The organism is Streptomyces sp. NPDC093111 (assembly GCF_040683955.1).
GTDB lineage: Bacteria > Actinomycetota > Actinomycetes > Streptomycetales > Streptomycetaceae > Streptomyces.
Genome location: NZ_JBFBNW010000019.1, coordinates 57,672 through 153,675, shown reverse-complemented (window position 1 = coordinate 153,675; position 96,004 = coordinate 57,672). Strand labels below are relative to the sequence as shown.

The 96,004-nt window shown below is 71.3% G+C and carries 99 protein-coding genes, 1 tRNA gene and 1 pseudogene (1 of these 101 running past the window's edge); 31 read left to right on the top strand and 70 right to left on the bottom strand.

The features are described 5' to 3' along the window. Positions 1-95 precede the first annotated feature (95 nt). From AB0Q96_RS30210 to AB0Q96_RS30195, 4 genes are all read right to left on the bottom strand, one after another. Positions 96-1,313 (bottom strand): hypothetical protein, encoded by a 1,218-nt coding sequence (locus AB0Q96_RS30210; protein ID WP_365330920.1) that lies wholly within the window; start codon positions 1,311-1,313, stop codon positions 96-98. Between the two features lie 79 nt (positions 1,314-1,392). Next, complete coding sequence (locus tag AB0Q96_RS30205) at positions 1,393-1,965, bottom strand: DUF6114 domain-containing protein (protein ID WP_365330919.1); 573 nt, start codon at positions 1,963-1,965, stop codon at positions 1,393-1,395. A 123-nt stretch (positions 1,966-2,088) separates the two neighbouring features. Continuing rightward, on the bottom strand, positions 2,089-2,742 hold the full coding sequence (locus AB0Q96_RS30200; RefSeq protein WP_365330917.1) for a DUF6230 family protein: 654 nt from the start codon (positions 2,740-2,742) through the stop codon (positions 2,089-2,091). A 568-nt stretch (positions 2,743-3,310) separates the two neighbouring features. Continuing rightward, positions 3,311-4,282 (bottom strand): tetratricopeptide repeat protein, encoded by a 972-nt coding sequence (locus tag AB0Q96_RS30195; protein ID WP_365330915.1) that lies wholly within the window; start codon positions 4,280-4,282, stop codon positions 3,311-3,313. Positions 4,283-4,546: 264 nt separating this feature from the next. Here AB0Q96_RS30195 and AB0Q96_RS30190 point away from each other — a divergent pair, with 264 nt between their 5' ends. Then, entirely contained in the window at positions 4,547-5,173 is a 627-nt protein-coding gene (locus AB0Q96_RS30190) for a TetR/AcrR family transcriptional regulator (RefSeq protein WP_365330913.1), read from the top strand. Between the two features lie 128 nt (positions 5,174-5,301). On the opposite strand, the gene AB0Q96_RS30185 is transcribed toward AB0Q96_RS30190, so the two are convergent. The 4 genes from AB0Q96_RS30185 to AB0Q96_RS30170 form a co-directional block, all read right to left on the bottom strand. Beyond that, entirely contained in the window at positions 5,302-7,002 is a 1,701-nt protein-coding gene (locus tag AB0Q96_RS30185; protein ID WP_365330911.1) for a methylmalonyl-CoA mutase family protein, read from the bottom strand. A 71-nt stretch (positions 7,003-7,073) separates the two neighbouring features. After that, positions 7,074-7,406, bottom strand: a complete 333-nt coding sequence (locus AB0Q96_RS30180; RefSeq protein WP_365330909.1) for a DUF3817 domain-containing protein — start codon at positions 7,404-7,406, stop codon at positions 7,074-7,076. Positions 7,407-7,455: 49 nt separating this feature from the next. Continuing rightward, positions 7,456-7,965: a MarR family transcriptional regulator gene (locus AB0Q96_RS30175; RefSeq protein WP_365330907.1), complete on the bottom strand. Its 510-nt coding sequence runs from the start codon at positions 7,963-7,965 to the stop codon at positions 7,456-7,458. A 9-nt stretch (positions 7,966-7,974) separates the two neighbouring features. Beyond that, complete coding sequence (locus AB0Q96_RS30170; RefSeq protein WP_365330905.1) at positions 7,975-9,270, bottom strand: MFS transporter; 1,296 nt, start codon at positions 9,268-9,270, stop codon at positions 7,975-7,977. An 81-nt stretch (positions 9,271-9,351) separates the two neighbouring features. On the opposite strand from AB0Q96_RS30170, the gene AB0Q96_RS30165 reads away from it, so the two are divergent. Next, positions 9,352-10,350 carry a DUF5937 family protein gene (locus tag AB0Q96_RS30165; protein WP_365330903.1) on the top strand — a complete coding sequence of 333 codons (999 nt, stop codon included), beginning with the start codon at positions 9,352-9,354 and terminating at the stop codon, positions 10,348-10,350. 299 nt (positions 10,351-10,649) lie between these two features. Here AB0Q96_RS30165 and AB0Q96_RS30160 read toward each other — a convergent pair whose 3' ends face one another. The 5 genes from AB0Q96_RS30160 to AB0Q96_RS30140 all read right to left on the bottom strand — a co-directional run bounded on the left by AB0Q96_RS30160 (position 10,650) and on the right by AB0Q96_RS30140 (position 13,491). Continuing rightward, positions 10,650-11,288 (bottom strand): TetR/AcrR family transcriptional regulator, encoded by a 639-nt coding sequence (locus AB0Q96_RS30160; RefSeq protein WP_365330901.1) that lies wholly within the window; start codon positions 11,286-11,288, stop codon positions 10,650-10,652. Continuing rightward, entirely contained in the window at positions 11,285-11,980 is a 696-nt protein-coding gene (locus AB0Q96_RS30155; protein WP_365330900.1) for a DUF4166 domain-containing protein, read from the bottom strand. Before AB0Q96_RS30155 ends, AB0Q96_RS30160 begins: the two co-directional genes overlap by 4 nt. Beyond that, on the bottom strand, positions 11,977-12,699 hold the full coding sequence (locus AB0Q96_RS30150) for a hypothetical protein (RefSeq protein ID WP_365330898.1): 723 nt from the start codon (positions 12,697-12,699) through the stop codon (positions 11,977-11,979). The genes AB0Q96_RS30155 and AB0Q96_RS30150 overlap by 4 nt, the downstream gene beginning before the upstream one ends. 157 nt (positions 12,700-12,856) lie before the next feature. Continuing rightward, positions 12,857-13,150 (bottom strand): MTH1187 family thiamine-binding protein, encoded by a 294-nt coding sequence (locus tag AB0Q96_RS30145; protein WP_365330896.1) that lies wholly within the window; start codon positions 13,148-13,150, stop codon positions 12,857-12,859. After that, positions 13,147-13,491, bottom strand: coding sequence for a DUF3817 domain-containing protein (locus tag AB0Q96_RS30140; protein ID WP_365330894.1), 345 nt, complete (start codon positions 13,489-13,491; stop codon positions 13,147-13,149). Before AB0Q96_RS30140 ends, AB0Q96_RS30145 begins: the two co-directional genes overlap by 4 nt. A 108-nt stretch (positions 13,492-13,599) precedes the next feature. Here AB0Q96_RS30140 and AB0Q96_RS30135 point away from each other — a divergent pair, with 108 nt between their 5' ends. The 4 genes from AB0Q96_RS30135 to AB0Q96_RS30120 all read left to right on the top strand — a co-directional run bounded on the left by AB0Q96_RS30135 (position 13,600) and on the right by AB0Q96_RS30120 (position 16,294). Then, positions 13,600-14,238 carry an AIM24 family protein gene (locus AB0Q96_RS30135; RefSeq protein ID WP_365330893.1) on the top strand — a complete coding sequence of 213 codons (639 nt, stop codon included), beginning with the start codon at positions 13,600-13,602 and terminating at the stop codon, positions 14,236-14,238. Further along, positions 14,238-14,888: an AIM24 family protein gene (locus tag AB0Q96_RS30130; protein ID WP_365330891.1), complete on the top strand. Its 651-nt coding sequence runs from the start codon at positions 14,238-14,240 to the stop codon at positions 14,886-14,888. The genes AB0Q96_RS30135 and AB0Q96_RS30130 overlap by 1 nt, the downstream gene beginning before the upstream one ends. Next, positions 14,885-15,685 (top strand): AIM24 family protein, encoded by an 801-nt coding sequence (locus tag AB0Q96_RS30125; RefSeq protein ID WP_365330889.1) that lies wholly within the window; start codon positions 14,885-14,887, stop codon positions 15,683-15,685. The genes AB0Q96_RS30130 and AB0Q96_RS30125 overlap by 4 nt, the downstream gene beginning before the upstream one ends. Before the next feature lie 132 nt (positions 15,686-15,817). Beyond that, complete coding sequence (locus AB0Q96_RS30120) at positions 15,818-16,294, top strand: MarR family transcriptional regulator (protein WP_365330887.1); 477 nt, start codon at positions 15,818-15,820, stop codon at positions 16,292-16,294. A gap of 76 nt (positions 16,295-16,370) precedes the next feature. Here the strand turns inward: AB0Q96_RS30120 and meaB are convergent, their stop codons facing one another. Together meaB and AB0Q96_RS30110 are read right to left on the bottom strand one after the other, a co-directional pair. After that, complete coding sequence (gene meaB / locus AB0Q96_RS30115; RefSeq protein ID WP_365330885.1) at positions 16,371-17,327, bottom strand: methylmalonyl Co-A mutase-associated GTPase MeaB; 957 nt, start codon at positions 17,325-17,327, stop codon at positions 16,371-16,373. 25 nt (positions 17,328-17,352) lie between these two features. Continuing rightward, positions 17,353-18,564 carry an acetyl-CoA C-acetyltransferase gene (locus AB0Q96_RS30110; protein ID WP_329424275.1) on the bottom strand — a complete coding sequence of 404 codons (1,212 nt, stop codon included), beginning with the start codon at positions 18,562-18,564 and terminating at the stop codon, positions 17,353-17,355. Between the two features lie 137 nt (positions 18,565-18,701). Between AB0Q96_RS30110 and mce the strand changes: the two genes are divergently transcribed. The 7 genes from mce (at position 18,702) to AB0Q96_RS30075 (ending at position 28,844) form a co-directional block, all read left to right on the top strand. Beyond that, complete coding sequence (gene mce / locus AB0Q96_RS30105) at positions 18,702-19,154, top strand: methylmalonyl-CoA epimerase (RefSeq protein ID WP_365330884.1); 453 nt, start codon at positions 18,702-18,704, stop codon at positions 19,152-19,154. Between the two features lie 213 nt (positions 19,155-19,367). Continuing rightward, positions 19,368-23,879: a polarized growth protein Scy gene (gene scy / locus AB0Q96_RS30100; protein WP_365330934.1), complete on the top strand. Its 4,512-nt coding sequence runs from the start codon at positions 19,368-19,370 to the stop codon at positions 23,877-23,879. 114 nt (positions 23,880-23,993) lie between these two features. Continuing rightward, positions 23,994-24,929, top strand: coding sequence for a cellulose-binding protein (locus AB0Q96_RS30095; RefSeq protein WP_365330882.1), 936 nt, complete (start codon positions 23,994-23,996; stop codon positions 24,927-24,929). Between the two features lie 94 nt (positions 24,930-25,023). Then, positions 25,024-26,007, top strand: coding sequence for an ATP-binding cassette domain-containing protein (locus AB0Q96_RS30090; RefSeq protein WP_365330880.1), 984 nt, complete (start codon positions 25,024-25,026; stop codon positions 26,005-26,007). 3 nt (positions 26,008-26,010) lie between these two features. After that, complete coding sequence (locus tag AB0Q96_RS30085; protein WP_365330878.1) at positions 26,011-26,790, top strand: ABC transporter permease; 780 nt, start codon at positions 26,011-26,013, stop codon at positions 26,788-26,790. Between the two features lie 141 nt (positions 26,791-26,931). After that, positions 26,932-28,035, top strand: coding sequence for an ATP-binding cassette domain-containing protein (locus AB0Q96_RS30080; protein WP_365330876.1), 1,104 nt, complete (start codon positions 26,932-26,934; stop codon positions 28,033-28,035). Beyond that, positions 28,032-28,844 (top strand): ABC transporter permease, encoded by an 813-nt coding sequence (locus AB0Q96_RS30075; RefSeq protein ID WP_365330875.1) that lies wholly within the window; start codon positions 28,032-28,034, stop codon positions 28,842-28,844. The genes AB0Q96_RS30080 and AB0Q96_RS30075 overlap by 4 nt, the downstream gene beginning before the upstream one ends. Before the next feature lie 42 nt (positions 28,845-28,886). Here the strand turns inward: AB0Q96_RS30075 and AB0Q96_RS30070 are convergent, their stop codons facing one another. Beyond that, positions 28,887-29,213, bottom strand: a complete 327-nt coding sequence (locus AB0Q96_RS30070) for an ATP/GTP-binding protein (RefSeq protein ID WP_365330873.1) — start codon at positions 29,211-29,213, stop codon at positions 28,887-28,889. Positions 29,214-29,428: 215 nt separating this feature from the next. Between AB0Q96_RS30070 and AB0Q96_RS30065 the strand changes: the two genes are divergently transcribed. Then, a complete protein-coding gene (locus AB0Q96_RS30065) occupies positions 29,429-30,463 on the top strand; it encodes an LLM class flavin-dependent oxidoreductase (protein ID WP_365330871.1) in 1,035 nt (344 codons plus the stop codon). Between the two features lie 85 nt (positions 30,464-30,548). On the opposite strand, the gene AB0Q96_RS30060 is transcribed toward AB0Q96_RS30065, so the two are convergent. Continuing rightward, positions 30,549-30,941 carry an SCO5389 family protein gene (locus AB0Q96_RS30060; protein ID WP_351666312.1) on the bottom strand — a complete coding sequence of 131 codons (393 nt, stop codon included), beginning with the start codon at positions 30,939-30,941 and terminating at the stop codon, positions 30,549-30,551. Positions 30,942-31,180: 239 nt separating this feature from the next. Here AB0Q96_RS30060 and nucS point away from each other — a divergent pair, with 239 nt between their 5' ends. Beyond that, positions 31,181-31,861 (top strand): endonuclease NucS, encoded by a 681-nt coding sequence (gene nucS / locus AB0Q96_RS30055; RefSeq protein ID WP_365330869.1) that lies wholly within the window; start codon positions 31,181-31,183, stop codon positions 31,859-31,861. Positions 31,862-31,937: 76 nt separating this feature from the next. Here nucS and AB0Q96_RS30050 read toward each other — a convergent pair whose 3' ends face one another. The 3 genes from AB0Q96_RS30050 to AB0Q96_RS30040 all read right to left on the bottom strand — a co-directional run bounded on the left by AB0Q96_RS30050 (position 31,938) and on the right by AB0Q96_RS30040 (position 36,095). Then, positions 31,938-34,553: an ATP-binding protein gene (locus AB0Q96_RS30050; protein ID WP_365330867.1), complete on the bottom strand. Its 2,616-nt coding sequence runs from the start codon at positions 34,551-34,553 to the stop codon at positions 31,938-31,940. 196 nt (positions 34,554-34,749) lie between these two features. After that, positions 34,750-35,073 carry an STAS domain-containing protein gene (locus AB0Q96_RS30045; protein ID WP_024761898.1) on the bottom strand — a complete coding sequence of 108 codons (324 nt, stop codon included), beginning with the start codon at positions 35,071-35,073 and terminating at the stop codon, positions 34,750-34,752. Positions 35,074-35,246: 173 nt separating this feature from the next. Continuing rightward, entirely contained in the window at positions 35,247-36,095 is an 849-nt protein-coding gene (locus tag AB0Q96_RS30040) for a 3-hydroxyacyl-CoA dehydrogenase family protein (RefSeq protein WP_365330865.1), read from the bottom strand. Between the two features lie 193 nt (positions 36,096-36,288). On the opposite strand from AB0Q96_RS30040, the gene AB0Q96_RS30035 reads away from it, so the two are divergent. Genes AB0Q96_RS30035 through AB0Q96_RS30025 form a run of 3 tightly spaced genes read left to right on the top strand, consistent with a single transcriptional unit; the run spans position 36,289 to position 39,215 of the window. Continuing rightward, positions 36,289-37,281, top strand: coding sequence for an EamA family transporter (locus AB0Q96_RS30035; RefSeq protein WP_365330864.1), 993 nt, complete (start codon positions 36,289-36,291; stop codon positions 37,279-37,281). Then, a complete protein-coding gene (locus tag AB0Q96_RS30030) occupies positions 37,278-38,042 on the top strand; it encodes a hypothetical protein (protein ID WP_365330862.1) in 765 nt (254 codons plus the stop codon). The genes AB0Q96_RS30035 and AB0Q96_RS30030 overlap by 4 nt, the downstream gene beginning before the upstream one ends. Positions 38,043-38,054: 12 nt before the next feature. Beyond that, a complete protein-coding gene (locus AB0Q96_RS30025) occupies positions 38,055-39,215 on the top strand; it encodes a cysteine desulfurase family protein (protein ID WP_365330860.1) in 1,161 nt (386 codons plus the stop codon). Here the strand turns inward: AB0Q96_RS30025 and AB0Q96_RS30020 are convergent. Further along, positions 39,194-39,832 carry a TetR/AcrR family transcriptional regulator gene (locus AB0Q96_RS30020; protein ID WP_365330858.1) on the bottom strand — a complete coding sequence of 213 codons (639 nt, stop codon included), beginning with the start codon at positions 39,830-39,832 and terminating at the stop codon, positions 39,194-39,196. The genes AB0Q96_RS30025 and AB0Q96_RS30020 overlap by 22 nt on opposite strands. A gap of 71 nt (positions 39,833-39,903) precedes the next feature. Between AB0Q96_RS30020 and AB0Q96_RS30015 the strand changes: the two genes are divergently transcribed. The 3 genes from AB0Q96_RS30015 to AB0Q96_RS30005 are packed head-to-tail and all read left to right on the top strand — an operon-like array spanning position 39,904 to position 42,045. Next, on the top strand, positions 39,904-40,677 hold the full coding sequence (locus AB0Q96_RS30015) for an ATP-binding cassette domain-containing protein (protein ID WP_365330856.1): 774 nt from the start codon (positions 39,904-39,906) through the stop codon (positions 40,675-40,677). Between the two features lie 32 nt (positions 40,678-40,709). Next, the gene (locus AB0Q96_RS30010) at positions 40,710-41,459 is read left to right on the top strand and encodes an ABC transporter permease (RefSeq protein WP_365330855.1); all 750 of its coding nucleotides are present in this window, start codon (positions 40,710-40,712) and stop codon (positions 41,457-41,459) included. Positions 41,460-41,472: 13 nt separating this feature from the next. Then, entirely contained in the window at positions 41,473-42,045 is a 573-nt protein-coding gene (locus AB0Q96_RS30005; RefSeq protein ID WP_365330853.1) for a cob(I)yrinic acid a,c-diamide adenosyltransferase, read from the top strand. Here the strand turns inward: AB0Q96_RS30005 and AB0Q96_RS30000 are convergent. Further along, the gene (locus AB0Q96_RS30000) at positions 41,962-42,588 is read right to left on the bottom strand and encodes a hypothetical protein (RefSeq protein ID WP_365330851.1); all 627 of its coding nucleotides are present in this window, start codon (positions 42,586-42,588) and stop codon (positions 41,962-41,964) included. The genes AB0Q96_RS30005 and AB0Q96_RS30000 overlap by 84 nt on opposite strands. Positions 42,589-42,739: 151 nt before the next feature. On the opposite strand from AB0Q96_RS30000, the gene AB0Q96_RS29995 reads away from it, so the two are divergent. The 3 genes from AB0Q96_RS29995 to AB0Q96_RS29985 all read left to right on the top strand — a co-directional run bounded on the left by AB0Q96_RS29995 (position 42,740) and on the right by AB0Q96_RS29985 (position 46,626). Beyond that, entirely contained in the window at positions 42,740-43,936 is a 1,197-nt protein-coding gene (locus tag AB0Q96_RS29995; protein WP_365330932.1) for a histidine kinase, read from the top strand. Continuing rightward, positions 43,933-44,580 carry a response regulator transcription factor gene (locus tag AB0Q96_RS29990; RefSeq protein ID WP_365330850.1) on the top strand — a complete coding sequence of 216 codons (648 nt, stop codon included), beginning with the start codon at positions 43,933-43,935 and terminating at the stop codon, positions 44,578-44,580. The genes AB0Q96_RS29995 and AB0Q96_RS29990 overlap by 4 nt, the downstream gene beginning before the upstream one ends. Before the next feature lie 285 nt (positions 44,581-44,865). Continuing rightward, positions 44,866-46,626 (top strand): glycoside hydrolase family 18 chitinase, encoded by a 1,761-nt coding sequence (locus tag AB0Q96_RS29985; RefSeq protein WP_365330930.1) that lies wholly within the window; start codon positions 44,866-44,868, stop codon positions 46,624-46,626. On the opposite strand, the gene AB0Q96_RS29980 is transcribed toward AB0Q96_RS29985, so the two are convergent. From AB0Q96_RS29980 to AB0Q96_RS29855, 26 genes are all read right to left on the bottom strand, one after another. Next, the gene (locus tag AB0Q96_RS29980; RefSeq protein WP_365330848.1) at positions 46,623-47,288 is read right to left on the bottom strand and encodes a 4'-phosphopantetheinyl transferase superfamily protein; all 666 of its coding nucleotides are present in this window, start codon (positions 47,286-47,288) and stop codon (positions 46,623-46,625) included. The two genes, AB0Q96_RS29985 and AB0Q96_RS29980, sit on opposite strands and share 4 nt — an antisense overlap. 58 nt (positions 47,289-47,346) lie before the next feature. Continuing rightward, the gene (locus AB0Q96_RS29975; RefSeq protein ID WP_351666343.1) at positions 47,347-47,793 is read right to left on the bottom strand and encodes a DUF2550 domain-containing protein; all 447 of its coding nucleotides are present in this window, start codon (positions 47,791-47,793) and stop codon (positions 47,347-47,349) included. A gap of 145 nt (positions 47,794-47,938) precedes the next feature. Then, on the bottom strand, positions 47,939-48,313 hold the full coding sequence (locus AB0Q96_RS29970) for a F0F1 ATP synthase subunit epsilon (RefSeq protein ID WP_365330846.1): 375 nt from the start codon (positions 48,311-48,313) through the stop codon (positions 47,939-47,941). 113 nt (positions 48,314-48,426) lie between these two features. Further along, positions 48,427-49,869, bottom strand: a complete 1,443-nt coding sequence (gene atpD, locus AB0Q96_RS29965) for a F0F1 ATP synthase subunit beta (protein WP_365330844.1) — start codon at positions 49,867-49,869, stop codon at positions 48,427-48,429. Next, positions 49,869-50,786 carry a F0F1 ATP synthase subunit gamma gene (locus tag AB0Q96_RS29960; RefSeq protein WP_365330842.1) on the bottom strand — a complete coding sequence of 306 codons (918 nt, stop codon included), beginning with the start codon at positions 50,784-50,786 and terminating at the stop codon, positions 49,869-49,871. The genes atpD and AB0Q96_RS29960 overlap by 1 nt, the downstream gene beginning before the upstream one ends. Before the next feature lie 20 nt (positions 50,787-50,806). Next, complete coding sequence (atpA, locus tag AB0Q96_RS29955) at positions 50,807-52,402, bottom strand: F0F1 ATP synthase subunit alpha (protein WP_365330841.1); 1,596 nt, start codon at positions 52,400-52,402, stop codon at positions 50,807-50,809. Between the two features lie 135 nt (positions 52,403-52,537). Then, positions 52,538-53,353 carry a F0F1 ATP synthase subunit delta gene (locus AB0Q96_RS29950; RefSeq protein WP_365330839.1) on the bottom strand — a complete coding sequence of 272 codons (816 nt, stop codon included), beginning with the start codon at positions 53,351-53,353 and terminating at the stop codon, positions 52,538-52,540. Next, a complete protein-coding gene (locus tag AB0Q96_RS29945; protein WP_365330837.1) occupies positions 53,350-53,895 on the bottom strand; it encodes a F0F1 ATP synthase subunit B in 546 nt (181 codons plus the stop codon). Before AB0Q96_RS29945 ends, AB0Q96_RS29950 begins: the two co-directional genes overlap by 4 nt. 41 nt (positions 53,896-53,936) lie before the next feature. After that, positions 53,937-54,170 (bottom strand): ATP synthase F0 subunit C, encoded by a 234-nt coding sequence (gene atpE, locus AB0Q96_RS29940; protein WP_010474382.1) that lies wholly within the window; start codon positions 54,168-54,170, stop codon positions 53,937-53,939. A 91-nt stretch (positions 54,171-54,261) separates the two neighbouring features. After that, positions 54,262-55,071: a F0F1 ATP synthase subunit A gene (atpB, locus tag AB0Q96_RS29935; protein ID WP_329424215.1), complete on the bottom strand. Its 810-nt coding sequence runs from the start codon at positions 55,069-55,071 to the stop codon at positions 54,262-54,264. A 225-nt stretch (positions 55,072-55,296) separates the two neighbouring features. Further along, positions 55,297-55,710 carry a hypothetical protein gene (locus tag AB0Q96_RS29930; protein ID WP_365330835.1) on the bottom strand — a complete coding sequence of 138 codons (414 nt, stop codon included), beginning with the start codon at positions 55,708-55,710 and terminating at the stop codon, positions 55,297-55,299. A 274-nt stretch (positions 55,711-55,984) separates the two neighbouring features. Next, complete coding sequence (locus AB0Q96_RS29925; RefSeq protein WP_365330833.1) at positions 55,985-57,295, bottom strand: MraY family glycosyltransferase; 1,311 nt, start codon at positions 57,293-57,295, stop codon at positions 55,985-55,987. Between the two features lie 107 nt (positions 57,296-57,402). Next, the gene (gene glyA, locus AB0Q96_RS29920) at positions 57,403-58,662 is read right to left on the bottom strand and encodes a serine hydroxymethyltransferase (protein ID WP_365330831.1); all 1,260 of its coding nucleotides are present in this window, start codon (positions 58,660-58,662) and stop codon (positions 57,403-57,405) included. Positions 58,663-58,860: 198 nt separating this feature from the next. Then, positions 58,861-59,514, bottom strand: coding sequence for a protein-tyrosine-phosphatase (locus AB0Q96_RS29915; RefSeq protein ID WP_365330829.1), 654 nt, complete (start codon positions 59,512-59,514; stop codon positions 58,861-58,863). Beyond that, on the bottom strand, positions 59,511-60,158 hold the full coding sequence (locus tag AB0Q96_RS29910; RefSeq protein ID WP_329424206.1) for an L-threonylcarbamoyladenylate synthase: 648 nt from the start codon (positions 60,156-60,158) through the stop codon (positions 59,511-59,513). Before AB0Q96_RS29910 ends, AB0Q96_RS29915 begins: the two co-directional genes overlap by 4 nt. Positions 60,159-60,201: 43 nt before the next feature. Beyond that, positions 60,202-61,047, bottom strand: coding sequence for a peptide chain release factor N(5)-glutamine methyltransferase (prmC, locus tag AB0Q96_RS29905; protein ID WP_361175588.1), 846 nt, complete (start codon positions 61,045-61,047; stop codon positions 60,202-60,204). A 47-nt stretch (positions 61,048-61,094) separates the two neighbouring features. Beyond that, positions 61,095-62,171 carry a peptide chain release factor 1 gene (gene prfA / locus AB0Q96_RS29900; RefSeq protein ID WP_365330827.1) on the bottom strand — a complete coding sequence of 359 codons (1,077 nt, stop codon included), beginning with the start codon at positions 62,169-62,171 and terminating at the stop codon, positions 61,095-61,097. 116 nt (positions 62,172-62,287) lie between these two features. Continuing rightward, positions 62,288-62,506 (bottom strand): 50S ribosomal protein L31, encoded by a 219-nt coding sequence (gene rpmE / locus AB0Q96_RS29895; RefSeq protein WP_158990484.1) that lies wholly within the window; start codon positions 62,504-62,506, stop codon positions 62,288-62,290. A 166-nt stretch (positions 62,507-62,672) separates the two neighbouring features. Next, entirely contained in the window at positions 62,673-63,767 is a 1,095-nt protein-coding gene (locus AB0Q96_RS29890; protein ID WP_365330825.1) for an LCP family protein, read from the bottom strand. A gap of 205 nt (positions 63,768-63,972) precedes the next feature. Further along, entirely contained in the window at positions 63,973-66,021 is a 2,049-nt protein-coding gene (gene rho / locus AB0Q96_RS29885) for a transcription termination factor Rho (RefSeq protein WP_365330823.1), read from the bottom strand. Between the two features lie 407 nt (positions 66,022-66,428). Further along, a complete protein-coding gene (gene thrB, locus AB0Q96_RS29880) occupies positions 66,429-67,346 on the bottom strand; it encodes a homoserine kinase (protein WP_365330821.1) in 918 nt (305 codons plus the stop codon). A 349-nt stretch (positions 67,347-67,695) separates the two neighbouring features. Next, positions 67,696-68,766 carry a threonine synthase gene (gene thrC / locus AB0Q96_RS29875; protein WP_365330819.1) on the bottom strand — a complete coding sequence of 357 codons (1,071 nt, stop codon included), beginning with the start codon at positions 68,764-68,766 and terminating at the stop codon, positions 67,696-67,698. Between the two features lie 6 nt (positions 68,767-68,772). Then, entirely contained in the window at positions 68,773-70,065 is a 1,293-nt protein-coding gene (locus tag AB0Q96_RS29870; protein WP_365330818.1) for a homoserine dehydrogenase, read from the bottom strand. Positions 70,066-70,202: 137 nt separating this feature from the next. Next, positions 70,203-71,594 carry a diaminopimelate decarboxylase gene (gene lysA, locus AB0Q96_RS29865; RefSeq protein ID WP_365330817.1) on the bottom strand — a complete coding sequence of 464 codons (1,392 nt, stop codon included), beginning with the start codon at positions 71,592-71,594 and terminating at the stop codon, positions 70,203-70,205. Between the two features lie 14 nt (positions 71,595-71,608). Continuing rightward, positions 71,609-72,742 carry an ArgS-related anticodon-binding protein NrtL gene (gene nrtL, locus AB0Q96_RS29860; RefSeq protein WP_365330815.1) on the bottom strand — a complete coding sequence of 378 codons (1,134 nt, stop codon included), beginning with the start codon at positions 72,740-72,742 and terminating at the stop codon, positions 71,609-71,611. 169 nt (positions 72,743-72,911) lie between these two features. Then, positions 72,912-73,376, bottom strand: coding sequence for a response regulator (locus AB0Q96_RS29855; RefSeq protein WP_365330813.1), 465 nt, complete (start codon positions 73,374-73,376; stop codon positions 72,912-72,914). A 158-nt stretch (positions 73,377-73,534) separates the two neighbouring features. Between AB0Q96_RS29855 and AB0Q96_RS29850 the strand changes: the two genes are divergently transcribed. After that, positions 73,535-73,606: transfer RNA gene (locus AB0Q96_RS29850), tRNA-Arg, on the top strand. A gap of 623 nt (positions 73,607-74,229) precedes the next feature. Here the strand turns inward: AB0Q96_RS29850 and AB0Q96_RS29845 are convergent. The 15 genes and pseudogenes from AB0Q96_RS29845 to AB0Q96_RS29775 all read right to left on the bottom strand — a co-directional run bounded on the left by AB0Q96_RS29845 (position 74,230) and on the right by AB0Q96_RS29775 (position 82,554). Further along, positions 74,230-75,603: pseudogene (locus AB0Q96_RS29845) on the bottom strand (site-specific integrase). Beyond that, positions 75,600-75,770 carry a helix-turn-helix domain-containing protein gene (locus AB0Q96_RS29840; protein ID WP_046909197.1) on the bottom strand — a complete coding sequence of 57 codons (171 nt, stop codon included), beginning with the start codon at positions 75,768-75,770 and terminating at the stop codon, positions 75,600-75,602. The pseudogene AB0Q96_RS29845 and the gene AB0Q96_RS29840 overlap by 4 nt, the downstream one beginning before the upstream one ends. Positions 75,771-75,781: 11 nt before the next feature. After that, positions 75,782-77,185: a replication initiator protein RepSA gene (gene repSA / locus AB0Q96_RS29835; protein ID WP_365330811.1), complete on the bottom strand. Its 1,404-nt coding sequence runs from the start codon at positions 77,183-77,185 to the stop codon at positions 75,782-75,784. Continuing rightward, positions 77,182-77,883 carry a DNA methylase gene (locus tag AB0Q96_RS29830; RefSeq protein ID WP_365330809.1) on the bottom strand — a complete coding sequence of 234 codons (702 nt, stop codon included), beginning with the start codon at positions 77,881-77,883 and terminating at the stop codon, positions 77,182-77,184. The genes repSA and AB0Q96_RS29830 overlap by 4 nt, the downstream gene beginning before the upstream one ends. Further along, positions 77,880-78,050 carry a hypothetical protein gene (locus AB0Q96_RS29825; RefSeq protein ID WP_365330807.1) on the bottom strand — a complete coding sequence of 57 codons (171 nt, stop codon included), beginning with the start codon at positions 78,048-78,050 and terminating at the stop codon, positions 77,880-77,882. The genes AB0Q96_RS29830 and AB0Q96_RS29825 overlap by 4 nt, the downstream gene beginning before the upstream one ends. Positions 78,051-78,054: 4 nt before the next feature. After that, the gene (locus AB0Q96_RS29820; RefSeq protein WP_365330805.1) at positions 78,055-78,234 is read right to left on the bottom strand and encodes a hypothetical protein; all 180 of its coding nucleotides are present in this window, start codon (positions 78,232-78,234) and stop codon (positions 78,055-78,057) included. A gap of 95 nt (positions 78,235-78,329) precedes the next feature. Further along, entirely contained in the window at positions 78,330-78,878 is a 549-nt protein-coding gene (locus AB0Q96_RS29815; protein ID WP_365330928.1) for a GGDEF domain-containing protein, read from the bottom strand. 5 nt (positions 78,879-78,883) lie between these two features. Beyond that, a complete protein-coding gene (locus tag AB0Q96_RS29810) occupies positions 78,884-79,123 on the bottom strand; it encodes a hypothetical protein (protein WP_365330803.1) in 240 nt (79 codons plus the stop codon). 1 nt (position 79,124) lies between these two features. Then, positions 79,125-79,472 (bottom strand): SpdD-like protein, encoded by a 348-nt coding sequence (locus tag AB0Q96_RS29805; protein ID WP_365330801.1) that lies wholly within the window; start codon positions 79,470-79,472, stop codon positions 79,125-79,127. 11 nt (positions 79,473-79,483) lie between these two features. Then, positions 79,484-79,639: a hypothetical protein gene (locus AB0Q96_RS29800; protein ID WP_165590964.1), complete on the bottom strand. Its 156-nt coding sequence runs from the start codon at positions 79,637-79,639 to the stop codon at positions 79,484-79,486. A gap of 19 nt (positions 79,640-79,658) precedes the next feature. Continuing rightward, complete coding sequence (locus tag AB0Q96_RS29795) at positions 79,659-79,850, bottom strand: mobile element transfer protein (protein WP_046909124.1); 192 nt, start codon at positions 79,848-79,850, stop codon at positions 79,659-79,661. Positions 79,851-79,870: 20 nt separating this feature from the next. Further along, on the bottom strand, positions 79,871-80,578 hold the full coding sequence (locus AB0Q96_RS29790; RefSeq protein WP_365330799.1) for a DUF2637 domain-containing protein: 708 nt from the start codon (positions 80,576-80,578) through the stop codon (positions 79,871-79,873). Between the two features lie 19 nt (positions 80,579-80,597). Further along, positions 80,598-80,789, bottom strand: coding sequence for a hypothetical protein (locus AB0Q96_RS29785; RefSeq protein WP_365330797.1), 192 nt, complete (start codon positions 80,787-80,789; stop codon positions 80,598-80,600). Between the two features lie 83 nt (positions 80,790-80,872). Continuing rightward, a complete protein-coding gene (locus tag AB0Q96_RS29780) occupies positions 80,873-82,222 on the bottom strand; it encodes an FtsK/SpoIIIE domain-containing protein (RefSeq protein ID WP_365330795.1) in 1,350 nt (449 codons plus the stop codon). A 2-nt stretch (positions 82,223-82,224) separates the two neighbouring features. Then, complete coding sequence (locus tag AB0Q96_RS29775; protein ID WP_365330793.1) at positions 82,225-82,554, bottom strand: hypothetical protein; 330 nt, start codon at positions 82,552-82,554, stop codon at positions 82,225-82,227. Between the two features lie 155 nt (positions 82,555-82,709). Between AB0Q96_RS29775 and AB0Q96_RS29770 the strand changes: the two genes are divergently transcribed. The 3 genes from AB0Q96_RS29770 to AB0Q96_RS29760 all read left to right on the top strand — a co-directional run bounded on the left by AB0Q96_RS29770 (position 82,710) and on the right by AB0Q96_RS29760 (position 84,780). Further along, the gene (locus tag AB0Q96_RS29770) at positions 82,710-83,504 is read left to right on the top strand and encodes a GntR family transcriptional regulator (RefSeq protein WP_365330791.1); all 795 of its coding nucleotides are present in this window, start codon (positions 82,710-82,712) and stop codon (positions 83,502-83,504) included. Beyond that, positions 83,501-84,184, top strand: a complete 684-nt coding sequence (locus tag AB0Q96_RS29765; RefSeq protein ID WP_365330789.1) for a YdcF family protein — start codon at positions 83,501-83,503, stop codon at positions 84,182-84,184. Before AB0Q96_RS29770 ends, AB0Q96_RS29765 begins: the two co-directional genes overlap by 4 nt. Before the next feature lie 104 nt (positions 84,185-84,288). Beyond that, on the top strand, positions 84,289-84,780 hold the full coding sequence (locus AB0Q96_RS29760; RefSeq protein ID WP_365330787.1) for a hypothetical protein: 492 nt from the start codon (positions 84,289-84,291) through the stop codon (positions 84,778-84,780). A 1,443-nt stretch (positions 84,781-86,223) separates the two neighbouring features. Here AB0Q96_RS29760 and AB0Q96_RS29755 read toward each other — a convergent pair. After that, positions 86,224-86,691, bottom strand: coding sequence for a hypothetical protein (locus AB0Q96_RS29755; RefSeq protein WP_365330785.1), 468 nt, complete (start codon positions 86,689-86,691; stop codon positions 86,224-86,226). 636 nt (positions 86,692-87,327) lie between these two features. Between AB0Q96_RS29755 and AB0Q96_RS29750 the strand changes: the two genes are divergently transcribed. After that, on the top strand, positions 87,328-88,629 hold the full coding sequence (locus tag AB0Q96_RS29750; RefSeq protein ID WP_365330783.1) for a restriction endonuclease: 1,302 nt from the start codon (positions 87,328-87,330) through the stop codon (positions 88,627-88,629). Between the two features lie 410 nt (positions 88,630-89,039). Further along, positions 89,040-90,065 carry a DUF5954 family protein gene (locus tag AB0Q96_RS29745; protein ID WP_365330781.1) on the top strand — a complete coding sequence of 342 codons (1,026 nt, stop codon included), beginning with the start codon at positions 89,040-89,042 and terminating at the stop codon, positions 90,063-90,065. 93 nt (positions 90,066-90,158) lie between these two features. Here AB0Q96_RS29745 and AB0Q96_RS29740 read toward each other — a convergent pair whose 3' ends face one another. The 6 genes from AB0Q96_RS29740 to AB0Q96_RS29715 form a co-directional block, all read right to left on the bottom strand. Further along, positions 90,159-91,700 carry a M4 family metallopeptidase gene (locus tag AB0Q96_RS29740; protein WP_365330926.1) on the bottom strand — a complete coding sequence of 514 codons (1,542 nt, stop codon included), beginning with the start codon at positions 91,698-91,700 and terminating at the stop codon, positions 90,159-90,161. Between the two features lie 322 nt (positions 91,701-92,022). Next, on the bottom strand, positions 92,023-92,679 hold the full coding sequence (locus AB0Q96_RS29735) for a DsbA family protein (protein ID WP_365330780.1): 657 nt from the start codon (positions 92,677-92,679) through the stop codon (positions 92,023-92,025). Positions 92,680-92,719: 40 nt separating this feature from the next. Next, a complete protein-coding gene (locus AB0Q96_RS29730) occupies positions 92,720-93,070 on the bottom strand; it encodes a DoxX family protein (protein WP_365330778.1) in 351 nt (116 codons plus the stop codon). Between the two features lie 120 nt (positions 93,071-93,190). Then, positions 93,191-94,231: a methyltransferase gene (locus AB0Q96_RS29725; RefSeq protein ID WP_365330776.1), complete on the bottom strand. Its 1,041-nt coding sequence runs from the start codon at positions 94,229-94,231 to the stop codon at positions 93,191-93,193. Between the two features lie 152 nt (positions 94,232-94,383). Next, entirely contained in the window at positions 94,384-95,313 is a 930-nt protein-coding gene (locus tag AB0Q96_RS29720) for an NADP-dependent oxidoreductase (RefSeq protein ID WP_365330774.1), read from the bottom strand. Between the two features lie 87 nt (positions 95,314-95,400). Further along, positions 95,401-95,868, bottom strand: coding sequence for a luciferase family protein (locus AB0Q96_RS29715; RefSeq protein ID WP_329424174.1), 468 nt, complete (start codon positions 95,866-95,868; stop codon positions 95,401-95,403). A 130-nt stretch (positions 95,869-95,998) separates the two neighbouring features. On the opposite strand from AB0Q96_RS29715, the gene AB0Q96_RS29710 reads away from it, so the two are divergent. Next, positions 95,999-96,004 carry the beginning of a helix-turn-helix domain-containing protein gene (locus tag AB0Q96_RS29710; protein WP_365330772.1) on the top strand. The gene runs 360 nt beyond the window's last position, so 6 of the gene's 366 nt are visible here — the first part of the coding sequence; its start codon is at positions 95,999-96,001; its stop codon lies off the right edge, out of view.

Below are 96,004 nucleotides of genomic sequence, written 5' to 3'. Positions count from 1 at the left end.
GGCCCCCCGCCGGGGGGGGGGCCGGGCCCCCCCCCCCCCCCCCCCCCCCCGGGGGGGGGGGGGGGCCCCGCCCCCCCCCGGCCGGGTACGGCGGGTCAGCTGGGCTCGATCGTGTTGCGCAGCCCCGGGACCTTGAGCGTGCCGCCGAACTGGCCCGCCTGGGTCACCTTCGCGTGGGAGAAGAAGGCGAACGGGACGTTGAGCGGGGGCGGGGTCTCGGGGCTGAAGGTGACCGGGATGAGGCCGAAGAGGTTGCCATTCAGCTGCTCCGTGTACATGGTCACCGTGCCCTTGCGGATCGTGGAGGTCGATCCCCGGTCCGAGCGGACGTGGCCGGTCAGGCCGTCGGAGTGCACCGTCAGCTGGTGCAGGTCCTTGATGTCGACCTCGTCCGCGGTGAACTTGAGGACCTTCTTGACCTTCCCGCTGCCCGTCTTGACCTCGACGATGCCCTTGTAGTCCAGGCCCCGCAGGGTGAGCAACGAGGTCTCCAGGAGCCACGGCTCGTCCGGGAGGAGCGGGATGCCCGGCTCCAGTTGGGCGTCCGCCAGCGCCTGCGGGTCCGGCTCGGGGCACGGGAAGCGCGGCTTCGCGCCCTCGGGTATGTCCTCGTCCTTCTTGGCGTCGAGGCCCTTGGCGGACTCCGGCAGCTCCTCGGTCTTCGCGCCGGCCTTGTCGGCGGCGGACCTGATCGCGGCCTTGGTCTTCTCGGTCTCCTTGTCGGCGGGCGTGGCGGGCTTGTCCGCCGTCGTGCCGGTCTTGCCGCCCGTGGTGCCGGTCTTCGGCGGCGCCGTCTGCTTCGGGGTGTCCGGAGCGGACGCCGTCGGCTTGGGCGCGGCCGGTGCCGTCGTGGTCGGGGCGGGGGCCGGCGCGGTGGTCCTGTCCGGGCCGTCGAACAGGTCCTTGAGCTTGTCGCCGAGGCCCAGCGGGTCGAGCGGGTCGACCGACTTGGTGGGCGCGGGCGCGGCGGGCGTCGTCTTGGGCGCGGGGGCCTGCGTGACGTCCGTCCGGGGGACCGCGGTGGCGGTGGCACCGCCGGTGGCACCGGTCGCGGTCGGTTCCGGGACGGTGGTCGCGGAGCCGGTCGGGTCGGGCTCGGGCGTCCCGGTGGCGCTCGCCGTGGGGCCGGGGCTCTCGGTCTGGTCCGGCTTGGTGCTCGCCTCGGTCGTCGGCTCGTCCGAGCGGGTCACGCACGGGCCGGGCGCGAACGGGATGTCCTTGTCGTCGGCCAGGGCCAGCCGGGGCGTGAGCCCCATGCCGACCAGCACCGCGGTGGGCATGGCCGCGAGGGCCATCGCCTTGCCCGCGGGCACGTGGATCTTGCTCAGCAGTGACGTGCGCGGGGCCGCGTGGCGCGGTCCTCTCGGCGTCTGCGCCGCCGACTGTGATTCGTCACCCCGCACTGTTCCTCCCGCCGTTGCCTTCGATCGTCGTCTCGGCCGCCGGCGCCTCGGAACCCTGCTGCGGGATCACGGGCTGCGTCGTGCCGTCGTGCAGGTGCGCGTACTCGACCGGTGCGGCCCCGGACTCGGCCGGGACCTCGTACTGTTCGACGCCCGGCGCGGGTTCCGCGGCCGGGGGTGCCGGGGCCCAGGACACCGACATCCCGCCGCCGACCAGGGCGAAGAGGAAGCCGATGACGAGCCCGCCGAAGTTCGACACGGGGATGGAGACCAGCGCGAGCACGATCGCCGCGACACCCGCGAAGACCCGGACGAGGGGCTGGAACCACATCGTCAGACCGAGCGTGATGAGGAGGACGCCGATGATCAGCGCGCCGGCGCCGGCCGTCGTCTTCATCGCGAGCGTGACGTTGCCGAGCCGCATGTCCCCGTACGGGAGGTAGGCGATCGGTACGCCGCCGATCATGGTGAGAAGGCCCGCCCAGAAGGGCCGGGTCTGCCGCCAGACCTTGAACCCGTTGTCGTGGGGGACTCCGCTGGAAGCAGTGGACTCGGCGCTCATGGAAAACAGCTCCCTGGAAGCGGTGTTGCTGAAAGGTGGAGACGGGGTTCGCCGCCGGAGCGGGTGGGGGCCGTACGGGACGGCCCCGCACCCGGACGCGTCAGTCCCTCAGGGACGTCGGCATCAGTAGCACTCGACCCCGGCGCCCTTGCCCCGCTTCAGGGAAAGGTCGAGGTTCGGCAGCTTGAAGGTCGCGGCCGTGGTGGCCCACGCCTTCTGGTGGACGTCGCTGAGCTTGGCGTCCTCGGCGCGCTGGCCGAACCCGTACGGGTTGGCCTTGGTGCCCGGCTGGATGCCCGGCTTGCCGTCCGCCTTGGCGAGCTTGCCCGCGGCCACGCCGATGTCGATGTTGCCGAACTCGGCGTCGGCCTTCAGCTCGGAGACATCCAGGTAGATGTCCTTCGCGTAGACCGGCTTCTTGTCCTCGGTGCCAGCCTTCAGCACCAGCGTCACGTCACCGACGAACGGGATGTTCGGCGTCACGACGGACTGGCACATGTTGGAGATCCAGGCCTCGGAGAAGCCGGACACGGCGACCGGAGCCGCGAAGTCCTTGCCCTCGAGGTCCTTGCCGGCGTCGACGCTGCCGTACTGGACGAAGTCCTTGCCGACGAGGGTGTCGGCCTTCACCTTGAACTCCTGGCCGGAGATGCTGAAGGACGCGGCCAGCGCGCCCTGAGCCAGGCCGACGCCGATCGCGGCCGTCGCGGCCACGCTCGGCACCATGACGACGGCGAACCGCTTCCATCTGGTCCCGCCACGAACCTGGGACTTCATGAGAATTCCTCCTTCTCGGACGTACATCTCCGGATGGGCCCCGGGCCCGTCCTGGGATGGGAGAAGTGCTACGTCCTCGGGAAGGGGATCGCCGAGGGCTCAGGCGGCACGACGCACGTCCGAATCACCGGCGGTCACCCCCGAGCGACAACCACTGGCCACGCGGTGCGCGGCCGGATCTGGACAGGCCCTGCCGGTCACAGCAGGAACCCCCCTGTCCACGACCGGCGGCACCGCCGCCGGCCCGCTCGGTGGGGACCCTCCTCCGCTGGTGCGGTATCGGACCGAGCGTCGCCGATCGTGGTCCATTACGCGCCCCCGCACAAGGGGGTTCGTTACTCACTAGTAACGGCCTGATAACCACGGCACGACGGGCGGGCGTCACATCGCCACACAGGGTGCCCCCGCGTGACGGGACAAAGGGTGAGGAGGAAGAGGAAACCCGGACAGAATTCCGGGTTCGATTTACTGCAAGTAACAGCGGCCGCGATTACCAAGTTTTGGTAAAGCGCGGCCGCCGATTGTCACTGTGTTGCCAAATCTCCCCCGTACGGACGGGGAGTCCGGCTCAGTACAGCGCCCTCGCCAGGGCCTGCCGGGCCGCCGTCACGCGCGGGTCGTCGGCACCGATCACCTCGAACAGCTCCAGGAGCCGCAGCCGCGCCGCGGTCCGGTCCTCCCCCGCCGTACGGCGCACCGCGTCGACGAGCCGCCCGAAGGCGTCCTCGACGTGACCGCCCACCAGATCGAGGTCGGCGGCGGCGATCTGCGCGGCCACGTCGGCCGGGTTCTCGGCCGCGGCCTTGCGCACCGCGTGCGGGTCCATCGCCTGCACCCGGGCGAGCAGCTCGGCCTGGGCGAGCCCCAGCCGGGCCTCGGGGTGCTCCGGGTCGTCCGCGAGCACGTTCTTGTACGCCTGGACGGCGCCGGCCATGTCACCGGCGTCCAGCGCGGACATGGCCGCTTCGAGCAGGGCGTCGTACGGGCCGACCGGCGCGGCGGCCGGCTCGGCGTCGGCGTCCCCGGCGGACGGGTCCACCTGGATGCCCGTCAGACCGAAGCGCTCCTCGGCGACCAGGACCAGCTGGTCGAGGGTCTCGCGGATCTGGGCCTCGGGGGCGGCGCCCTGGAAGAGCGGCAGCGCCTGACCGGCGACCACCGCGAAAACGGCCGGAATTCCCTGGATGCCGAACTGCTGCATCAGCATCTGGTTGGCGTCGACGTCGACCTTGGCGAGCAGGAAGCGCCCGTTGTACTCGACGGCGAGGCGCTCCAGAAGGGGGCCGAGCTGCTTGCAGGGCTCGCACCACTCGGCCCAGAAGTCGATGACGACCGGGACCTCGGCGGAGCGCTGGAGCACATCGCGCTCGAAGCCCGCCTCGTCGACGTCGATCACCAGGGCGGAAGGGGCGACGGCGGGCGTCCCGCCCTGCCGGGCGGACTCGGCGCGGGCCTGCTCCGCCTTCGCCTTGGCCTCACCGGCCGCCTTCACCGCGGCGAGGTCGACGACGCCGCTCATGGACATGTTTCGGGGCTGCATGGCTACATCCTCCCCCTTCCGCGCGCGTAACCGGTAAGTCATGGCTGATCCGTGCCGTCCATGGAGGGACGGCACGGATCGCTGTTCGTCTGCGCCGGGTCCCCACCAGGCGCGGGTGGTTGTCGCGAGCAGGCCCCTGAAAAGCCTTTCGCTACGGGTCGTAGCGTATTCCTCCACCCCCGGCCGTGGGGAGGCCCGGGTCGTGAACTGCCTCACATCGCCGCCCCCTGGCGCAATACCTACCGGCGGGTATGGTCGACCTCCATGTGTAGCCGCACCCGCTCCCGCGCCCGATCCGGACGCCCCCGTTCCGCCGAGGCCGACACGGCCATCCTGGAGGCGACCCGGGCGGCCCTGGTGGAGCTGGGCTGGTCCAAGCTGACGATGGGCGACGTCGCGACCAGGGCCGGGGTCGCCAAGACCACCCTGTACCGGCGCTGGGCCAACAAGAACGAACTCGTCGTGGACGCCGTCGCCGTCCTCTTCGACGAACTCGAACTGCCGGACCGCGGTTCCCTCCAGGCCGACATCGCCGACGTGGTGCTCCAGTTCGCGGCGCTCCTCGAACGCCCCGAGACCAAGACCGCCCTGATGGCCGTGGTCGCCGAGTCCACCCGCGACGAGCCGCTGCGCGAGCGCATCCGCACCTCGATCGTGGACCGCCAGAAGTGCCTCGTCCTGGAGGGCCGCCAGCGCGCCCAGGAGCGGGGGGAGCTCCCCGAGGAGCGCGACCCGCTGACCGTCGAGGCGATCGACGACCTCATCTTCGACGTGGTCGCGGGCGCGGTGGTGCACCGGGCGCTGGTCAGCGCGGAACCGGTGGACGAGCCCTGGGTGCAGCGCCTCACCGCCCTCCTCCTCGGCGGCCTCGCGGCGGCGGCGGAACGCTAGCCGCCGGGCGCGGTGGCCGCCCGACACGACGGCCGCCGGGCGCGGTAGCCGACGGGCACACGGGCACGACGAAGCCGCCGCACGCCCCCGGAGGGACGTACAGCGGCTCGGCGCGGAGCGCGGGAGGGTCAGAAGCCGGCCGGCTCCGTGTAGACGCCCCACTCCTCGCGCAGCACGTTGCAGATCTCGCCGAGCGTGGCCTCGGCGCGCACCGCGTCCAGCATCGGGCCGATCATGTTGGAGCCGTCCCGGGCCGCCGCCAGCATCGCGTCCAGGCAGGCCGTGACCTTCGCGTCGTCGCGACGGCCCTTGCGCTCGCCGAGCACCCGGACCTGCTCCCACTCGACCTCGTGACTGACCCGCAGGATCTCCAGGTCGCCGGTGACGGAGCCGTGGTGCACGTTGACGCCGACGACCCGCTTCTCGTCCTTCTCCAGGGACTGCTGGTAGCGGAAGGCCGACTCGGCGATCTCACCGGTGAACCAGCCGTCCTCGATGCCGCGCAGGATGCCGGAGGTGATCGGACCGATCGGGTGCCTGCCGTCCGGGTGGGCGCGCAGACCGCGCTCCCTGATCTGGTCGAAGATCTTCTCGGCGTCGGCCTCGATCCGGTCGGTGAGCTGCTCGACGTACCAGGAGCCGCCCAGCGGGTCGGCCACGTTGGCCACGCCGGTCTCCTCCATGAGCACCTGCTGGGTGCGCAGGGCGATCTCGGCGGCCTGCTCGCTGGGCAGCGCGAGGGTCTCGTCGAGGGCGTTGGTGTGCAGCGAGTTGGTGCCGCCGAGCACGGCGGACAGCGCCTCGACCGCGGTGCGCACGACGTTGTTGTACGGCTGCTGCGCGGTGAGCGAGACACCGGCGGTCTGGGTGTGGAAGCGGAGCCACTGCGCCTTGTCGGTCTTGGCGCCGTAGACCTCCTTCATCCAGCGGGCCCAGATCCGGCGGGCGGCGCGGAACTTGGCGATCTCCTCGAAGAAGTCGAGGTGCGCGTCGAAGAAGAAGGACAGGCCGGGCGCGAAGACGTCGACGTCGAGGCCGCGGGAGAGACCGAGCTCGACGTAGCCGAAGCCGTCGGCGAGCGTGTACGCGAGCTCCTGCGCGGCCGTCGCCCCGGCCTCGCGGATGTGGTAGCCGGAGACCGAGAGCGGCTTGTACGCGGGGATGCCCGCCGCGCAGTGCTCCATGAGGTCGCCGATGAGGCGCAGGTGCGGCTCGGGCTGGAAGAGCCACTCCTTCTGCGCGATGTACTCCTTGAAGATGTCCGTCTGCAGCGTGCCGTTGAGGACGGCCGGGTCGACGCCCTGGCGCTCGGCGGCGACCAGGTACATGCAGAAGACCGGGACGGCGGGCCCCGAGATCGTCATGGAGGTGGTGACGTCGCCGAGCGGGATGTCCTTGAAGAGGACCTCCATGTCGGCGGCGGAGTCGATGGCCACGCCGCAGTGCCCGACCTCGCCGAGCGCGCGCGGGTCGTCGGAGTCGCGACCCATCAGGGTCGGCATGTCGAAGGCGACCGAGAGCCCGCCGCCGCCGGCGGCCAGGATCATCTTGTAGCGCTCGTTGGTCTGCTCGGCGTTGCCGAAGCCGGCGAACTGGCGGATGGTCCAGGTCCGGCCGCGGTAGCCGGTCGGGTGCAGGCCCCGGGTGAAGGGGTACTCACCGGGCCAGCCGATGCGCTCGAACCCCTCGTAGGTGTCCCCGGGGCGCGGGCCGTAGACCGGCTCCACGGGGTCGCCGGAGAGCGTGGTGAAGTCGGCGTCGCGCTTGCGGGCCTTGTCGTAACGGGCCTGCCAGCGACGGCGGCCTTCCTCGATGGCGTCAGCGTCCATGCTTCGAATTTACTAGGACGTCCTAGTAAATGTCGATGGGAAACCTCCGCACATACGTGCGGAGGTGGGGGTCAGACCTTGGCCGGAACCGGCTGCGCGCCGCTGACCAGCGGAAGCGTGTCGCGGACGACCTTGCGCTCGACGAAGAAAGCGGCGGTCGGAATGGTGCCGCTCACCAGGACCCACAGGAGCCGGCCGAACGGCCACTTGGCCTTGGAGCCCAGGTCGAAGGCGAAGATCAGGTAGATGATGTACAGGACGCCGTGGGCCTGGGAGACCGCGAAGGTCACGTCCTCGCCGACGCCGAAGCCGTACTTGGCGACCATGCACGCGCAGAGGATCAGGAGCATGACGGCGGTCACGTACGCCATGACGCGGTAGCGGGTCAGCACGCTGGATTTCATGGCTACGAGCGTAACCGCCCGAAAAATCCCCGCGGACGCGGGGATCCGGTCAGCCCTCGTCGAAGTCGTGCGCCGAGACCCGCAGCGGGCGCAGCATCGCGAAGATCTCCGCGCACTCCTCGGAGTCGTACGCGCCGAGGCCGAAGTCCATGGCCATCAGGTCCCGGGTGGCGGCCTCGACGACCTCGCGGCCCTTGTCGGTGATGGTGGCGAGGGTGCCGCGGCCGTCGTTCGGGTTGGGGCGCTTGGCGACGAGGCCGGAGCGCACCAGGCGGTCGACCGTGTTGGTGACGGAGGTGGGGTGCACCATGAGCCGCTCGCCGATCTTGGACATCGGGAGCTCGCCGGCCTTGGAGAAGGTGAGCAGGACGAGCGCCTCGTAGCGCGCGAAGGTCAGCCCGTACGGCTTGACGACCGCGTCCACCTCGGCCAGCAGGATCTGGTGGGCGCGCATGATCGAGGTGATCGCGGCCATCGAGGGGACCGGACCCCAGCGCCGCTGCCAGAGTTCGTCGGCGCGGGCGATGGGGTCGAACGGGAGACTGAGCGGCTTCGGCACGCGTCGACCTTACCCACAGGTCATATGACGGTCAGCCGCGTCTCGCCTTTCGGTCGCCCGCACCTCCAGGACGAGCCCCAGCACGCACAGGGTGCCGAGGACGCCGGTGCCCGCGACGACCGTGTGCACGGGCGCGAACTCGGCGGCGAGCCCGGCGCCGGCCATGCCGAGGCCCTGCACGGTCATCATGCCGGCGGTCATGAGGGTCATGGCCCGGCCGCGCTGATCCTCGGGCACCGCGGCGACGAACCAGGCGTCCAGGCCGAGGCTGTACGCGCCGGCCGCCCCCGCCAGGAGGAGCGCGACGGCCGCGAGGGCGAGGCCGGGGCGCAGGGCGTACACGAGGAAGGGGAGGAAGCCGACGAGGAGGAGCGGGTGGACGATCCGCGAGCGGGTGGCGGCGCTGAGGGCGGAGCCGGCGAGGAGTTCGCCCAGGATCGTACCGGCCGGGATCGCGCACATGAGGAGGCCGAGGGCGGCGGTGGAGACGCCGATCTCGTCGGCGTAGGGGGCGGCGAGCGCCTCGGGGACGACGAAGAAGACCGGCGGGACCCAGAACAGCAGCATGAGCGCCCGGATCCGCCGGTCGCGCAGGAGGCCCCAGGTGGCCCCGATCCCCTCGCGGCGCTCGGGCGCGCGGGCGGGGCGGCGGGCGGTGCCGAGGCGAAGGAGGACGGCGGAGGCGAGGAAGGTGGCGGCGGTGACGGCGATGGCGCCGCGCGGGGTGAGCACGGTGAGCAGGACCCCGCCGACGCCGAATCCGGCGAGCAGGGCGCTCTGGGAGACGATCCGGAGCAGCGAGCGGCCGAGGACGAAGAGCTCGCCCTCGCCGAGGATGTCGGCGAGGGTGGCGATGCGGGTGCCGTTGAAGACGGGGGCGACGGCGGCGACGGCGCAGCGCAGCGCGAGCAGGGCGGCGACCGGGGTGGTGGGCAGGACCATGAGCGCGACGCAGCCGGCGCAGACGAGGTCGCAGACGACGAGCACGCGGCGGGGCGGGTGGCGGTCGGCGAGGCCGGCCAGGAGGGTGCCGCCGAGCAGGTAGGGCAGGAAGCCGAGGGCGAAGGTGAGGGAGGAGAGGAGCGGGGAGCGGGTGAGGTCGTAGACGAGCACGGTGAGGGCGAGCTCGCTGACGACGACGCCGAGCAGGGAGAAGAGGTGGGCGACGAAGACGAAGCGGAACTCGCGTACGGCGAAGACGGCGGAGTATCCGGGCGAGGCGGGGGCGGCGGGCGCGGGCGCGTTCGCGGGGGCAGGGGTGTGCGCGGGGTCCGCCGCGGACTCCCGGGTGTCGTTCGTGGACATGGCAGGAGCGTGCGGTCCTTCGGGCCGGGGCCCTAGACTTTCGGGCTCAGCCGAATCTTCCCCCGGTCCGGAGGCGCGCCCATGCCGTACCACCTGCGTTTCGGCGAGGCCGATCCGCTGCGCATCCGGTTCGCGATCTCGCCGCTGTGGGAGACGCACTGCGCGGTGCGGGTGCTGGCCCGGCCGCGGCAGCAGGGGTACCACCTGCCGTGGCTGCGGCGGATCGCGGAGGCGGCGGCCGGGGTGGACCTGGGGCCGTTGCAGCTGCTGATGCCGTTGCGGGGGCACAGTCCGGACTTCCTGTATCCGCCGCCGATCGGCCCGACGGCGACGTTCGAGCAGGAGATCGCGGCCGTACGGGAGACGGATCCGGCGCTGGTCCTGGACGACGTGCGGCGCGCGCTCGCGGAGACCCCGGGGGCGGCGGGCACGGCGGAGGGGCGGCGGATGCTGGCGGATCCCGCGGGGGCGCTGGCGCGGCTCGCGGCTCTCCTGGAGCGGGCCTGGGCGGTGCTGATCGAGCCGGAGTGGCCTCGGCTGCGGGCGCTCCTGGAGGCGGATGTGGCGTACCACTCGCGGCGGCTCGCGGAGGGGGGTCTGGAGCGGCTGCTGAGCGAGCTGCACCCGGCGTTCTCCTGGGCGGAGGAGAGCTCGACGCTGACGGTGGACTACCACGGCGAGCACGTGCGGGCGCTGGACGGGCAGGGTCTGGTGCTGCTGCCCTCGGTGTTCACCTGGCCGGACGTGGTGAGCGGTTTCGATCCGCCGTGGCAGCCGACGGTGGCGTATCCGGCGCGGGGCATCGGCGCGCTGTGGACGGAGGCCCGGGACCGGACGCCGGAGGCGCTGGCGCGGCTGCTCGGGCGGGCGCGGGCGGACGTGCTGTGCGCGCTGGAGGAGCCGGCCGGGACGACGGCGCTGGCGCACCGGCTGGGGCTGGCGCCCTCGTCGGTGTCGGCGCACCTGTCGGTGCTGCGGGCGGCGGGGCTACTGGGCTCGCGGCGGTACGGGCACCAGGTGCTGTACGAGCGGACACCGCTGGGGATCGCGCTGGCGGTGTCGCAGCCGGACCCCGACTGACCGGCGGGCCGGGCTTCGAGCGGTTTCGGCGCCGCACCCGGCCTCCCGGCGCGCGGCGCATCCGGACGCGCGGCGCCTCCGGACGCCGGTCAGCTGGGGATCGCGCTGGCCGTGTCGCAGCCGGACCCCGACTAGACCGGCGGGCCGGGCTTCGAGCGGGCTTCGGTACCGCACCCGGCCTCCCGGCGCGCGGCGCATCCGGCCGCCGGACGGGTCGCCCCCCTCCGCGAAGGGGGACGTTCGGCAGCGGATCGACCGGAACCTGCCAGGACCTGCCGGGACCCGCCGGGCGCGGGTTCCTAGGGAAGGTCGCTCCGGCGGCGCAGCGTGTAGCGGACGGCCTTCTGTGCGACCGGGCCCAGTTCGTCGAGCGCGGCCATCAGACGGCCCAGCTGTTCGAGCGCGTCGAGGGCGGCTCCGGCCCCGGCCGGGTCGACCCCCTCGTACAGCTCCATGCCCACGAAGGAGGCGGCCACGGCCCGGGCGAGCCCGGCCGGGTCGACCAGGCCGTCGAGCGGTCCGCCGGCGAGCACCCGGCGCAGCACCCCTTCGATCTCCTCGATCCACAGGTCGAGCCCGGCGGCCGTCGCGGGCGCGAGCCGGGGGTGGGTCTGCGCCCCGGCGAGCAGCTGCCCGAGCACGGCGACGTGTCCGGCGGCCCGCTCCTCGGCGTGCATCTCCCGCCCGAAGGCCAGGAGTTCGGAGAGGCTGCCGACCGCGCGCAGCCGCTCGCGGTGCCGGGCGACCCGCTGCTCGGCGCCCCGGCGGCAGGCCGCGGAGAGGAGTTCGTCGACCGAGCCGAAGTGGTAGAAGATCAGCGCCTGGTTGACCCCGGCGGCGGCGGCGACCGAGCGCGCCGAGGTCTTCGCGATGCCCTGTTCGACGAGGGTGCGCAGCGCCCCGTCGAGCAGCCGCTCCCGGGTGTCCTCGGCGCTCATGCCCGTACCTCCTCGCGTACCGGACGCAGCCCTGGCCGCACCCCGCGCTCGCGCACCGGCGCGTACCCGGCCGCGAACGAGCCTTCGTAGCCGAACAGCGGTCCGACGTACCGGTTGACGACCCGGACCCGGATCCGGAAGCGGCCGGTGCGCTCGTCGAAGGACTCCCGCACCTCGGCGTCGCCGCCGATGAGCGCGGGCACCCGCAGGTCCACCGGCCCCTCGCGGAAGCGGTGTTCGCCGGAGCGGATGAGCAGCGAGCCGTCGGGCTCGGCGGACAGGCGCAGTTCGCTGGCGAGGTGCTGGTGGGTGCCGAGGTAGTCGAGCACGCTGTCGCCCCCGGGGCCGAGCACCATGGTGGCGTCGAAGCGGCGCGGCCCGCCGGGCAGGGCGAAGGTCCGCACGAAGGTGACGGTCTCGCGTCCGTACGCGTCGAGGTACGGCACGTTCTCGATGGTGAAGGGGACGTCCCGCCCGGTGCGCGGCAGCAGGATGTTGCGGGTGCCGCCGAGTGCGAGGAACGGGCGGATCAGCGGCCGGACGAGCCCCCGGCCGTGCCAGACGCGCTCCATGACGCCCCGCCCGACGCACAGTTCGCCGCTGTCGAGCCCGACGGAGAAGCGCCGCCGCAGCTCGGGGTGGAGCCGCCCGAAGGCCGCCTCCCCCATGGCCGTGCGGAAGATCGAGCTCACGGCCCCTCCAGGGTGGCGAGGAGGCGCGGCGCGCGGCTCCGGGACGGGGCGGTCCGCAGACAGCGGCGGGCCGCCGGGGTGCGCGGGGACGGCGGTACGAGCAGGGCGGCGGTGAGTCCGAGGACGGTGGTCGGCACGGCGGCGAGCGACACGGCGCCGAGCGGGAGGGAGCTCGCCGCGACGGGGACGGCCACCAGGAGGATCCGGGCGGCGGTCTCCAGGAGCCAGTGGGCGCGGGCCCGCTCCGGGGTCACCCCGAGCTCGCACCACAGGCGCAGCCGGTCGAAGGACCAGGCGGTGGCCCAGCCCATGAGGGGCCGGAGGAGCAGCCGGTCGGCGAGGCGCCCGAGCCGTCCCCAGCGCGGCCGGTAGTCGTAGCCGGTGAGGAAGCGCACGCCGTCCCGCTCGGGCACGTAGCGCCAGTAGCCGCTGCCCTCGGCGAGCGGGGACAGCGGGTGCGGCGAGGAGAAGCGGAGGGCGGAGACCCGGTCGCCGCCGGCCCGGTGGCGCTCCCCCGCGGAGACACCGGTGCCGGCGACGGCCAGGAAGGGCAGTACGCGGGTGGCGTACCGGAACCGCTGCGGCTCCCCCTCGGCGCCCGGCAGGTGCGTGATCTCGGTGAACCGCAGATCCCACCGCTGGTGCAGCGCCGGATCCTGGGTCCGCCGCCAGAGCGTGTCCAGGTCGGTGCGCACGCGCGCCTCGATGTAGAGCCCCACGGCCCCTCCCCGTTGTCGAGCATCGCTTTGAGCGACCGCTCAAGCGGGAGAGTAGCGATTTTTGAGCACCCGCTCAAGGCCGTTCGGGATGTGGACACGACGAAGCCCCCGGTCCTGGTCGGGACCGGGGGCTCCGGCTGTTCGCAAAAGGGCGGCCTCAGGCTCCGAGGTGTCGCTCCACCGTCTCGACCTTGGCGGTCAGACCGTCGGTGACACCCGGCCGGATGTCCGCCTTCAGGACGACCGAGACGCGCGGCGCCCGCGCCTCCACGGCGGCGACGGCACGCTTCACGACGTCCATCACCTCGTCCCACTCGCCCTCGACGGACGTGAACATCGCGTCGGTGCGGTTCGGCAGGCCGGACTCGCGGACGACCCGGACGGCGTCGGCGACGTACTCGCCGACCTCCTCCCCCACACCGAGGGGGGTCACGGAGAAGGCGACGATCACGCGTTCACCACGCCCTCGCGGCGGGCGCGGGAGGCCAGGACGGCGGCCTCGGCCTCGCGCTTGAGCTTGCGCTCGGCGAAGAAGCCGCCGAGCGGGAGCACGGAGAGGAGGAAGTAGAGGGCGGCCGTGCCGAAGCTCCACTTGGTGCGGTTCCAGGCGTCCAGCCAGAAGAGCACGTAGAGGACGAAGAGGATGCCGTGGATCGCACCCATCACCGGCACCGCGTTGAAGTCCGTCGTGCGCTTGAGCACGGAGCAGACGAGCAGCAGCAGGAACGACACGGCCTCGGGGGCCGAGACGAGCCGGAGCCGGTGCAGGGAGGAGGCGGTCTTGATGTCCACGGCGGGGGTCACCTTCGTTCGATCTTGTGAACGGATGCACAAGGGCCGTTCCATTGTGCACGGGGACTTTGCTGTCCCTTTAGGCGGGGGGCAAGTACCTTCACCCCCGTGGCAACGTTCCGACTCCAAGGCAGCAAAGTGCTCGCCGTGTCCATGACCGGCGACGCCGTGAAGGCGAAGAACGGCTCGATGGTCGCCTACGACGGCCAGATGGCGTTCAAGAAGATGTCCGGCGGCGGCGAGGGCCTGCGCGGCATGGTGACCCGCCGGCTCACCGGCGAGCAGATGGAGGTGATGGAGGTCCGCGGGCAGGGCACCTGCTGGTTCGCCGACCGCGCCTCCGAGATCAACCTCGTCCAGCTGCACGGCGACAAGCTGTACGTCGAGTCCAGCAACCTGCTCTGCACCGACGCCGGCCTGCGCACCGGCACCACCTTCACCGGCCTGCGCGGCGGGGCGACCGGCAACGGCCTGTTCACGACGACCGTCGAGGGCACCGGCCAGGCCGCGATCATGTCCGACGGCCCCGCGGTCGTGCTCCGGGTGACCCCGCAGTACCCGCTGAACGTCGACCCCGGCGCGTACATCGCCCACCAGGGCAACCTCCAGCAGCACCTCCAGTCGGGTGTGACCTTCCGCACCCTGATGGGCGAGGGCGGCGGCGAGGCCTTCCAGATCCGCTTCGAGGGCGACGGGCTCGTCTACGTGCAGCCCAGCGAGCGCAACACGATCGGGGGCGACGTCTGATGCCCTTCCGCGAGATCAACTCCAAGATGGTCGAGGCCACGGTGCTCCCGGGCCAGCGGCTCTTCAGCCAGCGCGGCGCGATGCTCGCGTACCGAGGCGACGTCACTTTCACGCCGAACATCGCCGGCGGCCAGGGCGGCCTGATGTCGATGATCGGCCGCCGGGTGGCCGGCGAGGCGACGCCCCTGATGACCGTCGAGGGCAGCGGCACCGTGATGTTCGGCCACGGCGGCCACCACATCCAGGTCATCGGCCTCACCGGCGACACCCTGTACGTCGAGGCCGACCGGCTCCTCGCCTTCGACGGCACGCTGGAGCAGGGCACGATGTTCCTGGGCTCCCAGGGCGGCGTCATGGGCATTGTCCGCGGCCAGGTCAGCGGGCAGGGCCTGTTCACCACCACCCTGCGCGGTCACGGCGCGGTCGCCGTCATGGCGCACGGCGGCGTCATCGAGCTCCCCATCACCCCCGGCCGCCCGGTCCACGTGGACCCGCAGGCCTACGTCGCCCACCACGGCGACGTCCGCAACAAGCTGTCCACCGCGCTGGGCTGGCGCGACATGGTGGGCCGCGGCTCGGGCGAGGCGTTCCAGCTGGAGCTGAGCGGCAGCGGCGCGGTGTACGTCCAGGCCTCGGAGGAGAAGCTGTGAACACCCCCGCGTCCGGAGGGCCCGTCGCCCTCGACCCGCACTCCCTCCCGTCCGACGACAACGTCAACCCGTACACCTTCTGCGTGGAGCTCAAGGGCTCCCAGTGGTTCCTGCAGAAGGGCAAGATGATCGCCTACTACGGGCGCATCGAGTTCAACGGCATCGGCCACGGCCGGCTCGACCGGCTGGTCCGCACCTCCTTCCACTCGCCGCTGCACGCGAGCGACTGGGTGGTGGCCGAGGGCAGCGGCAAGATGCTCCTCGCCGACCGGGCCTTCGACGTGAACTCGTACGACCTCGACGAGGGCAACCTGACGATCCGCTCGGGCAATCTGCTCGCCTACCAGCCGACGCTGGCCCTCAAGCAGTCGATCGTGCCGGGTTTCGTCACCCTCATCGGCACCGGCAAGTTCGTCGCCGCCTCCAACGGCCCGGTGGTCTTCATGGAGCCCCCGCTCCGCGTCGACCCCCAGGCCCTGGTCGGCTGGGCCGACTGCCCCTCCCCCTGCCACCATTACGACCACGGCTACCTGACGGGCGTCATGGGCGGCGTACGGGCCCTGACGGGCCTGGGCGGCACCTCGGGCGAGGAGCACCAGTTCGAGTTCGTCGGCGCGGGCACGGTCCTGCTCCAGTCGACGGAGCTGCTCATGCCGGAGCGGGCCATCGGCGAGCCGGGGGCCCAGCCGGGCGTACCGGGCGGCCACGGGGCACCCGGTTCCGGCCAGGGCCCGCTCGGCCAGGTACCGCGCCTTCCCGGACAGCTGGGAGACCTCCAGCGTCGCTTCGGCCTGTGAGCGGTAGTCTGCGGAGTGTGACGTCCTCGAACGTCTGCGCCCGTCGACCGGGGCTCGGGGGCCGGGTCCGGGTGCCCGGCGTCACACCTTCCCACTTCGTCAAGTTTTCAACTTCTTAGGTAGAATCCATATATGGAGACCGAGACGGCCACCCCCTGGCTCACCGACGGCGAGCAGTGCGCCTGGCGCACCTACCTCGACGTCAACAGGATGCTGACGTACCAGATGGAGAAGGACCTCCAGCCCTTCGGCCTGACCATGAACGACTACGAGATTCTGGTGAATCTGTCCGAGTCGGCGGACCGGCGGCTGCGGATGAGCGACCTGGCGGCGGCGACGCTCCAGTCCAAGAGCCGGCTCTCGCACCAGATCACCCGGATGGAGAACGCCGGGCTGGTGCGCCGCGAGAACTGCGAGTCGGACCGGCGCGGTCTGTACGCGGTGCTCACCGACCACGGCATGGAGACCATGCGCAAGGTAGCCCCGCACCACGTGGAGTCCGTCCGCAAGCACTTCATCGACCTGCTGAGCCCGGCCGCGCTGACCGACCTCCACGAGTCGCTCAAGCCCGTCGCCGAGCAGCTGCGCGGACGGAGAGGCAAGCCGTAGGACCGCGTACGCGTACGGGAAGGGCCCGGCACCTGGTGACAGGTGCCGGGCCCTTCCCGTGGTCCCGTGGGCGCGCTCAGTGGCCCGTCAGGCTCGCGATCAGCTCGTCGGAGGCCGCGTACGGGTCGAGGCCGCCGGCCGCGACGCGCTCCGCGAGCGCGTCCAGGCGGCGGTCGCCGTGCAGGTCGCCGATCCGCTCGCGCAGCGCCGTGATGGTGATGGTCTCCACCTCGCGCGCCGCGCGGGCCCGGCGGCGCTCGGCCAGGACGCCGTGCTCCTCCATCCAGGCGCGGTGCTTCTCCAGCGCCTCCACGACCTCGTCGACGCCCTCGCCGCGCGCGGCGACGGTCTTGACGATCGGCGGGCGCCAGTCGCCGGCCGCGCGGGCCTCGCCGAGGCTCAGCATGTGGTTGAGCTCGCGGGCCGTGGCGTCGGCGCCGTCCCGGTCGGCCTTGTTGACCACGTACACGTCGCCGATCTCCAGGATGCCCGCCTTGGCGGCCTGGATGCCGTCGCCCATGCCCGGGGCGAGCAGCACCACGGAGGTGTCGGCCTGGGAGGCGATCTCCACCTCCGACTGGCCGACGCCGACCGTCTCCACGAGGATCACCTCGCAGCCGGCCGCGTCCAGCACCCGGATGGCCTGCGGGGCGGACCAGGCGAGGCCGCCCAGGTGCCCGCGGGTGGCCATCGAGCGGATGTAGACGCCCGGGTCGGAGGCGTGCTCCGACATCCGCACCCGGTCGCCGAGGAGCGCGCCGCCGCTGAACGGCGAGGACGGGTCGACGGCGAGGACGCCGACCCGCCTGCCCGCCCGGCGGTACGCGCCGACCAGCGCCGAGGTCGAGGTCGACTTGCCGACGCCGGGCGAGCCGGTCAGGCCCACCACGTACGCGTTGCCGGTGAGCGGCGCGAGCGCCGCCATGACCTCGCGCAGCTGCGGGGACGCCCCCTCCACGAGCGAGATCAGCCGGGCCACGGCACGCGGCCGGCCCTCCCGTGCCTGGGCGACCAGAGCGGGGACGTCCACCATCAGCGGTGCTCCTTGCGTGGGTGACTTACTTGCCGGAAACGCCGGGGACGCGCACGATCAGGGCATCGCCCTGGCCGCCGCCGCCGCACAGCGCGGCCGCGCCGACACCGCCGCCGCGGCGCTTGAGCTCCAGGGCCAGGTGCAGCACCACACGGGCGCCGGACATGCCGATCGGGTGACCCAGCGCGATGGCGCCACCGTTGACGTTCACCTTTTCAGGGGTGACGCCGAGGTCCTTCATTGACTGGTGGGCGACCGCGGCGAAGGCCTCGTTGATCTCGATGAGGTCCAGGTCGGCGACCTCCAGGCCCTCCTTCTTCAGGGCGTGCAGGATCGCGTTGGACGGCTGCGACTGGAGCGAGTTGTCCGGGCCGGCCACGTTGCCGTGGGCGCCGATCTCGGCGATCCACTCCAGGCCCAGCTCCTCGGCCTTGGCCTTGCTCATGACGACCACGGCGGCGGCGCCGTCGGAGATCTGCGAGGAGGTGCCGGCGGTGATGGTGCCGTCCTTGGCGAAGGCCGGGCGCAGCTTGCCGAGGGACTCGGCGGTGGTCTCGGCGCGGATGCCCTCGTCCTGGGAGAAGACGACCGGCTCGCCCTTGCGCTGCGGGATCTCGACCGGGGTGATCTCGGCCTCGAAGACGCCGTTCTTCTGGGCGGCGGCGGCGCGCTGGTGCGAGAGGGCGGCGATCTCGTCCTGGACGTCGCGCGGGATGCCCAGGCGGGTGTTGTGCTTCTCGGTCGACTCGCCCATGGCGATGTTCTCGAAGGCGTCGGTCAGACCGTCGTACGCCATGGCGTCGAGCATCTCGATGGCGCCGTACTTGTAGCCCTCGCGGGACTTCGGCAGCAGGTGCGGGGCGTTGGTCATCGACTCCTGGCCGCCGGCGACGACGATGTCGAACTCGCCCGCGCGGATCAGCTGGTCGGCGAGCGCGATGGCGTCGAGACCGGAGAGACACACCTTGTTGATGGTGAGGGCCGGGACGTTCATCGGGATGCCGGCCTTGACGGCGGCCTGGCGGGCGGGGATCTGGCCGGCGCCCGCCTGGAGCACCTGGCCCATGATCACGTACTGCACCTGGTCGCCGCCGATGCCGGCGCGGTCCAGGGCGGCCTTGATCGCGAAACCGCCGAGATCGGCGCCCGAGAAGGACTTGAGCGAGCCGAGCAGGCGACCCATGGGCGTGCGGGCGCCCGCGACGATCACTGAGGTGGTACCGGTCGTTCCAGACATGAGGCACAGCCCCTTGGGATGAGGAGTGAACGAGGGTTTACCGCCAATGTACTGAGCGGTGCCGCGCCGGGTCACCGGCCTGCCGGTGTGATCGCGCGCACGTTGCGTAACCATCCGGACGGCGCTGCACTGGAGGAATGCTGACGCGAATCGACCACATCGGAATCGCCTGCCGGAACCTCGACGAGACCGTCGCGTTCTACCGGGCCACCTACGGTTTCGAGGTCTTCCACGAAGAGGTCAACGAGGAGCAGGGCGTCCGCGAGGCCATGCTCAAGATCAACGAGACCTCGGACGGCGGGGCCTCCTACCTCCAGCTCCTGGAGCCGACCCGGGAGGACTCGGCGGTGGGCAAGTGGCTCGCCAAGAACGGCGAGGGCGTGCACCACATCGCCTTCGGCACCGCGGACGTGGACGCGGACGCGGAGGCCATCCGTTCCAAGGGCGTCCGGGTGCTCTACGACGAGCCGCGGATCGGCTCCATGGGCTCCCGCATCACCTTCCTCCACCCCAAGGACTGCCACGGCGTCCTGACGGAACTGGTCACCTCGGCGAAGCCCTCGGCTGACCACTCCTCAGCGGAGCACTGACCTCCGGATTCCCGGCCCGGTAGAGTGGGCGACTCCGGGCCGGGGCCGGTCGGAGCCGTGCGCGCACGGGTCCGAAGTCGGGATGTCGGGGTCGTCCGATCTGCCACGATTCCCCGGGGGTCCGCCCTCGTCCGTGAGGGCGTGATCGCTGGAGTTGCGACCAGGGTTGGGGTCTCCCCTGCTCGAAGAGCTCGGGGAAGGATGGACCGCGCAGTGCGGGGCTACGAACGCCAGGAGAGCCAGCGAGCTGAAGACGACCATCTCTCGCGGTTCGAAGCCGAGATGGACCGGCTGAAGACCGAGCGGGAGAAGGCCGTCCAGCACGCCGAGGACCTCGGCTACCAGGTCGAGGTGTTGCGCGCCAAGCTGCACGAGGCGCGCCGCACCATCGCGTCCCGGCCCGCCTACGACAGCGCGGACATCGGCTATCAGGCCGAGCAGATGCTGCGCAACGCGCAGGCGCAGGCGGAGCAGCTGCGCCAGGACGCCGAGCGGGAGTTGCGCGAGGCGCGCGCCCAGACCCAGCGGATCCTTCAGGAGCACGCGGAGCAGCAGGCCCGGCTCCAGTCGGAGCTGCACACCGAGGCCGTCACCCGTCGTCAGCAGCTCGACCAGGAACTGAACGAGCGCCGCCAGACCGTCGAGTCGCACGTCAACGAGAACGTGGCGTGGGCCGAGCAGCTGCGGGCCCGTACGGAGTCGCAGGCCCGCCGGCTGATGGAGGAGTCCCGCGCCGAGGCCGAGCAGTCGCTGGCCGCCGCGCGCGCCGAGGCGGTCCGGGTCGCCGAGGAGACCCGCCGCCGGATCGGTTCCGAGGCCGAGTCGGCCCGTGCCGAGGCCGAAGCGATTCTGCTGCGTGCCCGCAAGGACGCCGAGCGGATGCTCGGCGCCGCCTCCAGCCAGGCGCAGGAGGCCACCAGCCACGCCGAGCAGCTGCGCTCGGCCACCACCGCGGAGACGGAGCAGGCCCGCCGCGAGGCCGCCGAGCTGTCCAGGGCCGCGGAGCAGCGCGTCCAGGAGGCCGAGGAGCGGCTGCGCGAGGCCCGTACGGAGGCCGAGCGGGCGCTCGGCGAGGCCAAGGACGCGGCGGCGAAGCAGATCGCCTCGGCCGAGTCGGTCAACGAGCAGCGCACCCGGACCGCGAAGGCGGAGATCGCGCGCCTGGTCGGCGAGGCCACCAAGGAGGCCGAGGCCCTCAAGGAGCAGGCCGGGGAGAAGCTGCGCGAGGCCACCGCCGCCGCCGAGAAGCTGGTCTCGGAGGCCTCGGAGAAGGCCCGTACGGTGGCCGCCGAGGACTCCGCCGCCGCGCTCGCCAAGGCCGCGCGGACCGCCGAGGAGGTCCTGACCAAGGCGTCGGAGAACGCCCAGGAGACCACCCGCAAGGCGGCCGAGGAGGCCGAGCGGATCCGTCGCGAGGCCGAGACCGAGGCGGACCGGCTGCGGTCCACCGCCGAGGAGCAGGCCGACGAGCTGCTGGGCTCGGCGAAGGACGACACCCAGGAGTACCGCGCCAAGACGGTCGAGCTGCAGGAGGAGGCGCGCCGGCTGCGCGGCGAGGCCGAGCAGCTGCGGGCCGAGGCGATCGCCGAGGGCGAGCGGATCCGCGGCGAGGCCCGGCGCGAGGCCGTCGGCCAGATCGAGGAGGCCGCGAAGACCGCCGAGGCGCTGCTGACCAAGGCGCGGACCGACGCGGAGGAGCAGCGGACGAGCGCGGGCGCCGAGAGCGAGCGGGTCCGCGGCGAGGCCATGGAGCGGGCGCAGACCCTGCGCACCCAGGCCGAGGAGACGCTGGAGCGCACCCGCGCCGAGGCCGAGCGGATGCGGGCCGAGGCGGAGGAGCAGGCCGACGCGGTCAAGGAGGCGGCCGAGGAGATCGCCGTCGCCCTGCGCGACGAGGCCGAGCGGGCCGCCGCGGCACGGCAGGCCGAGGCCGCTGCCGAGCTGACCCGGCTGCACACCGAGGCGGAGACGAAGCTGTCGGCCGCCGGTGAGGAGCTGACCGGCGCGCGGGCCGAGGGCGAGCGGATCCGGCGGGAGGCCGCCGAGGAGGCCGAGCGGCTGCGCACGGAGGCCGCCGAGCGGATCCGTACGCTCCAGGCCCAGGCCGAGGAGGAGGCCGAGCGGCTGCGCGCGGAGGCCTCGCAGGACGCGTCGACGGCGCGTTCCGAGGCGGAGTCCGCCGCGACGACGCTGCGCGAGGAGGCCGGGACCGAGGCCGAGCGGCTGAGGTCCGAGGCGCAGGAGACCGCCGACCGGGTACGGGCCGAGGCCGCGTCCGCCGCCGAGCGGGTCGCCGCCGAGGCCGCGGAGGCACTGTCCGCCGCGCAGGAGGAGGCCAACCGGCGTCGCCGGGAGGCCGAGGAGACCCTGGACTCGGCACGTACCGAGGCCGGCCGGGAGCGCGAGCTCGCCCGGGAGCGGAGCGAGGACCTGCTGGCCTCCGCCCGCACGCGGGTGGAGGAGGCCCAGACCGAGGCGCACCGGCTGGTCGAGGAGGCCGACGCCCGCGCCACCGAGATGGTGTCCGCCGCCGAGCAGACCGCGCAGGACGTGCGGGACTCGGTGGCTGGGCTGCGCGAGAGCGCCGAGGAGGAGATCGCCGGGCTGCGCAGCACCGCCGAGCACGTGGCGGAGCGCACCCGTACCGAGGCGCAGGAGGAGGCGGACCGGGTCCGCACCGACGCGTACGAGGAGCGGGAGCGGGCCACCGAGGACGCGAACCGCACCCGTGCGCGCGCGCAGGAGGAGTCCGAGGCGGCGAAGGCGCTGGCCGAGCGGACGGTGACGGACGCGCTCGCCGAGGCGGAGAAGCTGCGGGCGGACACCGCGGAGTACGCGCAGCGGGTACGGACCGAGGCGACGGACGCGCTGGCCTCGGCCGAGCAGGACGCGGCCCGCACCCGTGCGGACGCCCGCGACGACGCCAACCGGATCCGTTCGGAGGCGGCGGCCCAGTCGGAGACGGTGGTCGGCGAGGCCCGCACGCAGGCCGAGCGGATCGGCGCCGAGGCCGAGCAGGTCCTGGACGAGGCCCGACAGGCCGCGGACAAGCGGCGTTCCGACGCGGCCGAGCAGGCAGACACCCTGGTGGGCGAGGCGACGGCGGAGGCCGAGCGGATCGCCACGGAAGCCGAGCAGGTCCTCGACGAGGCCCGACAGGCGGCCGACAAGCGGCGTTCCGACGCGGCCGAGCAGGCAGACACCCTGGTGGGCGAGGCGACGGCGGAGGCCGAGCGGATCGCCACCGAGGCCGAGCAGGTCCTCGACGAGGCCCGACAGGCCGCCGACAAGCGGCGTTCCGACGCGGCCGAGCAGGCCGACGCCCTGGTCGCCGAGGCTTCGGCGGAGGCCGAGCGGATCACCACGGAGGCCGCCGAGCTCCTGGAGAGCACCGAGCAGGACGCGGCCCGGCTGCGCACCGAGGCCGAGCAGGTCAAGGTGGACGGCGAGGCGCACGCCCAGGCGCTGCGGACGGCCGCCCTGGAGGACGCCGACCGGATCCTGGACGAGGCCCGGAAGGCCGCCGACAAGCGCCGCTCCGACGCGGCCGAGCAGGCCGACGCCCTGATCGCCGAGGCTTCGGCGGAGGCCGAGCGGATCACCACGGAGGCCGCCGAGCTCCTGGAGAGCACCGAGCAGGACGCGGCCCGGCTCCGTACCGAGGCCGAGCAGGTCAAGGCCGACGGCGAGGCGGAGGCGGAGGCGCTGCGCGCCGCGGCCCGCGCCGACGGCGAGCAGGTTCTGGACGAGGCCCGGCAGGCCGCCGACAAGCGCCGCTCGGACGCGGCCGAGCAGGCCGACACCCTCGTCGCCGAGGCGACGGCGGAGGCCGAGCGGATCCGCGTCGAGTCGGAGCGGGTCAGGGCGGACGCCGAGGCGGCGGCCGAGGAGATGCGCTCCGAGGCGCGCGCCGAGGCCGACCGGACGCTCGACGAGGCCCGTGAGGCCGGCGCGAAGAAGCGCGCGGACGCGGCCGAGCAGGCCGACCAGCTGATGGCGAAGGCCCAGGAGGAGGCGCTGCGCGCCACCACCGAGGCGGAGACGCAGGCGGACACCATGGTCGGCGCGGCCCGCAAGGAGGCCGAGCGGATCGCCGCCGAGGCGACCATCGAGGGCAACTCGCTGGTGGAGAAGGCCCGTACCGACGCGGACGAGCTGCTGATCGGGGCGCGCAGCGACGCCACCGCCATAAGGGACCGCGCGGAGGAGCTGCGCACCCGGGTCGAGGGCGAGATCGAGGAGCTGCACGAGCGGGCCCGGCACGAGACGTCCGAGCAGATGAGGACGGCCGGCGAGCGCGTGGACAAGCTGGTGCGGGCGGCGACCGAGCAGCGGGCGGAGGCCGAGGAGAAGTCCAAGGAGATGCTCTCCGAGGCGAGTTCCGAGGCCAGCAAGGTGCGCATCGCGGCGGTGAAGCGGGCGGAGGCGCTCCTCAAGGAGGCCGAGCAGAAGAAGGCCTCGCTCGTCGCGGAGGCGGAGAAGATCAAGGCGGAGGCGGAGCTCGAGGCCGAGCGGACCGTCGACGAGGGCAAGCGCGAGCTGGAGGTGCTGGTGCGCCGGCGCGAGAGCATCAATGCCGAGATCTCCCGTGTCCAGGACGTCCTCGAAGCGTTGGAGTCTTTCGAGGCGCCCGGCGGAGGGGCGAAGTCCGGTGGCGCCCAGACGGTCAAGGCGGGTGCGTCCACGGGGTCCACTCGTTCGAGTGGCAAGTCCTCGGAGAGCTAGCCACTCAAAAGGCTGGACATTCTCCAGATCAAACGGGCATACGCTCGATGACACGCCGCTTCGGCCCCTAGGATTCCCTCTAACACCTCACCGGTCTCTTTCGACAGGAACCTCATGAGCGACACATCCTCCCCCTTCGGCTTCGAGCTCGTGCGGCGTGGTTACGACCGCGGTCAGGTGGACGACCGCATTACCAAGCTCGTCGCCGACCGTGACAGCGCCCTGTCCCGGATCACCTCCCTGGAAAAGCGCATCGAGGAACTGCACCTCGAAACGCAGAACGCCCAGGCCCAGGTCAGCGACGCCGAGCCGTCGTACGCCGGTCTCGGCGCGCGCGTCGAGAAGATCCTCCGGCTGGCCGAGGAGGAGGCGAAGGACCTGCGTGAGGAGGCCCGCCGCGCCGCCGAGCAGCACCGCGAGCTGGCCGAGTCGGCCGCCCAGCAGGTGCGCAACGACGCGGAGTCCTTCGCGGCCGAGCGCAAGTCGAAGGCCGAGGACGAGGGCGTCCGGATCGTCGAGAAGGCGCAGGGCGAGGCCAACTCGCTGCGTTCCGAGGCGCAGAAGGACGCGCAGTCGAAGCGCGAGGAGGCGGACGCCCTCTTCGAGGAGACCCGCGCCAAGGCCGCCCAGGCCGCCGCGGACTTCGAGACCAACCTGGCCAAGCGCCGCGAGCAGTCGGAGCGGGACCTGGCCGCGCGTCAGCAGAAGGCCGAGAAGCGTCTGGCCGAGATCGAGCACCGCGCGGAGCAGCTGCGCCTGGAGGCCGAGAAGCTGCGCACGGACGCGGAGCGCCGGGCCCGTCAGACGGTGGAGACCGCGCAGCGCCAGGCCGAGGACATCGTGGCCGACGCGAACGCCAAGGCCGACCGGATCCGCAGCGAATCGGAGCGCGAGCTGGCGGCGCTGACGAACCGCCGCGACTCGATCAACGCGCAGCTGACCAACGTCCGCGAGATGCTGGCCACGCTGACCGGTGCCGCGGTGGCCGCGGCCGGCTCCCCGATCGACGACGAGCGGACCGCGGGCGTTCCCGCCCAGCAGTCCCGCTAGTCGCCGGCGGTCCTCCCGGGGGCCGTCAGGAGTTCCCGAAAACCCCCTGTCATTCCGGTGGCGGGGGGTTTCGCGTGCCCGTAGGTTGATACGCATGATCGAGCTGCAGGGCCTCACCAAGCGGTACGGGTCGAAGCTCGCGGTCGACCGTCTCAGCTTCACCGTGCGGCCCGGGGTGGTCACCGGGTTCCTGGGGCCGAACGGGGCGGGCAAGTCGACCACGATGCGGATGATGCTGGACCTGGACAACCCGACGAGCGGGACGGTCCGGATCGACGGCAGGCACTACCGGGAGCTCCAGGAGCCCCTGAAGTACATCGGGGCCCTCCTCGACGCCAAGGCGATGCACGGCGGCCGCTCGGCGTACAACAACCTGCTGTGTCTGGCCCAGGCGAACCGGATCCCGGAGCAGCGGGTCGGCGAGGTGCTCGACCTGGTCGGTCTGACGGCGGTCGCGCGGAAGAAGTCGAAGGGTTTCTCGCTCGGCATGGGCCAACGGCTCGGTATCGCCTCGGCGTTGCTCGGGGATCCCGAGATCCTGATGTTCGACGAACCCGTCAATGGTCTGGACCCCGAGGGAATTCACTGGATCCGCAATCTGATGAAGGCACTCGCGGCGGAGGGCCGGACGATCTTCGTTTCGAGCCATCTCATGAGTGAAATGGCGCTGACGGCGGATCACCTCATCGTCATCGGCCAGGGAAGGCTGCTGGCCGACACGTCGATGGCGGATTTCATCCAGCAGAATTCCCGGAGTTACGTACGGCTGCGCTCCCCGCAGCAGGAACGCCTGCGGGATCTGCTGCACGCCAACGGATTCGTCGCCGTCGAGGCGGGCGCCGGGACGCTGGAGGTCGACGGGACGACGACCGAGAAGCTGGGCGAGCTCGCGGCCTCCCACCAGATCGTGCTGCACGAGCTGAGCTCCCAGCGCGCCTCGCTCGAAGAAGCGTTCATGCAGATGACGGCGGGCGCGGTGGAGTACCACGCGCACGGGACGGACGTACACGGTGGCGGTGGCGTGCCGCACGCCCCGGTCGACGGGCCCCGCTGGGGCGAGAGCTTCGAGGGAGCCTGATCCATGGCAGCGGCATCCGCGGTCCTCCAGTCGGAGTGGACCAAGATCCGGACGGTTTCGTCGACGGTGTGGACGCTGGCCTGCGCCCTGCTGGTGACGGTGGCGATGAGCGCGGCGCTGTGCGCGCTGATGAGCTCCCAGTACGCCAAGCTGTCCGACGTCGAGCGCGCGACCTTCGACCCCACGTTCCTCAGCTTCTCCGGGATGGTGCTCGGGCAGCTGGCGATGGTGGTCTTCGGCGTCCTGGTGGTCGGCACCGAGTACTCCTCGGGCATGATCCGCACCTCGCTGGCGGCCGTTCCGCAGCGGGCCACCTTCCTCTTCTCGAAGATCGCCGTGGCCGGCGGTCTCGCCCTGCTGGTGGGCCTCGCGACCAGCTTCCTGTCCTTCTTCCTCGGCCAGGCGCTGCTCGGCGACCACCGCACCACGCTGGGCGCGGACAACGTGCTGCGGGCGGTGGTCGGCGGCGGCCTCTACATGGGCCTGATCGCGATCTTCTCGATGGGCGTGGCGACGATGCTGCGCTCCTCGATGCTGTCGCTCGGCATCCTGGTGCCGTTCTTCTTCCTGATCTCCCAGATCCTGTCGGCGGTGCCGAAGGCCAAGGAGGTCGCCCGCTACTTCCCCGACCAGGCCGGCTCCAAGATCATGCAGGTCGTGCCGGACGCGATGGGCTCGGACGCGGCGCCGTACGGCCCGTGGGCCGGGCTCGGGATCATGCTGGTCTGGGTGGCGGCGGCGCTGCTCGGCGGCTACCTGGTGCTGAAGAACCGGGACGCGTAGCCGCCCGCTCCTTACGGGAACGTCACGGTTCCGCTTCGCCGGAACCGTCAACGGCTGGTTAAGCTCCTAGCTCATACGGGGGGCTCCGGCCAGCGGCCACCACGCCCCGACGACGACCTGACCTGTCGATGGGGCTGGAGAATGATCGAGGCAGTCGGCCTGACGAAGCGCTACGGCGCCAAGACGGCCGTGTACAACCTTTCCTTCCAGGTGAGGCCCGGCCATGTCACCGGCTTCCTGGGCCCCAACGGCTCGGGCAAGTCCACGACCATGCGCATGATCCTCGGCCTGGACACACCGTCCGCCGGCCACGTGACGATCGGCGGCCACCCCTTCCGGCAGCTGCCGAACGCACCGCGGCAGGTCGGCGCGCTGCTCGACGCGAAGGCCGTGCACGGCGGACGCAGCGCCCGCAGCCACCTCCTGTCGCTCGCCCAGCTCGCCGGCATCCCGGCCCGGCGGGTCGACGAGGTGCTCGGGGTCGTGGGCCTCCAGGACGTCGCACGGCGCCGCTCCAAGGGCTTCTCGCTGGGCATGGGGCAGCGCCTCGGCATCGCGGCGGCGCTCCTCGGCGACCCGCAGGTGCTGCTCTTCGACGAGCCGGTCAACGGACTGGACCCCGAGGGCATCCTCTGGGTCCGCAACCTGATGAAGAAGCTGGCCTCCGAGGGCCGGACGGTCTTCGTCTCCAGCCATCTGATGAGCGAGATGGCGCTGACCGCCGACCACCTGATCGTGATCGGCCGCGGACAGCTGCTCGCCGACATGAGCGTGACGGACTTCATCTCGGCGAACTCCGCCGACTTCGCCCGGGTCCGCACCTCCGGGACGGAGCCGCTGCACCGGGAGAAGCTGACCACGGTGCTCACCGAGGCCGGCGGCCAGGTGCTGCCGGAGCCGGACGGCGCGCTGCGCGTCACCGGGCTCCCGCTGCCCCGGATCAGCGACCTGGCGCACGGCGCGGACGTGCGCCTGTGGGAGCTCTCCCCGCACCAGGCCTCGCTGGAGGAGGCGTACATGCGGATGACGCAGGGCGCCGTCGACTACCGCTCGACCGACGACCGGCTGGCCCACCTCCAGGCGCCGCAGCCGCAGCCGCCGTACGGGCATCCGCCGCAGCCGGAGGGGTACCCGGTCCCCGAGGTGCCGCAGCAGGGCTGGTACGCCCCGCCGCCGCCCGGGCAGAACCCGTACGCCACCCCGCAGAACCCGCAGCAGGGCCAGAACCCCGAGGACGCCCGATGACGACCCCGCACGCCTACGTCTCCCCCATCCCGGTCCGCCGGGCGCACCTCGGCGACGCGCTGGCCTCCGAGTGGACGAAGATCCGCTCGGTGCGCTCCACGATGTGGACGCTGGGGGTCATGGTGCTGCTGATGGTGGGCATCGGCCTGGGCGTCGCGGCCATCGCCTCGGCGTCGAACGCCCCGATGGGCGAGGAGTCCGCGCTCGGCTTCGGCTTCTTCGGGATGCTGCCGGCCTCGATCTGCGTGATCACGCTCGGCGTCCTGACCATCGCCTCCGAGTACGGCACGGGCATGATCCGTACCACCCTGACGGCCTGCCCGAGCCGGGCCCGGGTGCTCACGGCGAAGGCGATCGTCTTCTTCCTGCTGGTCTTCACGGTCACCACCGTGGTGGCGGCGCTGGTGGGCGCCGCGCAGGTCGCCCTCGTGGACACGGCGGCGACGCCGACCGCGGCCGAGTGGCTGCGCGCGACGGTCGGGGCGGGCGGCTACCTCGCCATGCTCGGACTGCTGTCGCTGGCGGTGGGCACGATCATCCGGCACTCGGCCGGCGCGATCACGGTGATGATCGGTCTGCTGCTGCTGCCGCTGGTCGTGGCCATGTTCATGTTCTCCGAGGCGCTGAAGTCGGTGCAGGAGTTCCTGTTCACCTACTCGATCCCCTCGCAGATGATCGCGCTGTACAGCGACGCCGCCCCCTTCGGGGAGAACGGCCCGGCGGGCTGGGAGCCGCTGCTGATCGTGACGGGCGTCACCGCGGTGGTGCTGGGCGGCTCGTTCGCCCTGCTGAACACCAAGGACGTCTAGGACGTCCAGGACGTCCAGGACGTCCGGGGCCCGGCCCCGGGCTCAGTACTTCGGCGCGTTGCGGGACCGCTGCACCCGGCTGGTGCGGCGGTCCTTCGCGTTCCAGCAGGCCTTGTGCCAGTGCCTGCGGTCGTCCACTCCCCCGTACTCGGGCCACGCCACCACGTGCGGGGCGCCGCCGGGGATCTCCTGGTCGCAGCCGGGGCAGCGGTAGCGCTTGCCGGGCGCGCTCGCGCCGGCGACGTGGCGGACGTACCACTCCTCGCCCTGCCAGCTCTCGCTGCGCTGCGAGCCGCCGTACCGGTCGCCCGGATCACCCTGCGGATCGGGATTCGCACCGCCTCGGGCGCGGTTGTGGCGCGGGGACACTTCGACACCTCACGAGTGCGTGGACGACACTGACGGTTCCGTCCAGCCTACGGGCCGCGACGGGGTCGTCCCGCACCCACCCATGGCGGATCAGCCGAAAATCGCAAGAACTTCATGAACGCCCGTTGCCTTTGGCACGTGTCAGACGTTGTTGCCGGTGCGAGGGGAAGTTCGCGAGGGGGAGAACGCGTCGGGCCGCAAGGAGGCAGAAGGCGATGCGCGTGGGTACGTTCGTGCTGGCCGCCCAGTTCCCGGGCCAGGGCCAGCAGGAGGCGCTGCACCGGGCGGTACGGACCGCCGAGGCGGCCGAGGAGGCGGGGCTCGACTCCGTCTGGCTCGCCGAGCACCACTTCGTGCCGTACGGGGTCTGCCCGTCGGCCGTCACCCTGGCCGCGCTGCTCCTCGGGCGCACCCGCCGGCTGCGGGTCGGCACGGCGGTCAGCGTGCTGCCGAGCGCCCACCCGGTCGCGCTGGGCGAGCAGGCGGCCCTGCTGCACGTGACCTCCGGGGGAAGATTCACCCTCGGGGTGGGCCGGGGCGGGCCGTGGGTGGACCTGGAGGTGTTCGGCGCGGGGCTCCCGGCGTACGAGGCGGGCTTCCCCGAAGCGCTGGACCTGCTGCTCCGCTGGCTGCGCGAGCCCCGGGTCGGCGCCCAGGGGGAACGATTCGCTTTCCGCGACGTGGCCGTCGTGCCGGGCCCCGGCGAGCTGATCGGCGGACCGGCCGCGCCCGAGGTGGTGCTCGCCTGCACCTCGCCGGCGAGCGTGCGGCTGGCCGCCGGGCGGGGGCTGCCGATGCTTCTCGGCATGCACTGCGGGGACGAGGAGAAGGCCGAGATGGTCGCCTGCTGGGAGCGGGCCGCGCGGGAGGCCGGGCGCGCGGAGGACGAGATCGCCCGGATCGGCGCCGGGCACGTCTCGGCCGGCGTGGTCCAGCTCGCCGACCGGGGGCCGGACGCGGCGGAGGCGCTGGTGAAGGCGATGCCGGGCTGGCTGAAGCAGGGTCTTGACGCTCATGTGACCGTGGACGGGCGGCAGCGCTCGATGCGCGATCCGGTGGCGTACACGGAGCTGCTGTGCGGGCTGCACCCGGTGGGCACGCCGAAGCTGGCGGCGGACCGGCTGGCGGCGACCTCCGAGCGGACCGGGATCACCCGCTTCGCCCTGCTCGCCGAGGGCTCGGGCGAGCTCGCCGGCACCGAGGAGAACGTGCGGCGGCTGGGCGCCGAGGTGCTGCCCCTGCTGGTCTGACCCGCGTACGGGTGGGGTGGGACCGCGCTGCCGCTCCGGCGTCTCTTCGCTCTCCCGCGACGCGGAGCGGCAGCACCGGACCTTGTCAGCAGTCGCGCAGCTCGGGCGACTGGTTGAGCAGCTGGCCCCGGATCGAGGTGAAGCGGGCGAGCCGCTCGTCCACGGACGGGTCCAGCGGGAAGACCGCCACGCGGTGGCAGTTCTGGAAGGCGAGACGCACCCCGAAGTGCCGCTGAAGGGCACCTCGGATGGCATCGCTCGCCAGTGCGCGCAGCAGCTGACCACGAGCCTGCTCGTCCGGCGGCGGCGTCTGGTTGTCGGCGAACTCGCCGCCGTCGACCTTCAGCTGTGCCACCAGAGAGCTGATCATCTCCCATGCGTAGGGCAGGGAGGTCCGGACGCAGTCGACGAAGTCGGCTTCGTCGACCTCGCCTCGCTCGGCCTGTTCCAACAGCGCCGGTGAGACGTCGAGCGACATGGGTTCTCCTCTCGCGACCCCGACGGGCGGGGTCTTGCGGGCAGGGGCAGAGGCCGGCGACGCGCACGCAGCGTGCACGGGCGACGACCTCCTGTCTTCCACGGTAAGCGCGCCGGTCTGCCCGCACCAGGAGATTGGGCACACAACCGGCCAATAAGTGACGGTCGTTGGGCGTGCGCCGGGCGGGCGTTACGGCCCGAATCGCGCCGGAAGGCGTCCGTCTTGTAGCGTTGCCGACCATGCGTCTCGTCATTGCCCGCTGCTCCGTGGACTACGCGGGCCGGCTCACCGCCCACCTGCCCTCCGCACCCCGTCTGATCCTGGTCAAGGCAGACGGCAGCGTCTCCATCCACGCGGACGACCGCGCCTACAAACCGCTCAACTGGATGTCGCCTCCCTGCACGCTGAAGGAGAGCTACGACGGCGGGGACGGTGAGGCCGGGATCTGGACCGTGATCAACAAAGCGGGCGAGAAACTGATCATCACGATGGAGGAGATCCTCCACGACTCCTCGCACGAGCTCGGCGTCGACCCCGGTCTGATCAAGGACGGCGTCGAGGCGCACCTCCAGGAGCTGCTCGCGGACCGCATCGAGACCCTCGGCGAGGGCTGGACGCTGGTCCGGCGCGAGTACCCGACGGCGATCGGCCCGGTGGACATCCTGTGCCGTGACTCCGACGGCGCGACGGTCGCGGTGGAGATCAAGCGGCGCGGCGAGATCGACGGCGTCGAGCAGCTGACCCGCTACCTGGAGCTGCTCAACCGCGACCCGCACCTCGCGCCGGTCAAGGGCATCTTCGCGGCCCAGGAGATCAAGCCGCAGGCCCGCGTGCTCGCCAACGACCGCGGCATCGACTGCGTGGTGCTCGACTACGACGCGCTGCGCGGCATCGAGGACGACAAGCTGCGCCTGTTCTGACCGTCCGTACACAGGTACGAGAAAGGCCCGGATGCCCCATGGCGTCCGGGCCTTCGTCGTGCGCGGGGTCCGCGGGTCAGGCCGGGTTCCCGCCGGGGTCCGCGGGGGCGGACTCGGAGCGGGAGGCGGAGGCGGAGCCGCTGGGGTTCTCGGTGGGCGGCGTCGTCGTCGGGTCGGTGGGCGGCGGCGTCGTCGGCGGGGTCGTGGGGGGCGTGGTCGGCGGGGTGGTCGGCGGCTTCGTGGCCGGGGTGGTCCGCGTCGGCGACAGCGTGGGCTGCGGCGGTGCCGTCGTGGCCGCCGGGCCGCTCGGGGTGGCGCTGCCGGTCGCGGACGGGGAGCCGCTGGGGGCCGTCGGGGTGCCCGCGGATCCGGTGCCGCCGGGGGTGGCGGTGCCGGTGGGCCGCGGGGCGTCCGGGTCCGAGGGGCGGCCGGTCGAGTCCTCGGTGGGCTCGTCGTCGTCCGGGGTGCCGTCGCCGGTGCCGTCGCCCTGGTCGGCGGTGCTGTCGGAGGTGACCCGGTCGTTGGCGGGGTGCTCGTCGTTGCCGGAGGTGGCGCCGATGGTGACGACCGTGCCGAGGACGGCGACGAGCAGGGCGCCGGCGCCGACGGCGGCCAGGTTGCGGCGGGCGCCGGCGACGATGCCCTTGCGGAGCCCGGGGCGGCCCTTGTCGCGCTCCCCGTCCGGGACGGTGACGACGGTCGGCGCGTCCTCGGGGAACGCCGGGAACGCGGCGGCGGCCGTGGCGATCGGGCCGACGGCCGTGGGGGCCGTCGGGGGGCCGGCGAAGGCGGGGAACCCCGAGGAGTCCGAGAAGCCCGGGAAATCCGGGAAGTCGCTCGGTGCGGCGAGGGCGGGGAAGGCGGGCTTCGCCGCGGGCGGGGCGGTCACCGGGACGCCGCGGGGCGGCGAGGCCGGGCCCTCGCGGCGGGTGGGCGGGGCGGGCGGGGCCGGCTCGACCGGGGCGGACTCGCCCGTGAGGTCGGCGACGAGCGCGAGGGCGCGGCGGCCGGCGACGGTGCCGCGCTTGTCGGCGAGGGCGCCGCGCAGCGCGATGGACGCCTCCAGTTCGGCGCGGGCCCGCTGGAGGCTGCCGGCGCAGAGCGCGAGGATGCCCAACTCGTGGTGGAAATACGCCTCTTCGGCGACCTCGCCGGCCCGCCGGGCGGCTTCCTGGCCGCTGCGCAGGGCGCGCTCCCAGGCGCCCCAGTGGAGGCCCGCGGCGAAGGCGGGCGCGGCGGCGCGGGCGAGCTGGACGGCGGTCGCGGCGTGCTCGTCGGCGGCGCCGGGGACGAGCGCGCCGAGGGCGGCGAGCAGCGCGTCGGCCTCGGCGGTGGCCCGCTCGGGGGTGACGGAGGGGTGTCCGGCCCACCAGGCGTAGTGCTGGGCGACGGTGTGGGCGCGGCCGGTGGCGTCCTCCTCGTATCCCTGGGCGAGGAGCTGGGTGAGGACGCCGGCGGCGAGGCGGTAGCGGGAGCCGACCGGGGAGAGCAGTCCGCAGCCCATGAGCTCGCCGAGGGCCGCGTCGGCGTGGGTGTCGCCGACCAGGGCGGGCAGGTGCGCCTGGTGCGGCACCTCGCCGCCGAGGGCGACGGCGAAGCGCAGGGTGTCCTGGGCGGCGCGGCTGAGCCGGGAGGCGAGGAGGGAGGCCGGGGCGGCGCCCTCGCCGAGGCTGGGCAGCGGTACGTCGCGGACCTCGACGTCGGGGTCGTCGGCCGGGGCGGCCGCGGGGACGGGGGCGCCGGAGGGCCCGAACGCCTCCTCCAGGGCGCCGAAGGCGTCGAACTCGGCGGGGGCGACCCGGAGCCGGTCGCGCTGCCGGAGCAGGGCGCCGGCCTGGACGAAGCGCAGCGGCAGGCCCTCGGACTCGAACCAGAGGTCGCCGGCCCAGTTGGCCTCCTCCTCGGTGAGGGTGCGGCCGACGGCGCTCTCCAGGAGCTCGACGGCGGCGGCGCGGCCGAGTCCGGTGAGCGCGACCTCTTCGAGTGCCGCCTCGGGGGAGGCGGCGGGGGCGTCGGGGGTGACGCCGAAGAGGAAGGCGCAGTCGGGGGTGGCGGCGAGCAGCTCGTCGAGGGCGGTGCCGCCGAACTCCAGGTCGTCGACGAGGACGATGGCGCCGACGCGGCGCACCTCCAGGAGGAGTTCCTCGCGGTCGGGCCGGAACCCGGGCGCGTACTGGACGGCCTGGAAGAGCTCGTACAGCAGCTCGGTGGGGGTGCGGTGGTGGCCGGAGAGGTGGACGACGCCGTCGGGGGCGATGTCCGCGCAGTCGGCGGCGACGGCGGCGAGGAGGGTGCTGCGGCCGGAGCCGGCGGGGCCGGTCAGGCGGGCGGAGCGGCCCCGGCTGAGGTGGTCGACCAGGAGCGCGCGCTGTTCCTGTCGTTCGAGCAGGGGCAGGGCGGTGGGGGCGGGACCCGGCGGTACGGGGGGCGCGGCGGCGCGGGCGGCCTCGGCGCGCTCCTCGGCGGTGCGGCGGCGGGGGGCCGGGGGCTGTTCACCGGGCGGGCAGACCTCTATCTCGCTGCCGTCGACGGGGTTGACGGTGAGCAGCAGGCCGCCGGCGACGACGCGGGTCGTGCGGACCCGGGTGGGGGCGGTGGAGGCGGGCACGAGTGCGGCGTGTCCGGGGCGGGCGGCGTCCTCGCCCTCGGTCTCGTGACCGTATTCCTCGGGTCCCCGGTTGATCGGGTCCATGGTCCAAGCTCCCAGCGGCGCGCGATGTGCAGGAGAGCCGACCCTAGACGGTTGTCCGGGCTCCGGGAACAGGCGGGGTGCCGTGGAGACCAAGACGTCACGGTCTTGTGAGGATTGAGCGTGACGCCTGGTTTCCACAACAGCTTCACAGGTGCGCCGGTGTCCCACGGGCATCCCGGTCACGGGTGACGCGGGGTCAGACGCGCGGCAGCGACTCCGCGGCGAGGCCGCCCTCGATGGCGAGGATGCGGTGCAGCCGGGTGGCGACGAGGAGGCGCTGCATCTGGGGCGGTACCCCGCGCAGCACCAGTCGGCGGCCGCAGCGGCCGGCCCTGCGGTGGGCGCCCATGATGACCCCGAGCCCGGTGGCGTCCCAGGAGTCGAGGCCGGTCAGGTCGAGCACGAGGTCGCCGACTCCGTCGTCGACCGCCGAGTGCAGGACCGTACGGGCGTCCGCCGCGCTGCGGACGTCGAGGCGGCCCCCGACGACCAGCTCGACGTGGTCGCCCCTGATGTGCATATGCGCTCCCCGAGAGTGCTCCGTCGTGTGCCCGTCTTCGCAACGACTGACTGCCGGGTCGGCAGAAGCGTTGCGCCTTGTAAGCGAACCGATATCGAAATTCACCCCTGAGGGCGATGGCGCGGGGGACGGTCGGACCCCTGTGCGGACTCCGTACCGACCCCCGTGCGGAATCAGTACGTGTAGAAGCCCTGCCCGCTCTTGCGCCCGATGTCACCCGCGTCCACCATCCGGCGCATCAGCTCCGGCGGGGCGAACTTCTCGTCCTGGGTCTCGGTGTAGATGTTGCTGGTGGCGTTGACGAGGATGTCGACGCCGGTGAGGTCGGTGGTGGTGAGCGGTCCCATCGCGTGCCCGAAGCCCAGCTTGCAGGCGATGTCGATGTCCTCGGCGGTGGCCACGCCCGACTCGTACAGCTTGGCGGCCTCGACGACGAGCGCCGAGATGAGGCGGGTGGTGACGAAGCCGGCGACGTCGCGGTTGACGACGATGCAGGTCTTGCCGACGGACTCGGCGAACTCCCGCGCGGTGGCGAGGGTGGCGTCGCTCGTCTTGTAGCCGCGGACCAGCTCGCAGAGCTGCATCATCGGGACCGGCGAGAAGAAGTGGGTGCCGACCACGGCCTCCGGACGCTCCGTCACCGCGGCGATCTTGGTGATCGGGATGGCGGAGGTGTTGGAGGCGAGCACGGCGCCGTCCTTGGCGACCTTGTCGAGGGCGCGGAAGATCTCGTGCTTGACCTCCAGCTTCTCGAAGACGGCCTCGACGACGATGTCGGCGTCGGCGACGGCTTCGAGCTCGGTGGTCGCGGTGATCCGGCCGAGGGCGGCCTCGGCGTCGGCGGCGTCCAGCTTGCCCTTGGCGACGAAGCGGTCGTACGAGGCCCTGATGGTGTCGGTGCCCCGGGTCAGCGCGGCGTCGGTGACGTCCCGCAGGACGACGTCCCAGCCCGCCTGGGCCGAGACCTGCGCGATGCCGGACCCCATGAGTCCGGCCCCGATGACGGCGAGCTTCCTGGCCACGTCTTCCACCCCTCTATGCCCTCAACAACTGTTCACTTCTGGCTCTTCGGCGGAGATTAGCGGGCCCGGGGCGCCAAGTGACCGTGAAGTAACGCGCGTCACGCCCGGTTTGACGGACGTCACACTCGCGACACCCCGCCGACGGGCCGACCCGCCTCGCTTCATACCCCTGGGGGGTATACACTCCGCTGTCATGCGTCGCTACGACCCGAGAGCCGCCCCCGCGCCGCTTCTGCTGCTGGCGGGCATGATCAGCCTGCAGTTCGGCTCCGCTTTCGCGAAGACGCTGTTCGAGCAGACCGGCCCGGCCGGCGCCACCCTGCTGCGGCTGCTGTTCTCCGCCGCGCTGCTCTGCCTGTTCTCCCGGCCCGCGATCCGGCTGCTGCGCACCCACTGGCGGCTGCTGCTGCCGTACGGGGCGGTCTTCACCGTGATGCAGTTCGCGTTCTACGAGGCCACCTCCCGGCTCCCGCTGGGCGTGGTCGTCACCCTGGAGTTCAGTGGGCCGCTGCTGCTCGCCGCGCTGACCTCACGGCGGGCCCTGGACCGGCTCTGGGTGCTGCTCGCGGCGGCCGGACTGCTCGTGCTCGGCGGTACGCGGGGCCTCGACGACCCGGTCGGGCTCGCCGCCGCCCTGCTCACCGGCGCCGCCCTGACCGGCTACATCCTGCTCGGCGCCCGGGTCGGGCGGGCCGTCCCGGGCGGCGCGGGGCTCGCCCTCGGCCTGAGCGTGGCCGCCGTGCTCGCCCTCCCGACCGCCCCGGCCCTGGGGCTCCCCCCGCTCGCCGTGCTCACCGAACCGGCCGTCCTGGCCGCGGCGCTCGGGGTGGCGGTGCTGACCACGGTCATCCCGTTCTCGCTGGAGTTCGCCGCGCTGCGCCGGCTGCCGCCCCGGGTGTTCGCGGTGCTCTCCACCGTCGAACCGGTCATCGCCGCCCTCGTGGGCCTCACCCTCCTCGGCGAACACCTCTCACCGCTCCAGTGGGCCGCCGTGCTCTGCGTGGTGGGCGCGGCGGTCGGCACGGGCGCGGGCGCGGCGAGCTCCGCGAAGGCCCGCGAGGCCGACACCGGCCCCGATCCGGGCGCCGCCCCCGACCCCGTACCCGGTCCCGCCCCCGTACCCGGCACGTCCTCAGCACCGTCCGATCGAACTTCCCCGAAGCAGAACGGAGTGCACCAGACATGAGCCCCACCACCCTGAGCACCGAGCGCGCCGCCCGCGTCGCGCCCCTCCTGGAGACCGTCTCCCGCACCACCCGCTCGGCCGTGCTCGTCGCCGGCGGCTACTTCGAGACCGCCGCCGGGATCGGCGCCTTCTCCCTGAACTCCTTCGACCTCGCCCTGGAGACGGGCGCGGTGGCCCGCAGGCTGCACCGGGGCAACAAGGTGCTCTACGACGTCATCGTCAACGACCTCGGCACCTCCTGTTCCACCGGCGTCTGTACGGTCCCGGCCCCGGGCTCGCCCGCCCCCGAGGTGCTCGACCTCGGCCCGCTCGACGCCGCCGCGGCCGCGGCGGGCGTCGCCTACTCGGTCACCCGCGAGCGGACCCTGCGCAACCGGGCCGCCCGCGCGATGAAGCACGCCGCGCGCGGGACGGAGCTCACACCGCCGTTCTCCCGCGAGGGCGACGAGATCCTGTTCCGCTCCCGGAGCTACGCGAAGGTGCTCGCCGGCGTGGTCAAGGACGCCCATGTCGTGCCGCGCTGCCCGCTGATCGTCGCCGAGTACTTCGCCCGCTACTTCGCCCGGCTGCGGGCCTTCCCCGACTGCCCCCGCCGCCATGTCGTCGACATCAACTCGCTGGCCGACCGCGACAAGGTGACCAAGGGCGCCGAGATCTACCTGCGCACCCGGGGCACCTCCGAGGAGGAGATCACCCTGGTCTTCGCCGACGCGGAGTGCGCCGACCCGATCGCCCTGACCTACACCGCGTACGACTTCTGAGGGGAGCGCGACATGGCGACGATCTATCTCGACCACCAGGCGACCACCCCGATGGACCCGGCGGTCGCCGACGCGATGCACACCGCAGCGACGGAGTGCTTCGCCAACCCGTCGAGCCCGCACGCGGCCGGCATCCGGGCCTTCCGCGAGGTCGAGCGGGCGCGCGGCACCGTGGCCCGGTTCATCGGGGCGGCGCGCAGCGAGGTCTACTTCACCTCCGGCGCCACCGAGGGCAACAACCTCGCCGTCAAGGGCGTCCTCGGGCGCGGCCCCGGCGGCCGGGCCCGGCACGTGGTGACGACGGCGGTGGAGCACAAGTCCGTGCTGGACACCTGCCGTTCGCTGCGCGCGGCGGGCCACGAGGTGACCGTGCTGCCGGTCGACGCCGAGGGCCGGGTGGACCCGGCGCGGGTCGCGGCGGCGCTGCGGCCGGAGACGGCGCTGGTGTCGGTGATGCTCGCCAACAACGAGGTCTCCACGATCCAGCCGGTGGCGCGGATCGCCGAGCTGACCCGGGCGGCCGGGGTGCCGCTGCACTGCGACGCCACCCAGGGCGTGGGCAGCCTTCCGGTGGACGTGCGGGAGCTGGGCGTCGACCTGCTGACCTTCTCGGGGCACAAGATCTACGGCCCGAAGGGCATCGGCGTCCTGTACGTGTCCAACGAGCTGTCGGACCGGGCGCCGCTGGTGCCGCTGCTGCACGGCGGCGGGCAGGAGCGCGGGCTGCGGGCCGGCACGCTGAACACGGCCGCCGTCGTGGGTCTCGGCACGGCGGTGGAGCTGCTGGCGGCGGGCCGCGAGCGGGAGGCGGGCCGGCTGGCCGCGCTGCGCGGGCGGTTCCTCGCGGAGCTGGCCGAGCTCGTGCCGTACACGCTCAACAGCGGTACGGGCGTGGGGTTCCTGCCGCACGCGGTGAACCTGTCGTTCGCGGGGGCGGACGCCCAGCAGCTGCTCCTGGAGGTCACGGCGGTCGCCGTCTCCTCGGGTTCGGCGTGCAACAGCTCGGCGCAGGAGCCGTCCCACGTGCTGACCGCGATCGGGCTGCCGCCGGAGCGGATCCGGGGCAGCGTCCGGGTCGGCTTCGGCCGCTTCACCACCGAGGAGCAGGCCATCCGCGCGGCCGGTGCGCTGGCGGCGGGGGTGCGGGCGGCTCAGCCGGTGCGCACCGCGTAGCCGAGCACGCGCCCGCCCAGCAGGTCCTCGATCTCGTCGAGCAGGTCGAGGGCCTCGCGGGAGACCTCGGACGCCTTGCGGCCGGCGGTCATCTCGGCGCTGATGAAGCCGATGACGGTGTCCTGGATCCAGGCGATCTGGCTGCCGACGAGCAGCGGCATCGGGTCGTCCGCCGGGGCGCCGGTGTCCTCGCGGAGCGCGGCGACGGTGGTCTCGCGGACCTCCTGCTGGAGGTGGAAGAGGCGGGCCTTGAGGGTGGGCGCGTCGTCGATCACCCGCATGAAGGCGTCGTAGCCGTCCATCAGTCCGTACGCGGGAGAGACGGCGGTGACGTGCCCGCGGATCTCGCGCAGCACGGCGCGGGCCGCGGACTCCCCCTGGTCCCGGCCGCGGATCATCCGCGCGAGCCGGTGGGTGATGCCCTCCATCCGGTCGAGGAAGAGGTCCTCCTTGGCCGGGAAGTAGTTGTAGACGGTGTTGACGGAGACGTCGGCCGCCTCCGCGATCTCCGCGACCGTGACGGCCGTGAAACCGCGCTCCAGGAAGAGCCCGGTCGCGATGTCCGAGATCCGCTGTTTCGTCTGACGCTTCTTGCGTTCCCTGAGCCCCTCAGCCATGCGCCCATCCTAGGCGTCCTTTAATTTTGGAGACGTTGCAAAATTTCAGTGACTCTGTTTTTGTGGTCACCATGCCAATCATCAGCACCTCCGGGCTGTCCCGGACCTTCCGCACGCCCAAGGGCGAGGTCCACGCCGTCCGCGGGATCGACCTCACCGTGCGGCCGGGCGAGATCGTCGGCTTCCTCGGACCCAACGGAGCCGGCAAGACCACCACCCTGCGGATGCTCACCACCCTGCTCGCGCCCACCGGCGGCGCCGCCACCGTCGCCGGCCACGACCTCGTCCGCGACCCCGTGGGCGTGCGGCGCGGGATCGGCTACGTCGCCCAGTCCGGCGGGGTCGACCCCCAGGAGACCGTGCGCTCCGAGCTGGTCCTCCAGGGGCGCCTGTACGGGCTCCGCCGCCCCCGCGCCGAGGCCCGCGCGGCCGAACTCGCCGAGGACCTCGACCTGACCGCGCTCCTCGACCGCTCCACCACCGCCCTCTCCGGCGGCCAGCGGCGGCGCCTGGACCTCGCCCTCGGCCTCACCCACCGCCCGGAGCTGCTCTTCCTCGACGAGCCGACCACCGGCCTCGACCCGGGCAGCCGCGCCGACCTGTGGGCCCTGGTGCGCCGGCTGCGCGACGAGCACGGCACCACCGTCGTCCTGACCACCCACTACCTCGACGAGGCCGACGCCCTCGCCGACCGCCTGGTCGTCGTGGACCAGGGCGTCGTCATCGCCGACGACACCCCCGCCGCGCTCAAGGCCGCGCACGGCGCCGACACCCTCCAGGACGCGTTCCTGGCCCTCACCGGCCGCGGCCCCGCGCCCGCCGACACCGCGCCCGTCTCCGTCTGACCGCGCTCCGGCGCCCGCACCAGGAGTTCCCCATGCCCCTGCACGACACCGCGGTGCTCTTCCGCCGCTACGCCCGCCAGACCCTGCGCTCGCCGTTCCAGATCTTCTTCGGCGTGCTGATGCCGCTGCTCTACCTGCTCCTCTTCGGCCCCCTGCTCACCGGCCTGCCGCTCGGCCGCACCGGCGACTCCTGGCAGGTCCTGGTCCCCGGACTGCTGCTCCAGCTCGGCCTCTTCGGCGCCTCCTTCGCCGGCTTCGCGGTCATCATGGAGAAGAACTGGGGCGTCCTCGAACGGATGCGCGTCACCCCCGTGAGCCGGCTCGCGCTGCTCCTCGGCCGGGTCCTGCGGGACGCCGCGCTCTTCGTCTTCCAGGCCGTGCTGCTGGTGCTCGCCGCCCTGCTCATGGGGCTCCGGGCACCGCTCGCCGGCATCCTGATCGGCTTCGGCTTCGTGGCGCTGCTGACCTTCGCGCTGGCCTCCCTCTCGTACGCGCTGGCGCTGAAGCTGCGCAGCCCGCAGGAGTTCGGGCCCGCGATCAACACCCTCGCGGTGCCCTCGATGCTGCTGTCCGGGCTGATGCTGCCGATGACCCTCGCCCCCGGCTGGCTCGACCTGCTCTCGCGCCTGATGCCGTTCCGCTACCTGGTGGACGCGGTCCGGGACGCCTACGTCGGGCGGTACGCGACCACGACGATGCTGTACGGAGTGCTGGTCGCCGTCGGACTCACCGCGCTGGCCGTGACGGTGGGCACACGCACCTTCCGCGGGGCCCAGGCCTAACTAGGCTGGCCCCATGGTCAACCTGACGCGCATCTACACCCGCACCGGCGACAAGGGCACCACCGCCCTCGGCGACATGAGCCGGACCGCCAAGACCGATCTGCGGATCTCCGCCTACGCCGACGCCAACGAGGCCAACGCCGTCATCGGCACGGCCGTCGCGCTCGGCCGGCTCGACGAGGAGGTCGTGAAGGTCCTCGTCCGTGTGCAGAACGACCTGTTCGACGTGGGCGCGGACCTGTCGACCCCGGTGGTCCCCGACCCGCAGTACCCGCCGCTGCGCGTCGAGCAGAGCTACGTCGACAAGCTGGAGGCCGACTGCGACCTGTTCCTGGAGCGGCTGGACAAGCTGCGCTCCTTCATCCTGCCCGGCGGCACGCCCGGCGCCGCGCTGCTGCACCAGGCGTGCACCGTGGTCCGGCGGGCGGAGCGCTCGACGTGGGCCGCGATCGAGGTGCACGGCGAGACGATGAACCCGCTGACCGCCACGTACCTCAACCGCCTATCGGACCTGCTCTTCATCCTGGCCCGGACCGCGAACAAGGAGGTCGGGGACGTCCTGTGGGTCCCGGGCGGGGACCGCTGACGCCTTCGGCTTCGGCGCCTTCTTCGGGAAGAGCGCGTACGAGAGGGCGATCAGGCCGTGGATGCCGGCCGCCCGCCAGGCGACGGCGATCCAGCCCGTGAGGGACCCGGTGTCGCCGGAGTCGCCGACGTACCAGGCGGCCAGGAGCAGCAGGCCGGTCGCGACGGACGCCGCCACCAGCGAGCCGAGCCACACCCGGCCCTCGTGGCGGGCCCGGGCCATGCCGTACTTCGGCGGCCCCTCGGGCGGCGGGCCGCCGCCGAGGCGGTGGGCGGCGTGCCCGTCGAGCCAGCGCACGGTGCGATGGCCGTGGCCGACGGTGTAGCCGATGTAGACCGCGGCCAGCCCGTGCTTCCAGCTCGGGTCGGCGCCGTTCTTGAGGTCGATCGCGGTGACCACCAGCAGCACCACCTCCAGGAGCGGCTCGCCCAGCAGCAGGGCCAGGCCGAGGCGCGGCTTGCGCCACAGGTAGCGCGCGGCGAGCCCGGCGGCGAGCAGGACCCAGAAGCCGACCTCGCAGATCACGATCAGGGTGACGATCACGGGACTCCCCTTCCGGTACCCCACCAGCCTCGCGGCCGGCGGGGCCGGGCGCGTCGTCGGCGGTGAGGAACCGCGTCTACATCCTTCGACGGAGGGGCGGCTCGCCCCGTACGAGGACGTCCCGGCCCGGACCGGCGTGTTGGATGGAGGGGTGCGCCTCCCCCGACCCCACCGTGACGACCTGTTCATCGCCGCCGCCGGCCTCGCCTGCGGCCTGCTGCTGTGGTCGTTCGGGCTGTACACCAAGGTCGACAACGTCTTCCCGCAGCCCTGGGCGACGCTGATCCCGCTCGTGGTGATGGCCTCGATGGAGGCCGTGCGCCGCACCGCGCCCCGGACGGCCCTGACCGTCGGTACCCTCGCGATCGTCGCCGACCAGCTGACCAACGGCAATCTCGCCACGGTGCTCATGTTCACGGACGTCGTCTACGCCGCCGTGGTGTACGGGACGCCCTCCTCGGCCAAGCGGATCCCGTACTCGACCGGCCTGATCACCGTCGGCCTGACGATCGGCCTGCTGGTCTGGTGGCAGAACGCGATCGCCCTGCTGGTCGGCGTGGTCAGCGGCATGGTGTCGTTCCTGCCCGCGGTCACCGGCGCCGTCGTGCGCAACCACCGGGAGGCCGCCGAGTCGGCCCGGCTGCGCGCGGAGCAGACCGCGCTGCTGGCCGAGATGGACCGGGCCCAGGCCGTCGTCGCCGAACGCGCCCGGATGGCCCGGGAACTGCACGACATGGTCGCCAACCACCTGTCGGCGATCGCGATCCACTCCACGGCCGCGCTCTCCCTGGACGACGAGGCCACCACCCGGCAGGCGCTGGGCGTGATCCGGGAGAACAGCGTGGCCGGGCTCGCCGAGATGCGGCGGCTGATCGGCCTGCTCCGGGACAGCTCCGACGACACCGCGCCCGCCGCCGTGCCCCGGCTCTCCGGCCTGGACGCCCTGGTGGCGCAGGCCCGGACGAACGGCGCGAGCAGCGGGCTCGTGTTCCGGCTCGACGACACCCGCGAGGAGACCGGGGAGCAGCTCCCGGCGCCGGTCGAGCTGGCCGCGTACCGGATCGTCCAGGAGTCGCTGACCAACGCCCTCAAGCACGCGGCGGCCGGTACGGTCACCGTGACCCTGGCGCGTGACGAGCGGGCCCTGGCGGTGCGGGTGACCAGCCCGTTCGGGGACCGGCCGGGCCCGCGCGCCCCCGGCTCGGGGGCCGGTCTGGTCGGGATGCGGGAGCGGGTGGCGCTGCTCGGCGGGGAGTTCGAGGCGGGACCCGTGCCGGGCGCGGACGGGACGAAGATCTGGCGGGTGCGGGCCGAGCTGCCCGCCGAGGAGAGGACACCGGAGGCATGACGATCCGGATCGTGGTCGCGGAGGACCAGAGCGCGGTGCGCGCGGGGCTGGTGCTGATCCTGGGCAGCGCCCCGGACATCGAGGTGGTCGGCGAGGCCGCGGACGGTGAGCGGGCCGTGGAGCTGGCCCGTGAACTGCGCCCGGACCTGGTCCTGATGGACGTGCAGATGCCGCGGATGGACGGGGTGACGGCGACCCGTCAGGTGGTGGCGGAGGGCCTGGCGGACGTGCTGGTGCTGACCACCTTCGACCTGGACGAGTACGTCTTCGGGGCGCTGCGGGCCGGGGCCTCCGGCTTCCTCCTGAAGAACACGGACGCCAAGGACCTGATCGGGGCGGTGCGGACGGTGGCGGGCGGCGAGGGGCTGATCGCGCCCGCGGTGACCCGCCGGCTGATCGCCGAGTTCGCGACCCCGAGCCGTCCCGCGCCGACGGTCGACCCGGGGATCACGGACCGGCTGACGCCCCGTGAGCGGGAGGTGCTCGGGGCGCTGGGCGCCGGTCTGTCGAACGCGGAGATCGCGGTCCGCCTCGACATGGCGGAGGCCACGGTGAAGACGCACGTCAGCAAGGTGCTGGGGAAGCTGGAGCTGCGCAGCCGGGTCCAAGCGGCGGTGCTGGCACAGGAGTTGGGGATCCGCTGAGGAGCGCCGGAAGTCCTGGCACGTACCCGCGGGATGCCTGGCACATACCCGCGAGATATCTGAGAGAAATCTGAGAGAGACCGTTCCAACGTTGGTCTGGACCTCTTGACGGCTGGTCCAGACCTTTCTACGCTCGGCGGGCGCGCGCACCTTTTCGGACCACCCCCACCCTTGTCGTCCGCAACTTGAGGAGCACCGTTGAGCACTCAAGCACCGACGCGCAGAGCAGGGTTCAGACACCGGGCTGCCGCCGGTCTGACCGCCCTCGTCCTGCCGCTGGCCGCCATGATCGGCCTCGCCGCCCCCGCCGAGGCCGCCACCTCGGCCACCGCCACGTACACCAAGGCCTCCGACTGGGGCTCCGGCTTCGAGGGCAAGTGGACGGTGAAGAACACCGGCACCACCTCGCTCTCCTCCTGGACCGTCGAGTGGGACTACCCCGCCGGCACCGCGGTCACCTCCGCCTGGGACGCCACCGTCACCGGCGCGGCGAACCACTGGACCGCCAAGAACCTCTCCTGGAACGGCACCCTCGCCCCCGGCGCCTCCATCTCCTTCGGCTTCAACGGCAGCGGCACCGGCGCGCCCAGCGGCTGTAAGATCAACGGCGCTTCCTGCGACGGCTCCACCCAGCCCGGGGACAACCCGCCCTCCGCGCCCGGCGCCCCGGCCGCCTCCGCCATCACCGACACCTCGGTGAAGCTCACCTGGAGCGCGGCCACCGACGACAAGGGCGTCAAGAACTACGACGTGCTGCGCGACGGCACCAAGGTCACCACCACGACCGCCCTCACGTACACGGACAGCGGGCTCACCGCCGGCACCGACTACAGCTACACGGTCGTCGCCCGCGACACCATCGACCAGACCGGCCCGGCCAGCGCCGCGACCCCGGTCCGCACCACCGGTGGCGGAGGCGGCACCCCGCCCCCGAACGTCGTGAAGATGGGCTACTTCACCAACTGGGGCGTCTACGGGCGCAACTACCACGTGAAGAACATCGTGACCTCCGGCTCCGCGCCCAAGATCACGCACATCAACTACGCCTTCGGCAACGTCACCGGCGGCAAGTGCACCATCGGCGACTCCTACGCCGACTACGACAAGGCCTACACCGCCGACCAGTCCGTCGACGGCGTCGCCGACACCTGGGACCAGCCCCTGCGCGGCAACTTCAACCAGCTGCGCAAGCTGAAGAAGGCCTACCCGAACATCAAGGTCATCTGGTCCTTCGGCGGCTGGACCTGGTCCGGCGGCTTCGGCCAGGCCGTCCAGAACCCGACCGCCTTCGCCCAGTCCTGCTACGACCTGGTCGAGGACCCGCGCTGGGCCGACGTCTTCGACGGCATCGACCTGGACTGGGAGTACCCCAACGCCTGCGGTCTGTCCTGCGACACCAGCGGCCCGGCCGCCTTCAAGAACATGATGCAGGCCATGCGTGCCAAGTTCGGCGCGAACGCCCTGGTCACCGCGGCCGTCACGGCCGACGCCTCCACCGGCGGCAAGATCGACGCCACCGACTACGCGGGCGCCGCGCCGTACATGAACTGGTTCAACGTGATGACGTACGACTTCTTCGGCGCCTGGGCGGCCAAGGGCCCGACGGCCCCGCACTCGCCGCTCACCTCGTACGCCGGCATCCCGCAGCAGGGCTTCAACTCCGCCGAGGCCATCGCCAAGTTCAAGGCCCAGGGCGTCCCCGGCAACAAGCTGCTGCTCGGCATCGGCTTCTACGGCCGCGGCTGGACCGGCGTCACCCAGGCGGCGCCCGGCGGCACCGCCACCGGACCGGCGCAGGGCACCTACGAGCAGGGCATCGAGGACTACAAGGTCCTGAAGAACTCCTGCCCGGCCAACGGGACCGTCGCCGGCACCGCCTACGCCCACTGCGGCACCAACTGGTGGAGCTACGACACCCCCGCCACCGTCACCTCGAAGATGGGCTGGGCCAAGAACCAGGGCCTCGGCGGTGCCTTCTTCTGGGAGTTCAGCGGCGACACCGGCAACGGCGAGCTGGTCGGCGCCATCAACAGCGGGCTGAGCTAGCCCACGATCCGGCGGGGGCGGCGCAGCACGCCGCCCCCGTCGTGCCGGACGATCCGGTGCGCCCCGCCCAGCAGGGCGACGGCGCCCCGGTAGCCCTCCCCCGCGTCCAGGTCGTACAGCCGCACCTCCGGGTGCGGCTGTACGGCGTCCCGGCCCCGCCAGGCCAGCAGCTCGGCCGGCCGGTCCGGCGCGGAGACCGTGAGCCGCGCGGGATCCACCCGCAGCCCCTCCCCGGTCGCCTTCAGCACCGCCTCCTTGCGCACCCAGTACGTGGTGAACGCCACCGCCCGCTCCGGCCCCGGCACCCCGTCGAAGACGGCCCGCTCCCGCTCCGAGAGCACCGGCAGCGGCAGCTCCGCCAGCCGGGTGATCCGCTCGACGTCGACGCCGACGGGCGCCCCGGCTGAGAGCGCGACCGCGACCAGCTCGCCCGAGTGGGAGATCGAGAACTCGACCGGGGCGTCCGTCAGGAAGGGCTTGCCGTGCGGGCCCGCCGCGAAGGCCAGCCCCGCCGGATCCCGGTCCAGGGCGGCGCCGAGCACCGAACGCAGCAGCGCGTGCGCGGTCAGGTACTGCGCGCGGACCGGCTCCCCCGTCAGCGACTCGTACACCCGCCGCTCACGCGCGTCGAGCAGGGCGCACAGATGCCCGGAAGCGGACACGGAAACGGCCCGGGCGGTCCACACGTGGCACTCGCCGGGCCGGACGGTACAAGCGGGATCAGGCGACATTGACGCGCTGGCCGGGCGGCGCCGCCTCCAGCCAGGCGAGGAAGCCGGTGAGCGCGTCCTCGCTCATCGCCAGCTCCAGGCGGGTGCCGCGGTGCAGACAGCCCTGGATCACCGAGTCGGAGAGCAGCGCGAGCTCCTCCTCGCCCTCGGGCATCCGGCGCTCCACGACCTCGATGGCCGAGCGCTCCAGGACCCTGCGCGGGCGGGGGGCGTACGAGAAGACGCGGAACCAGGCGATCTCGTCACCGCTGTAGCGGGCGACGCCGTACACCCAGCCCTTGCCGGAGGGGTCCGGCTCCTCGGCGACGTTCCACCGCAGGGAGCAGTCGAAGGTGCCGCCGGCGCGCTGGATCAGCCTGCGGCGCAAGCCGAAGACGAAGAGTCCGATCACCACCAGTGCGACGACCAGGCCGCACACGAGCAGAGCGAGGAACATCTTCACCGACCTCCTCGCTGCGTCCCGTAACCGGTGGACCCGGCCGTACCGAATACAACCTGCATCTGCATCGCCTCAGCCGCGGTACGGTCCGGAAAATTCCGGACCGTACCGCGGCTGAGGGCTTGGGCTCTCGCGCGGTCCGCTAGCGGACCGATACCGCGCGCAGCCGGACCTCGGCGCGACGCTCGGCGGCGCCGTCCGAATCCGTCTTCGCGCGCTCCAGCGCGCGCTCGGCGCGCTGGGCGTCGATCTCGTCCGCCAGTTCGGCGATCTCCGCGAGCAGAGACAGCTTGTCATCGGCGAACGACAGGAAACCGCCGTGGACGGCGGCGACGACAGTGCCGCCCTCGCTCGTACGGATGGTCACCGGGCCCGACTCCAGCACACCCAGCAGCGGCTGGTGACCGGGCATGACGCCGATGTCGCCGGAGGTCGTACGCGCGATGACCAGGGTGGCCTCGCCAGACCAGACACTCCGGTCCGCGGCGACCAGCTCGACGTGCAGCTCAGCAGCCAAGGGTGGCTCCTCGGGTCACCACCCGGCGGTGCTGCCGGGTGTTGGGATCAATTCTAAAGGGCGTGAAGAGGGGGGCGGGAACGTCTCCCGCCCCCCTCAGGCGAGCACGGGGCTCAGGAGACGCCGAGCTCCTTGGCGTTCTTCTTGAGGTCCTCGAGACCACCACACATGAAGAAGGCCTGCTCCGGGAAGTGGTCGTACTCACCGTCGCAGATCGCGTTGAACGCGGCGATCGACTCGTCGAGCGGAACGTCCGAACCGTCCACACCGGTGAACTGCTTCGCCGCGTGGGTGTTCTGGGACAGGAAGCGCTCGACACGACGCGCGCGGTGCACGACGAGCTTGTCTTCCTCGCTCAGCTCGTCGATACCGAGGATCGCGATGATGTCCTGGAGGTCCTTGTACTTCTGCAGGATCCCCTTGACGCGCGTGGCGGCGTCGTAGTGCTCCTGCGCGATGTAGCGCGGGTCCAGGATCCGGGACGTGGAGTCCAGCGGGTCCACGGCCGGGTAGATGCCCTTCTCGGAGATCGGACGGGAGAGAACCGTCGTCGCGTCGAGGTGGGCGAAGGTGGTCGCCGGCGCCGGGTCGGTGAGGTCGTCCGCGGGGACGTAGATCGCCTGCATCGAGGTGATCGAGTGACCACGGGTCGAGGTGATGCGCTCCTGGAGGAGACCCATCTCGTCGGCCAGGTTCGGCTGGTAACCCACCGCGGAGGGCATACGGCCGAGCAGGGTCGAGACCTCGGAACCGGCCTGCGTGAAGCGGAAGATGTTGTCGATGAAGAACAGCACGTCCTGCTTCTGCACATCGCGGAAGTACTCCGCCATGGTCAGACCGGCCAGGGCCACGCGCAGACGGGTGCCCGGGGGCTCGTCCATCTGGCCGAAGACCAGCGCGGTCTTGTCCAGAACGCCGGACTCTTCCATTTCCGCGATGAGGTCGTTGCCCTCACGGGTGCGCTCGCCGACGCCGGCGAAGACGGAAACGCCCTCGTGCAGCTTGGCCACACGCATGATCATTTCCTGGATCAGAACGGTCTTGCCGACACCGGCGCCACCGAACAGACCGATCTTTCCACCCTTGACGTACGGGGTGAGAAGGTCGACGACCTTGAGGCCGGTCTCGAACATCTCGGTCTTCGACTCGAGGTCCGCGAACGCCGGGGCCTTGCGGTGGATGGACCAGCGCTCGCCGACCTCCGACTCCGCCTCGGGCTCGTTCAGGATCTGGCCCAGCGTGTTGAACACGCGACCCTTGGTGACGTCACCGACGGGCACCGTGATGCCGTTGCCGGTGTCGACCACGGGGGCCTGGCGGACCAGACCGTCGGTGGGCTGCATCGAGATGGTACGGACGATGCCGTCACCGAGGTGCTGCGCGACCTCGAGGGTCAGCGTCTTGAGGGCGCCGTCCTCGGCCGGGTCGGCGACCTCGACGTGCAGGGCGTTGTAGATCTCCGGCATCGCGTCGACGGGGAACTCCACGTCGACGACCGGGCCGATGACCCGGGCGACGCGGCCCGTGGCGGCGGCCGTCTCAACAGTGGTCGTCATTACTTGTCACTCCCCGCGGTCGCGTCGGCCAGGGCTGCGGTGCCACCGACGATCTCGCTGATTTCCTGGGTGATTTCGGCCTGTCGGGCCGCGTTGGCAAGTCGGGAGAGGTTGTTGATCAAGTCTCCCGCGTTGTCGGTCGCCGACTTCATCGCGCGGCGCGTGGCGGCGTGCTTGGAGGCAGCCGACTGGAGCAGCGCGTTGTAGATCCGGCTTTCGACGTAGCGCGGCAGGAGGGCGTCCAGGACGTCCTCCGCCGACGGCTCGAAGTCGTACAGCGGGCGGAGCGTGTCCGACTCGCCGGCGTCCTTCGCCACCTCGTCGAGGCTGAGGGGCAGCAGCCGGGCCTCGACCGCCGTCTGCGTCATCATCGAGACGAACTCGGTGTAGACGATGTGGAGCTCGTCCACACCACCCTCGGCCGTGTCCTTCTCGATCGCCTCGATCAGCGGTGCCGCGATCGTCTTGGCGTCCGCGTACGTGGGCTCGTCCGTGAAGCCGGTCCACGTGTCGCTGAGCTTGCGCTCACGGAAGTTGAAGTGCGCGACACCACGGCGGCCGACGACATAGATGTCGACCGCGCGGCCCTCGCCCTCCAGCTGCTTGATGAGCTTCTCCGCCGCCTTGATGGCGTTGGAGTTGAACGCGCCGGCCAGACCGCGGTCGCTCGACAGGAGCAGGACCGCGGCACGGACGGGGTTCTCCGCCTCGGTGGTCAGCGCGTGCTTGTCGCTGGCCCCCGTGGCCACCGCGGTGACCGCGCGGGTCAGCTCGGTGGCGTACGGGGTCGACGCCTGCACCTTGCGCTGCGCCTTGACGACGCGAGAGGCGGCGATCATCTCCATCGCCTTGGTGATCTTCTTCGTCGCGGTGACGGATTTGATGCGACGCTTGTAGACCCGGAGCTGCGCTCCCATGAGTCAGGTCCCTTCCGTCGTCACTTCGAGACGTTGACGGCGACAGCGTCCTCGCCGAGCAGCTTGCCGTCGGACGTCTCGAACTGCTTCTTGAACTCCGCGATGGCGTCGGCGACGGCCGTCAGCGTGTCGTTCGACATCTTCTTGCCCTCACGGATGGAGGTCATCAGGCCGGAGTGGCTCTGGCGCAGGTACGCCAGGAGCTCGGCCTCGAAGCGACGGATGTCGGCGACCGGGACGTCGTCCATCTTGCCGGTGGTGCCGGCCCAGACCGAGACGACCTGGTTCTCCGTGGGCATCGGCTGGTACTGAGCCTGCTTGAGCAGCTCGACCATCCGCTGTCCACGCTCCAGCTGCGCCTTCGACGCGGCGTCCAGGTCCGAACCGAAGGCCGCGAAGGCCTCCAGCTCACGGAACTGGGCCAGGTCCACGCGGAGGCGACCGGCGATCTGCTTCATGGCCGGGTGCTGGGCGGAGCCACCGACTCGGGAGACCGAGATACCGACGTTCAGGGCCGGACGCTGGCCGGCGTTGAACAGGTCGGACTCCAGGAAGCACTGGCCGTCGGTGATGGAGATGACGTTGGTCGGGATGAACGCCGAGACGTCGTTGGCCTTCGTCTCGACGATCGGCAGACCGGTCATCGAACCCGCGCCGAGCTCGTCCGACAGCTTCGCGCAGCGCTCGAGCAGACGCGAGTGCAGGTAGAAGACGTCGCCCGGGTAGGCCTCACGGCCCGGCGGGCGGCGCAGCAGCAGCGACACGGCGCGGTAGGCGTCGGCCTGCTTCGACAGGTCGTCGAAGACGATCAGGACGTGCTTGCCCTGGTACATCCAGTGCTGACCGATGGCGGAACCGGTGTACGGCGCCAGGTACTTGAAGCCGGCCGGGTCGGACGCCGGGGCGGCGACGATGGTCGTGTACTCGAGGGCACCGGCCTCCTCCAGCGCGCCGCGGACGGACGCGATGGTGGAGCCCTTCTGGCCGACGGCGACGTAGATGCAGCGCACCTGCTTGTTCACGTCGCCCGAGCGCCAGTTGTCACGCTGGTTGATGATCGTGTCGATGCACAGCGCGGTCTTGCCGGTCTGACGGTCACCGATGATCAGCTGACGCTGACCACGGCCGACCGGCGTCATGGCGTCGACGGCCTTGTAGCCGGTCTCCATCGGCTCGTGGACCGACTTACGGGCCATCACGCCCGGGGCCTGCAGCTCGAGGGCGCGGCGGCCCTCGGTCGCGATCTCGCCGAGACCGTCGATCGGGTTGCCGAGCGGGTCGACGACGCGACCCAGGTAACCCTCACCGACACCGACGGAGAGGACCTCGCCGGTGCGCTGCACCGACTGTCCCTCCTCGATGCCGCTGAACTCGCCGAGGACGATCGCGCCGATCTCGCGCTCTTCGAGGTTCAGCGCGAGACCGAGGGTCCCGTCCTCGAACTTCAGCAGCTCGTTCGCCATGGCCGAGGGAAGACCCTCGACCTTCGCGATGCCGTCACCGGCCAGGCTGACCGTGCCGACCTCCTCGCGCGAGGCCGCGTCCGGCTGGTACGACTGGACGAAGGTCTCCAGCGCGTCCCGGATCTCCTCCGGCCGGATCGTGAGCTCCGCCATCTGGGTTCCCTGCTCTCCTTGTTGGGCCCGAAGTTTCTTAGGGGTCTGGGGGCCGACCCCCAGGAACTTCTGCAATCTCTGCACGGCCCAACCGGGCCGCATGTGTTGCTGTCTTGCTTGGTGTGGCGGCTGGTGTCAGCCGGCCAGTCGCCGGGTCGCCTCGCCGAGGCGCTCCGCGATGCTGCCGTCGATGACCTCGTCGCCGACCCGCACGGTGATCCCGCCGAGGACCGCCGGGTCCACGTCCAGGTTCAGGTGCATCTGGCGGCCGTACAGCTTGGCCAGCACGGCACCGAGGCGCTGCTTCTGCTGATCGCTCAGCGGCACCGCCGAGGTGACGACCGCGACCATCCGGTCCCGGCGCGCCGCGGCGAGCTTGGACAGGGACTCGAGTCCCGCTTCCAGGCTACGTCCACGGGGCTGGGTCACCAGACGGACGACGAGTCGCTCCGTGACCGCGTTGGCCTTGCCGCCGAGCAGGCTGCGCAGCAGCTCGCCCTTGGCCGTGGCCGTGGCGGTCTTGTCCGTCAGCGCCGAGCGGAGCTCGGGGTTGGACGAGACGATCCGGCCGAACCGGAACAGCTCGTCCTCGACGTCGTCGAGGGCACCCGACCGCTGGGCGGCGGTGAGGTCGGCGATGTTCGCCAGTTCCTCGACCGCGTCGACCAGGTCACGGGAGCTCGACCAACGCGCGCGGACCAGACCGGAGACCAGGTCGACGGTCTCGCCGCCCACCTGACCGGCCAGGAGTCGCTGCGTGAGCTCGGCCTTGGCCTCGCCCGCCTGGGCCGGGTCGGTCAGGACCCGGCGCAGCGACACCTCGCGGTCGAGCAGCGCGGTGACCGCGGCCAGCTCACCGGCGAGCTTCGCCGCGTCGACCGACGTGTTGTCGGTCAGCGCGTCGAGGGCCTCGCGTGCGGCGCCCAGTGCCTCGCGGCTCGCTCCGTTCATCGGACGGCCTCGGCCTTCTCCTCGAGCTCGTCGAGGAAGCGGTCGATGGTGCGGCTCTGGCGGGCGATGTCCTCGAGGGACTCGCCGACCAGCTTCGCGGCCAGGTCGGTGGCGAGCTTGCCCACGTCCTGACGCAGCGCGGCGGACGCGGCCTTGCGGTCGGCCTCGATCTGGGTGTGACCGGCCGCGACGATCTCTTCGCGCTGGCGCTGGCCTTCCGCCTTCATCTCCTGGATGATCGCGGTGCCCTGCTCCGTCGCCTCCTGGCGGAGACGCGCGGCTTCGTGGCGGGCCTCGGCGAGCTGGGCCTTGTACTGCTCCAGCACACTCTGAGCCTCGATCTGGGCCGACTCGGCCTTCTCGATGCCACCCTCGATGGCCTCGCGGCGCTCTTCCAGAACCTTGTTGATGTTCGGGATGAGCTTCTTGGCGAGGAAGCCGAAGACGATGACGAAGGCGATCAGGCCGATGACGAGCTCATCGAGATGCGGGATGAGCGGAGGCTGGGGCTCCGCCGCTTCCGCAAGAAGCAGAGCGTTCACATCAGTGCCTTCCGTAAAAAGGGTCGGGCTGTCGGTCCGGCTTACTTGTAGACGAAGCCCATGACGATGCCGATGAGGGCAAGCGCCTCACAGAAGGCGAAACCCATGATCTGGTTGGTACGGATCAGGCCGGCGGCCTCGGGCTGACGGGCGAGGGCCTGGGTGCCGTTACCGAAGATGATGCCGACGCCGACGCCGGGGCCGATGGCCGCGAGGCCGTAGCCGATGGAGGCGACGTTTCCGTTGACGGCGGCGAGAGTCTCGAGAGCGGACATGCCGGTTCTTCCTTCTCTTTCAAGGACCCGGTGGGGGTTGGCCACCGGACGACTGTTGGTTGGGGGGTGTGGAGCTGCGGGCCGGGTCGGCTCAGTGGTGCTCGGAGAGCGCGCCCTGGACGTAGCTGCAGGCCAGGAGGACGAAGACGTACGCCTGGACGGCCTGGATGAAGAGCTCGAAGGCGGTCATCACGAGAACCATCACGAACGAGGCGCCGGCGTAGACGAAGCCGAGGCCGTGCATGAGGTAGTACGTGGCCAGCGAGAACATCACGATCAGCAGGTGACCGGCGAACATGTTCGCGAACAGTCGGACCGCGTGCGTGAAGGGCCGGATCAGCAGGTTCGAGAAGAACTCGAGAACGACGACCAGGGGAAGGATCGGGCCGAGCGACTTGTCGTAGCCGACGATGTTCTTCCAGCCGCCGACGAAGCCGTGCTTCTTGAAGGTCAGCGAGACCCAGAGGACGTACACGATCAGTGCGAGGGCCGCCGGGAAGGCGATCAGCGACGTGACCGGGAACTGGGCGAGCGGGATGATCGACCAGAGGTTGAGCATCCACACGAAGAAGAACAGCGACACCATCAGCGGGACGTACTTCTCGCCGTCCTTCTTGCCGATGATCTCGTAGACGATGCCGCGGCGCACGAAGTCGTAACCGGCCTCGCCGACCATCTGCATCTTGCCGGGGATCAGCTTGGGCTTGTTGAAAGCGGCCCAGAAGAAGCCGACGACCACGATCGAGCCCAGGATCGCGAGCAGCATGGGCTTCGTGAGCTCGAAGCTCCCCCACGTCGCGATCGGCTCGTACATGAACGTGTGCAGGCCCGGCGCCGGGAAGCCGCATCCGGTGAAGATGTGGCAATCCGGGTCGAAGGCAAGCGTCTGGTCAGCACTCACCGCGGGCTCCTTCAGCGTGGCGCATAGGTACGGCAACCTCGTTGTGTCGGCGCGGCACGCAGCCGCGGGTCGGCACTGGACTGGTCTTACGGATAAGGGGGCGGCGGTTCGGCATCGAGCCTCGCGCTGGGACAGGCGCCGTTTCGGATGCCCGCGCCCGCAGTGCCGCAGTTGGCACCGGACGATAGCAGGAAGCCGAACTCGTCTTTATCCCGGCCCTACCCTTCACGACTTCGGTCCCGACTTGTCGGGTTCGACGTACATGATCTTGGCCTTCATGTAGGCCCGGGCCTGGGCGGCGACCCACACCACGGTCGTGGCGAGAAGCGTGAACGCGAAGGCCTTGAAGTCGAACGCTGTCGTGTCCTTCAGCAAGGCCAGGAAGATGAAGAGCACCAGCAGTTGGGCCGTGTAGAGCATGAGCCCCATGGCCTGGAACAACTGCGGGAGCTTCTTCGCCGTCCGCTGCAGAACCACCAACCCGAGCCCCATGAAGAGGAGTACCACCAGGGTGCCGACGACGGCGCCGAGTGCGCCCTTGCCGCCCGCGACGACACCACTGACGACGGTCGCGATGGCGCCGGCGGCAGCGGTGGGTACAGCGGTGTGCAGCAGTAGGCGTGCGTCGTTGGACGGCATGGCGGTGTCTCCGCTTGCTGGAGGGGGCGATGGTGTCGTCATGGACGAGCGTAAGCCCGGTCCGAGGTGGGTCTCGGGGCCAACAGACCGTCGCACTACGGTCTTTCGGCACTGGCGCCGGGTCTCGTGAACCGTATCACAAACTATTTGAATAGGTCTTTACTCGTGAGGTGTGCCAACTGTCACACCTGAGAGTTAACGCGCCCGTGTGTGCAGGACAGTGGGGCGGGTTGTCTGGTATTGGCACCGGATGCGGCATTCGCAAACGGGTGCGTCAACCACGCGCTCCGGCCTTACTCCGGTCGGTGAAGCGCGCCCGGTTGCCGATCGCGGTCGATCCGTTGACCCCGGCGGGCACCGGAACGCGCTCCTCCGCCGGCTCCGGCCCCTCGGGCACCTCGGCGAGCGGGACGACCTTGCGGCGCCGGTAGCGCGGCGGCACGACCGCCTCGGCCCAGCGCGGGGCACGCGGCGTGAACCGCGGCAGCAGGAGCAGCACCAGACCGACCGCGCTCAGGAAGACCACGGTGAGGACGATCCACATCGACGTCGAGTGCACCGAGTAGGCCAGCGTGCCGAAGGCGATCAGCGCCGACCAGAAGTACATGATCAGCACCGCGCGGCTGTGCGAGTGCCCGATCTCCAGGAGCCGGTGGTGCAGGTGCCCGCGGTCCGCGGCGAACGGCGACTGGCCGTTCCAGGTGCGGCGCACGATGGCGAGCACCAGGTCGGCCATCGGGATCGCGATGATGGTCAGCGGCAGCACCAGCGGGATGAAGACCGGCAGCGCCGCGTGCGTCGCCGCCTTCGTCGAGCCCTCGAAGATCTTCAGCGCGTCCGGGTCGACCTGACCCGTGATGGAGATCGCGGAGGCGGCCAGGATCAGGCCGATCAGCATCGAGCCCGAGTCGCCCATGAAGATCCGCGCCGGGTGCATGTTGTGCGGCAGGAAGCCCAGGCACATGCCCATCAGGATGGCCGCGAACAGCGTCGCGGGGGCCGCCGCCTCGATCGTGTAGCCGAACCAGATCCGGTACGCGTAGAGGAAGAAGGCCGCGGCGGCGATGCAGACCATGCCGGCGGCGAGACCGTCGAGCCCGTCGACGAAGTTCACCGCGTTGATGGTGAGGACGACCAGGGCGACGGTCAGGAGGGTGCCCTGCCACTGGGTCAGCGCGACCGTGCCGACACCGGGGATGGGCAGCCACAGGATGGTCAGACCCTGCATCACCATCACGCCGGCGGAGATCATCTGCGCGCCCAGCTTGATCAGCGCGTCCAGCTCGAACTTGTCGTCGAGGACACCGATCAGCCAGATCAGGGCGGCGCCGGACAGCAGCGCGCGGGGCTCGTTGGACAGCTCGAAGACGCTGTTGAGGTTCTGCAGGTGGTCGGCGACCAGGAGTCCCGCGCACAGCCCGAAGAACATGGCGATGCCACCGAGCCGCGGTGTCGGTTCTCGGTGTACGTCGCGGGCGCGGATCTCCGGCATCGCCCCGGTGGCGATGGCGAACTTCCGCACCGGCCCGGTGAGCAGATAGGTCACCGCGGCCGTGACACAGAGCGTCAGCAGGTAATCACGCACGGGCTGCCCCACAGGAATCGCTGGCCATCTCAGCCCCACACCCTAGCCGGGCCGTCCCCATGGTCGAGGACACACCGGCGCCCCGGACGGTTGCGGCGACCCGCCTTTTACCGGCCATACGGGGGAAAACGCCCGGCCAGCTCCCGTACTTCTGCGCGCACCCTGGCCGATTCCAGCGGGTCGTCCCGCAGCGCCGCGGTGAACAGCGCGGCGATCCGGGCCATCTCCGGCGCCCCCATCCCCTGCGTCGTCACCGCGGCCGTGCCCAGCCGGATGCCCCGGCCGTCGCCGTACGGCAGCGCGCACGTGTCGAGCACCACACCGGCCGCGGCCAGCCGGGCCCGCGCGATGCGCCCGTCCACGCCCAGCGGCGCCGGGTCGGCGGTGATGAGGTGGGTGTCGGTGCCGCCGGTGGTCAGCGCGAAGCCCTCGGCGCCGAGCGCGGCGGCCAGCACACGGGCGTGCTCGACCACCTGATGCGCGTACGCCGTGAAGGCCGGCGTCGACGCCTCGCCGAAGGCGACGGCCTTGGCGGCGATGGTGTGCATCTGCGCCCCGCCCTGGGAGAACGGGAACACCGCCCGGTCCACCCGCTCGGCCAGCTCCGCCCCGCACAGCACCAGACCGCCGCGCGGCCCGCGCAGCACCTTGTGCGTGGTGCCGCAGACGATGTCCGCGTACGGGACGGGGTTCGGGGCCGCGCCGCCGGCGACCAGGCCCAGCGGGTGGGCCGCGTCGGCGATCAGATAGGCGCCGACCTCGTCGGCGATGGCCCGGAAGACCGCGTAGTCCAGGTGCCGGGGGTAGGAGATCGAGCCGCAGACGATCGCCTTCGGCCGGTGGTGCCGGGCGAGCGCGGCGACCTGCTCGTAGTCGACGAGCCCCGTCTCCGCGTCCACGCCGTACGGGACGAAGTCGAACCAGCGGCCGGAGAAGTTCGCCGGCGAGCCGTGCGTGAGGTGCCCGCCGTACGCCAGCCCCATGGCGAGCACGGTGTCCCCGGGGCGCAGCAGCGCCGCGTAGGCGGCGAGGACGGCCGAGGAGCCCGAGTGGGCCTGCACGTTGGCGTGCTCGGCGCCGAAGAGGGAGCGCGCCCGGTCGACGGCGATCCGCTCGGCGGCGTCCGCGTACTCGCAGCCGCCGTGGTGGCGGGCGCCGGGGTAGCCCTCGGCGTACTTGTTGGCGAGCTGCGAGCCGAGGGCGGCGAGGACGGCCGGCGAGGTGAAGTTCTCGGCGGCGATCAGCTGGAGGCTGTCCCCCTGCCTGCGCGCCTCCCCGAGCAGCACGTCGGCGACCTCGGGGTCCTGGCGGCGCAGCACGTCGAGCGGGCTCTGGTGTTCTGCCTCGGGAGGCGCGGTGACCGGCATGGGGGGCTCCGGGCGTGAGCGGTCTGGGAATCCACTGTAGGCACGCCGAGCCGCCTTCGCCGCCCCACTGGGCCGCCCGGGCCATCGGGCCGCCCGCCGGGCCGCCGGAACCCCCTCCGGTACCCGTCTGGGCACGTCGGGACCGCGTCGGGGCCGCGTCGGGGCACGTCCGAGCCGCCTCGGGGCCGCGCCGGGAGGTCAGCGCTTCGCCGACACGCCCGTCAGCGCCGTGACCACCGGGTCCAGGGCCTGCTGGATCTCGTCGCCGATCGAGCGGAAGAACGTGATGGGCGCCCCGTACGGGTCGTTCACCTCGTCCGCCTCGGCCGACGGCGCCAGGAGCCACCCGCGTAGAGCGGCGGCGGCACGGACCAGGGCGCGGGCGCGGTCGATCGTGTCGTGGCCGTCGCGGGGGTCGGGAAGGGTCGTCGGGTCTATGGCCCGGACCAGGCGGGTGAACTCCTTCAGGGTGAAGGTGCGCAGACCCGCCGAGTGGCCCATCGAGATGACCTGCGCGCGGTGGTCGCGGGTCGCGGTGAGGACCAGGTCGGCGCGGATGACGTGCTCGTCGAGGAGTTCGCGCCCCACGAAGCCGGTGTGGTCGGCGCCGAAGTCGGCGAGGACCAGCTCCGCGTTGGCCTCCATGGGGGCGCCCTCGTGGCCCCAGGTACCCGCGCTCTCCACGATGAGGCCGCCGCCCAGCGGATCGCCGAGGCGGTCGCTCAGGGCATGCCGGGTCAGCCGCTCGGTGATCGGCGAGCGGCAGACGTTGCCGGTGCTGACGTGGAGGATGCGGAAGGTGGTGCCGTCGTTCGGGTGCCCCGCTATGCCACGCCCCTCAGGGGCGGTCAATTCGCCACCTCGAGGTCGGGTACCACCTTCCGGAGCTCCTCCGCGGTGAGCGCGCCGGCGCGCAGCAGCACCGGCACCTTGCCCGTCACGTCGACGATCGACGACGGCACGATGCCGGGGGTCGGCCCGCCGTCCAGGTACACGGAGACGGAGTCGCCGAGCATGCCCTGGGCGGCGTCGCAGTCCTCCGGCGACGGGTGCCCGGTCAGGTTGGCCGAGGAGACGGCCATCGGGCCGACCTCGGTGAGCAGCTCGATGGCGACCGGGTGCAGCGGCATGCGGATCGCGACGGTGCCCCGGGTGTCGCCGAGGTCCCACTGGAGCGAGGGCTGGTGCTTGGCGACCAGGGTCAGGGCACCCGGCCAGAAGGCGTCGACGAGCTCCCAGGCCTGCTCGGTGAAGTCCGTGACGAGGCCGTGCAGCGTGTTCGGGGAGCCGATGAGGACGGGCGTGGGCATGTTCCGGCCGCGGCCCTTGGCCGCGAGCAGGTCCGCGACGGCCTCCGAGCTGAAGGCGTCCGCGCCGATCCCGTACACGGTGTCGGTGGGCAGCACGACGAGCTCGCCGCGGCGTACGGCGGACGCGGCCTCACGCAGACCCGTCGCCCGGTCCGTCGCCTCGTTGCAGTCGTATCGCCGGGCCATCACTCGCCTGCCTTCTCGTACGCGTCGTGCCTGGACTGGTTGCTCATGGGGTGGCCTTGCGGGCGGTCGCGAAACGCGGCCGGTTGTTCAGGTCGGGGTGGTCGGCGGCGTCCGCCCAGCCGGCCTCCTCGTTGAAGATCCACGGCACCTGGCCGCCCTGGGTGTCCGCGTGCTCGATGACGACGAGCCCGCCGGGCCGCAGCAGCCGGTGCGCGGTGCGCTCGATGCCCCGGATGGTGTCCAGGCCGTCCTCGCCGGAGAACAGGGCCATGTCCGGGTCGTGGTCGCGGGCCTCGGGGGCCACGTACTCCCACTCGGTGAGCGGGATGTACGGCGGGTTGGAGATGACCAGGTCGACCTGGCCGTTGAGCTCCGGCAGCGCGGTCAGCGCGTCGCCCTGGTGCACGGTGACGCGCGAGCCCTGGGCGTTCTTGCGGGTCCACACGAGCGCGTCGTCGGAGAGCTCGACCGCGTGCACGCGCGAGCGCGGCACCTCCTGGGCCATGGCGAGCGCGATGGCGCCCGAGCCGGTGCACAGGTCGACGATGAGCGGCTCGACGACGTCCATGGCCCGTACGGCGTCTATGGCCCAGCCGACGACCGACTCGGTCTCCGGGCGCGGCACGAACACGCCGGGGCCCACCTGGAGCTCCAGGTAGCGGAAGAACGCCCGCCCGGTGATGTGCTGGAGGGGTTCGCGCGCCTCGCGGCGCGCGATCGTCTCCCAGTAGCGGGCGTCGAAGTCCGCGTCCTTGACGTTGTGCAGCTCCCCCCGCTTGACGCCGTGCACGAACGCGGCGAGCTCCTCGGCGTCGAAACGCGGTGAGGGCACGCCGGCGTCGGCCAGCCGCTGGGTGGCCTGGGCCACCTCGGCAAGCAGCAGGTTCACGCTGGTCCTCCGTGGTGCGGGTGGGGCTTTACGAGGTCGTGCGGGCCTTACGCGTTGGCCAGCTTGGCGGCCGAGTCGGCGTCGACGCAGGCCTGGATCATCGGGTCCAGCTCGCCGTCGAGCACCTGGTCCAGGTTGTACGCCTTGAAGCCGACGCGGTGGTCCGAGATGCGGTTCTCCGGGAAGTTGTACGTCCGGATCTTCTCGGAGCGGTCGACCGTGCGGACCTGGCTGCGGCGCGCGTCCGCGGCCTCGGCCTCGGCCTTCTCCTGCGCCGCGGCGAGCAGCCGGGACCGCAGGATGCGCATGGCCTGCTCCTTGTTCTGGAGCTGGCTCTTCTCGTTCTGGCAGGAGGCGACGATGCCGGTCGGCAGGTGGGTGATGCGGACCGCGGAGTCGGTGGTGTTGACGGACTGGCCGCCGGGACCGGACGAGCGGTAGACGTCGATGCGCAGGTCGTTGGCGTGGACCTCCACCTCGACCTCCTCGGCCTCCGGGGTGACGAGCACGCCGGCGGCGGAGGTGTGGATGCGGCCCTGCGACTCGGTGGCGGGCACGCGCTGCACGCGGTGCACCCCGCCCTCGTACTTCAGCCGCGCCCAGACGCCCTGGCCGGGCTCGGTGGCCCCGTTGCCGCCCTTGGTCTTCACGGCGACCTGGACGTCCTTGTAGCCGCCCAGCTCGGACTCGGTGGCGTCGATGATCTCGGTCTTCCAGCCGACGCGCTCGGCGTAGCGCAGGTACATCCGCAGCAGGTCGCCGGCGAACAGGGCGGACTCGTCGCCGCCCGCGCCGGCCTTGATCTCCAGGATGACGTCCTTGTCGTCGCTGGGGTCGCGCGGGACGAGCAGCAGCCGGAGCCGGTCCGTCAGCTCCTCGCGCTGCTTCTCCAGCTCCTTGACCTCGGCGGCGAAGTCGGGGTCGTCGGCGGCCAGCTCCTTGGCGGTGTCGATGTCCTCCGCCGTCTGCTTCCACGCCTTGTACGCGCCGATGATCGGGGTCAGCTCCGCGTAACGCTTGTTGAGCTTGCGCGCGTTCGCCTGGTCGGAGTGGACCGAAGGGTCGGCGAGCTTCTTCTCGAGGTCGGCGTGCTCGCCGACCAGGTCCTCGACCGCTTCGAACATCGGGTGCTCCTGGGGTGAATTTCGGAAAGGGCTGCTGCGGGAACCACTGCGGGGACGGCAAAGCGCCGGTCCGGTGCCCCCGAGCGGGAGCGACCAAGGACCGGCGCAGTGACGTGCTACTTCTTGGCCGCACCCTTGCCGAAGCGGGCCTCGAAGCGGGCGACGCGGCCGCCGGTGTCGAGGATCTTCTGCTTGCCCGTGTAGAACGGGTGGCACTCGGAGCAGACCTCGGCACGGATGGTGCCCTCGGTCAGGGTGCTACGAGTGGTGAACGACGCGCCACAGGTGCAGCTGACCTGGGTCTCGACGTACTCGGGGTGGATCTCGCGCTTCAAGGTGTCTCCTAGTTTCGGGAGGGCTCCGGGTCGCCGTGCTGGCTGCACCTGCGTGAACCGGGGCCGACGTACCAGTCTGCCAGGACCGGCCGCATCTCCCAAAACCGGGGTATGGCCGAAACTATTCCTGGGCTTCCCTGACGGTGCCCCCGAGGGCTCCCCCGGGCTATCTCACGAGGCCGTCGGCCTTGCCGGTGGCCCCGTCCTTCGTGGCCGAGGCCGGGATCGGAAGGTCGGCCTTGAGGGCCTTCCAGACCTGCTGGGACTGGGCTTCCAGGGGGACGACGCGGTTGGGGTCGAGCGGGTCGTACTCGACCGGCAGCGTGATCATGTGGACGTCGTCGGCGCCGAGGCCGGAAAGGCCCTTGGCGAAGCCCATGAGCTCGTTGACCGAGTCGAGCTCGGAGTCGGGCGTGATGGCCTTGGTGGCGGTGTCGGCGAGGTCGAAGAGCTTCTTGGGGTTGCTGAAGACGCCGACGCTCTTCACCTGGTCGATGAATGCCTTCATGAATGCCTGCTGAAGCTGGATGCGGCCGAGGTCGCTGCCGTCGCCGACGCTCTTGCGGGTGCGGACCAGGCCGAGTGACTGCTCGCCGTCGAGGGTGTGGGTGCCGGGCGCGAGGTCGAGGTGGCTCTTGGTGTCCTTGATGGCCCGCGTCGTGGTGATCTCGACGCCGCCGAGCCGGTCGATGAGCTTCTTGAAGCCGGTGAAGTCGACCTCGACGTAGTGGTCCATGCGGATCCCGGACATCGACTCGACGGTCTTCACCGCGCAGGCCGGCCCGCCGACCTCGTACGCGGTGTTGAACATGGCCCGGTGCTCCCCCGGCACCGCGTCGCCGCGGGTGTCGGCGCACGCGGGGCGGTCGACGAGGGTGTCGCGCGGGATGGAGACCACGGCGGCCTTCTTGTGGCCCTCGTAGACGTGGACGACCATCGCGGTGTCGGAGCGGGCGCCGCCCTCGTCCTTGCCGTACGCGCCGTTGGCGCCGGAGCGGGAGTCGGAGCCGAGGACGAGGATGTCCATCGAGCCGTTGTCGACGTCGTCGGGGCGGTCCTTGCCGAGCTGGGCGTTGATGTCGACGCCCTTGATGTTGCCGTCCAGCTTGACGTACACGTAGCCGAGTCCACCGCCCCCGAGGACGACGAGCGCGGCAACGCTCCACGCCACCACGGCAACCACGCGGCGCCCCTTGGGGGGCGGCTTCCGGCGGCGGCCGCCGGAACCCCGTATTCGGGTGCCTCGGTTGTGCTCGGTCATCGTCACCCCTCAGGCCTCGGTTTCACCTTCTGTGACGGCGAAACACCCAAAAGGGTTGCACAGGAGCCTGTGAGGTTTCGGAGGGCTACGGACGGTAACGCGACTGCGCCCACCGTGCGGACACGGTGGGCGCAGTCGTTCGTGCAGGTCACGGCTTGATCACGGGGCCGAAGCCGGTCCGTGGCCGTGTGACCGACGTCTCGCGTCAGTCGTTGTTCGCGGCTCCGGGAGTCGTCTTCTGGATCTGGAGCAGGAACTCGCCGTTGGACTTCGTCTGCTTCATCTTGTCCAGCAGCAGCTCGATCGCCTGCTGCTGGTCGAGCGCGTGCAGCACGCGACGCAGCTTCCAGGTGATGGAGAGCTCGTCGGCACCGAGCAGGATCTCCTCCTTGCGCGTACCCGAGGCGTCGACGTCGACGGCCGGGAAGATGCGCTTGTCGGCGAGCTTCCGGTCGAGCTTGAGCTCCATGTTGCCGGTGCCCTTGAACTCCTCGAAGATCACCTCGTCCATGCGCGAGCCGGTGTCGACCAGCGCGGTGGCCAGGATGGTCAGCGAGCCGCCGTCCTCGATGTTGCGCGCGGCACCGAAGAAGCGCTTCGGCGGGTAGAGCGCGGTCGAGTCGACACCACCGGACAGGATGCGGCCGGAGGCCGGCGCCGCGAGGTTGTACGCGCGGCCCAGGCGGGTGATGGAGTCCAGCAGGACGACCACGTCGTGACCCAGCTCGACGAGACGCTTGGCGCGCTCGATGGCCAGCTCGGCGACGGTGGTGTGGTCCTCGGCCGGGCGGTCGAAGGTCGAGGAGATGACCTCGCCCTTGACCGACCGCTGCATGTCGGTGACCTCTTCCGGACGCTCGTCGACCAGGACGACCATCAGGTGGCACTCGGGGTTGTTGTGGGTGATCGCGTTGGCGATCGCCTGCATGATCATGGTCTTGCCGGTCTTCGGCGGGGCCACGATCAGACCGCGCTGGCCCTTGCCGATCGGCGACACGAGGTCGATGATCCGCGTGGTCAGCACGCCCGGGTCGGTCTCCAGACGGAGGCGGTCCTGCGGGTACAGCGGGGTGAGCTTGTTGAACTCGGGGCGGCCGCGGCCGGACTCCGGCGCCATGCCGTTGACCGAGTCGAGGCGCACCAGCGCGTTGAACTTCTCGCGGCGCTCGCCCTCCTTCGGCTGGCGCACGGCACCGGTGACGTGGTCGCCCTTGCGCAGGCCGCTCTTGCGGACCTGGGCGAGGGAGACGTACACGTCGTTCGGGCCGGGCAGGTAGCCGGAGGTCCGGATGAACGCGTAGTTGTCGAGGATGTCGAGGATGCCCGCGACGGGGATCAGGACGTCGTCGTCGGAGACCTGCGGCTCACCGGCGGCGAACTCGTCGCGCCCGCGACGCCCGCGGCGGTCGCGGTAGCGCCCGCGACGGCCGCGACGGCCGCCCTCGAAGTCGTCGTCGTCCAGCGGGCCGGCCGGCTGGCCGCCCTGCTGGCCCTGGACCTGGGTCTGCGACTGGCCGCCCTGGCCGCCGCCCTGCCCCTGGCCCTGGCCCTGACGCTGGCGCTGGCGCTCCTGGCCACCGCCCTGCTGCTCGTCGCCCTTGCCGCGGTCACGGCGGTCGCGCTGACGCTCGCGGCGGTCACCGCGCTCGCCCCGCTCGCCGCGGTCGCGACGGCCGCGGCCCTCGGCGCCGTCGACGGCGGCCTCGGCCTTGGCGTCGCCCTGCGTCTCGGTCTTGGCCTCGGCGCGGGTCTCGGTCTTGACGGCCTGCGCGGACTCGGCCTTGGCCTCGCCCTCCGGCGAACCGGCGGGGGCGGTGGCGCGACGGCGGCGGCGCTCGCCGGCCGGGGCGTCCTCGGAGGCAGGCTGGCCCGGGATCTCGATCTGCTGCTGGGCCACCGGCTCGGCCTTCTCGGCCTTCGGCGCGGCCTCGGCGTCGCTCGTACGGGCCTTGGCGGCGGTGCGGCGCTTGGGCTTGGTCTCGGCGGCGTCGGCCGACTTGGCGGGGGCGGCGGAACCCCCTCCGGCCTGCGCCTCCTTGATGACCTCGATCAGCTGGCTCTTGCGCATCCGCGCGGTGCCCCTGATGCCGAGGCCGGACGCGACCTGCTGCAGCTCGGCCAGGACCATGCCCTCAAGGCCGGTGCCGGAGCGGCGGCGCCGTGCGGTGGTGCCGGAGGCAGCACCTTCGGCGGGCGCGGAGGTGTCGACACTGTTGTCGGCAGTCACGCCCATCAGATCGGTGGTGTCGCTCACGAAGGGTCCTTCCCTGGAGCGGACGTCGGCCATCTGGCTCGGCGACCGGTTGTGCTGTCCGGCAGCGGTCCTGCTTGGTGGACCGTGTCCGGGGCGGTGGTCCCGCCGGGTACGGCGGAAGAGAGAAAAAAGCTGTGGGTCCGGCCCGAGCGCCCCCTGCTCGGCCCTCGAAGAAGAAAGCGAGGGGTGTCGTGCCGGTTCCGGAGCGTGCTCGAATCTGCTCAGGCAGTGGAGGAGGCTCCCGGAAGAATTGGCGGTCCCTGATGGGGACACTCAGCACCGCGCCACAAAGACGTCGGGTGCAGACTTGAGGTTAACACTACCGGCTCCAACAAACATTCCCCCTCTCCGTCACCGGCAATCCCGTGTCCGTGCGGCCCCGGCTCAGGAGCCGCACGGGCTGCCCGTCAGGGCGCGAGCGGCAGGACGCTCGCTCCGGGCGCGTCGAGGTCGAGCCGGTTCGCGGCCCATCCCTCGCCCGCGAGCAGCGCGACCTTGTCGGCCGTCGCGTGGTCCGCCAGCGCGAGGACCGTGGGGCCCGCGCCGGAGATGACCGCGGGGACGCCGTCCGCCCGCAGCCGGTTCACGAGGGCGATGCTCTCGGGCATCGCGGGGGCCCGGTACTCCTGGTGCAGCCGGTCCTCGGTGGCCGCGAGCAGCAGCTCGGGGCGGCGGGTCAGGGCCTCGACGAGGAGGGCGGCACGGCCGGCGTTGGCGGCGGCGTCGACGTGCGGGACGGTGCGCGGGAGCAGGCCGCGGGCGGTCTCGGTGAGCACGGGCTTCCCGGGGACGAAAACCACCGGAACGATGGAATCCGCGGGTTCCATCCTGATCGCCCGGGCAGCTCCGCCCTCGGTCCAGGCGAGCGTGAAGCCGCCGAGCAGGCAGGCCGCGACGTTGTCGGGGTGCCCTTCGATCTCGGTGGCCAGTTCGAGGAGCGCCGTCTCGTCGAGGCGGGTGTCGCCGCCTATGGTCACGGCGCGGGCGGCGACGATGCCGGCGCAGATGGCGGCGGAGGAGGAGCCGAGGCCGCGGCCGTGCGGGATGCGGTTGGCGCAGACGACCTCGAGGCCGCGCGGCTGTCCGCCGAGCAGGTCGAAGGCGGTGCGCATCGAGCGTACGAGCAGGTGGCTCTCGTCGCGGGGAAGGGTGTCGGCACCTTCTCCGGCGATGTCGACGTGCAGCCCGGAGTCGGCGACCCGGACGACCACGTCGTCGTAGAGCCCCAGCGACAGGCCGAAGGCGTCGAAGCCCGGGCCCAGATTGGCGCTGCTGGCGGGGACGCGCACCCGTACGGCGGCGGCGCGGAACGCGGGACCGGCCATCGCTCGTTGACTCTCCTTGACTTGCGGGAACTCTGCGGGGGAAGAACTGCGGCACTGCGAGAACTGCGGGCACTGCGAGAACTGCGGCGGACTGCGGCACTGCGTACGGACTGCGGGGATGGCTGCGGAGGTACGGAGAACCCGGGGGCCGCACGTGCCGCGGGGGCGACAACGGCAACAGCACCGCGCATATGCAACGGGCTGGGTTCGGTACAGCCTATCGAAGGAAGGTTCTGTGGCGACATAGGGCGCACAGGAGGCGCACGATGCGTGTCGCGCGCCAACCTGTGCGCCTATGTGGGTTCCTGATCGGGTGCGACCCCGCTCGGGAACCGTACGGCGCCTGAGGTCAGGCCAGGCCGAGCCGCTCGGCGGCGGCCGCGGCGTCGACCGGGACGGTGACGGGCTGCGGAGCGCCCGCGACGGCCCAGTCGGGGTCCTTGAGGCCGTTGCCGGTGACGGTGCAGACGATCCGCTGGCCCGGGTCGACCTTGCCCTGCGCGGCGGCCTTCAGCAGACCGGCCACCGAGGCGGCCGAGGCGGGCTCGACGAAGACGCCCTCCTGAGCGGCCAACAGGCGGTACGCCTGCAGGATCTCACGGTCCGTCACCTCGTCGATGAAGCCGCCCGACTCGTCGCGCGCGGCGATCGCGTAGTCCCAGGAGGCCGGGTTGCCGATGCGGATCGCGGTGGCGATGGTCGACGGGTCCTTGACGACCTCGCCGCGCACGAGCGGCGCGGAACCGGAGGCCTGGAAGCCCCACATGCGCGGGGTGCGGCCGGCCATGCCGTCGGCGGCGTACTCCTTGTACCCCTTCCAGTACGCCGTGATGTTGCCGGCGTTGCCCACGGGCAGCACGTGGATGTCGGGGGCGTCGCCCAGCATGTCCACGATCTCGAAGGCGGCGGTCTTCTGGCCCTCGATACGCACCGGGTTCACCGAATTGACCAGCGCCACCGGGTAGTTCTCGGAGAGGCTGCGGGCCAGCGTGAGGCAGTCGTCGAAGTTGCCGTCGACCTGGAGGATCTTGGCGCCGTGCACGAGCGCCTGGCCCATCTTTCCGAGCGCGATCTTGCCCTGCGGGACGAGCACCGCCGACACCATGCCGGCGCGCACCGCGTAGGCGGCGGCGGAGGCGGAGGTGTTGCCGGTGGACGCGCAGATGACGGCCTGCGCGCCCTCCTCCTTGGCCTTGCTGATGGCCATGGTCATGCCCCGGTCCTTGAAGGAGCCGGTGGGGTTGGCGCCCTCGACCTTGAGGTGCACCTCGCATCCCGTGCGCTCGGAGAGCACCTGAGCGGGGACGAGCGGCGTGCCGCCCTCACGGAGCGTGACGACCGGCGTCGTGTCCGTGACCGGAAGACGGTCCCGGTACTCCTCGATGATGCCGCGCCACTGGTGGGTGCCCTTGGTGGTCATGGGTCCTTACTCCCCTTCAACACGCATGATGCTGGCGACACCACGGACGGTGTCCAGCTTGCGCAGCGCCTCGACGGTCCCGGAGAGGGCGGCGTCGGGCGCGCGGTGGGTGACGACGACGAGGGAGGCCTCGCCGTCCTTGCCCGTCTGGCGGACGGTGTCGATCGACACGCCGTGCTCGGCGAAGACCGTCGCGACCTGGGCGAGGACGCCCGGCTTGTCGGCCACGTCGAGACTGATGTGGTACCGCGTCACCACGTCGCCCATGGGGCTCACGGGCAGCTGGGTGTACGCGGACTCGCCGGGACCGTTGGCCCCGTTGAGCTTGTTGCGGCACACGGCGACCAGGTCGCCGAGGACGGCCGACGCGGTCGGCGCGCCGCCGGCCCCGGGGCCGTAGAACATGAGCCGCCCGGCGGCCTCCGCCTCGACGAAGACGGCGTTGTACGCCTCGCGGACGGAGGCGAGCGGGTGGCTGAGCGGGATCATCGCCGGGTGCACGCGCGCGGTGACGGACTCGCCGTCGGCGGCCCGCTCGCAGATGGCGAGCAGCTTGATGGTGCAGCCCATCTGCTTCGCCGAGGCGAAGTCGGCGGCGGTCACCTCGGTCATGCCCTCGCGGTAGACGTCGTCGAGGCGCACGCGGGTGTGGAAGGCGATCCCGGCGAGGATGGCGGCCTTGGCGGCGGCGTCGAAGCCCTCGACGTCGGCGGTCGGGTCGGCCTCGGCGTACCCGAGCGCGGTGGCCTCGTCGAGCGCCTCGGAGTAACCGGCGCCCGAGGTGTCCATCTTGTCGAGGATGAAGTTGGTCGTCCCGTTGACGATGCCCATCACGCGGTTGATCTTGTCGCCGGCGAGCGACTCGCGCAGCGGCCGGATCAGCGGGATGGCACCGGCGACGGCGGCCTCGTAGTAGAGGTCCTCGCCGTGCTCCTGCGCGGCGGCGTAGAGCGCCGCGCCGTCCTGGGCGAGCAGCGCCTTGTTCGCGGAGACGACGGAGGCGCCGTGCTCGAAGGCGGTGGTGATCAGGGTGCGGGCCGGCTCGATCCCGCCGATGACCTCGACGACGACGTCGATGTCCCCGCGTTTGACCAGGGCGGTGGCGTCGGTGGTGATCAGCTCGGCGGGCACGCCGCCGCGCACCTTGTCGGGCCGACGGACGGCCACGCCGGCGAGCTCGACCGGAGCGCCGATGCGCGCGGCGAGGTCGTCGGCGTGCGTCGTCATGATGCGCGCCACCTCTGAGCCGACCACTCCGCAGCCCAGCAGCGCCACCTTCAGCGGACGCGTACGCATCATCCGACCTCGTTTCTCGGTACTTCTCGATCTTCGTATCGCTACGGTTCCTACGGTGGGAACCAGTCTCACTCACCGGACGGGCGATTCCGCCCTCGGTCCGGATCGTGAGACATCGATTCCATCACCCGACTATTTCATCATCCGACGTCGAGACGCAGGAGATCTTCCTCCGTCTCACGGCGCACGATGACCCGCGCCTCGCCGTCCCGCACCGCGACGACGGGCGGGCGGAGCGCGTGGTTGTAGTTGCTCGCCATGGAGCGGCAGTACGCCCCGGTGGCCGGCACGGCGAGCAGGTCGCCGGGCGCCACGTCGGCGGGCAGGAAGGCGTCGCGCACGACGATGTCGCCGCTCTCGCAGTGCTTGCCGACGACGCGTACGAGCATGGGCTCGGCGTCACTCGTACGGGAGACGAGGGCGACGCTGTACTCGGCGTCGTACAGCGCGGTGCGGATGTTGTCCGACATGCCGCCGTCGACGGAGACGTACGTGCGCAGCCCCTCCAGCGGCTTGACCGTCCCCACCTCGTACAGCGTGAAGGCGGTGGGCCCGACGATGGCGCGCCCCGGCTCGACGGAGATCCGCGGCGTGGCGAGGCCGGCGGCCTCGCACTCGCGCGTGACGATCTCGGAGAGCGCCTTGGCGATGTCGTGCGGCTCACGCGGGTCGTCGTCCGACGTGTACGCGATCCCCAGCCCACCCCCGAGATCGATCTCGGGCAGCTCGACCCCGTGCTCGTCCCGCACCTCGGCGAGCAGCTGCACCACGCGCCGGGCGGACACCTCGAAGCCGGCCATGTCGAAGATCTGCGACCCGATGTGCGAGTGGATCCCGATGAGCTCGAGCCCGTCGAGCGACAGCGCCCGCCGCACGGCCTCCGCGGCCTGCCCGCCGGCCAGCGCGATCCCGAACTTCTGGTCCTCGTGGGCGGTGGCGATGAACTCGTGGGTGTGCGCCTCGACGCCGACCGTCACCCGGATCTGCACCCGCTGCCGCTTGCCGAGCGCCTGCGCGATGTGCGCGACCCGGACGATCTCCTGGAACGAGTCGAGCACGATCCGCCCGACCCCGGCCTCGACGGCCCGCCGGATCTCGTCCTCCGTCTTGTTGTTCCCGTGGAAGGCGATCCGCTCGGCGGGCATCCCGGCGGAGAGCGCGGTGCTGAGCTCGCCCCCGGAACACACGTCCAGGTTCAGCCCCTCCTCCTTGAGCCACCGCACGACGGCCCGCGACAGGAACGCCTTGCCGGCGTAGAACACGTCGGCGTCCTTGCCGAAGGCGTCGGCCCACGCCCGGCAGCGCGCCCGGAAGTCGTCCTCGTCGAGGAAGTACGCGGGCGTGCCGAACTCCCGCTGCAGCGCGTCGACTCCGATGCCGCCGACGGTCACGACCCCCCGCTCGTCGCGCCCGACGGTCCGCGCCCAGACCTTGGGGTCGAGCTGGTTGAGGTCGGCGGGCGGGGCGGAATAGTGCCCCTCGGGAAGGACATCGGCGTGACGGGGCCCGGCGGGGTGTGCGGAACGGCTCATGGCGACTGGCTCTTTCAGATCTGGTCGGGTGCGCTGATGCCGAGCAGGGAGAGGCCACCGGCCAGCACCGTCCCGGCGGCTTCGGCGAGCGCGAGCCGGGAACGATGGGCGGCCGAGGGTTTCTCGTCGCCGAGCGGCAGAACGGCGTGCTGAAACCCGAGGAGCCCGTCGGCGACACCTTCGAGATGCCGGGCGACCCGGTCGGGCGCACGGAGGCGCGCGGCGGCGAGGAGGACGGCGGGGTGATCGGCGAGGAGGTCGAGGAGGGCGGAGGCGGGCCCGTGGACCTGGGCGGCGTGGGGGTCGGCCTGGTGGAGGTCGGCGGCGCGGAGGTCGGCCTCGCGAAGGTTGACGGCGTGGAGGTCGGCGGCGCGGAGGTCGGCGGCGCGGAGGTCGGCGGCGCGGAGGTCGGCCTCGCGAAGGTCGACGTCGTGGAGGTCGGCCTCGTACCCGGCCCGGATGCCGAGCTGTGCGCCGTTGCGGATCAGGGCGCGGGCGCGGGAGTGGGCGTACCGCACGCGGAAGAGGGCGTTGCGCTCGTGCTGGACGAGGAGGGGACCGCCGGGGAGGGCGTGGTCGTGGGGCGCGGGCCGGAGCAGCGCCCAGCGGGCGGCGTCGGGACCGAGGAGATCGCGTGCGAAGGGAGCGGGAAGCACATGGATCCGCTCACTCGCCCCGGCCCCGGCCCCGCCCACCTCGGCGTCGGCCCCCTGGGACCGAAGCAGCCGGACGACGGTCTCGCCGACGAGCCGGGCGCGGTCCTCCCCCGTATCGGCGAGCCGCACGACAGTGCCGGCGAGCGCGTCGGAGTACCCGTACCGGTGCCCCGCCTCCGCCACCTCCCGGACGAGCCGCGCGCCCTGTCCGACGTCGAGGGTGAAGTTGAGGAACCCGGGCCCGGTGATGTCGACGGCACGGATCCCGGGGCTGCCGTGCAGCCGCTCCTTGAGGATCCCGGCGACGTCGAGGGGCTTCCGCCCGGAGGGCCGCGCGAGGCTGAGGGCGATGCTGCTGGCGTAATCGCCGACACCGCCCGGCCGGGGCCGCTCCACCTTGACGCGCGGGGGCACGTCGACCCGCAGCGCACCCTCGTCGACCGCACGGCGCACGGCGTGCAGCACGGTGAGGGAGAGGTCCGCGGGGGTCACGGGACCAGCCTAGGGGAGGAGGGGGGTGAGAACGCGAACCGGTTTCGGCATGTGGGCGGTGAGGACGACCGCCCCGACGTTTCCGCACGTGAGAGCCCTCCGGGCCTCCGGCGCACCCAACCGCGCACGCTCCGGGCCCCCGGCGCACCCAGCCGCGCGCTCCGGCGCCCTAGCGCACCCGGCCGCGCGTGCTCCGGGCTGCGGGCGGCTCCTCGCCGCCCTCCTGCTCCTGGCCCGCCCCCTCGCCGTGCTGCCCGCGCCGCTCGCGGTGCATGAGCTGACGCACGACCCGCACGAGCTCGGACGGCTCGAAGGGCTTGGCGAGGAAGGCGTCGACGCCGGAGGCGCCGCCCTCCCTCTCGTATTCGGTGCCGGCACTGATGATCGCCACGGGGAGATGACTGGTCCGTGGATCGGACCGCAGGCGAGCGGCGGTCTTCAACCCGTCCAGACGGGGCATGACGACATCGAGGGTGACGACATCAGGACAGACCCGATGCACGACATCCAGACACTCGGCACCATCGGCCGCGGTCACGACCTCGAACCCCTCGAGTTCGAGATTGACCCTGATCAGCTGGCGGATCACCCTGTTGTCATCGACAACGAGCACCCGCCCCGACACGCCTGACACACGTCGAGAGTAGGTCTACGGGAAGGGCCACGTCCGGCTTTTGCCCACTTCCGACCCACCCGAGCGAACACCCCCTGGTGACGCGGCGGAAATACCTGTTCACAGGCACACCTCACGAGCTGGTAGTGTTCAACCCGTCGCCGCCGAACGCGGCGGACGCCCCCGTAGCTCAGGGGATAGAGCAACGGCCTCCGGAGCCGTGTGCGCAGGTTCGAATCCTGCCGGGGGCACTTCGCAAGAAGTGCCAAACAGACCCCGTGATCAGCGGAAACGCTGAACGCGGGGTCCTGTTGTATGCGCGGGCGGGTGCCGGGCTGAGCCACCGTATGTCGCGGTCTGTGGACGAGGCGTGGACGGGATCTTGGGGCATCGCTGCAGGTGAGGACCGACTGCCTAGCAGCGTCATACAGCCCCGGCGAGCCGGGAGATCATGGGTGCTGTCGATGCAGGCAATGCCGGCGTGCCGCGAAAAATCCGCTCCCGTGAGGGGGAGGATGATCTGAGGTCACTTGGCAAACTCGCTTGCCTCATATGGCTGTTCGTCTGACAAAACGCCGAACTGGCAAGGTTCGCAACGTTAGACTCCCTCGCGACGGCGGTCAGCGACAGACAACACGGAGGACAAGAATGAGCGCGAGCGGGACCCGCACTTGCTCTTGGTGCGGCGAGGGAGGGCACGACAAGCGGTCGTGCGGCGTCTCTCCCAACGCTGGGAAGTGCAGCGTGTGCGACTACCGCGGGCATGACAAGCGAAACTGCCCGCGCAAGTGAGGAAGCACCACCGCAGGTAAAGCTCAAAACGAGGAAGGCCCCAGACGACACGCCTGGGGCCTCAGTGTTGGGACGGGACGGCTCACTCGTATTCGCGGAGTAGACCCTCGATGCGCCGGTTGGCGACATCCTGACGCCCGTCGAGGCACTTCGCATAGCGGGTCAACAGCACCTCAACGCTGTTGCCGGCGCGCTCCGCCACCTCAGTCGGGTCCACGCCTGCGTTGAGCCAGGTCGACAGCGCTGAGTGCCGAAGGTCGTACGGCCGACTCGCGAGCGGCGAGGCAGCGGAGGCCGGCGGAAGCGCGAGGAGCCGGGCTTCCTGCCACACGCGGTAGTAGGTAGAGGACGGAACCACCGAGCCCTTCTCACTGAAGAACAGGCGCCCGTCGCCCGCTGTGCCGAAGGTGTTCAAGTGCTCACGGAGAACGGCAACCAGCTGGGGCGGGACAGGCACACGCCGAACATCCTCGGTCGGTCGGTTCTTCAGCCCGCGGTCGTCATGGGTCTCCCCCGAATCAGTCCACTGCTTGCCGACTGACGGTCGAGTCCGATGAAGGAGTGCCGTACCCTAGCCTTGCTCTGGAAGGGCGAGGTCCGTCTCGGCCAGGCCTACGGCTTCTGCCGGGCGAAGGCCACCGAAGTACATCGCGGCGAAGAACCCGACGAGTCGACGACCGCGAGCACGCCGGTGCCCGCCGACGTAGGAAACGGCCACCAGGAGGTTGCGAGCCTGCTCCGGGTTGGCGACGACGCGAGGGTCGACCTGGTTGGACACCTTCGGCTTCTGCCAGCGGACAGCCGTGATCGGGTTCTCCCGCAGCTCCCCCAGGTCCACTGCATAGTTCGCTGCATTTACGAGGGTCCGACGCTTGCGCCGCACGGTTTCCGCGGCGGCCGAAGTCCCGTCGAGCTTGAGTTTCAAGGCATCGAGCACCGCACGGGCCGTGGCAGGCTCAGCGAGATCACCGAGCGGCCGAGACGCCTTGGATACCCAGTGAAGGACGTTCCTCACGTCGTCCGGCACCTCTCGCTCGCCAGGCCCAGGGAGCACGAAGGCCCAGTTGCGCAGGGCTCTGCGGACCAATTCGTCGGCCGGCCGCCCAGGACGGTCATCGCAGAGTTCCACCGTCACGCTGGTGAGCGCTTCATTGATGCCGTCTCGCGTATTGGGGGCGGCATGCGGCCACTTCAACGCGAGATACCTGAGGGCAAAGTCGTACCAGGACACGGCCGACTTCTTCTCATCCATCGAGCCAGGCAGGCCCGACTCTGTGTCGAACTCTTCGCCGTCCCGCATCGCTCTCATGAGCTTCGCGCGGTAGTGATCTGCAAGCGCCTTGGTACGGAAGGACTCCGAGAAGACGTTGCCCGCCACCGACCAGCGGGCACCGTACGAGGGCGTCTTGGTGTCCCGCTTACGGACGCTCCAGACCTTCACATCGAGCGACTTCACGCAGCCGCCTCCAGCTCTCGAAGCCACGTGGCGAAGTCGCTCCGCCAGACTCGGAGCTCCCCATTGGGGAGCTTGAAGGCCGCCGGCCCCTGCCCCAACTCACGCCAGCGGTAGAAGGTCCGCCGCGAGACTCCACCCAGCTCGGCGAGAATCTGGCGAACGGTCATGAGCTCGTCTTTCACGTCAGCTCCCCCTCCAGGTCGAGTTCAGCGCGGATCTCACGGGCGGTTTCGCGGTTGTGCTGGATGTCGCGGTGGATGTTGGCGGCGAGCCAGGACTCCCCCGGGGTGTGGCCGTGGCCGGCGTAGGCCCAGTGGGCGACGACGAGGACGGTTGCTTCGGGGTGTTCGTCGGGGTCGGGCAGGCCGAGGGCGGTGCGCTGTTGGGTGGCGCGGTAGTCGGCGCGGACCTGACGTAAGGCGCCGAGGGTGGTGGAGTAGCGGCGGGATTTGGTGGAGAAGTGGCCGCGGAAGCCGAGCATGTGGGCCCAGGCGCGGAGCCGCCGGTCCGGGTAGGCCGCGTCCAGGTCCATGCAGGCTTCCATCAGGCGCCGGGGGTGGTCCGGGACGCCGAGGAGGACGAGTGCTTCCTTGTTGCCGACCGGGTGGTCCACGGTGCCGGTCGTCTCGGCCGCCTTGGTGGCGTATTTGGCGACGTAGGAGGCGACGGCCTGTTCGGTCAGTTCCTCACCCTGGCCGAAGGCGCCGATGGGCTGGACGTCGATCTGCTCGCCCCAGGTGAGTGCCAGGTCGTCGGTGATGCCGTGCGCGGGGGCGGCGGGGACGACGACGCGGACGCGGCTGGCGGCGGCGCGGATGGCGTCGGTGAGGAGGGCGAGGGTGGCCCAGGCCGGGGGCGGGGTGTCGGGGCCTTCGGGGCCGTCGAAGCGGATGACGGCGTGGAAGTGGACGGCTCCGCGCTTTTGGTACTCGGCGACCTTGCCGAAGGAGACGCGGGACTGTTCGCGGGCGGCTCTCTGGGTGAGGCCGGCACGGGCGGCGATCTCGCGGCGGAGGTAGATCGTGAAGTAGCGCCACAGCTCGGAGGCGTGGTTGTTCCACAGCACGGCGCCCGCGTAGTCGTACGCGGCGAGGTTGAGCGGGGTGCCGAGTTCGGGAGCGTCTTCGGGGTGGCGGGTGCCGCAGCGGCAGGGCCGGTTGCCGGGGCGGTTGTGGACGGGGCCGAAGGAGGGGGCGGTGAGAGTGGCGAAGACGCGGGGGTGGTCGCGGATCGTGTCGGGGGTGCCCTTGTCGGGGGCGCCGAGGAGTCCGGCGCGGATCAGGTGGTAGGTGTCACCGGCGAAGGTCCACGCGCAGGCGGGGCAGCGGGAGGCCCGGCGGTTGCCGCAGGCGACGCGCAGGACGCCGCCCGGCTCGGCGTCGGTCGTGTAGGCGTGGAGAACGGTCTTCGTGGCGGGGTCGAGGAGCTTGGTGCCGCCGGTCAGGCGGATGGGGGCGGCGCATCCGCCGGTGCGGCGGATCTGTTCGGTGAGGCGGTCGAAGCCGGGGGACCCGGCGACCCGGAGCAGATCGCTCAGGGTGGCCGGGTCCAGGCCCGCCGCCAAGGTGGCGGAGTCGATCACGCGAAGACCTCCTGGCGGGCGGTGCGGAAGGCGGTGCCGATCCAGTGGGTGAAGGCGGGCGGGATGGCCTCGGTCAGCTCCTCGCGGACGTCGGTCCAGGTGATGCCCATGGCGTGCTGCATCTCGGGGACGGTGGCCTTGCCGCCTCCCTTGCCGTACGCAGCCACGTAGGGGCCCTCTCGGCGCACACCATGGCGGTGCCCGCGTACGTAGCCCCGGTGGCGCGGGTGGGTCGGTTTGGCGGTGGCCCAGCGGCCGAGTTCAAAGTTCCGGTGCCGCAGGACACCCAGGCCGAACATCTCGCCGCACAGGGTGAGGTCCTTGCGGATCACGGCGCGGCCGTTGGGCTGCTCGATCACGTACGGCAGGCCGCAGACGTCGAGCAGTTCGCGGGTCGGGGCGACGAGGTCCACGTGCGCACCGCCCCAGCCCTTGGAGGCGTTGGTGCCGACGGTCACGGAGCAGCCGGCCTGGCAGGGCGGCGAGGCGTGCACGAGGTTGTACCGCTCGATGTCGCCCGTGGCGATCAGGTGGGCGAGGTATTCGAGGGCGTCGCCCCGGTGGTAGGCAAAGGGGTAGTTGGGGCGGTCGGCGATGTCGCAGCCGTCCACCTCGAACCCGGCGAGGTCGTAGCCCTTGCCAGCCCCGCCCGAGCAGCAGAAGAGGTCCAAGGCGCGGGGGCGGACGGTCGTGGTCACTGGTCGTTCTCCTTTCGGGTGTGATCGTCGATCCACTGCTCGGCGCAGACCTTGTGGACGGGCTTGCCGCGGTCGGAGCGGAGCGGGGTGGGCTTGGTGCAGATCACGCAGGGCTTGTCACCGGAGTGGTCGAAGTGCTCGGGCGAGCGCCAGTCCAGGAGGGCCACGCGGTCACTTCCCGGCGCGGGCGAGGGCCGCGGGGGTGGTGTGGCCGGCGCCGCGGCAGGTGCGGCAGTGGACCGGGATGGTGTCGCGGGTGCCGTCGGCGGTGCGCAGGCCGGTGGTGATGGTGGCGGTGGCGAAGCCGTCGCAGTCGCGGCAGATACGCGGGGCCTGGGTGGTCTGGGGCATGATGAGCTCTCCCTTTCGGGTCCGTTGGATCTGGAATGGGGTTCAGGCGCCCGGGGCGGCGGAAGTTTGGCGACCGAGGCCGCCCCGGGGGCCGCTTAGCGTGTGTTGCGCCTGCCGTGGCCCTTGACCGCGTACATCGACGCGTCGGCGGCGGACAGAGCGTCGGTGAGGACCGGGACCGTGAGCTGTTCGCGGTGGCAGTGGCCGACCGAGGCCGAGACCCGAAGGGTGTGGCCGTCGTGCGTGACCGGGGCGTCGAGGGCGTCCCGGAGGGCGCCGAGGCCGGCGGTGCGGGCGGGGTCGGTGACGATGGCGGTGAACTCGTCTCCGCCGAGGCGGGCGGCAATCCCGTGGCGTCCGCACCAGTCCGCGAGACGGCGGGCGGTCGCGGTGAGCACAACGTCCCCGGCAGCGTGGCCGTGGGTGTCGTTGATGGCCTTGAAGTCGTCCAGGTCGACCAGGACCACGAGCGCGTTGGCGTGCCGGGTGATGAGGTGGTCGGCGTGGGCGGTGAATCCGGCACGGGTGTGCAGGCCGGTCAGGGGGTCGCGGCGGGCGGTGGCCAGGCGGCGCAGGAGCAGTCCGCCGTGCAGAGCCCAGCCGAGGGCCGGTAAGCCCGCGGCGGCGATCGTGTACGTGTCCATGGCGGTCACCGGCTCTTCCGGCGGTTCCGGGCGGGCTTGATGGGCGGGATGGAGTCGTAGGCGTTCTGGCCCTGCTGGAACGAGGCGGCATCGGCGTCGGTGGAGGCGGTGTTGGTGTACTCGCGGCCGATGCGGCGCATGGTCTTGCGGTCGCCGTGGCGGCGGGCGATGGCGAACTCGCGGCCCAGCTCGGCCATCTGCGGGTTGGCCGGGGTGTCGTTGGTCTTGCGGCTGAAGAGGCCCATGTCAGCGGTTCCTTTCCTGGTTGAGCAGGGAGCGGAGGACGACGGCGCACACGGCGACCGAGGTGGCGGTGATGGCGACCGCGAGGAGCATGGAGACGAGGACGGCGCCGACGACCAGGACCACGGCACCGCCACCGGCCACGAGGGCGAGCGCGCTGCCGGGGGTGAGCTGGACCGTCGAACGGGCCGGGGTGACCGGGGCCGGGGTGTGGCTGTGGTTGTGGCCGCAGTCCACGAGCTCGGAGGTGTGGTGCAGCTCGACGGCGCCGGTGGGGGCGGGCGTGGGGTGGATGAGCGGGGTGACGATGCCGGTCGGGAGCGGGTTGACCGGGATGCGGGGTCGGAGCATGGCGGTTCTCCCTACTTGTTGATCGGGTCGATGAGCGGGGCGATCATGCTGTCGGCGAGGAGGTAGCCGCCGAGGAGGATCACGGCGACGAGCCACCAGGGCGGGCGGATGAGCTTGATGCCGAGGGCGCCGACGACGATCAGGGCGAGCCAGAGCGGAACGTCCACGAGAAGGGGCTCCTTCGGGTCAGCGCGGGTTGCAGCGGTGGGTGCGGGCGGCGAGCTCGGCCGCCGCGCGGCTGGCGTACGGGGCGGTGGCGAAGTCGCAGCCGGGGGCGGTGCACACGGCGGTGTGCTTGGTCCGGCCCAGGCGGTCGCGGTGGGTGCCGACCTGCACCGGTCCGATGCGGATGACGTTGTAGAAGCGGTTCGGGCGCACGAGGTCAATCTCCTTTCGAGTTAGGCGAGTTGAACGGTGATCGCGTCGGCCAGCGGGGCCGGTACCCCAAGGCGAGCGCGCAGGGTCGCGGCGTCGATCGGGGCGCCGGTCTGTGCCTGGTGGGTGTCCGCGATCTTCCGGGCGTGGTCGAGCAGTGCGGGCGGAACAGTCACCGCGGGCGCCACGGGAGCGGGCTCCGCCGGGAGGTAATGCGCCTCCTCATCCGGCTTCACTTCCTCCGGCTCGGGTTCGGCCGGCGGGAGTTCGGGGGCAGGTTCCTGAACCCGCTCGACGGCAAGGTCCACGACCGGCGGCCCGGAGAGCGGTTCGTCCTCGACGGCCGGGGTGGGGTTGGGCTTGGGTTCGGGGGTGTGGGCGTGGGCGAGGAGGGTGCCGCCGAGGAAGGCGAGGGCGGGCCATCCGGCGACGAGGATGCGCAGCCAGGCCGGGATGTTGTTCATGTCGAGGAGTCCGGCGGTGGCGATGTTCGCGCCGAGGGATGCGGTCAGGGCGATGGCGAACCACAGCCAGGCGTCGCTGTTGCCGGAGTTGGTCCGCATCCGGCGCCAGGCGGCGACAAGGAGCAGGTCGACGCTGACCGGGTAGGCCCACGCCTTCCAGCCATCCTGTCCGGCCGCCGCAGCCAGATCGTGCAGGTGGGCGAAAGACAGGGCCCCGGCGATGACGGCCTGGATGAGGACGGCGTCGAAGCGGAGGGTGCGGGACACCAGTCCGCCTCCTTTCGGGTCAGGCGGTGCCGGTGCCGAAGCAGTCCGAGCACAGCGCGGTCTGAGTGGCGCCGATCTCCCGCCGCTTGCGCCCGACCCGGACGGCGGTCGTGGTCTCCCCCGTGCCGTCGCAGGTGCCGCAGGACGGCGGGGCGGACGCGGGCTTGGTCGTGCGGCGGCGCGGGGCCGGGGTCTTCTTGGTGGTGTTCACGGGCGGTTCCCTTCGGTTTCGGGCATAGGTCGGGTAGGGACCTGGCGTGAGACGGTCACGCCGACCGAGGAGGGAGAGCTCCGCTAGTCCGTCGCCGGGACCGGCTTCACCAGCGGCACGGACTCCACCGGCGGGGCCTGAGCGAGTATCACCGGCCGATACGGCGCAAGGGCCGGAAGGACTGGGGTGAGGTGCGCGTACTCGGCGCAGATCGCGGCAGCCTCGGCCGCGGACAGTTCGGGGGTGCGGATGCGGGACCAGCCCCCGGAGGAGTCACCGGCGACCGCGACACCGGGCTTGTCGGGCGGGATCGTCGTCACCGCGACCACCGCGTCCGGGGCGATGTCGCCCAAGCCCATGTCGGCGGTCTGCTTGTCGTTGACGCGGTGCACGGCACGGCCGGTGAGCTGGGCGCGCAGGGTGGTGGCACCCTTGCCGAGGTCGGAGCCGAAGCGCTGCCCGCAGATCTCCAGGAAGATGCCGGCCGCGCGGGCCATCTGCCCCAGGCGGATCATCTGCGTGACCATCCGGTCCCGGCGCTCTTCGTCCTTCTTCCCCGTCACGAGGAACAGCTCCGCCACCTCATCCACGAGGAGCACGACCGGCACCGGACGGACCTTCTCGGGCAAGGCCCAGATGTCGGCGGCGCCGTACTCGCTGAGCAGGTCGAAGCGCTCTTCCATCTCCCCCACGAGAGCATCCAGGACACCGGAGGCCTCATCGGGAGTGATGGCGAAGGCGGAGAGCCGCGGCGCGTACCCGCGCTGCTCGACACCGCGCTTGCAGTCGATCCCGACCAGGGCGACATCGAGGCGGGCGAGCCCGGCGATGAGGTTGCGCTGGTACATGGACTTGCCCGACTGGTTGGCGCCGAGCGTCAGCGCATGCGGGACCTTCAGGTAGTCCCGGACGAACGCGGTGCCATCCTCCCGCAGCGCGACCGGAACCGTCAGCGGCCCCAAGGAGCGCTTCCGGCGCGGCATCTTCACCCGCCGCAGCACGTCGTAGCCGGTCATCCGCAGCTCGACGTACCCCGGCTTGGTCTCCACCACGTTCACGGAATGGACGCCCCAGGCGTGCCGCAGCCGTTCCGAGGACGCCATCACATCGGCGGGCTCCAAGCCGGCGGGGAGACGGAGGGTGACCCGCATCCCAGTCGACGAGCCCCGAACCCGACGGATCTTCGGCGGCACCGGCTGCACGTCACCACGGCGGGCGACCGTGCGGACCATGAACGCCCGCAGGCGGGACGGCTGCACCGTCAGCCCGCACACGTCCATCGTCGAGCGGTACGTCATCGCGAACCGCACCCGAGCGACCGGCAGCCCGACCAGCGACCAGTAGACGCGGGGAGCGCGAACCCTCGCAACCCCGAGCCCACCAGCACCGGCCAGCGGGAGGCCGACCTCCCATAAAGTCGACAGGTCCGTCACGATCAGACCCCGGCCGTAACGGCGACGGCGCGGAACGAGATGCCGTGCCGGGTCTGGCCGTTGAACGTGTTCTCCCAGTCCCTGGCCTTGAGTCCGATCACCGACACCGGGGTGCCCGGCGTCAGACTCTCCGGGAGACCGGTCTCCGGGACGGTCACCTGGTACAGGTTGCCCTCCCCCTCGTCCGAGATGAGCAGACCCACCGTGGACAGCCCCGCACCGGTCTCCCGATCCACGGCCCTCTCACCGGTCTGCTTGCTCACGAGCTTCGGCGTCGGCGCGGTCGCCACGAACACGACGGCGGTCGAAAGATCGATCTTGAAGGACGGCATGAGCACTCCTACTTCGTCGAGGCAGCCCAGAAGAGGGCCACCAGCCCCGCTGTCCTAGGACTGCGAGCGGCTTGAGTAGATAGTGACCCGCAGTCCTAGGACTGTCAACAGTCCTAGGACTGTGTTTGACTAGATCTCGTCGAGAGGGGTTCGAGATGGCGCCCAAGTGGCGGGAGCTGGCAGACAAACTGGCTGAGCAGATCAGAAGTGGTGAGTACCAGCCGGGCCAGCGGTTGCCGCAGATCAGGGAGCTGGTCGAGGCCGGCGAGGGTTCCAAGGCCACAGTGCACGCCGCGTACAAGGCTCTGGAGACGGAGGGGCTCGTCACGTCATCCCGTGGCCACGGGACTGTGGTTCGTCAACAGGTGCCGCTCAAGCGACTCGGCATCGCTCGATACGACAAGGCCAAGTGGCGAGACGGCGACGAGGTGGCGTTCATCGCAGATCGCGTGGCCTCCGGACGGGCGTATCGCCGCAACGAACAGACGCAGACGGTCAGTCTCGTCGAGGCATCCCCCGAAGTGGCAGCCGCACACGGACTCGCCGTCGGAGCTCCGGTCTACGCCCGCGCGCGGTTGGTGAAGGAAGGCGACCAGCCGACGCACTCATTGACCAGCTACTACCGCCCTGAGCACGTCGAAGGAACCCGAATCGTCGACCCCATGCCCGGTCCGGCCGGCCGAGGTGGAGGCTTCCGCGTCCTGTACGACGCCGGTTACGAGATCGACCACATGAAGGAACAGCTCTTCGCCCGCACGCCCACGCCGGACGAGGTGAAGCTCCTACAGCTTCCCCCCGGCGAGGCAGTGGTCGAGCTACATCGGACGACGTACACGGCCTCCGGCACCGTGGTCGAGTTCGCCATCGGCATCCACGCGGCTTCGCGGTTCGCTTGGGAGTACGACTTCAAGGTCCCGGACTCCGCCAAGGACAGGGCAGACGTCAAGTGATCTCCGCGCAGGATTGGGCAGACACACAGCTCCTGTGGGACTACCACCAGATGGGGCACACCCCCCGGCCGTGCTCGGTCGCAATCGGGCTTGGCAGCCACGACCTAGGGGTGGCAGACACCGCGGTCGACCTGTACAAGCGCGGCATGGCTCCCCTTCTCGTATTCACCGGCGCCACCAGCCCGACGACACGGGAACGTATGCCCCGCGGTGAAGCCGTGCACTACCAGGAGAGGGCGATCGAGCTCGGTGTCCCCAGCTCGGCCGTACTGGTGGAGCCGCGCGCCCGGAACACGGGCGAGAACATCCGCTTCTCCCGGGACCTGCTCGAAGAGGCCGGCATCGACGTGTCTTCTGTTCTCCTGATCAGCAAGCCGTACGAGGAACGCCGGGCCTACGCGACGGCGCGGAAACTGTGGCCCGAGGTCGAGTTCGTCAGCGCCTCCAGCCCGATGACGCTTCAGGACTACGTCGATTCGATCGGCGACGCCCGCTTGGTGATCGACATGCTCGTAGGCGCGCTACAGCGGCTGCTGATCTACCCGGAACAGGGATTCATGATCAGCCAGCAGGTACCGGAGGGCGTGCTCGACGCGTACGAGCGGCTGTGCCGAGGGGGCTTCACTAGTCGCCTGATCCGAGACGAGGCAGGCCAGGCCGCCAGCAGCCGAACCCTCTAGGGCGGTGTTTCTTGGCCCCGGGTGACGGCTGCAAGTGGCCTCACCGAGCAACGGCTTAAGTTGGCCCCACCAAGCCGCCGCCCCCGTGACGCGCAGGAGACTAGGTGAAGACTGTCAGCGATTTCGTCCCCTTGCTCGGGACTCCCGTTAGGCAGGACGAAGAGCATCTGATCAAGGAGATCGCTTCGTCCTGGTCGGTCGCCTTCCCTGAGGACTTCATCGCGATCGCCGGCGCGTATGGCGACACGGTCGTCTCGGACTACATCTACTTCTGCGGGGCCAGAACGCTGCGCAGATACGCCGACGGAATGGGGCGGCAGCTGGAGGCGTCCCGGACGGTTCCCCACATGGTCCTTCCGACCCCGGGCGGGGCCCTGGTCTGGGGGAACACGATCGAAGGCGACCAGCTGTTCCTCGTTCCCCACGAGGGCGGGACCTGGACTGTCTCGGCGTTCCGCCGCGGCTGGGCAGACTGGCACGACACCGATCTCGGCTTCAGCGACTGGTTCCACCTCGCGCTAACCGGCGGGACAGCCACCGACTGGCTGCCGGAGTGGGAGCCCCTCCCGCACCCCCTTAAGCTCAACAACGGGTGACAGAACCCCGGTACTGGCCGCAGGAGACCGAGCACTGATCAGGTTGGGCCAGACGACGGCTGAACGCTCCACGACTAGCAACGGCGCGTGCAGGAGCCCTGTTTCGGGGTGAGCTGTTACAGGTTTCTCTACCTCATCAAGGCCCGCCCTTCCGGGCGGGGAAGGGGATGGGGAGAAGGAGCCATGTTGCGCTTCCTCGCGCCCGGCAGATGCCGGGGGCCAGACCCCACAGCTTCCGGGCCGCGTAGTGCTGCACCACCGCCCGCGGCATGCGACGCTCCCGCCCCGTTCGCGATCAACTCCCACGACCGGTCTTTAGGAGCCCAGCTCCCGGACACGGTGGCCGGAGGGCGGGGGCTCTTGCCCTACGGGCATCCGGCGCGCAGGCCAGTCGGCTGTCCCAGCCGCTCGCTACGAATCACACCCCACCGGCCCGCACAGCGGGCCGGCGCGGACTCGGGACTGGGGCCTGCGCTCCTGCCTGCGGCCCGCTCCGCCCCCGCCCCGGCCCCGCGCCACCTCACGTTGCCACGGGATGATCCGCTTCACGCTTTGACCCGCAAAAACATGCGCCGGACCGAGCACAACACCCCACCCCGACAACCCGCACCAGGAACAGCCCTCCTGCATGGCCAGGACGAGACCACGTCCGAACAGGTAAGCGTCCAAGCCATCAGCAAGCGATCACAGACGCACCGGCCATGCGGGAGGCCCGCCCGTCGCAAGGGCGCAGGCAACAGCGGGGGTGAGCTGAGGAGGGAGACGAGTGACGGTCAAAGAGGGATGCCTCCGGCGGGGGCGCTCCGGCTCCAGGATGGCGGGGGCACCGTACGCGAGTGCCGGCCGGTGGGGAGTGGCGATGGGGAACTCTCATCCCGTCCGCCGTCGACCCAGGCAGAGCCGAGCAGACACGGCACCGGGCGTCCAGGTCGTTCGTACAGTGGCGCGCTCCACCTGGACGCCCGGCACCGCGCCTGCTCCACGATGTGTGGGCCGACGGCAGACGGGATGAGAGTTAGGGGAAGGCAGTAGGGACCGACGTCGCAGCCCGAATGCCGCTGATCGGTGTCATTCCGTGCCCTTGGGATGACCGGGCCCCGCATGAAGCAGCCAGACGATGCGCTTGGCCTTGTCGACGCAATACCAGATGCGACCACCCGCCGTAACCTCGTACTGCCACAGGGGGTACTCCTGCCCGTCGAAGGTGGCGGTCTTATAACTGCCCTTCAAACGGTGCTGGCGAGGGGTCTCGAGAGCTGGGCAAGGGTCAGCCCGAAGGGCGTCGAATGCCCTCCGGGCGTTCCCTTTGGCCGTCCGGCAAAGTTCGTCCCAGCCCCGCTTCACGTCAGACTTGCCGAACTTGACGTCCCACTCGTCACCAACCGGCGGAGGAGCGACTCGTTCCCGCCTTCCCCCACTCACCAGGCGAACACCCCTATCGGGTCAGCAGACTTCGACCCGTCCGTGATCATCCAGCTCCCCCTCAGTCAGCGCAGCGCGCAGCTTGGGGTCAGCATAGACCTCGGCAGTACTCCGCCAAGCGGCTACAGCCGTCTCGAGCGGGGCGAGGTTGTCTAGGTCATCGCACGCGTGGATGGTCTCCACGAGATCCACGAGGAACTCGCGCACATCCTCATCCGGCAGGTAACGCACCCACGGGAACACGTCAGGCAGAACCATCAGCAGCTCCCTAGCGCCGGCATCGTGCTTCATGAGGGACACGAACATGCGGCTGGCGACGCTGAAGCCCTTAGCAGTGGACTCAGCATGGGCAGCACTCATCAGCACAAGATCTTCTTCGTTACGACGGCGCAGCAGTACCCCCTTACCGTGGGCAGCCTTATCGGCCACCTCACTCTGCTTACGCATGAGCTCGGAGAACGGGACTTGGTCGGCGAATCGCGTGCTCATGACTCCGATGATTGCAGAAGTAGTACTGAAGTCAACCGGGGCACATTCACGTTCCTGCAGGTCAGGGCGCCGGAAGCGTGACGCACCAGCTCACCACAAGGTAAAGTTTCAGTAAAGAAATCGGGCAAATCGGACTCCTTTTCGATAAAGCCCGGCACTTGCCGCTACGCTCCGGAATCGCTTGCGATTAGCGTAGCGCCGGAGCGTAGCGGCAAGTGGGGGTGGCGCAAGGATTTTGACTACGCAGCGTAGCATTCGAGGTGCCCTTTGGGCGATATCCTCAGGTTTTTGACAGCGCACACTCCGTCAAAAGAGTGATGTCAGCACACCCCAACACCCCTCACGCTCGACGCGAGAATGTGATGTACATCACACATTGGCCCGGTCGTTCTGTCTTCACGACAACTTCGCGATCCAACCGCCCTGAGGTGTCGATGCCGCCCCCCCTCCTGGCGCGTCTGCCACGTAGGCCGGCTGCGGGGCCAACCGTTCTCAGGCATGCGTTCATAGACCTGGCCAGGCAGCACACGAGAACTTCGGCGCCCGCTCACTCGGCTGAACAGGCTGACCACGTTGTCGGTGCTGGCCGCTAGTGTCACTGACTCACTCTGGGGTCAGCACTGTGGAGGGGGACGCATGGGCGGTCAGTTGCGTGTGGGTCAGGTGTATCGCTACGCCACTGGCAAGGATCCTCACCCCGCGATGTTGGGTGGGTATCCCAACTTCCACCATGAAACCCACTCACCAGAGCTCCCTCGTGCCCTGCTGGAGGCCGGCATCAACGGCATGGCGAAGGTCCGCGCGCCGGGCGGGGACAGGCGGCCGGTGATCCTCATCCGGTCGAGCCCGTGGAAAGCCGGCACCGAGCAGACTCCTTGGCACGACGTGTTCGACATGGACAACGGGCACGTCCGCTACTTCGGTGACCATAAGGCCACCACCACCGTCGAACCTGGCAAGACGAACGGCAACGCGGCGCTCCTCGACGCCTTCACCGGGCACCAGGGGCACACCCCGGAGGAGCGAGCCGGCGCTGTCCCGTTGCTGCTGTTCCGTGCGGTCTCGCGCAGCGGAAAGGTCAAGGGACACGTCGAGTTCTGTGGGCTGGGCGTGATCGAACGGGCAGAGCGGCTCGTGCAGTGGGGTGGAAGCGAACACACGACGTTCACGAACTACGTGTACGACATTGCTCTCATCGACCTCACCGACGAGGACGACAAGGTCTCCTGGGCCTGGATCGACGCCCGTCGGGACAAGTCCGTGAGCGACGCGGCATCGCTCGACCTCGCCCCGCAGGCTTGGCGCGAGTGGGTCAAGCACGGCAACTCGGCACTGCCCCGGCTCCGGCGGCGGGTCGCTCGGGCCAAGGTGACCAAGGTGCCCGAACAGCGTCCCACTCCTGGCAGCCCCGAGGCCAAGGATCTGGAACTGATCTACAAGTACTTCGACGGACGTAAGCACGATTTCGAGGCCGTCGCCTCCGCGGTCGCGTCGCGGGTTCTGCGCGGCGCTGGCAACAGCTACGTCGAAGGGTGGCTCACCCGACGCTCGGGCGACGGAGGTGCCGACTTCGTGGGTCGGCTCGACATCGGTAGTGGCTTGGCCGGCACCAGTCTCGTTGTCCTCGGACAGGCGAAGTGCGTCAAGCTCGACAACCTCGTTACTGCCGAGCAGATCGCCCGCGTCGTGGCCAGGCTCCGGCGGGGCTGGATCGGCGTCTACGTCACGACTGGGTCCTACTCCGTGCCCGCGCAGACCGAGATGGTTGAAGACCAGTACCCGATCGTCCTCATCAACGGAAAGGATCTGGCCCGAGAGCTCAGAAGCATGGCCCGGGACGACCACGGCGGGGACCTCGAAGCCTGCATCGAGCACATACTGACCGTGCGAGAGACCGCGGTCACGAACCGGCGCCCTGAAGAGATCCTGCTGGAGTAGCCGCCCATACGGCGCGCGGCCCATTCGTGGACGGCGGAGGCGCACCGGTGCGCTCATGACTCGCTGACCAGCAGTAATGCGTAGGACGCACTCGGCCTCCGGAGCCGTGTGCGCAGGTTCGAATCCTGCCGGGGGCACTTCGCAAGAAGTGCCGAACAGACCCCGCCTTCAGTGGAAACGCTGAGGACGGGGTCTTGTTGTATGTGCGGGCTCGGATTCCCTTACCCCCGTTGCCCCTCCCCCCTCCCCCCTTGTCCGGGTGTTCCGCGTTCATGCATCGGGCCGGGCGGCGTGTGGTCGTACGGGTGCGTGAAGGCGGGTGGGGTGTGCGCCCCCTGGCAACCCAACTGCGCTGGTTGTTCTTTTGGAAGTCTGGCCAGGGCCCCCTCCCCCGGCGCAACAATGCGCGCATGAGCGATGACTGGAAGCTACGGCTGGAGCGCATGAAGCGGGATCTCGTGGTCAGTGGGGATCCCGTCGCCTGGGTGAGTGAGGCCGATGCCGTGCAGGCCTCGCTGCGGTTCCCGTCTCTCGCCGTGCGGGGGGCCCTGTTCGGGGTGGCCGTGCAGCGGAGGGACGAGGAAGGGGGTGGGGAGTGGCGGATGGTGACGCCCTTGCAGGACGGGATGCCGCAGGTCTCGCGGGACAGCCTGAACTCCAAGCTCTGGTTCCGCGCCAAGGACGACACCGACGACCCGCACGTGCGGCGCGCGTTGCTCGCCGCCGTGGCCGTGCTGGAGCGCGAGGCGGTCGACGAGGTGGAGGTGCTCGACGAGCGGTACCGGATCGTCCGGGGGGACGAGCTCGCCAGGAGCGGGCCCGACGGTCTTGAGCCGCCCCGGCCCACCGACGTGGAGCCGATCGAGCGGACCTGGGACGACCGGGGGTCGGGCGATTCGCCCGATGTCGACTTCGTACTCGACCCGTTCAGAGAGCGCGGGCTCATGTCCGAGGCCCTGCGGCTCGGGCTGCGCAGCTTCGAGTACTCGGGGAAGCGCTACCCCGCCGCCGTACGCGAGGATTCCCGGCGCGCGGTCGTGCGGCATCCCGAGATCGCCCTGATGCCCGTCACCTTCGGCGTCGTCGAGCAGACCGGCGACACCTGGCGGCCCGAGGGCTCCCTCCTGGCCACCCCGCACGCCGCCCGGCGGTTCCTCTACTCCGCGCTCACCCGGCTCTGGCCGATGCTCTACGACTTCGGCGAGGCCAAGCGCGAGCGGTACGCCCGGATCGCCGAGAAGTACCGCGCCGCCGACCGGGCCGACGAACTCATGGTCGACGACCGCCTGTTCCGGATCTGCCGGGTCGAACGCATCGTCCGCTTCGGCCCGGACGGGCCGGAGAAGCCCCGCCCCTCGGACATCGACGACTACGGGCCCATGAAGATGCACCCCTCCATGGACGCCATGACCGGAGAGGTCCATCACGGCGAGTGAGACGGGGGCGGGGAAGGAGGAAGGGCCGCGGGGCAGTTCGCTGCCCCGCGGCCCTTCGTCATCATTCCTGTACCTGTACCTGCACCTGTACCGCTACTTGACGTTGATCGCCTTCCACGTCGCCGCCACCGCGTTGTACTCCGCGCTGCCGGCGCCGTACAGGTCGGTCGCCGCCGAGAGGGTGGCGGTGCGGGCGCCCGAGTAGCCCGTGGACGAGGTCATGTAGGTGGAGAGGGCCTTGTACCAGATCTTGTAGGCCTTGGTGCGGCCGATGCCCGTGAGGGTGGAGTTGTCGTAGGTCGGGGAGGTGTACGTGACGCCGTTGATCGTCTTCGTGCCGCTGCCCTCGGACAGCAGGTAGAAGAAGTGGTTGGCCGGGCCCGACGAGTAGTGCACGTCCAGGCGGCCGACCGTCTTCGACCAGTAGTCGGCGGACTTGCCGTCCTTGCTCGGCTTGTCCATGTAGCGCAGCGGGGTGCCGTCGCCGCGGATGTCGATCTTCTCGCCGATGAGGTAGTCGCCGACGTCCGTGGAGTTCGCCGCGTAGAACTCGACCGACGTGCCGAGGATGTCGGACGTCGCCTCGTTCAGACCGCCGGACTCACCGCTGTAGCGCAGGTTCGCCGTCGACGAGGTCAGGCCGTGGGACATCTCGTGGCCGGCCACGTCCAGGGAGGTCAGCGGCGCCGTGTTGTTCGTGCCGTCGCCGTACGTCATGCAGAAGCACGCGTCGTCCCAGAACGCGTTCACGTACGCGTTGCCGTAGTGCACCCGCGAGTACGCCGCGACGCCGTCGCCGCGGATGCCGCTGCGGCCCAGCTCGTTCTTGTAGAAGTCCCACGTGACCGCCGCACCGTAGTGCGCGTCCGCCGCCGCCGTCTCACGGTTGCTCGCCAGGCCGTTGCCCCACGTGTCCGTCGAGTTGGTGAACAGCGTGCCCGTGCCGGACGTGCCGCCCTTCAGGTCGTACGTCTTGTGCCCGCCGCGAGCCGCGTCGGTCAGCGAGTACGAGCCCGAGGTGCCCAGCGTGACCTGGCCGCTGTACTCGGTGTTGCCGATGCCCGTCTCGATGGACTCGTACGCGTACAGCTCCTTGCCGCTGGTCGCGTCGGTGATGACGTGGCGGCGGCTCGGCGTGCCGTCGGCCTGGGTGCCGGTGACCACCGTCTCCCACGCCAGGACCGGCTTGCCGGTCGCCGCCCAGATCACCTTGCGGGCCGAGGAGGCCGCCGCGGACCGCGCGCCCGAGGACGCCACGGCCGACTTGCCGACGACCGCCGCCGACAGCTCCGGGGTCGTGTCGGCCACGGCTATGCGGACCTGCGTCGCCTTCGTCGTCGAACGCGCGCCGTTCTTCTTCTGGTGCACCACGAGGTCGCCGCCGAGGACCGGGATGCCCTCGTACGTGCGCTCGTAGCGGGTGTGGACGGTGCCGTCCGCGTCCTTGACGACGTCACGGGCGACCAGCTTCTCCTGGGCGGAGAGGCCGATGGACTGCGCCGTGCCGGCGGCGCCGGCCTGGGCGTCCTGGATGGCGGCGGCGCGCTGCGTCTTGCTGAGGGCGAGGGCGGTCGCGCCGGCTTCGCGCTGGGCATCGGCGCTGGCGGAGCCGGACTGGACTCCGACGACGACCATGGCGGCCGAGGCGAGCAGGGCGGCGGCGCGGACGGTGGTACGGCGGTGCGAGGTCTGCTGGCGGGTCACGCGGGCTCCTTCGCTGTGAAGCGTGGGGGGAGTGTTGTGGGGGGTGGTGCGAGCAGCGAGCGTGCCAGCGAACGAGCGTTAATGACAGGTCCGCAACAAGGATTTGACCATCAGTTGTCCGAAGGGCGGCCAACTCCGTCCGTTATGCGGGGAGCTGACCGCCCTGAGGGTGGTGTAGGGGTGGGACGGGGGTGGGGGGAGGGGAGGGTGAGGGGGGCGGGGTGGGTCGCCGGCGGGTGGTGGCTCGGCGGGGTCAGTCGAAGACCGGGCCCGACACCCTCGCCCGCTTGAACTCCGCGAAGCCCGGCACCGATGCCGCCAGTCGCGTCGCCTGCCACAGGCGGGCCGCCGCCTCGTCCCGCGGCACCCGCGACAGGATCGGGCCGAAGAAGCCCAGCGACTCCCCCTCCGGTCCCGGCACCGCGAGGACCGGGCTGCCGGCCTCCTCCCCCACCGCCGCCTGGCTCGCCTCGTGCGAGGTGCGGACCTCACCGTCGTACGTGTCGTTCTCCGCGTACGCGATGAGCTCACCGGCCGCTCCGGCGGGCAGGCCCGCCGCCTCCAGCGCCTCCTGGATCACGTCGAGTTCGGGGGCCCGGCCGCCGGGGTGGAAGCGCTCGCCCAGCTCCGTGTAGAGGCGGCCGGCCGCCTCGTTGCCGAACTTGTCCTTGACCGCCACCAGCGCGCGCACCGGGCGCCAGCCCTTCGGGCCGAGCAGCTCCCGGAACTGCTCCGGGATCTGGTCGATCCGGTCCTGGTTGAGAATCGCCAGGCTCATGACATGCCAACGGATCTCGACGAGACCCTGGCGCTCCACCTCCACCAGCCAGCGCGAGGTCAGCCAGGTCCAGGGGCACAGCGGGTCGAACCAGAAGTCGACCGGGGTCGGGGTCTCGGTGGCGGCGGTCATGGGGCTCCTCCTTGCGGTGAACGGGTCGGTTGGCGCCGGGTCAGTTGGCGGCGAGGCCGAGGACGACCGGTGCGGCGGCGAGCAGCGCGAGGACCGCGGGGACCGGGGCGCCCTTGCCGTCCTTGGCTCGGATGTGCGTGACGATCGCCCCGAGGAAGTACAGGACCACGCCCACGCCGGCGGCGATGCCCAGGGGGCGGAACCAGATGCCCGCGATCAGGCCGACCGCGCCCAGGATCTCCAGCGTGGCGAGGCGGGGCAGCCAGTTGTCCGGGACGTTGACCTTCTGCATGCCGGCGACGATCTTCTCGTCGCGCACCAGCTTGCCGCGCGCCGATCCGAGCAGGACCAGCGAGACCAGGATCGCCAGGACGACGTATGCGATGAACACGGTTGCTCCTTGAGCGGGTGGGGATGGAGATGGGGATGGGGATGGGGATGGGGATGGGGATCGTGGTGGGTCGGGGAGGGGGAGCGGTGCGGCAACGGGGCCGCGGGTGCCGGGACTTGCTCAGCGGGTCGGGATCGCTTCGACCACGCTGCTCGGTGATGCCGTCGGCAGGATGCGGGTGAGCGTGAAGCCCGCCGCGTCGAGGAGGGTGCGGAACTCCTCCGCGGTGCGCTCCTGGCCGCCGCTGAGGACCATCATGTTGAGGTCGATGATCTTGCTCGGGGAGAAGCCGCCGTCCTCCGGGACGACCGTGTCCACCACCAGGAGGCGTCCGTCGTCCGGCATCACGCGCCGTACGGACTTGAGGATCTCGATGCTGGACGCGTCGTTCCAGTCGTGCAGGACCCACTTCATCGTGTAGAGGTCGCCGCCCTCGGGGACCTTCTCGAAGAAGCTGCCGCCGACCAGTTCGCAGCGGTCCGCGAGGCCCGCGTCGGCGATCCGGGCGCGGCCGTTGGCGACCACGTGCGGCAGGTCGAACACGATGCCCGACGCCTCGGGGTGGGCGCCGAGGATCGCGCTCAGGAAGCCGCCCTCGCCGCCGCCGACGTCGACGATCTTCCCGTACGGGGAGAACTCGAAGACCTCCAGGACGGCGTCGGCGACCATCGCGGTCAGGCCGGTCATGGCCTTGCCGAGGTGGTCGGCCATCTCCGGCGTGCGCGCGAAGTACTCCCAGATCGGGTGGCCGGACGCGGCCTCGAAGACCGGTTCCCCGGTGCGTACCGAGTCGGCCAGCAGGCCCCAGGTGCCGTGGTGCGCGGCGCCGAGCTCCAGTTGGACGAAGGAGGCGAGCGAGCCGGGCAGGTCGGTGCGCAGGGTGTCGCCGAGGGCCGTGGTCGCGTACCGGCCCTGGTCGTCGACGCTCAGCACGCCGGCGCCGGCCAGTGCGCGCAGCAGGCGGTGCAGGGAGCGCGGGTCGGTGCCGGTCAGGGTGGCGAGCTCGGTGGAGGTCCGGGGCCGCTCGGCGACGTGGTCGGGGAGGCCGAGCACCGTTCCGGCGTGCACGGCGCGGGCCGTCCAGAAGCTGGTGACCATCTCGAACATCCGGCCGAAGTCGGGCTGGCGCCGCTCGGCGGCGGCGCTGGTGGGTGCGTCCATGGGGAAGTCTCCGGGGCTCTGGCCGCGTGACGTCGTACGGGCGGCGGTGCGGAAGCGTTGCTGGAGGGCGTGCTGTGCGGGGTGCGGCCGTGCCGGGGTGGCCGGGGCCCGTGTGGGGGCCCCGGCCACCCGGTACGCAGGTGGTGCGGGTGTCAGGCGACGGAGACGCCGATCTTGCCGACCGTGCCCGCGCCGAAGGCGGCGAAGCCCTGGCCGACCGCGTCCAGGCCGTAGGTCTCGGCGATCGGCACCGTCAGGGCGCCGGAGACGACCGCGTCGGCGAGGCGCTCCAGGGTGGCCGGGTCGGGGTTGGCCATCACGGAGGTGACGGTGATGTCGAGCTCGGTGGCGGCCTCGGGGCCGAAGCCCAGGGTCGAGGCGAGCCGGCCGCCGGCGGCGACCAGCGCGGCCGCGGCGCCCGGGTCGCCAGCCAGGTGGGCCGCGGCGTGGACGCCGCCCGGGGAGAGCGCGCGGATCTGGGCGGGCAGGTCGCCGGTGTGGTCGACGACGTGGGTGGCGCCGAGGCCCTTGACGAACTCGGTCTCCGCGCCGGGCTTGGCGGTGGCGACGACGGTCGCGCCGGTCTTCGCGGCGAGCTGCACCGCGTACGCGCCGACGCCGCCGGTCGCGCCGATGACCAGCACCGTCTCGCCCCGCTGCGGGGCGAGCGCGTCGATCACGCCGACGGCGGCGGAACCGGCCAGGCCGAGGGCGCCGGCGTGGGAGGAGTCCAGGCCCTCGGGGGCGGCGGCGATGCCGTAGCCCTCGCCCACCACCACGTACTCGGCGAGGGCGCCGTCCTGGACGACCGGCTTCATCACGACGCCGAAGACCCGCTCGCCGGCGGTGCGGGCGACGCCCTCGCCGACGGCCTCGACCGTGCCGGCGAAGTCCTTGCCGAGGGTCACCGGGAACTTGTGCTCAAGGACGTCCTTGAGGAAGCCGTAGATGACGGCGCCGTCGAAGCCGTTGAGGGAGGAGTGGCTGACCTTGACCAGGATCTCGCCGGGGCCGGGGACCGGCTTGGGCACCTCGTTGACGGTGGGGGCGGCGCCGAATTCCTCGATGGTCACTGCACGCATGGGGTGTTCCTCTTTCACGATGAACGGAAGGGCGGTGGAGCGGTGGCGCGGTGCTGCGGAGAGGGGAGGGGCGGGAGCTGGGGGCGGTCAGGCCACGGCCTGCTCGTACGAGGCCTGCAGCACCACGGCCGCGACCTCCAGCTCGTCCTCGTCGCGGGGCGCGTAGAGCATCACGATGCTGTCCGGGAACTCCGCGCGCCGGGTGATGGGGTGCGGCTCGATCCAGCCGAGCTCGGTGAGCGCCGGCAGGGCCTCGACCGGCACCGCGAGGTGCATGAAGCCGGACCGGTGGATGTGCCCGAACTCGTCGACCGACGGGTGCAGGAACGCCTCGAAGGGGCGGTTGCTCCGGTTCAGCCGCAGGGCCATCGAGCCGGGCTCGGAGACCAGGCTGGGGCTGGTGAAGACGCCGGGCAGCTGCTGCGCGCGCGCCACCAGGGCGTCGCGGATCTCCGGCGGGGAGAAGTCCTCGAGCTGGTCGTGCGGAATCTCCCGGCCGGTCGTCTCGGGACGGGGTCCCTTGCGCGGGGGCAGAACGCTCAGATCGACGGCCATGGTTTTCCTCCGGTACGGGGCGCGGCAAAGGCGCGCACAAACAGTGCGCTGGTTACTTCTTGTTTCCCCAAGAATTCTGGGCGATGCTGCAGGGGTGGCAGAAGACGGCACTTCAAAGATCGCTACGCACATGAAT

Excerpts from the sequence above, each read along its gene's own strand:
- AB0Q96_RS30035 (WP_365330864.1), top strand. The coding sequence starts at position 36,289 with ATGCGTCGCTACGACCCGAGAGCCGCCCCCGCGCCGCTTCTGCTGCTG.
- AB0Q96_RS30030 (WP_365330862.1), top strand. The coding sequence starts at position 37,278 with ATGAGCCCCACCACCCTGAGCACCGAGCGCGCCGCCCGCGTCGCGCCC.
- AB0Q96_RS29740 (WP_365330926.1), bottom strand. The coding sequence starts at position 91,700 with ATGGTCGTCGTCGGAGTCCAGTCCGGCTCCGCCAGCGCCGATGCCCAG.
- AB0Q96_RS29750 (WP_365330783.1), top strand. The coding sequence starts at position 87,328 with ATGGGCGGTCAGTTGCGTGTGGGTCAGGTGTATCGCTACGCCACTGGC.
- AB0Q96_RS30080 (WP_365330876.1), top strand. The coding sequence starts at position 26,932 with ATGATCGAGGCAGTCGGCCTGACGAAGCGCTACGGCGCCAAGACGGCC.
- AB0Q96_RS29910 (WP_329424206.1), bottom strand. The coding sequence starts at position 60,158 with ATGGCCCGGCGATACGACTGCAACGAGGCGACGGACCGGGCGACGGGT.
- AB0Q96_RS29975 (WP_351666343.1), bottom strand. The coding sequence starts at position 47,793 with ATGTTCCTCGCTCTGCTCGTGTGCGGCCTGGTCGTCGCACTGGTGGTG.
- AB0Q96_RS30205 (WP_365330919.1), bottom strand. The coding sequence starts at position 1,965 with ATGAGCGCCGAGTCCACTGCTTCCAGCGGAGTCCCCCACGACAACGGG.
- AB0Q96_RS30015 (WP_365330856.1), top strand. The coding sequence starts at position 39,904 with ATGCCAATCATCAGCACCTCCGGGCTGTCCCGGACCTTCCGCACGCCC.
- AB0Q96_RS30005 (WP_365330853.1), top strand. The coding sequence starts at position 41,473 with ATGGTCAACCTGACGCGCATCTACACCCGCACCGGCGACAAGGGCACC.
- AB0Q96_RS30095 (WP_365330882.1), top strand. The coding sequence starts at position 23,994 with ATGAGCGACACATCCTCCCCCTTCGGCTTCGAGCTCGTGCGGCGTGGT.
- thrC (WP_365330819.1), bottom strand. The coding sequence starts at position 68,766 with ATGACCACCAAGGGCACCCACCAGTGGCGCGGCATCATCGAGGAGTAC.
- AB0Q96_RS30180 (WP_365330909.1), bottom strand. The coding sequence starts at position 7,406 with ATGAAATCCAGCGTGCTGACCCGCTACCGCGTCATGGCGTACGTGACC.
- atpE (WP_010474382.1), bottom strand. The coding sequence starts at position 54,170 with ATGTCCGCTCTCGAGACTCTCGCCGCCGTCAACGGAAACGTCGCCTCC.
- meaB (WP_365330885.1), bottom strand. The coding sequence starts at position 17,327 with ATGGTGGACGTCCCCGCTCTGGTCGCCCAGGCACGGGAGGGCCGGCCG.
- AB0Q96_RS30185 (WP_365330911.1), bottom strand. The coding sequence starts at position 7,002 with ATGGACGCTGACGCCATCGAGGAAGGCCGCCGTCGCTGGCAGGCCCGT.
- AB0Q96_RS30090 (WP_365330880.1), top strand. The coding sequence starts at position 25,024 with ATGATCGAGCTGCAGGGCCTCACCAAGCGGTACGGGTCGAAGCTCGCG.
- AB0Q96_RS30085 (WP_365330878.1), top strand. The coding sequence starts at position 26,011 with ATGGCAGCGGCATCCGCGGTCCTCCAGTCGGAGTGGACCAAGATCCGG.
- AB0Q96_RS29725 (WP_365330776.1), bottom strand. The coding sequence starts at position 94,231 with ATGGACGCACCCACCAGCGCCGCCGCCGAGCGGCGCCAGCCCGACTTC.
- AB0Q96_RS29985 (WP_365330930.1), top strand. The coding sequence starts at position 44,866 with ATGATCGGCCTCGCCGCCCCCGCCGAGGCCGCCACCTCGGCCACCGCC.
- AB0Q96_RS29735 (WP_365330780.1), bottom strand. The coding sequence starts at position 92,679 with ATGACCGCCGCCACCGAGACCCCGACCCCGGTCGACTTCTGGTTCGAC.
- AB0Q96_RS29810 (WP_365330803.1), bottom strand. The coding sequence starts at position 79,123 with ATGGGCCTCTTCAGCCGCAAGACCAACGACACCCCGGCCAACCCGCAG.
- AB0Q96_RS29775 (WP_365330793.1), bottom strand. The coding sequence starts at position 82,554 with ATGCCGTCCTTCAAGATCGATCTTTCGACCGCCGTCGTGTTCGTGGCG.
- AB0Q96_RS30130 (WP_365330891.1), top strand. The coding sequence starts at position 14,238 with ATGCCCTTCCGCGAGATCAACTCCAAGATGGTCGAGGCCACGGTGCTC.
- AB0Q96_RS30200 (WP_365330917.1), bottom strand. The coding sequence starts at position 2,742 with ATGAAGTCCCAGGTTCGTGGCGGGACCAGATGGAAGCGGTTCGCCGTC.
- thrB (WP_365330821.1), bottom strand. The coding sequence starts at position 67,346 with ATGGCCGGTCCCGCGTTCCGCGCCGCCGCCGTACGGGTGCGCGTCCCC.
- AB0Q96_RS30170 (WP_365330905.1), bottom strand. The coding sequence starts at position 9,270 with ATGTCCACGAACGACACCCGGGAGTCCGCGGCGGACCCCGCGCACACC.
- AB0Q96_RS29720 (WP_365330774.1), bottom strand. The coding sequence starts at position 95,313 with ATGCGTGCAGTGACCATCGAGGAATTCGGCGCCGCCCCCACCGTCAAC.
- prfA (WP_365330827.1), bottom strand. The coding sequence starts at position 62,171 with ATGTTCGAAGCGGTCGAGGACCTGGTCGGCGAGCACGCCGACCTCGAG.
- AB0Q96_RS30160 (WP_365330901.1), bottom strand. The coding sequence starts at position 11,288 with ATGAGCGCCGAGGACACCCGGGAGCGGCTGCTCGACGGGGCGCTGCGC.
- AB0Q96_RS30075 (WP_365330875.1), top strand. The coding sequence starts at position 28,032 with ATGACGACCCCGCACGCCTACGTCTCCCCCATCCCGGTCCGCCGGGCG.
- nucS (WP_365330869.1), top strand. The coding sequence starts at position 31,181 with ATGCGTCTCGTCATTGCCCGCTGCTCCGTGGACTACGCGGGCCGGCTC.
- AB0Q96_RS30190 (WP_365330913.1), top strand. The coding sequence starts at position 4,547 with ATGTGTAGCCGCACCCGCTCCCGCGCCCGATCCGGACGCCCCCGTTCC.
- AB0Q96_RS29820 (WP_365330805.1), bottom strand. The coding sequence starts at position 78,234 with ATGCCCCAGACCACCCAGGCCCCGCGTATCTGCCGCGACTGCGACGGC.
- AB0Q96_RS30025 (WP_365330860.1), top strand. The coding sequence starts at position 38,055 with ATGGCGACGATCTATCTCGACCACCAGGCGACCACCCCGATGGACCCG.
- AB0Q96_RS29960 (WP_365330842.1), bottom strand. The coding sequence starts at position 50,786 with ATGGGAGCGCAGCTCCGGGTCTACAAGCGTCGCATCAAATCCGTCACC.
- AB0Q96_RS29745 (WP_365330781.1), top strand. The coding sequence starts at position 89,040 with ATGAGCGATGACTGGAAGCTACGGCTGGAGCGCATGAAGCGGGATCTC.
- AB0Q96_RS29755 (WP_365330785.1), bottom strand. The coding sequence starts at position 86,691 with ATGAGCACGCGATTCGCCGACCAAGTCCCGTTCTCCGAGCTCATGCGT.
- atpA (WP_365330841.1), bottom strand. The coding sequence starts at position 52,402 with ATGGCGGAGCTCACGATCCGGCCGGAGGAGATCCGGGACGCGCTGGAG.
- AB0Q96_RS29950 (WP_365330839.1), bottom strand. The coding sequence starts at position 53,353 with ATGAACGGAGCGAGCCGCGAGGCACTGGGCGCCGCACGCGAGGCCCTC.
- AB0Q96_RS29840 (WP_046909197.1), bottom strand. The coding sequence starts at position 75,770 with ATGACCGTTCGCCAGATTCTCGCCGAGCTGGGTGGAGTCTCGCGGCGG.
- atpD (WP_365330844.1), bottom strand. The coding sequence starts at position 49,869 with ATGACGACCACTGTTGAGACGGCCGCCGCCACGGGCCGCGTCGCCCGG.
- AB0Q96_RS29890 (WP_365330825.1), bottom strand. The coding sequence starts at position 63,767 with ATGACCGAGCACAACCGAGGCACCCGAATACGGGGTTCCGGCGGCCGC.
- AB0Q96_RS29805 (WP_365330801.1), bottom strand. The coding sequence starts at position 79,472 with ATGCTCCGACCCCGCATCCCGGTCAACCCGCTCCCGACCGGCATCGTC.
- AB0Q96_RS29870 (WP_365330818.1), bottom strand. The coding sequence starts at position 70,065 with ATGATGCGTACGCGTCCGCTGAAGGTGGCGCTGCTGGGCTGCGGAGTG.
- glyA (WP_365330831.1), bottom strand. The coding sequence starts at position 58,662 with ATGCCGGTCACCGCGCCTCCCGAGGCAGAACACCAGAGCCCGCTCGAC.
- AB0Q96_RS29770 (WP_365330791.1), top strand. The coding sequence starts at position 82,710 with ATGGCGCCCAAGTGGCGGGAGCTGGCAGACAAACTGGCTGAGCAGATC.
- AB0Q96_RS30050 (WP_365330867.1), bottom strand. The coding sequence starts at position 34,553 with ATGGACCCGATCAACCGGGGACCCGAGGAATACGGTCACGAGACCGAG.
- AB0Q96_RS30045 (WP_024761898.1), bottom strand. The coding sequence starts at position 35,073 with ATGCACATCAGGGGCGACCACGTCGAGCTGGTCGTCGGGGGCCGCCTC.
- AB0Q96_RS30060 (WP_351666312.1), bottom strand. The coding sequence starts at position 30,941 with ATGTCGCTCGACGTCTCACCGGCGCTGTTGGAACAGGCCGAGCGAGGC.
- AB0Q96_RS30120 (WP_365330887.1), top strand. The coding sequence starts at position 15,818 with ATGGAGACCGAGACGGCCACCCCCTGGCTCACCGACGGCGAGCAGTGC.
- AB0Q96_RS30195 (WP_365330915.1), bottom strand. The coding sequence starts at position 4,282 with ATGCAGCCCCGAAACATGTCCATGAGCGGCGTCGTCGACCTCGCCGCG.
- AB0Q96_RS30020 (WP_365330858.1), bottom strand. The coding sequence starts at position 39,832 with ATGGCTGAGGGGCTCAGGGAACGCAAGAAGCGTCAGACGAAACAGCGG.
- AB0Q96_RS29930 (WP_365330835.1), bottom strand. The coding sequence starts at position 55,710 with ATGCCGTCCAACGACGCACGCCTACTGCTGCACACCGCTGTACCCACC.
- AB0Q96_RS30110 (WP_329424275.1), bottom strand. The coding sequence starts at position 18,564 with ATGTCTGGAACGACCGGTACCACCTCAGTGATCGTCGCGGGCGCCCGC.
- AB0Q96_RS30065 (WP_365330871.1), top strand. The coding sequence starts at position 29,429 with ATGCGCGTGGGTACGTTCGTGCTGGCCGCCCAGTTCCCGGGCCAGGGC.
- lysA (WP_365330817.1), bottom strand. The coding sequence starts at position 71,594 with ATGAGCCGTTCCGCACACCCCGCCGGGCCCCGTCACGCCGATGTCCTT.
- AB0Q96_RS29815 (WP_365330928.1), bottom strand. The coding sequence starts at position 78,878 with ATGGACACGTACACGATCGCCGCCGCGGGCTTACCGGCCCTCGGCTGG.
- AB0Q96_RS30165 (WP_365330903.1), top strand. The coding sequence starts at position 9,352 with ATGCCGTACCACCTGCGTTTCGGCGAGGCCGATCCGCTGCGCATCCGG.
- AB0Q96_RS29990 (WP_365330850.1), top strand. The coding sequence starts at position 43,933 with ATGACGATCCGGATCGTGGTCGCGGAGGACCAGAGCGCGGTGCGCGCG.
- AB0Q96_RS29715 (WP_329424174.1), bottom strand. The coding sequence starts at position 95,868 with ATGGCCGTCGATCTGAGCGTTCTGCCCCCGCGCAAGGGACCCCGTCCC.
- AB0Q96_RS30010 (WP_365330855.1), top strand. The coding sequence starts at position 40,710 with ATGCCCCTGCACGACACCGCGGTGCTCTTCCGCCGCTACGCCCGCCAG.
- mce (WP_365330884.1), top strand. The coding sequence starts at position 18,702 with ATGCTGACGCGAATCGACCACATCGGAATCGCCTGCCGGAACCTCGAC.